We start from the raw sequence: 85,982 nt of genomic DNA on the forward strand, positions 1-85,982 counted from the left end.
TGCTGCCAGGCGAACAAGTGCAGGAGCTGGCACCGTTTCTGCCTTATGCAGGGGTGCCACGCTCCACCCCAGACATCCGCGCTGAGCTCGCGGAAGCCATTCGCGGCGCGGATTGGATCGGTGTCCCCATCTCGCGTGCGCCTACTTTTCAGGGACTTTTATTTCCAGTATTGCGCCATTTCGGCATTGACTGGTCCCGTCTGAATCTGACCAGTTCCACGATTAACTACAGCCTGCATCATTCGGGTCTGTTGTTGCCTGTGGTACAGGGGCGCCGGGTGCTGCTGATTGGAAGCCAAGCTGCAGAGCTCGGGGCGTTGTTGAACGGCCACGGGGTGCAAGTGACAGGCATTATAGGAACAGTGGATGGTGTTGTGGATATCCCGAGAGTGATGCAGCAGACTGCGGAGCATTCGTTCGATATCGCTCTGGTAGCAGCGGGAATTCCGGCCGTCATTCTGTGCCGCCGAATCGCTGGTGAACTGGGGCGGGTTGCCATAGATTTTGGACATTTGGCTGACAAATTGGTTACAGGAGAGCTTCATCTCTAATGGACGATCTGGTGCGACGTTCATCGTAACGCGCATTTGGATGAGGGGAAATGGAGGAAGCAACATGAGCACATCAGGCAGACGTTCAAAACAGCGGAAAGCATCATCATCCGAAACCGTTGTTTTGCATGCAGCTCGAAGCCGGAGTGGAGGGAAGATTAGACGCCAAGGCTCAGGCAAACGGGCAGCCAAGAACGCAAAACTGTATAAGCAGGGCTACCATAGAGGCTATGATGAGGGCGTACGACAGGGGGAAAGCTCATTCGGGCTGGTATTCGAAGGCGTAAGCATTATTATTCCGACGTATAACCAGCGCGAATATGTCTTGCAATGTGTGTCCAGTATTGAAAAGCATACACCGGCCCCCTTTGAAATTATTGTTGTGGATAACGCATCCAAGGATGGCACGGCTGAAGCCATGCTTCGCAAAGGTGGCATGGTAAGGGTCGCTGCGCTGGATAAGAATCGTGGTTTTGCCGGCGGTGTCAATCATGGACTGATGATGGCGAGGGGGCGACATATCGTCGTGCTAAACAACGATACACTGGTCACCCCGGGCTGGTTGGAAAACATGATGACCTGTCTTGACAGTCATCCCGAGATGGGAGTTGTGGGTCCGGTTACAAATTACATCGGCGGAGATCAGCAGATTGAAGTCCCGTACAGTGATGTGGAGGACATGTGGTCTTTTGCTGCCCGACATAATCGCCCGGATGCCACGAAACATCGGGAGACCGACAGGCTGGTCGGATTTTGCTGGCTTTTCTCACGGGAATTGCTGGAGCGGGTAGGTTATCTTGATGAAGGTTACGCCGTGGGCAATTTTGAAGATGACGACTGGATCATTCGGGCGAAGCTGGCGGGATACAGGCTGGGGGTAGCCGGAGATGCCTTCATACATCACTACGGAAGTGTAAGCATGAAGGCGCTGGGAGAACAGGATTATGAAGTCGTAAATAAGGATAATGAACAGTTTTATACTCAAAAATGGGGAGATCCCCATGCGTTGGTTGCCGATACTTCCCGGCTCTCGTTGCGTGCCAAGGTGTCGACCAGTCAGCAGGAGAACAAGACACCCCTGGGCAAGACAGACACCCCTGACCTGCGACAGCGCATTTCCACTAAGGGCAGCAGCGATGTAACTCATAAGCTGAGACGGAGTACGGACTTTTACCCGGAGGGTTGTTTCATCTCTGATATCAAGGGCGATGTTTATCGACTGATGCGTGGACAGCGACGTAAGCTGAATATCCCGGTTCCACGCGGCATTTCTCCTGTTTTGGTTGCAAAACCGGATCTGCTCGGCGTACCCGCAGGTGAGCCGCTGGTATCTGCGGGTGAGGTACAGGGCTGGCCCCTGGAAAGAAGTCATGTTCATGCTCAATCCGTTCAGAGCAACCGGGATGCGCTGGAGGAAGGCATGATTGTTGCCGCGACGAATGAAAGGGATACATGGTACCAGATTAGTGGCAATAAACGCAGGAGGTTTGCAACCCCTTATGCTGCGGAACGGTGGGGAGTGCAATTCGGGCATATCGTTCATGTATCTGCGAACCAATTGCGTACGATCGAAGAAGGCTGGCCCATTATAGCTCCTCCCCAGCTCTTGAACGAAGATTTGTAATGACCGGGTTCGGCTGCCTTGTATATCGGCACGACAGCATGATGCGGAATGTGATGTAAAGCGTATCGCTATACATCTGTCCGCATCCGAACTATACATATATCACGAATCACGAAATGAAACGATAGAGAGATTAGCAAATTACTTTTCCACGAGCATTTTGTATAAACTCCAAGAGCGTCATCCGAACATTTTCAACATGGTTAGGGATGCGTTCAAGGGATAATGGGAGCTCTTGCAGAGCTCTTTTCAAATTTAAAATTTAATCTTTCTATCCTCTTATAGGTTTATTCTATTGGAAGATCCATTGACGCTTGAAGAGGTGAGGAGTACATTTATAGCCATAATTCTTATTTAACAGATAGGAATTAATGGTCTGGGTGGTAATCCATCCTGATCTGACAATGAATCAATCAGGAGGTATGCCGATGTCTTCTACATCGAAAAAAGTAGTGCTCTGGAGCAAAACAGGCTGTCATTTCTGCGGAGAGGTTAAGGCATTCCTAACGGCCCGCAACCAGCCTTTTGAGAACATCGAAGTGCAAGGGAACGATGTGCTGAGGGACGTGCTTGAAGCCAAATATGGCATTCGACATGTACCTGTCATTGAGGTGGGTGGAGACGGCAAGTATGAAGCATTGCTGGAGCCCGATCTGGAGAAACTGGCGGAACTTCTCGCCCAGCCTGATGAAGCAGCAGTCTGACCGGACGTGGCAGATCTCTTGATAAAGCAGTTTCCGGCTGCTAAAGGCTGACATATCAGTGTGCAGCAGTCGGGGACTTTTATAAGCTCTAATCCATCCTCTTATTCAGATATCCAATCCTTATATAGAAAAGTTCTATAAGCAACGCTGTTGACCGATGTGCGGGGCAGTGATAAGATTTGTGAAATTAAAGCTGACCAAACTCATAGGAATAGTTAACTTTTGAATTTTCTTCATTCGTAATCCATATCAGATCGGACTTTAGAAATTTCTTGATATATCCTAATCCAAGGAAGGCGGAATGTAATATGACGGCTCAGCGCAGTTTGAAATTTGGAGCGATTGTCCACGGTGTCGGAGGTAGCATGACGACTTGGAGACACCCGGAGATTCAATCGGATGCCAGTGTGAATTTTGAATTTTACAAACGCCAAACGTTGAAGGCAGAAGAAGGCAAATTCGATCTCGTTTTTATCGCTGACGGTCTTTATATTACCGAGAAATCCATACCTCACTTCTTGAATCGATTTGAGCCAATCAGTTTGTTGTCCGCCCTGGCCGCCATTACGTCACGAATCGGTCTGGTTGGAACACTTTCCACCTCCTATAGTGATCCATTCACAGTTGCCAGACAGTTCGGTTCCCTTGATCTGATCAGTAATGGCCGCGCTGGTTGGAACGTGGTTACATCCCCGCTTGAAGGCTCAGCCAAAAACTACAGTAAAAGCAACCATCCTACCCACCCGGAACGTTACCGGATTGCAACGGAATATTTGCAGGTGACCAAGGGCTTATGGGATTCGTGGGAAGACGATGCTTTTGTAAGAGACAAAGAAAGCGGCGTTTTCTTCGATCCATCCAAGCTGCACACACTCAATCATGAAGGAGAGTTCTTCTCCGTACAGGGTCCACTTAACATTGCACGTTCAAAGCAGGGGCAGCCGGTTATTTTCCAGGCAGGTTCTTCAGAAGATGGCAAGACCCTTGCTGCTAAAGAAGCGGATGCTGTTTTCACAGGACATGATTCAATTGAGGATGCACAGGCCTTCTACAAAGATGTCAAATCCCGCGCAACAACCTATGGACGTTCCACACAGGATATCGTCATTTTGCCAGGGATCAATCCAATTATCGGACGGACAGAAGAAGAAGCAGAACAGAAATATCAGGAGATTGCCAGCCTGGTCACTATCGATAAAGCGCTGGATTACCTGGGACGTTTCTTCGAGCATCATGACTTCTCCCAGTATCCGCTGGATGAACCATTCCCTGAATTGAATGGCATCGGTAGCAACAGCTTCCGTAGTGGTACGGACAAAATCAAGCGGGATGCCAAAGAGCAAGGATTGACGCTGCGTGAAGTAGCCCTGCGGGCAGCAACACCGAAGAGCAAATTCCTTGGTACACCGGAGCAGGTGGCTGACAAGATCCAGGAATGGTTCGAAGCCGAAGCGGCGGATGGATTCATTATTCATTCCGAACTGCCAAGTGGATTGGCCGATTTTGTGGAACTGGTTGTTCCGATTCTGCAAGAGCGTGGCATCTATCGCACCGAATATGAGCATGACACATTGCGTGGCAATCTCGGTGTGCAAATTCCGGTGAATCGTTACACGGCTGCCCGGGAGCAAGTTGGAACCGAGGCTTAAGAAACTGGGAAGCTGAAATTCGGCACAGCCAAGGAATGAGGGATCCGGGTGAACTATTCGGATTGCATATGCGGAAAGTGCCGAATGATGCTGCAAAACCAAGTTAACGGATAGGTTATGTTGATAAAAACCTATAATTCATTAAATCATTAATTCAATGAATCAATGACACCTGTATACACAGAGGGGGAAGCTATATGAACAGGTCTATCTCATGGATGAAATATATGGCATTGGCGGCAGTATTGGTACTGGTATTATCCGGTTGCGGAGCGGCAGGTAACTCGAACAGTGCAGTTCAGGCTTCCGGTGGGGAGCAGGCGGCTGGGCAAGCAGAAGGTGGGAATCTAACCTACGCACTCGCCACATCGCCGGATACGCTGGACCCACATCGAAGTGGCCTTGCAGTAACCGTACGTGCGATCCGAACGATCTATGACAATCTGGTGGTACAGCTGCCGGATGGTTCCATTAAACCTTGGCTCGCCAAGGAGTGGAGTGTATCGGAGGATGGCAAAAGTTATACGTTTAAGCTGCGTGAAGATGTGAAGTTCCATGATGGCACACCATTTAACGCGGAAGCCGTGAAGTTCAATCTGGATCGGGTAATCGATCCGGCTACCAAAGCCGCCAATTCCCTTGCCCTGATTAGACCTTATAGCTCCTCGGAGGTCATTGATGAATACACCATTAAGGTGAATCTGGAACAACCTTCGCAAGCTTTTCTCGGTAACTTGAGTCAGGCCTTGCTAGGAATCGTATCACCTACAGCCGCCAAGAAATATGGGGATCAACTGGGTAAAAATCCTGTGGGGACCGGTCCGTATACCTTTGTGAAATGGGATGAAAATGCGGATATCGTTGTCGCCAAAAACAAGGATTACAACTGGGCTCCCGCAACTGTTGAAAACGAAGGTGCCCCGCATATTGATACGATTACGTTCAAAATTGTACCGGAAGAAGCAACGCGTATCGGCAGTGTTCAGAGTAAGCAAGTACTCGCAGCGGAGACTGTTCCGCCGCAAAATATTGCTGCCCTGAAGAACGATCCGAACCAGCAATTGCTTCAAGCCAATACCGTTGGTTTGCCGTATACTCTCTTCTTCAATCTGCGCAAAGCGCCTTGGGATGATGTGAAAGTCAGACAGGCGGTGCAATCTGCAGTTGATGTGGAGTCCATCGTGAAGACACTGTATCTGGGCAACTACGAACGCGCGTGGTCTGCACTGTCTCCGGGAATCCTCGGTTATGATACTTCTCTGGAAGGAAGTATCAATCCGGATATCAACAAGGCCAATCAGCTGCTTGATGAGCAAGGTTGGGTCAAGGGAGCAGATGGCATTCGTGAAAAAGATGGTAAGAAGCTGACCCTGCATTATGTGGACGGTTCGCCGAACCGGGAGAAGCGTAACGACATTGCAGCGATTATTCAGCAGCAACTCAAGCAGGTGGGTATAGCTGTTGAGGTTGAAATTACGAAGGACGTTGCTACGGTCATTTATCAGAACTGGGATTATGATCTCTATGGCAACAGCCAGGTCAATTCTGATCCGAATGCGCTCTATGCCTTCTATCATACGAGTGCAGAAGGTGAACGTCCGACTTTATCCGGTTTATCTGATCCGAAGATCGATAAACTGCTGGAACAGGGAGCGGTGGAGACTGATCCGGATAAACGCGTGGATATCTATAATCAGATTCAACAATATCTGATCGAGCAGGCTGTAATTTTGCCAATCTATGTGTTCCCTTATACGGTGGCTGCATCCAAGTCGGTGCAGGGCATCAAGTTTGATTCACTCGGTTATCCGTTGTTCAACGATGTTCGGATTCAGCCATAATACGAAACGTCAATTATGCAGACAGGAAGGAGACGACCCGGTATGGTTCAAACGATACTGACAAGACTTGCTACATCGCTTCTGGTTATTTTGGGAGCTTCGGTGTTGGTGTACTGCATCATGTATCTGCTGCCGGGTGATCCGGTCCTGCTTATGCTGGACCCGTCATCGGCAACACCCGAGATGATTCAGAATCTGCGGGTTCAGCTGGGTCTGGATCAGCCGTTTTACATCCAGTTTGCCAACTATTTCGGAGACATGCTGCGCGGCGATTTCGGCAAATCAATGATCAATTCCGACCCGGTGCTGCCCAAAATATTGGAACATTTCCCTGCCACACTGGCGCTGACCGCGCTCAGCTCAATCATAGCGATAACCATTGGTATTACGCTCGGCGTATTGTCTGCCATTCATCGTAATGGCGTGATTGATTTCATCGCCCGGCTCGTTGGATTGTTTGGCATCTCCATGCCCACCTTCTGGACCGGCATTCTGTTGATCCTGTTGTTCTCGGTTCAGCTCGGCTGGTTCCCGGCGATGGGCTCCGACGGATTCAGTTCATTGGTGCTTCCTGCTGCAACACTAGGCCTCGTCGGTGCGGGTTTCATCGTACGTATGGTGCGTAACAGCATGCTGGAAGTGGTGAACGAGCCGTTTATCGTAGCATTGCGAGCAAAAGGTCTTTCACAGCGAACCATCATGTACGGTCATGCACTGCGTAATGCACTGATTCCTGCGGTGACGGTCATCGGCATGTTGATTGGTGATTTGCTTGCAGGAACCGTCGTGGTGGAGACGGTCTTCTCCAGACAGGGCATAGGCAGAATCATCGCGGATGCGTTGATGGCCAAAGACCTGCCTGTTGTGCAGGGCGTAGTCTTTTTCACAGCAATTATCTATGTCGTGTTGAATTTACTGGTGGATATCTCTTATGCGTACATTGATCCCAGAGTTAGGCGTGCAGTCCGAACGTGAGGACGGATGGAACAGTCTGAAACATCTGAACGCGTAGTGAGGAAGGAGGAGTCTTATGAGCATGAAACCATTGGTGGGTGACGAAAAAGGTTGGACGGCCAGAACAGGGCGTTTACGCCTCTGGAGTCGCCGTCCCCTGCGTCAACGCGTCTCATTCACGGTATCCCGTTTATTCTTTTATGCAGCTTTGCTGGTCGTGGTGTTTACCGTCACTTGTGCAATCGTGCCGGGATGGATTGCACCTTATGATCCAACTCAGATGATGACGGATGCCATCCTGCAGGCTCCCTCTGCTGCGCACCTGTTTGGGACCGATTATTTTGGCAGGGATATCTTCAGTGTGGTTGTGCATGGCAGCAGGGATTCACTGCTGATTGGATTTGCCTCGGTGCTGGTGGGTGGTCTTGTGGGCAGTGCTCTTGGCATTATTGCCGGCTATGCAGGAGGTGTTTTGGACACAATCACCATGCGTGCCGTCGATATTCTGATGGCTGTTCCAGGCGTGTTACTGGCATTATCCGTTGCGGCAGCGTTGGGACCTGGACTGCTTAACATTGCACTGGCTGTTGCGGTATCCTCCATTCCAGGATATGCACGGGTGATGCGTGGGCAGGTCATGTCCGTTAAAGGTTTGCCTTTTATTACAGCTACACGTTCACTTGGGGGCTCCAATGCCCGTATTTTCTGGAAGCATGTACTGCCTCATTCGTTGTCACCTTTGCTGGTTATGGCGACGCTGGGCGTGGGTACCTCCATTCTGACAGGCTCCGGGCTCAGCTTTCTTGGACTTGGTGTGTTGAAGGAAATTCCGGATTGGGGAGCGTTGCTCTCGCAAGGGAGAGGTTATCTGACGGTTGCCTGGTGGATCTGTACCTTCCCGGGACTTGCAATTACCATGTTTGTGCTGGCGGTTAATCTGATTGGAGACGATATTCGCGATCGGTTGGACCCCAAAGTAAATGGAGCGGCTTGACCGCTATTCCAAGGAGGAATCATGATGTCACATGTCGTTATTATTGCCGGATCGCCTTCCAAACGTTCGCGTCTGACAGGCCTTACGGATTACAGCAGCAATAAATTAAAAGAGGCAGGCATTACCGTTGAGGTGATTCATGTAGCAGACCTGCCAGCGGAAGATCTAGTGCAGGCCAAGTTTGATAGCTCTTTCATTCGTGATGCGCTCGCTGTTGTTGAAGCAGCGGATGCAGTCATCGTGGCAACACCGGTATACAAAGCATCATACTCAGGTGTGCTGAAGCTGTTCCTGGATCTGATCCCTCAGGACGGACTGCGGGGCAAGCTTGCTCTTCCATTAGTCATCGGCGGCTCGATTGCCCATCTTCTCGCCATCGATTATGCATTGAAGCCTGTTCTGGCAGCACTTGGTGGAAGACATATTCTCGGCGGAGTATACGCAGTTGATCAGGGAATTGATCGGCTTGATGACGGGAAATATGTGCTTTCGGCGGACATTACTACAAGATTAAATCGTTCCCTGGAAGAATTGATATTGACTCTGGAAAAGAATGGTATTACGATATCATAAAACCAAGTAAATTCATTGGATAAATAGATATAGATAACGTCTGCGGACGTGGATTCGGGGGGCGCTTATGAATATTGAGAACATTGAAGCATTTGTATACATCAATCATTACGGAAGCTTCAATAAGGCTGCCGAGGTACTCTTTTTGTCCCAACCTTCTGTCACCGCTCGTATTCAGTCCCTTGAACGTGAACTCGGCTGCAAATTGTTTGACCGTCTTGGCAAACAGATTGTGCTCACGGAAGAGGGGAGAAAGTTCCTTCCCTACGCCCAGCAGGTGCTGCAAGTGATTCAGAAGGGCAGACAGAAAATACAGCAACGCCGTACGACGCCCGATGCACTTCGACTCGGCAGTACGGTATCCGTATCTAACTATGTCATTCCCGACTTTCTGCCCAAAATCAAGGAAGCTTACCCTGAGGTGAACATCAAACTGACTACAGCGACGACGGACCAACTCGTCGCCAAGCTGCTGGGTCAGGAAATCGATCTTGCTTTTGTGCGGAAGGTCATGCATCCTGCGATCCGTACGGTTGCTTTTTATGAAGATCCAATCCAGTTATACGTGTACAAAGGCCATCCATTTATTGAACGCGGGCATGTCAGCATGGAGGCGATCAGGAATGAGCAGCTGGTCTTTTTTGAATGTGGTTCATTGGACTGGCTGCGCATTCACCGGGCCTTTGACTCGCTGGAGCACCCGCCGGATATTACATATCACGTTGATAATTCGGAAACGGCGAAGAAGCTGGTGAAGCAAGGAGCAGGTATTGCGTTTCTCCCAGGTCTGACAGTGCAAAAGGAAGTGCAGGATCAGGAGCTGTTTCCTATTCAGGTACATGAGGTTGCAGGTGTATCATTGCAGATCAGCGTCGTTACGTTAAAAGAAGAACATTCGCCTTTTGCAGAGCCTTTCGGGGAACTGCTGCGGCAGCTATAGAGACTTATTAACGGAAGTAAGAACGGATTTTAAAAAGTCAGGTTCGGCATGATCGAAGGAGGAGAATATGATGGGTATTCGTGTTGGCATATTAGATCAAACCCCGATCTATGAAGGGGAGACGCCGATTGATGCTTTTCGGCATACGATTGAATTGGTACAGCGGGCTGAACAGCTTGGATTTCATCGTTTCTGGGTATCGGAACATCATGATTCAGGTCATGTTGCCGGCTCCTCACCGGAAGTGCTCATTTCTCACTTGCTGGCGCATACAGAGCGGATTCGTCTCGGTTCTGGCGGGGTGATGCTGCAACATTATAGTCCTTACAAAGTGGCCGAGAACTTCAATGTGCTTTCTGCGCTTGGTCCGGGGAGAATTGATCTGGGTATTGGACGTGCACCGGGAGGATTGCCCCGCTCCACGCAGGCACTACAGCAAGGGATTCAGGAGGCCGCTTCACTGAAAGAGAAAATCAATCAGGTGAAGCAGTTCATTCATAATGAACCGTATGAAGACGAAACACATCCTTTGGCCGGCTTGAGCGCTGCGCCGGTATCCGAAATCCCGGCCGAGCTATACGTGCTTGGAGCAAGTATCGATAGCGCAGGCATGGCGGCAGAATTGGGACTGCCTTATGTATTTTCATTGTTTATTAATAGCAATACGGAGGTTGCTCTGGAGGCTCTGCGAACTTATAGGGAACAATTCGACCGCTCACATGGACGGGAGCCATATGCCATCCTCGCTATATCATTGATTGTGGCGGAAAGTGCGGAAGAAGCGGAAGGACTGGCAAGTGAACACATGCTGGTCAAGATCCATCTGGAGAATGGCAAGGTATTGACGGTTGGTTCCGTGGAGCAGGCGGAAGAATTCGGACGGCAATCGAACGAGAAGTATCGGATCGAGATTCTGGAGCCAAGTGTGACGAGAGGTACGAAGGAAACGGTTGGTCCGACTCTGGCGAAGTTCCAGCAGGATTTTGCCGTGGATGAACTGATTGTTACCACAGCCACACGTGATTTTGCCAAGCGTATTCGTTCATTTGAATTATTGCGTGAGGCGCTGGATGAGCAGGGACTGGGCGAATTTGCGCATGAGTCGACACCTGCGCAAGCGGTGATCGGTTAGGCATATACATGGTATAGAGCATACCTGTTGAAGTGACCCGTGTATTATATTAACCCATCTTACATGGCACATACGATGATAAAAGGAGGCAATGTCGTGAGCAGTGATCTGAAACAGCCTGAGCAACAGGCAGAGCAAGAAGAACAGAGCCGCAAGCATGAATTTTACGTTGGGCAGGATGAAGGATTTGCAGAGCACTTAACCGCGATTCGGCGACATTTGCATCGTAACCCCGAGCTATCCGGAGAGGAACGGGAAACGACAGAAGCTATTCGAGGCTGGTTGGTGGAGGAAGGGGTACGGATCGCAGATGAATATTCACTGCGAACGGGCCTTATCGCTGAAATTGGGCAGGGTAATGGCCCGGTAGTGGCCTTACGCGCAGATATTGATGCCCTGCCGATCCAGGAAGAAACGAAGCTGGAGTATGCCTCGCAAATCGCTGGCCGGATGCACGCCTGCGGTCATGATGCACACACCGCCATTCTGATCGGTGCTGCACGATTGTTGAAACAGCGAGAGTCCCGGCTGCCGGGCAAGATTCGTTTGATTTTCCAGCCTTCGGAGGAGAAGGCGACGGGGGCACGGCAGGTTATTCAGAGCGGAGCGCTATCCGAAGTTCAATCTATTTTTGGGTTGCATAACAAACCGGATCTGCAGGTCGGTACGGTAGGTATCCGTGAAGGAGCGCTGCTTGCAGCGGCAGATGGTTTTGTGGTTAAAGTGGAGGGTGTCGGAACCCATGCGGCAGTTCCGGAAGCGGGCATTGACCCGATTGTGGTGGCCTCTCATATTGTGACTGCATTACAGGCCATCGTGAGTCGTAATGTTGGAGCACAGGAGAGCGCCGTGATCAGTGTGACCAAAATTAACAGCGGCACCGCTTGGAACGTCATTCCCGAAGAAGCCATATTGGACGGCACCGTGCGTACCTTTGACGAGAAGGTGCGTGCCCGGATTCGCGAGCGTTTCAATCAGGTGGTTGCCGGTGTCGCAGCAGCCTATGGGACACGGGCTACCGTGCGCTGGATTCAGGGACCACCTGCCGTGGTCAATGATGCGTCATTGGCTGCAGCGGCTGAGCAAGTCGCGAGCGAGGTGGGGTTGAACAGTATCCGACCGATACCTTCCCCGGCTGGCGAAGATTTTTCCTTTTACCAAAAGGAGGTTCCGGGACTGTTCCTCTTCCTCGGAACGTCAGGCCCACACGAATGGCATCATCCTGCATTCGATGTGGACGAACGGGCACTGCCGCTTGGCGCACATCTTCTGGCAGCGCTGGCTGAAGAGTCACTGCAAAAGTTGCAGTCAAATGGCGAGTAACTGATAACTGCTAGTTAAATACGTGAATACGTAAGTACGTGAATAATGAATAAGATAATATGCTAATACAATAGCGAATGGACGTAAAAAACGGTGACCTCAATCAGGTGGCCGTTTTTTGCAGTTTCCGTATTTTTAATTTAGTAGTTGTGGTTCTCCATATTGTATGAACGAAGAGTGCGGGATCAATCTGACATCGGGCGTAGCAGACCACGGCTGATCAGCAGTGTAGTCATGCTGTTTGCTTCATACGTATTTGGAGCCACCACGACCTTTCTTCCGCTGTATATGGTATCGACCGTGAAGGAGAGCGGGGGTGTTTTTAACGATGACCTATTTGTCATATATGCTGCCTGCCGATTCCAGATATGAGACAACAACGATCGGAGGACGATCCGTGACCCAAGCGGCCACCTCGCGCGAGAAAAACAAAAATGATTTGACAACATGGTTCAACAGGATTATAGTCATTGTTGTTAATCGTAATGATTACTATTAAGGTCAGAGGTATATGGACCACAACCATAAGGAGTAGATACACATGACACAAAAGCAGGTTCCGGTAACTGTTCTTAGCGGTTACCTCGGTTCAGGTAAAACAACCGTTCTTAATCACGTACTGCACAATCGGCAGGGGCTCAAGGTCGCCGTCATCGTTAATGACATGAGTGAGGTCAACATCGATGCCGCTCTGGTGAAGGGTGAGGCGACGTTGTCGCGCACCGAAGAAAAGCTGGTGGAGCTGTCCAATGGCTGCATCTGCTGCACCTTGCGGGATGATCTGATGCAGGAGATTGAGAAGCTGGTGAACGAAGGCAGGTTTGATTATATCCTGATTGAATCCACAGGCATCAGTGAACCTGTGCCGGTAGCACAGACCTTTACATATGCAGACGAGGAGTCAGGTATTGATCTGACAAGTCTGGCGAAGCTGGATTGTCTGGTAACCGTCGTGGATGCCCATCGATTCTGGCATGATTTTGCCTCAGGGCAGAGTCTGCTGGATCGGAACCAGGCCACAGGTGAGGAAGATACCCGCGATGTTGTGGACCTGCTGATTGATCAGATAGAGACTTGTGATGTCCTGTTGCTGAACAAATGTGATCTGGTCGATGACGTGGAGCTGAACAAGCTTGAAGGTGTCATCCGCAAGCTTCAGCCTAAGGCCAAAATCATTCGGACTGTGAACGGACAGGTCAACCCGTCTGAAATTTTGAATACAGGTCTCTTCAACTTCGAGAAAGCAAGCATGTCCGCCGGGTGGATTCAGGAACTGGAGAAGGAATCACATACACCGGAGACCGAGGAATACGGTATTGGTTCCTTCGTGTATCGTCGTCGGAAACCATTTCATCCTTCTCGTCTGGCTGAATTCATGAGCTACTGGCCGGAAGAAGTGGTGCGTGCCAAAGGGCTGGTCTGGCTTGCGGCAGAAGGGGATGTGGCTGCAAGTCTGAGTCAGGCGGGATCGTCGATCCAGTTTGGCCCTGCCGGACATTGGGTTGCGGCGTTGCCGGAAGCGGACAAGGAAGAAATTTTGCGTACTGAGCCAGATGTACTGGAGAAATGGGATGCGCAGTGGGGAGACCGTCAGACTGAGCTGGTCATGATCGGGATTGAAATGGAGCGCGCCATTATTGAAGATGAACTCGACCAATGCCTGCTCAGTGATGAAGAAATGCAGGCCGATTGGGGGCATTTCGACAATCCTCTGCCTTGGCCAGTTGAAGTCGTATAAAAAATAAATTTATAAAAGGAGCTGTAAACCATGGCCAAAAAATCAAAAGTGGTACGTGAAAAACAACGTCAGGCAACCGTAGCCAAATATGCGGAGCTGCGCCGGGAACTGAAAGAAAAAGGGGATTATGAAGCGCTGCAGAAACTGCCGCGCAATGCTTCACCGACCCGATTGAAAAATCGCTGTGAACTGACAGGCCGCCCCAGAGGATATTTGCGCAAGTTCAAGGTATCGCGGATTGTGTTCCGTGAGCTGGCACATCAAGGGCAAATTCCGGGTGTCACGAAGTCAAGCTGGTAAGACCCATGCATGATCCATTTGATTATGATTGTGTAATTGTTGGAGGGGGGCCAGCCGGGATCGGCATGGCCTCTGTCCTGCAGGATATGGGGATGTCTCGTTTTACCGTGCTGGAACGCAGTGAGGTGGGGGCAACTTTTCTGGCGTGGCCGGAGGAAATGCGTCTGATCACCCCTTCGTTCACCAGCAATGCCTATGGCATGATGGATCTGAACGCTGTAGCTTTGAACACGTCTCCGGCGTATACACTGGGAACAGAACATCCGACAGGGGTGGAGTATGCGAAGTATTTGCAGGTGGTAAGCCAGTTCAAGAAATTGCCTGTGCAAACGGGGGTAGACGTTACGGAGGTTATTCCGGAGGAGAATGGCTTCCGGGTCGTGGCATCCATTGGACAAATGCGCACACGTTATGTCATCTGGGCAGCAGGTGAATTTCAATATCCGAGACTGGACCTATTTCCTGGGGCTGAGTATGGTGTGCACAGCAGTTTATTTTCCAGCTGGACGGCGATTCAGGGAGAAGAATGTGTCATCGTTGGTGGCTATGAGAGCGGTGTGGATGCAGCCATTCACCTGAGTAAACTGGGGAAAAACGTAACGGTAATTGACCGTAATGGACGAGGACTCGCCAAGGGCAGCAGTGATCCCAGTGTGGAACTAAGCCCCTATACGAAGGATCGCCTGCGCGCGGCGATGATGGATAAGCGAATACACATGATGCAAGGTTATGAGGTCAAGTGGATTGAACCGGATGAACCGGGCGGTTATGTTCTCTATTGCGAGAACGATTCAGGCGAGTCCCGTTTACTTAAGACGGGTCAGGCTCCTATTTTGGCGACCGGGTTCCGCAGCAGTCTGCACCTGATTGAGAATCTCGTCGAGCGCAGCAAGGAAGGTCAGCTGCAATTGGGAGCGGCAGATGAATCGACGATTGCCCCCGGACTGTTTATTACCGGACCACAGGTCATGCATGGCCAACTCCAATTTTGCTTCATTTATAAATTCAGACAGCGCTTTGCAGTTGTGGCCCAGGCCATGGGTGAGAGACTCGGGTTGGATCTGACTCCACTGGAAACCTATCGCAAAGAAGGCATGTTTCTGGATGATCTGTCCTGCTGCGGTGAAGATTGCACATGCTGAATTCGGTTGTGGAGCAACCCGAAGAACTTCGTAAAGTGGTGCTGGTTGGCTTCGAATCCGCGGGCAAATCGGCTCTGTTTCGAGGACTTACGGGCAGAGATACGGGAGAGGAGTCCAATGTTCGGGGCTCCACGGTGACCGTCCGCAGGGCGGAGCTGCTTGCGCACCAGCTTGAACTGCTCGATACACCTGGAATCCGGATGAAGGATGATAGTGTAACGACCATGCTGACGTTAAAACAGCTCGCAGCCGGTGATACAGTGATCTTGGTCGTCCGCGGTACAGATTTGGTGCAGGAACTGCCTTTACTGCTGGGCATGCTGGATGTCACAGGCAAAAATGCTGTACTGGTGCTTACGTTTGCCGACAAATGTGGTCCCGAATTATCTGCTCAGGTTAACTATTACCGTAAAGGTCTGGGAATTTCCGTTCTGCCGCTCAATACAAGGGAAATGGATGGAAACGCTCAAGACCTGATATGCCGTGCGATTGTTGCCGCCAGATCCATGAAGAGGCATTCTGAGCTCGCATCACCTCCTGAATCCTCTGTGATCGAACCGCAGACTACGATGTTTGAGCATACGGTTTGGGGACGTTTTGTGGCTTTGGCTGCATTGGTATTATTATTTGCAGCACCAGTGTATGTGGCCTATCTGTTCTCCGGCTGGATACAACCGCTCGCAGATGCCTGGATTCTTGAACCGCTCCATCGCATGACTGCGGGATTATGGAGCCCGCTGCAGGCGATAATGCTCGGAGATTACGGCATGATTAGTCTGGGCTTGTATTCGTTTATATGGGCATTTCCGGTCGTATTCCTGATTGGGATCAGTGTGGCGGTGACGGAGGAGAGCGGACTGAAAGACCGGATTACCGACTCGCTGGATGGGTGGATGCGCAAAATCGGGTTGAACGGCAAGGATCTGATTCCGGTTCTCAGCGGTTTTGGCTGTAATGTCGTGGCTGTGTTCCAGAGCCGTACTTGCAGCTCCTGTACACGAAAGTCCTGTGTCTCCATGATCTCCTTCGGTTCAGCGTGCAGCTACCAGATTGGAGCTTCTCTATCCATATTCAGTTCCGGCGGCAAACCGTGGCTGTTCTTTCCTTATATGCTTGTACTGGTACTTGCGGGCGCAATTCATACCCGTCTATGGAATCGAAATCGGCTGGATGACAAGCTCCCGTTACATGCCAAACGTACCTTTCTGCAAAAGCCATCATGGCGCTCTGTAAACTGGCGCGTTCGGTCTGTCATGAAACAGTTTCTCGTGCAGGCGATGCCTATTTTCATCGGTATTTGTGTGGTGGCCACGCTGCTGGAGCAGACGGGGGTGCTGTCTGTCCTGACTGGGGCGTTTACGCCGACACTTGCAATCTTTCATCTGCCGGGCGATGCCGCAGGCGGCATTCTGTTTTCCATTTTGCGAAAAGACGGATTGTTGGTGCTGAATCAGGATCAGGGTTCCTTCGTTGAAGACTTGAGCGGCGGGCAGCTGTTTATTCTTGTGTACCTGGCTTCCACGTTAACGGCATGTCTGGTGACGATGTGGACCATTCGCAAGGAGTTGGGAGCAGTCTTTGCCATGCAACTGGCAGGCAAACAGCTCGTAACGTCACTAGGCAGTGCATTTGTACTGGCATGGCTATGGAACTGGATTGCATAACGATGTTGATGAAAGGGTGTGATCTCCATGCTGGACTCGTTTACCATTCGGAGAATTCAATCGGTGATGAACGGTTATATCCATGAGAAGGTCCCGGCACCACTGCGCACCATGGTGAAATTAACGTATGAGATGAATGACAATGAACTGATTTTGACCGAAGAAAGGCCCGCTGAAGAACGATATCAATGGGAAAAACTGCATATTTCCCGATTTTACTGGGAAGAGAATCAGTGGAAGGTATATGCCAAAGACGGACACAGTAGCTGGAATGTGGTAGACGTTATTGAGCCTTGTCCTGATTTTGAAGATCTGCTAGAGCAGGTTGAGCGGGACGAAGCGGGTCTGTTCTGGCGCTGAATGCGCGGTTTTTAACGCAAATATGTGCTGGAGGGAGGATTTGTAATGCAAAAGGTACAACAGAATAACAGGATTAGCCGAGTAGTGAACGATTCTTTTATCATACCGGATAAAGCTGAGCGCTTGCGGTTATTCGGCTCCGTTGATCCCATACAGGGAGATAAGCCTGTACGGAAAGAAGAGATGCAAGATTTGCAGAATAGCAAAAATGATTTTCTATTTGAGCTGCAGCAAGTCGGTATTGATCAGGTGAAGTATCCTTTGGATGTCATTTCGGCCAAAGATCCCGTTCGATTGTCCAGCATCGGAACGTTCCGGCTGACGACTTCGCTGGATCGCGAATCGAAAGGCATTAACATGAGCCGCTTGATGGAGCAGCTTCAGCACAGTCGCGGTGAAGGGTTAAGTGACCGGATTCCGGTTCTCGTTGCGCTGACGCAGCAGATGGCCGAACAGATGAATCAGGCGAAGGCAGAGCTGAAAGTGACCTATCCCTGGTTCTACGAACGAACCGCCCCCGTAACCGGTTTGTCTGGACTAAATCATTCTTTGGCTACGGTTCATGTCATCTGGGAAGCTGGAAAATCTCCTGTTCTGAGAACAGGTTTACATATACAGGTCACGACGTTATGCCCATGTTCAAAGGAGATCAGCGAATTTAGCGCGCACAACCAGCGGGGGTTATTGCGTATCCAGGTCCAAGCCAACCCGGGAGAAGCGCTGCCGGGCTATTGGAAGGAAGAGCTGTTGAATGTGGCCGAATCCAATGCAAGTAGCTGTCTTTACCCCATACTCAAAAGGCCTGATGAGAAACGGGTCACGGAACGTGCATATGAGAACCCGCGATTTGTGGAAGATATCGTCAGGCTGGTGGCGGCAGATCTGTATGAGAAGCACTGGGTAAATAAATTTAAGGTAGACTGCAAAAATGAAGAGTCCATTCATCAACATGATGCCGTAGCTCGTATCGTATATGACAAGTCGAGATAACGATAGTGTGAGGGATAAGGAATTCATTTATATCACTTTACAATATGAAGAGAAAACAGAAGAACCACCGTCAGAGCTTCAGCGGCGGTTCTTCTGTTTTTTTTAGTGATCCTATGAGCAATCCAAGTGCCATTGCACTAGACTTCATACAAAATTTCACCCGTTCGGGATACATCATATCCCTCAAATGATTGCAGTTCCTGCCTGAATGCCGGTGATTGCAGAATGCGCAGTACCGATTCGATCCACGCTTCGTTCCCTTGTTTCTTCAGCATGACCAGATCGTAACGTTCCTGAACAAGTGGAATAAAATCAACCTGACCGACAAGTCGTGCAGCCTTCTCGCTGCCGATCCCTACATCGGCTTCACCGGAACTGACCTTGGCAGCTACACCCATGTGACTGGTTTCTTCCACGTCATACCCAATCAGCTGGGAAGCAGGGATACCATGCAGACGCAATTGTTCATCCAGTAATACACGTGCACCCGACCCTTTCTCCCGGTTAGCCAATCGCAGCTCAGGCTGCTTCAGATCTGTCCAGTTTTGCAAGCCCCGCGGGTTACCTCGTTGCACATACAGCCCGGCAGGCCGTGTTAGCAGATTCACGACGACATATGACCAGCCAATCAGGATTTTGCGAATGTAGGGCAGATTATATTCTCCTGTATCTCCATCCAGCAGATGGGTACTGACCAGATCGGATTCCCCACGGTACATGGAGATCAAGCCGTCGAGACTGCCCATGAACGAACGCAGTGGACGAATATCCCGTGTGTGCTTTTCCATATATCGCATGAGAATATCGAGGCTGACATCCTGTCCTGTAATGACCAGATGACGGGCCGAATGCGCTGTCGAAGGGTTGCTCGTCATGGAGCTTGAAGCTGCGAATGTCCCTCTGGATAGAGGTGAAGCACTTGTAGCGGAATGAACAGCATGATTGGTCGGATCACTTCCCGTCCCGGAATAAGACTCAGAAGGGGGAACTGAATCCACAGCGGCCCGGTGCGTTGGCGATTGAAGCTGCTTGGAGCGCTGTTTATAAGCCTCCAGATCGGTGGCGTCAACACGCATTTGTTTGCCGACGCGATAAGCGACGAGGTCTCCCTTTTTAATCAGATCGTAGACCGTTAGTTTGGATATTTTGAGTAGCTTGGATATTTCTTCGGTGGTATAGGATTGCTCCTCCGTCATCAGTGAAGATCCTCCTTCAAGGTGCAGATCATATAACGTTTCGTTTCATCAACGCTCATCGTCCCGGATAAACGCTGGGGTCTCTTGTACTATACCATTAACAGCCAAAGGGGATAAACTCGCCCATCACAATTCAGCTATCGATGGCTTGCCCATCAACAGACACGTCAAAGACTACCTTCCTATTTCAATGATCTTATGTATAATGAAATATAATTAATTATATCTAGTTATAACTAAACATAACATCGGGGGAGAAGTAGATGAAAAAGAGTATTGGATATGTGTTGGGGAGTATGTCACTTGGAATGGCTCTCGTATTGGCCGGTTGTGGTGCAAGCACAGACAGTAAAGATACATCCACAGCAATGGAACAAACGGGTACAACACCAGCGACATCAGGTGAGAGTTCAACGGCTGGGGCAACAGATCCTCAGGAAAAGGTGGAGCTAACGATCTCAGCGGCAGCCAGTCTCACGGATGCCATGAAGGAAATTGAAACGAACTTTGAAGCCGCGAATCCCAATGTGGAGCTTAACTTCAACTTTGGTGCATCCGGTGCATTACAACAGCAAATTGAACAAGGCGCGCCAGCAGATGTTTTTGTATCGGCTGCGACCAAAAATATGAACGCGCTCGTGGATGAGAAGCTGATTGCATCCGGTGATCAGAAGAATTTGCTCCAAAATTCATTGGTAGCCATCATTCCAGCGGATCGTTCAGATACCGTAACAAGCGAAAAGGATCTGACGGCTGATTCTATCAAGACCGTAGCGATTGGTATACCGGAAAGTGTGCCTGCAGGAACCTATGCGAAGGAAGCACTGACCAATGCCAAACTGTGGGATCAGTTGGAAGGTAAGCTTGTACAGGGCAAGGATGTCAGACAGGTTCTGCAATATGTAGAAACAGGCAATGCGGATGCGGGGTTTGTGTACAAAACGGATGCACTCACTTCTGATCAGGTGAAAATTGCTTTTGAAGTGGACAAGAACAGCTATACACCAGCCAATTATCCAGTAGGGATTATTGAAGGTACGAAGCACCGGACAGAAGCAGAACAATTCTACACGTATTTGCAAACGCCTGAAGTGCTTGATGTATTTGCTAAATACGGGTTCTCCATTCCGAAATGAATGTGAGCGCAATAGACTGGGCGGTATTCTGGCCACCGGTTCGTCTTTCTCTTCAAGTTGCGTTGCTGTCCAGTGTGATCGCAGCAGTGTTTGGCATCGCTGTGGCCTGGAAGATGTCGCGTACCTCGTTCCGTGGCAAAATTTTTCTGGAAACGGCATTTATGCTTCCGCTTGTGCTTCCGCCGACCGTGGTCGGATTCATCTTACTCGTGTTACTGGGGCGTAAGAGCCTGCTCGGACAGTGGATTGAAGCCATCTTTTCCGCACCTGTCATTTTCTCCTGGTGGGCTGCCGTGATTGCCTCGGTGGTGGTGGCTTTCCCATTGGTATATCAGACGATGAAATCCGGCTTTAGCGGGATTGATAAGGATCTGGAAGATGCAGGCCGCTCCATCGGAGCGAATGAATGGCAGGTATTTCGTTATATCTCACTTCCGCTTGCAGGGAGAGCGTTGATGACAGCGTTCATCCTGGGTTTCGCTCGTGCACTGGGGGAATTCGGCGCCACACTCATGATCGCAGGTAATATTCCGGGCAAAACGCAAACCGTACCCACTGCGATCTATGTTGCTGTGGATTCGGGCAATCAGACAATGGCCTGGATGTGGACCGGCTCTATTATTATCATTTCGTTTATCATGCTGCTCTTAACCAGACAGCCGCGCGACGGGAAGGCATAATGTGGGCTATATAAAATGAAAGCGATAAGGATTAGCATTCAAAAACCCGCTCAAGGAATCTTTCCTCGGAGCGGGTTTTCATTTACACAGGCCGCGTATATCGTATATCATGTATGTTTACGTTCATCCAAGCCGCTATTTGTTCAGCCTGTCTGAACAGAAGGCGTCTTATAACGGGAAGGATCGAGTGTTTTGACCATAAATACAATCTCTTCCTGCCGTTCAGGTGTCTGTACTGTTTTGTGATGAAAGGGTTCATATCCCCGCCGTTCATACATGGGAGCAAGCCAGGGATGGCGGGTCGCCGTTGCCAGAAATACGGCAGGAGCATCAAGCTTCTGTAGAATGATATGTTGCTCAACCCAATCCAATAGTTTAGAGCCATAGCCCTGGCTTTTATGGGCCGGACTTACCGCGAACCAGCGGATGAAAGGATAGGGGCTGATGGCTTGCCGCTGTACATCTTCGGCTCGATCAAGGGTAACCGTGGCAATGATTTCTCCGGCTTTTTCAAGAATATAGCATTCATGCTGTACAATATTATTCTGTATAACTTCCAGTGTAGCGTGTCCGGCTGGAAAAGGAATGTTCAGGGCCCGAATCGTTTCATAGGCATCAACGGTAACAGCCTGCAATTGTTCGGCATCTTCAAGTGTTGCCAATCGGTATTGTTCGGTCATGGTCGATCAATCCCTTCTATGAAAATTAACTATTCCAACCTGTTAAGTTGGTTTAATATTTTGGTGTTATTTTATCATGAAATTCATGGTTGGAATATAATTCTCGAATCAGATCTGTCTATAAGCCCATCGAAAGCTTCTATATGTAAAAATGACAAAACTTTTTCCAATTTTACTCGTTTCAGGACTCGCCTAAACCATGCTCTATCCTGTAAAATAGAACTAACTGATTCCAGCCAAGAACTGAAATAAGGAGAGACGACTAATGAATACGAAACCTGATTGCGGTATATCGTTGCAAATCGACGACTATCTGGATCTTTTGCATTTTGCCATCCAAATCGAGGATCAGGAATGGCAGCAGTCCCTTATCCACCAGCTCAAAATATTTCAGCCGGAAGCGGAGCAGCGCACACCTGAAGAAGAATTATGGATGAGATTTGATTATATCAACAGTAAACTAACAGGTCTCTGCCACCAGATTCACGCGGCCCATTCAACGGATGAACGCAAGAAGTTTGAAGAACGAATCGGACTCTTGCAACTGCAGCGTATAGAAGTAGCTCGTAAAATTAAATGGGCTAGTCGCAGATAGATGCGTATTTGAATTTAATATGATCTGCAATTGAAGAAGCGATCCCCAGCCTGGTTGGGGGATCGCTTCTTTTGGTTTACTTTTGGATCAGGGAACGGGTGAAGCATAGAGAAGTTCTATAACGTTATCAGGATGTCCTATTAACATATATATTGCCTAGGTATGACATACGATGCTATTCTTTGTTCAACCTAATTCCGACTATACAAGTGTGAATGGTTAGTTAAATCAAAGATGAGGAATGGGAGTACACATCATATTGGCTGAAATAACAGCCTGTGGAGGAGATCGGGAATGGTTAATCAATGGGGGATTCAGAAATTCCGGACAGCATTGCTGTTCATTACTATGTTGGTGGTACTGGCGGGTTGCAGTTCAGGCAATGCATCGAATGAATCGGATTCCGCATCTGCGTCCGGTCAAGATAAAGTGAAGAAGATCATTGTGGGTACAGGTACTCAATTCCCGAATGTTTGCTTTATTGATGAGAATGGCAAGCTGACGGGGTACGATGTAGAACTGATCCGCGAGATTGATAAACGATTGCCTGAATATGAATTCGAGTTCAGTACAATGGAATTTAAAAACCTGCTGCTTAGTCTTGAAACGAAGAAAATAGACCTGATCGCTCACCAAATGGAAGTGAATGAAGAGAGACAGGCCAAGTTCCTTTTTAATGACGAGGCATATAACATTTTCCCTAATAAAATCGTTGTAAGCGAGAAAAACCAGGATGTAAAATCCATCGAGGATCTGAAAGGTAAAAAACTGATTGTTGGCGCTACGAGTAATGCGGCTGTACTGGCTGAGAAATGGAATGCAGCGAATGGAAATGCCATCGACATTGTGTATTCCGGAGCAGGAGAAGATACGAATACCCAGATCAAAACAGGCCGGGTGGATGCAACCATCAGCACGCAGTTTGCCATCGATTATCAAAATAAAGTGGTGGATGCACAGTTAAAGACTGTGGGAGAGGCTCTGTCCAACTCCAAAGTGTATTTCATTCTGAACAAGGATGAGGAAGAACTCAAAACAAAAATTGATGAAGCGCTCAAATCAATCAAGGAAGATGGAACATTGAGCAAATTGAGCACAGAGTGGCTGGGAGCCGACTACACGGTTGAGGAATAGTTCGTTGAGAAAGGTGAGCGACGGTTATGGGTAAATCATTCGATCTGTCATTGGTTCTGGATTTCGTCCCTGAACTGCTGCGATATTTGCATATTACACTGATTGTACTGGGCGGTTCCATTGTGTTCGGTTTGGTGGGCGGTGTACTTCTGGCGGTTCCGAGGTTATACCGGATTCCGGTGCTGAGCCAGCTCGCCACCCTGTACGTCTCTTTCATGCGGGGCACACCGATTCTCATCAAGTTGTTTCTGGTCTACTACGGATTACCTGAATTGCTCAAGCCTATAGGAGTCGATCTGTCCAGGACCGATCCGCTGGTATTTGTCATCGTGACTTATGCGTTAAGTGATGCAGCGTCCTTTGCGGAAATCTTTCGCGGAGCTGTACGCAGTGTGGACAAGGGTCAGACGGAAGCGGCTTATGCTGCGGGCTTGACCACGTTTCAGTCGTTTCGGCGCATTGTGGTTCCGCAGGCGCTCATCGTTGCTTTTCCAAATATGGCGAATACGTTGATTGGTTCGTTAAAGGATACGTCACTTGCTTTCTCGATTGGGGTCATGGACATGGTGGGCAGGGGGCAAACGCTGATCTCGGCTACATCGCATGCACTTGAAGTGTATATCAGTCTGTCGATTGTTTACTATGTTATCGTGCTTGTACTTGAAAAAGGGTTTGCTATCGCAGAGCGCAGACTCCAGCGTCACGAACGTAAGAAAGAAGTCCCTGGGCCAGTGGTTAGAGCTGAACGCCTGAAACGAATAGCGGGGTGAGCGAATGTCTATTGATTTCAACTTTATCTACACATCTTTTTTCCAGATTCTAAAGGCATTGCCACTAACACTCGTCATTACGATTGTACCGTTGATCGCAGGCTTTGGCATTGGTCTGGTTACTGCTTTAATTCGAATCTATAAGGTTCCCTGGGTCTACCGGATCGCTGATTTCTATGTTTCGTTTTTTCGGGGGACACCGATGCTGATGCACTTGTTTCTAATCTATTACGGGATTCCGTTGATCATCGACAAGCTTGCAGCCCGGTACGGCTGGGCCTTTCAGTCTTCCTCCATCCCGATTCTGGTGTTCGTGCTCATCGCCTTCTCGTTGACTGCCGGATCTTATATGTCCGAGATTATCCGTTCCGGTATTCTTGCAGTGGACACTGGGCAGATGGAAGCTGCACATGCCGTGGGCATGAGTACCTCCCAGGCAATGAGACGCATTATTTTACCGCAGGCGGTGGGTGCGGTTCTGCCGAATCTGTGCAGTATGTTTGTTGGTTTCCTGCATGGATCAACACTCGCGTTTACCGTATCACAGATGGATATTCTCGGGAAAGCGGATGTGGTGGCTTCGGTCAGTCTGAAATTTCTGGAGGCTTTCATTGCTGCCGCATTGATCTATTGGGGTCTGACGGTGATTGTCGAACGGATTACAGCTTTGCTGGAACGCAGAGTTGCCGTGTACAGCAAAGGAGGGGTGTCATGATATCACTGACGAATATACACAAATCTTTTGGTCAGCAGGAAGTGTTGAAAGGTATTGATCTGACTGTGGAGCAGGGGGATGTTGTTGCCATTCTTGGACCGAGCGGGTCCGGCAAAACGACATTGCTGCGCTGTGTGAATTTTCTTGAACGTGCCGATGAGGGCAAGGTACAGATCAGCGGATTAACCGTAGACTGCAAGCATGCCCGCAAACATGACATTGTGCAGTTGCGGCGAAAAACGGCGATGGTGTTCCAGCACTATAACCTGTTCAAACATAAAACGGTACTGGATAACGTAACGGAAGGATTAATCGTCGCTCAGAAAATGTCCAAAGCCGATGCTCGTGAACGAGCCTTGCGTGTACTTGAACAAGTGGGCCTGTCCACCAAAATTAATGAGTATCCCAGCATGCTGTCAGGTGGACAACAGCAGCGGGTAGGCATTGCTCGGGCGCTGGCACTGAATCCAGAGGTAATTCTTTTCGATGAACCAACCTCGGCGCTTGATCCTGAACTTGTAGGTGAGGTGCTGTCGGTCATTCGATCGATTGCCCAGGAGGGTATCACCATGATTGTTGTCACCCATGAAATGGGTTTTGCCCGCGAGGTGGCAAATCGAGTTGTATTCATGGATGGGGGTTCCGTAGTGGAAGAAGGAACACCGGAGGAAGTATTTGCGCGGCCCAAACAGGAACGTACCCGCCAATTCCTCAGCCGGTACTCATCCGATTGGAGTTACGTCATCTGACGATATAGGCGCAAGCTGGAGTAACTGACGATCCCGGCCCGGCATATGCTGTAGCAGGCAAATGCTGATAGGCCGGGTTTTTCTATGGGTGAAGCAGGCCGTGACGGTAAGGAGGAGGACCATGCAGAGCAAAATCGATGAAATACTCACACATATTGCACATTCTCACCAGCAGGTTGCACGTGTACTGGATGCCAAACGTCAAGTCGCTGTGCGCATGTCTGAAATCATCAATCATTTGCCGGATATCGAACCGGAGCTGGATGGCGTTGACGGTCTGCTGGATAGCTCGGGACAAATCAACAAAAGCATCATCTCCTATTTGGGAGGCCTGGCAGACTTGGAAGAAGCCGTAGCCGAAACGCTGACTCAGGTGATGCGGGAGATGGCGGGTCAAGAGGAAGAATAAGCCCGGAAGGCGGGTGAATGGACATGAGCAGAGAACAAAGTCTCATACTGATGCTGGATGCAGCAGCCAAGATGCAGTGGAATATTGCCCTGATTTTGGAGGCCAAGGCGATTGAAGCCGAGAAGGTAAGGAACTGGGCGTTAAATCATTTGAATGGTGAGTCTTTTCTGACGCATAGCGATCAGGTGGCAGAGCCACTCAAAATGCATGATCAACTGGTGGAAATACTAGAAGGATTGACCCGAATGGAAACCGGATTATGCAACAACCTGAAGGCCATCATGGTGCAGAACGATGGTGAAGAAGGCGGCATGGATGGTGGCATGTTTGGCGGCATGGATATGGGGGATCTCGGAAAATGAGTCTGTTGCGGCGTGAGCAGGAAGCGAAACTGTCCCTCATTGAGTCCATTGCACACAGTCAGCAGGCGCTCGCCCGCATTCTGGACAGTGTGGCCAGCGTGTCTGCCCACTCGGAAGTATCCGCCCGCAGTCTGGCCGAGAACATTCGTTTGCTAAGCCGTTATCAAGAGGAGATGTCCCGGATGGTTACGGGGATAAGGCTGGCCCGAATCCAGCATGGGGAGCCTGGTGTGCCATGGCTCAAAGACCCTGGATATGCGATACGCATGGTCCGGAACATACAGGAGGAATGTTGACATGTTAAAGAAGAAAAAAATACGTCTGAGAACCAAAAGAGCTTTGCTTGCTCGCGGGGCCCGTCTGCGTAAAATCCGTAAACTGCGTGCGGTCAAAGGCAAACGTGTGCTTCACAAACGTACCCTCAAAGGACGCAGTGCGTGGCTCAAAAAAAAGAAACGTGCGGTACGACGGCACCGGAGTGTGAAGCCCGCACAACCTGTCGTCCCGGCTACCCCTACCGATCCGAACCCGGACAGCGCGTACAGCCAGGGGTACAACGAGGCGTACAACGAAGGATTCAACGCGGGTTTCGCCAAGGGATTCGAGGACGGACATCAGTTGGCTTACAAAGCGCAATAACAGAGTAGGTGTACATTTTCGGATGACTATAGATGCATGTCCAGTGTATGACGATTGCCCGGGGGGACGGATCCCTCCGGGTTATTTGTATCGCTGCAAAAGCGGACATGCCCGTGCAGGCGGTTGTGGAGGGCAGACGCCAATTTTGCGCCTTGCAGGACACCCGTCCATGATGCATCTGACCCCGGGGCATATCCTTTAGAGGGAACACCAATCTCGGGGAGAATCTGAAAGTGGGATCTCCTGAAGGAAGACAGGGTGAAGGATGTGGCAAAACGACGACACCGGCCGCCTACAGAAGCGGAGATAGCTTACCGTGGCGGATATGCAGAAGGCCGCAGATTTGGCGGCTGTCAGGCCATGATGGAGCGAGTGCAGATGTTTGAGCCGACCGTGCGGAATATGAAAGTGCTGTACATTCCGCAAGGATTCGATGCCATCGATGAAGGCGTCATTGGAGCCTTGCAGCAATCTGTTCGTGAATGTGTTGTCGGATCGCCGGCAAACATGCTGCAGGAAGCCAGCCAGCACATGCCCGATCTGGTGCTGGTCATGAATGGACTACACGTATTTCCTCCCGATCATCTGGAACAGGTGAATGGCATAAGGGGACTTGGAATACGAACAGCAGTATGGTTTGTGGATGACCCGTATTTTACCGAAGATACGACAACCATCTGTCAGCATTACGATGTCGTGTTCACGCATGAGGAAGCGGCCGTGCCGTTCTATACTGCACATGGAGCAGGTCGGGTGATCTATATGCCGCTGGCAGTGAACCCGGGAATGTTTCAACCAAGGCGTACGGCGCCGCAGCATCAGTATGACATTTGTTTTATCGGCACCGGATTCTGGAACCGAATTGCACTGTTCGATGAGCTGGCTCCTTTTCTGGCGGACAAAAAGGTATTCATTGCCGGCAGCCAGTGGAACCGGCTGAAACGCTCCGACATCCTGGGCCGATTCATCCATGAAGGCTGGATTGATCCTGGAGCGACAGTGGATTATTACAATGGCGCCAAAATCGTGATTAACGTACACCGGACTTGCGAGAATGGGGAAGACAATCGCAATACGCATCATCTCCAAGGCCATTCCATTAATCCGCGGACGTATGAGATCAGCGCCTGTGGCACGATGCAGATAACGGATGCACGCAATGATCTGCCACGTTACTACCGGCCTGGATATGACATCGAGACCTTTACAACCGCGGCTGAACTTCAGCGCAAAATCAAATATTATCTGCACCATGAAGAGGAACGGCGAGCCCTGGCTTGGCGAGGGCTGCTTACCACACTGAACCAGCATACGTTCACTCGTCGTATTGCTCAGCTGCTGGAGCACGTGTAAATTCTCTTTCTGCAGGGCAACAGCGTTAGAAAACCCTATCCCAAAAATAAAAGGAGTGGCGGTATGTCTCTCAAACACCGTAAAACGAGAAAGTCTCATGCACCAGTGCTCAGTCTGGCTGACCAAGCACGCAAAAACGGGCAACATGCCGGATATGATGCGGGCAAGGAAGAAGGATATTTACGTGGCCGTGCCAACTATATCGTCAATTGTGCACAGGAGCCATTGCCTTTCCGGCAGCTTCACGTGCTGTATGTATCTTCGGGTAAAGGATTCCCGTATTCCCCACTGGACGAAGCCATCATGGCAACATTGCAGGGCATGGTTGCCCAAGTAACTCTTTCCGATCCACGTCAGCCTGTATCCGAAATTGCGTTGCAAACCCGTCCTGACCTGGTGCTTGTGCTGGATGGCATGGATATTCCGCTGGAACATCTCGATGCGATTCGCCAAGCAGGCATTCAGACGGCAATTTGGCTCACGGATGATCCGTACTATACGGATATGACGCTTGAGACAGTACAGCATTTCGATCATGTGTTCACATTGGAACTGAACTGTGTCGAGTTGTACCGACAAAACGGCTGCCCTTCTGTTCACTACCTGCCCTTTGCTGCATTCACTAATCATTACTTCCCAATCACCACACCATCTGCATTACACCGGGATGTCAGTTTTATCGGATCGGCCTACTGGAACCGGGTGTATTTCTTCAATCCGATCATGGCACAGCTGATGTCACACAATACCGTATTTAATGGCATCTGGTGGGATCGCCTGCCTGACTATGCTGCTTACGGTGAGAAGATCGAACTGGGTCGCTGGATGAGTCCGCAGGAAACGAATGATGTCTATAACGGCACCAAAATTGTCATCAACCTTCACCGCTCCCATGAAGACGATTCCGTTAACAACAACCATGTTAAAATTTCACCAGCTTCCCCGAATCCGAGAACATTTGAAATTGCGGCGTCTACGACCCTTCAATTGACCGATGCGCGGGATGACCTGGCACGTTTCTATAAACCGGGTGTGGAGATCGAGACCTACTCTTCCCCTCAGGAGTTGCTCGATAAGGTTGAATACTACCTCACTCATGAGAAAGAGCGCCGTGAAATTGCACTTCGAGGGCTGGAACGGACATTGAAGGATCACACGTATGGCAAAAGAATCAACGAAATATTGAGCATTATATTCCCTTAATCTTGTCCGGAAGGAGGTGTGCACAGAACCCTGCATATTCGTATTCAGGGTCCGTGCGGCCATGGCGACTAAACCCAAACTCATGTTGTTTTCCCATGTGTGCAACACCCGCAGCATTACGGGTGCGGAGAAGCTGTTGCTTCATTTTATGAGGGAGATGGGTTCCATCTTTGATTGTGTACTCGTGGTTCCTCAGGAAGGAAAGCTTGCCGGACTTGCACGGAGATTCGATATCCAGGTCAAAGTATGCTTCCTGCCGATGCTTCACGGTGTGTACACACCTTACCGGGGGATTGCAACGGATGCAGAACAGCTTCGCCATAAACCAGCTTATCAGGACGTGGTCTCCCTCATCAGGGAGACTGCACCTGATCTGGTGTTAACGAATACCTGTGTCAATGTGATGCCTGCCGTAGCAGCGAAGTCTCTGCAAATTCCGGTGATCTGGAAGATTACCGAGATTATTGCGTTGAATGAACATACAAACGAAGCTGTACAGATGATTGAGCGTTACTCCGATTGGATCATAGGCATATCCGAAAGTGCAGTAGCACCATTCAAACAAGCCGGCATGAGTGCCAAATTAACCGTGATCTCCCCAACCTGGGACCCGGCCTTACCGGACCCGGAGCGATGGGTTCACTTGAGGGAACGCAAACGCAAAGAGCTTGGTTTTAAGCCATCACAGATCTGTATCGGTTACATCTCTTCCTTCATATATGATGCCAAAGGTCTGAAACCTTTTGTGGATATGGCTTTGCAATTGTGTGAAACCCATCCGCGCTGCCGTTTCTGGATTATTGGTACATCAGCGGACAAAAAGTACTATGACGAATGTGTATCACGGGTGAAAAAATCCGGTTATTATCGCAGATTTACCTTTACGCCGTTTGAAGAGAATGTATCTCTAGCCTATACGGCTATGGACATGGTGGTCATTCCGAGCATGGTCAAAGAAGGATTTGGCATGACCGCGCTGGAGGGGCTTTATTTCGCCAAACCGGTTATCGCTTTTGCCCAGGGCGGACTAAAGGAATTGTTGGAATCGGTAGGCAGCGGTGCATTTTTGGCCCCGGCCGGGGATTCTCAGGCGCTTACTACTCTGGCAACAACTCTGCTGAATGATCCTGAACTGGCCTCCGACACCGGTTGGCGTAATCGGACAGAAGCGGAAAAGCTGTACGGTATTGAAACCTACAGGGCAAAGCTGCATACGATGGTGACACAGTGGTTGATTCGTTTTCCCGGATGGTTTCCGTACATTCAGCCTCCGAATGGTCCAGTGTACGCATGGGGTGAGGGTCGTTTGCGAACCGTGCTGATTCTGGAACCGGCTTCGGTTCGGGCACGATTGTTCCCATTGACTGTGATTCAGGCGTTGCCACTCTCGCCCTTGCCTCCGCTTGCCATAGGTCAGCCTGTTCATGAAGATACAGAACCTCGCTCAAGCCATAGATCAGGACGAAGTCGTTACCCGCATTCAACCCACCGCAGCAGGATCCGTGACCGAATGAAACGAGGAACGGGAACAGGCAGGAGGAAGCTGAAGGCAAGCAAAAAGAGGAAACAACGTGTGCGCGTGGTGCAACCGACTGTTCGCAAACGTGCGCCTGGCAAAGCCAAACGAAGCCGGGTTCGCCGGAGATTATCCAATAGACGATGAAGGCAGGGATTACGATGAAGATCATGACGGTGCTGGGTACGCGACCTGAAATTATACGGCTCAGCCTGATCATTTCCAAGCTGGACCAGTACGCGTCCAAACATATTCTGGTACACACGGGACAGAACTTCACGGAAAGTCTCAGCGGTCTTTTCTTCAAGGAAATGGGCTTGCGTGCGCCGGACTACGTCCTTCAGGATGAAGCGGCCTCGTTGGGTCGACAGTTATCCTCGATGTTTACGCAAATGGAAGATTTATTAAATCAGGAGAAACCGGATAAAGTGCTGCTGCTCGGCGATACGAACAGTGCATTATGTGCTGTTCTGGCTGAACGGATGGGCATACCCGTCATTCATATGGAAGCAGGCAATCGATGCTTTGACCTGGATGTGCCCGAAGAGAAAAATCGCAGGGTTATCGACGCCATTTCCACCATTAATATGCCGTATACCGAACAGAGTAAGAAACATCTGATTAGTGAAGGGGTACCTAGTCGCCGAATTGTGCTGACAGGGAACCCGATCTATGAAGTGATGCGTCACTACGACGCACAGGTAAGTTCCAGCAAAATACTGAAGAAATTGAAGCTGAAGTCCGGGCAATATTTTTTGGTTACGGCCCACCGGGCGGAGAATGTGGATCACCCTCCTCATTTGCTGGAGATTATGAAAGGTTTGAATCAGGTTGCTGAAGAACATGCCATGCGAGTCATATGCAGCATTCACCCTCGAACGGCTATTCGAATCGCCGAGCATCTGCAACTGGAGATGCACCCGCTGGTGGAATTTCACGAACCATTCGGTTTTTTCGACTTCGTGATGCTGGAGCGACATGCACGCTGTGCACTTACGGATAGTGGTACCGTACAAGAGGAGTGCTGCATCATGGGTGTGCCAACGGTAACCATGCGTCGCACGACAGAACGACCGGAGACGGTGGATTGCGGCAGCAATGTGGTCTCAGGTCTGGATGCGGAGCGTATTGCGGGTTGTGTGAAAGTAATGACCGAAATGTCAAACGACTGGGATTGTCCACAAGGCTACAAAGCAACCGATGTATCCAGTAAAGTGGTCAAATTTCTGCTTGGAGGGAAATTGCATGTTTGAAAATAAGCGTATACTCGTGACTGGCGGTACGGGATCATGGGGTTATGAACTTGTGGCTCAACTGCTGCCCCAGCAGCCCAAGGAGATTATCGTTTACTCCCGGAATGAGTCCAGCCAAGTGGCGATGAGTCGTGAATTCGAAGACTCGCGTCTTCATTTTCGCATTGGTGATATTCGAGACAAGGATGCTTTAACCGTTGCATGTCAACATGTGGATTATGTATTTCATCTCGCAGCACTCAAGCATGTACCGGTGTGTGAAGACCAACCTTATGAAGCACTCAAAACCAATGTGATCGGAACACAAAATGTCATCGAAGCTGCGATTGAAAATAATGTAGAAAAAGTCATTTACATCTCGACCGACAAGGCCGCCAATCCATCCAATTTCTACGGCATGACAAAGGCGATCGGTGAGAAGTTGATCGTATATGCCAATCTGCTTCACAGCAATACGCGGTTTGTCACCGTACGTGGTGGCAATGTACTTGGAACGAACGGCAGTGTCGTGCACTTATTCAAAAATCAGATTCGATCCAAAGGCCAAGTATCCATCACGGATATGAAAATGACTCGATTTTTTCTCACGCTGAAAGATGCGATCACTTTGCTGTTCAAAGCTTCGGTGGAAAGTGTCGGTGGTGAGATTTTTGTCATGACGATGCCAACGTGCAAAATCGTAGATCTGGCAGAAGTACTGATTGAGGACTCAGGTGTGGAGAATGTCTCCATTGTGGAGCGTGGTACTCGGCCAGGTGAGAAGATTCACGAGATTCTGATGAGTGAATTCGAGAGCATGACCACAGTGGTATACGATGAGCAATACTTGGTGATCTTGCCTACACTCGGCATACCGGGGTTGAAGGAGCATTATACGAACTGTCCTCCAGTATCCTTCAGCAGCTTCAGTTCCGAGCATCAGCTAATGACCAAACAGGAGATTCGTGACATTCTGCAACGCGGAGGGTTCCTGTCATGAAGTTGTTGATACTTGGGGGAAACGGAATGGCCGGCCATATTATGGTCGACTATTTCCGCCGTCAAGGCGTCCACAGCGTCTTCTATACGACCCGAGATGTATCGGACCCTAATGGTCTTCTGTTGGATGTAAATGACTGCTTTATGGTTGACCGTCTGGTGGAGGTGGTGCACCCGGATGTCATCGTTAACGCGGTGGGTGTTTTGAACAGTTTTGCAGATGAAGACAAAATTACCGCTTATCATATTAATGGATTTCTGCCGCATCGTTTGCGGCGGATCGCTGACACGATCGGTGCACGTCTGATCCACATCAGTACAGATTGTGTGTTTAGTGGGGACCGGGGGGCGTACCGGGAGGATGATGTTACCGATGGAACATCTGCCTATGCAATCACGAAAGCACTGGGTGAAGTTCAGGATGCGGGTCATCTGACGATCCGTACGTCCATTATAGGACCCGAAATTCGGAAAGGCGGCATTGGTCTGATGCATTGGTTCATGTCCTGCACAGGTGAGGTTGGCGGATATGCACGCGTCTTCTGGAATGGGGTGACCACCCTTGAACTGGCCAAATGGGTAGATCATTATCTGGCATCTCCGGTCAGTGGTCTAATCCATCTGGCTCATCCGGTGCCTGTCAGCAAGCATGACCTGCTTGTGCTGTTCAAGCAGATATGGGATAAACAGGATGTTGTTATCTTACCCGATGATAGCGTTGTGCAGGACCGCACGTTAGTTTCCACACGTGAGGATGTGAAGACAGACCTTCCGGATTATTCTACGATGCTGAAGGAGCTGGCATTATGGATGGAGCAGAGCTAACAGGCAAAAAGGTACTGATCACGGGTGCTTCTGGCTTCACTGGTCGGCATGCGGTTGCTTATTTCAAGGCAGCCGGTACGGTAGTCGCAGCAGTGGTCAGGCGGTCAGGTATACATTCGTTTGGCGATGGTGTGGCTGTACATGTCTGTGATCTTAACGATAAGCAGCAAGTCCGCCTTCTGATTGAAGAAGTGAAGCCGGATTATGTGCTGCATCTTGCAGGTAAAAATTCCGTGCCCGATTCGTGGTCCAATCCGCTGCTGGTGCTAGAGACTAATGTGATGGCTGTTCTCTATTTGCTGGATGCACTAAGAAGCTGTCCGGCGGCACGGACCGTTATTGTGGGCTCCCGATTAAAGTATACTCCTGAACCCGGTCGGCCACCGCAGCCTCCGCACCCGTATAGTCTCAGCAAAGCATTAGAGGAAATGGTATCTCTATCATGGATGTCTCTTTTTGGACAGCAGATTATGCTGGCCGAGCCGGGGAATCTGATCGGGGCAGGCCCTTCAACGGGCATATGTTCGCTGCTGGCACGTCATATTGTTGCCTGTGAACAGGAAGGTAAGACGGAGGCCTTTCGTCTATCCGGCCGGGATAATACCCGTGATTTTCTAGATGTGCGGGACGCAGTCCGGGCCTATGCAACCTTGCTTGTTCAAGGCACAACGGGCAACGTATATCCGGTTGTATCGGGCACCGAGCGCAGCCTCGGAGAGATTGCGGATACGCTGCTAACCATGACCGAAGCGGAGGTGCCGGTACGCTGGGACGGAGCTTCTTCCGGGCCGGACGGGGCGGGAGATCAGGAGGAGTTCTCGGCACTGCGCAAGTTGGGCTGGCAGCCGCTGATTCCATTTACCCAATCTCTTCAGGACATTCTGAGCGATGTTCGTACTCAGCAGGGGAGGGCGACTTAATGAATCCGAGCGTGTCCATTGTCATTCCGTTTTACAATGATCCTTATGTACCTCAAGCGATCCAGAGTGCACTGAACCAGACATATACCGATGTGGAGATCATTATCGTCAACGATGGCTCTACCCGGAATGAAGAACTGCTTCAGCCGTATCTTCCCTACATTTATGTTCTTGGCAAAAGCAACGGCGGTACAGCTTCGGCTCTGAATCACGGCATTCGTCATGCTTCCGGGGACTATATCGCCTGGCTGAGTTCAGATGACCTCTTATATCCAGATAAGATTCGTCATCAGGTTGAATTTATGCAACGGGAGAATGCGCTCATCTCACATACCAACTTTAATTACATTAATGAGCACTCTACAGTGACCAAGCTGAACGGTGGAGCTCAAGCGATGGCCGAACCGGATTGGCTGCGCCTCTTCGTAAACGGCAATCCGGTGAATGGCTGTACCGTGATGATCCGCAGGGATCTGTTTAGTGGGGTGGGTCTGTTCGATGAACTATTGCCTTATACGCATGATTTGGATCTATGGATGCGTATTCTGCTGAACGGCCATCGTTTTCCATATCTGAATGAATCGCTTACGGCATATCGTCGGCACGGGGGAATGGGGACGGTACGTCACGCGGATGCCATCGGCCGAGAGGCCTCTATGGTATGGTCCAGATATCGGGAGCCTTTGTTGCAGCGCATTGCTGCCATGGGAGGATAAAGAACTTTGGTGGGGGTTATGGAGGCCGTGAGCTGGCCGAATAACGCCCTCTTTATTTATATGCATTTCGATCTATATCTTAATGATGGAAAGCCGCTCTTTGGATTGATGCAAAATGCTCCATGTGCGTAATTTATACGTCGCTATGCAACAGATGCCTGATACCTAACGGACCTATCTACATATAATAGGGAGAATGGTATTATTCACGCGGGGAAAGGGGAGGACCAAATGGAGCCGAAAGTATCAATTGTCATTCCTTTTTATAATTGCGCGTACATCGAGCAGGCTGTTCACAGCGCCATTCACCAGACGTATCCGCATATTGAGGTCATTGTGGTGGATGACGGCTCTACGAAGCATGTGGAGCGGCTGCAACCATTCATGGATCGCATTCGCTATATTCGAAAAAAGAATGGTGGAACAGCAACCGCGTTAAACGAGGGAATTAAGCAGGCGACAGGTGATTACTTTGTCTGGCTCAGCTCCGATGATGTAATGTTGCTGGACCGGGTAGAGAAACAACTGAAGTTCATGCTTGACGTTAAGGCTTCGTTCTGTCACGGGGCTTATCATTATGTTGATGCGAACAGCGTATGGATGGACACGGTGAGACCAGAAGTAGGGAGTCGTCTGGAGATGCTTCAGGTACTGACCGAAGGTTGCCCAATCAACGGTTGCACCGTGATGCTTGAGATGGATGCATTTCGAAAGTTCGGCTTATTTGACACCGATTTTCGCTACACGCATGACTATGAGATGTGGTTGAGACTGTTTCCGCTCTATGAGCTGTTCTATTACAATGAGCCACTGATGTGTTATCGGGTTCATGAATCGATGGGAACCAAGAAGCACTTCGAGGCATTAAAAGCCGAGATGGAACTTGTTCAAGCGAAGCATCGGCCCGTTTTACTTAATCTGCTGCAGGTTGGCGGTTACTGGAAGTAGAGGCTAGAAGTCTTGGAATCACGAATGCTAGACATATGAACCTAACTGCAATAAAAAGAGGGTATTCGGTTGCCGTTAAGTGATTGCGGCACGAACGAATATCCTCTTATTTGTTCCTGTTTGTAAAATACTTGATTCTAATTTTTCTCGGATGTGAGAATGTGCATGGTTGCCGGATCAGGGAAAACGTACCCTTTGGGCAGCTTCCTCATTAATTCGTTCATTACAGCGTAATCTACCTCAATATGTGTCGTCGACACAGGGATGGAGAACCAACGATTATACAAATCACTGGGGACGAGCAATGTCATATCCTCTGACCTCCCAACTGAATGGCTTCCTGGTAGACATGCAGGGTGCGCAATCCCATCTCGTCCAGTGATCGATGTTGTTCAGCCCATGCTTTGGCTGCTGCTCCTACCTTTGCACGGGTGGCACCATCCTGCAGAAGGGCATTTAACAGTGCGCTAAGAGCTTCGACATCCTGTGGTGGCACGACCCAACCAGTATGTTCAGGCTGCACCATCTCAGGCATACCTGCCGTACCGCTTACAATGACAGGCAATCCGGCGAGCTGAGCCTCTGTAACCGAGAAAGGCTGCGTATCCTGCAAGCTGGGCTGTACATAAATGTCAGCATGGCGTAAGAATGAAGGGATGTTGTCTAGTTTACCCCAGAAAACGATGTCAGCACCTACTCCAAGATCATTGGCTAGGGAGCGCAAATCCTCCATCAGATTGCCTTCCCCAGCAATCCAGCAGATCCAATCCGAGCGATTCTTCTTCAGGCTGGAGAGCGCTTTAACCAGAATATGAACCCCTTTGATGTGCTCCAGTCTGCCCGTAAAGGCGATCACTTTTTTGCCCGCTGGCTTCCTCTGACGGAACTTGACTGCTGCTTGGGCACGGTAGGCTGGAATATCCACAGCATAAGGAATAATTCGAAATTTGGACTCGGGAACATGGAGGTCCGTAAGGGTGCTCTTAATCCAATGGCTGGAGACCAGAATAAGCTGGGATTGCTCAGCACTTCGCTCTTCCAGTGACAGGAAGTAACGTCCACGTGTGGATTGCAAATATTCGGGAAGCGTGAGCTTCGCGTTAGAGTTTTGAGCATCGTAAAAGGCTTCGCGCGCAAGCGCTCCGTGATAACTCGTTACCATGGGTGTATTGCGGTTTAATATACGTCTCATCGCGACCGCTGCTACCGGGTCTTGCGCATGGATGACATCGTAATGATCAACGCCGAGATAGGCGGCTCCCATTTCAAAGGCATACCTGTTCAATTCATAATAAGCCACGAGAGAATCGGCAGTGAATTGAGGCAAATCTGTCGGATTAAGTTTGGCTTGAAGCATGGGCCATACTTTATCTTTGGAGAAGGAACGATTGAGATTGCGAATGTATACTTCATTTTTGGCTCCGTTGGTGCCCATAATATCCACCTCTACGCCAAGAGCCATCAGCCTGTCAGCTAGCTGTTTCACATATGTCCATATTCCACCCATCTGTGTAAGCTCCCAATAGGTCACGAGCAGAACTCTCATAGGTACCTCCTTGTCACGGCCTGCACAGGCCGATCTTCTATCCTGTTAGTCTATGAAAAAAAGCAGACGAAAGGGTGGGCATTTCCGTGGAATTGATTAAAATGGGTGATTGCAAATAGCAATGGACGAGAGCAGGCATACCATATCTAGAGAAAGGTTCAACTCTACTCTACAGGAGGGATATACCGTGGCCGCATATGTGCTGGAGATTCACGAAAACTTGCTGCAAACCGTTGTTCCGGTGAGATATATGGACATTGAATTGTCATTTGTGGGGAATGACGATGTGGATATCTTTGTCGGAGGAATCAGTCACACCCATGGGGAGTTGTATCGCTATCTTTGTCGGATTGGGGCGGATACGGGAAATCACATTATTCATAATCTCGCGGTCTCATCCGATCCATCCGAACTACGCATCATTAGCAACAGTTCTATACCAAGTCATCTGGTTATTCGCATGTACTGCAGAAGTCACCAAGGCCAGACCCTGGGTATACTTTCGGAGCATCAGATGATCAAATTGGCAGATTAGCAAAGATCACCATAATGAGCATCGATTAACCAAATGGGTGGAGCAGGATAAGACCTGGTCCATTTTTTGGCATACATACGTGATCCGTTATCCAATAAAAAATAGCTTGACAGCAAAGGTATTTTCATTAGAATTAACCTATGCTCAAACAAGAGTTTAAAACGACGGTTTAAAACAAGAGTTTGAAACGTCGTGAATATAAGGCCAATGGAGAGGCACATACAAAGATAATGCCTCCAGGCCGGAAAAGAGAGTGGAGAGATTGAAACAACAAACAGCAGTACCCCAGGACCCGGCGGAATTCTCGATTAAAACGATTATTCTGCCGCTACTGGCTATTATCGTCGGGATGATTATGGTCATCTTGGACAGCACGGTGGTTAACGTGGCGATTCCGAATCTGGTTCAATATTTTGAGACCGATCTGAAGACCATTCAATGGACGGTTACAGGTTACACGTTGGCCTTGTCAGCCGTCATTCCGCTGGCGGGATGGTTGACCGACCGATTCGGTGCCAAAAGAGTATTTCTGTTCACGATTGCGATGTTTACTCTGGGTTCGGTCTTATGTTCGATCGCGCAATCGCCTGAACAATTAATTATTTACCGTATCATTCAGGGACTTGGCGGAGGCATGGTTGCTCCGATTGGTATGGCGATGGTATTCCGCCTGGCTCCTCCTGAAAGAAGAGGTTCTATCATGGGTATGCTCGGGATTCCGATGCTGTTGGCTCCTGCACTGGGTCCGGTATTATCGGGCTGGTTCATTGAATCATTCAGCTGGCACTGGATCTTCCTGATCAATCTGCCGATTGGTATTGCCGCTTTTATTCTATGTATCAAATTCCTGCCGGATACGGATCGTGGACGCACGCCTGCGCTTGATCTGCTCGGTATGATTCTGGCACCAATCGCATTCTCGATGCTCGCATACGGTGTAAGTGAAGGCGGAACAAGCTGGACGTCTGCAACAACACTGACAGGTGTGATTGTCGGAGGCGTGGCGCTGATCCTGTTCGTTATCGTGGAACTTCGTCACAAAAATCCGCTGTTGGAACTTCGGGTGTTCAAATCATCTGATTTCACACGGGGTATTATTCTGGCATGGGTATCACAAGTCGCTTTGTTTGGGGCGATGATTTTGATCCCACTTTATCTGCAACAAATCAAAGGCTACACTGCATTGGAAACAGGACTCATTCTGCTCCCGCAGGCGCTGGCTTCGGGTGTGGGTATGCCACTTGGTGGACGTTTGTTTGATAAAATTGGTGCAAGACCACTTGCTTTCGTGGGTCTGGGTATCATCTCGGGTGCACTGTTCATTCTGTCTTCAATTACGGCGGAAACGGGCCTTGGTCTGATCATTCTTAGCCTTGTCATGATGGGATTGGGTATGGGCTTCTCCATGATGCCACTCAATACGCATGTACTGAATGCTGCTCCACGTAAGCTGGTAGGTCGGGTTACCCCGCTTACTGCTGCTGCACAACAAGTGGTTGTGTCCTTTGCAGTTGCTGGCCTGACTGGATTCCTGACCTCCCATATTGCAAGCAATACAGCTGGAGCTACTGACGCTACAGGTATGGTGAATGGATTAGTGGCTGGTTTTAACGACACCTTCTTCCTGGCCGCGTGTATTGCCTTGTTTGGATGCCTGCTCAGTCTGATTCTGCGCAAACCAAAACGGATGGAGGAAGATACCCTTCAAACAGGGGATCAACCTGATCCTGCAATGATGATGGGACACTAATTTTTATAAGCCGATCTTAAGAAAATAAATTAAGGCAGTTCAGAGCATCCTTCTGAACTGCCTTTTTTGTTTTGTTTAAAAGAAAATGCTCAAGGCTGTCATCATTTCTCGAAATGAAGTGGCGTAACGATCAGGGGAGAAGGAGATGGCCATATGCTGTCTGCCCTGAATACGTATATACTCCCGCAGCTTTTTGTTGCGCATAAGGTCTGCAGCTTCGGATACAGCCGTATTCACGTTGCCAATCGGATAGAATTTACCCGTTCGGTTATGTGTAATAAAGGACCTTACGCCATCCGAATCGGTACTGAGTACCGGACAGCCGCAGCTGATGGCTTCAGCAACGGCGTATCCAAAGCCTTCAAGCAGCGATGTAGATAGCATGATACCCCCGGAAGCTGCAACCATGGAGTAGAATGTAGGCATCTGGGAATGGGGCACGTTGATAAAGATGCCAATCCGATCTTCAAGCCCGTACTCCGCAAGCATGTGTCGGAACATGACCTCGTCCTCGGGATTAGCCAAGGTCGGATCGTGGAACAACCATAGTCTGGCTTTTGGAATTTTTTTAATGATTTCACTGGATATCATCAAATATTCCCGCCAGTTTTTGTTGTGTTCAAGCCTTCCTACCCATGCAATTACTGGATAGGGAGGGGTATCCACCGAAATTGGGGCAAAGGTATTGGTATCCAGCATATTGGGAATGACAAACCGGTGAAGCCATGGGCACATATGGATGAACAGCTCCAGTAAATGATCCGTTGGAGGAATGAGCGCAGCATTACAGTGGGCTTGCAGATAAGGTACTCCCATCTGAATGGTTTCCATAGCTTGCTCACGTGTCCCAAGTCCCTGTGCTTCATAGATAATGCGTCCTTTATACCCGAGGGCTCTTAATCTGCCCGGCATGGCAATATCGGAGGTAACAATAATGGCATCATAACGATGATGATGAATCAAACTGTGAATTTCCTCATCACTGGAAGCGGTGAAGACCGGCGTGCTGGTATTGTTCTGCATTCCCGAGCCAGGGTACAGATACAATACATGCGCTTCGATGCCATGGCGTTGCAGAACGGCTGTGCGCAATCGATTTAAAGTATCCACACCGCCGCTTGGAACAAAAAATGTGAATAGTACTTTCACACGGTTCACCCTCTGACTTTTGTGCAGGTGCTCATGCTCCTGTACTTTAAGGTACGTTGCCCCAGAGTGCAGGGTGTGGGTGAATGAAGTGTTGTTCACATTTTAGACACATATTTTTAAGCTCTCTTTTAAGTGACTTTAAGCTGCATTTAGGATACAACACGTAAGATACAAGGAACTTCCCGTGTTGACCATCAGAAGAAAGCGATGATGGCACACGGGTATTTTAACGGGAAAGGATGAATGATGTGCTCGAAGTGAAACAGGTAAGCAAAGTATTTGATGGACGGCGCGGCGTGCATCAACTGGATTTCACAATGGAGCGCGGTGAGATTGTTGGATTTTTGGGACCGAATGGTGCCGGGAAAACCACCACGATGCGAATGATTACAGGCTATTTACATCCAACGGCAGGCTCCATTGTAGTGGATGGCATCTCAGTGCACGATCAGGGCAGGAGCGTCCGTTCCAAGATTGGTTATCTGCCGGAGACACCGCCGCTTTATCCAGATATGACGGTACAGTCGTATCTGAAGTTCGTCGCTAATCTGAGGGATGTCCCGACACGTGAAGTGAAATTGCGAATCAGTGAAATGGTGAGCAGGCTGGGTCTTCAAGGTCGTGAGAAGCAATTGGTTCGCGGGCTGTCCAAAGGGTACAAGCAGCGTCTGGGTCTGGCTGGAGCCATTATTCACAAGCCGGATCTGCTCGTGCTGGATGAGCCGACTTCAGGACTTGATCCAAATCAGATTATGGAGATACGGGATCTGATCCGTGAACTGGGTGAGAATCATACAGTGCTGCTCAGTACACATATTTTGCCGGAAGTGAGCACGTTGTGTAATCGCATGTTGATTATTAATCAGGGACAGCTCGTATTGGACGGTTCACCGCAGCATTTTGGCTCAGCGATGGGGGATCAGTTCAAGGTGTCCATTGAAGTGAAGGCAACAGAGCAGCAATTACATAATGTGCTGACACCATGGGAGAAGGTACGGAGTGAAGTCATTCAAGCAGCAGATGGACAGACCTCCACTGGTTCTACTGATACGGTCAAAATGCTGCTTACCGGTGAATCTTCCGAGGATTATCGAGAAGAACTGTTCTATCTTTTGTCTGGTGCAGGCTTGCCGATCCTGGAGATGAAGAAAGAAAATCTCAGTCTGGAACAGATTTTCCTGAAGCTGACCACAACGGAAACGGAATCCGAAGTGAAACTGGCAACGCAGGAGACTGAAGCTGATAGAGTGCAGCTCGCCAATCAGGCAACAGAAGAAGAGGCCAATTTGGACACCACTTCAGATCTGAAGCAATCGACTAAGTCCGAGAGCGCTTCATCTGATTCTCACACAGGGGAGGGTTCCAAATGAGACGAATGATGGCGGTTTGCAATAAAGAACTGCAGGCATACTTCCTGTCACCGACGTCGTATTTCGCTTTTGCCGTATATGTACTGATGACAAGTTTGCTGTTCTATTCCAGCTTTGTGTATTACCAGCCAAGCATTGTGGATTATCGCCTGGTGCTCGGAGACACGTTATCCATGCTGCTGTTTGTGGTGCCGTTGCTGACGATGCGACTGGTGGCAGAGGAATTCCGGCAGGGAACGGACGAACTGTTGTTGACTTCACCTGCACGGGTGACCGAGATTATTTTCGGTAAATATTTGGCGTCACTCGCCATTCTTGTTGTACTTATCCTGTGCAGTCTCGTTTATCCGTTTATTATGTCCTTCTTTGGTGAACTAGATCTGACATCCGTATGGTTGTCTGCACTGGGTCTCTTTTTCCTGGGCGGAAGCATGATGGCGATTGGACTGTTTGCTTCCACGTTATCTCAGCACCAGATGGTGTCTGCGGTAGCCGGTTTTATTATTTTGCTCGTATTGTGGATGCTTGATTCATTTGCAGGCAATTCCGGATCTACGTTACAGCAATGGCTGGATCCATTTGCGTTGACGAACCGGTTTGACAGCTTCACGAAGGGTGTACTTAGTGGCCCAGATATATTGTATTACGTGACGCTCTCAGGTGTGTTTCTGCTATTAAGCATTCAAATTGTGGAACGGAAGCGGTGGAGGTGAGAAGATGAAAAAATGGTTGAGTCATACCAACAGTACCGTGCTGTCTGTAGCGGTGATTGGCATCTTTATTTTGCTGACCCTGTTTCTGAATTCGCTTGGCGGCTTCCAACTGGATCTGACCTCGAATAAACAATATACCTTGTCAGACCAGTCTCTTACCGCGATCAAAAATGTAAAAGAAGACGTCAACATTCTGGTATTAACCGTCGAAAATGCGAATAATACGGTCTTGAACCGCGAAGTATCGGATATGGTTCAGGAATATACAAAACGCAACAGTAAACTGACGATGAAGCAATACAATCTGACGCAGGAGCCTACACTGGCCTCCAAATATGGCATCACAGGCAGCTCCATTGTATTAGAGCAGGGCGATCAGCATAAAGTCATTGATATCGCCAGTCTATTCACGGCTGTCGGGGATGGAAGCGATGGATCGTACCAGTTCACAGGTGAGGAAAAGCTGACACAAGCCCTTATGAATCTGTCTTCCACGGAGATGCACAAGATGGTTTTCCTGACAGGACATGAAGAGCTCGGCCTGGATCAACTGACTACACTGCGCTCATCTCTGGAACAGAATAATATCACGACTGAAGAACTTCAGCTGAATCAGGCAGGTCAGGTTCCGGAAGATGCGGATGTACTCGCGATTATTGGACCACAGCGGGATATTAGTGATACAGAATTGAAGGCTATTCGGACTTATCTAAGTAACGGAGGAAAATTGCTGTTATCCCTCGGTTTTCATGAAGACATGAAGTTGACTTGGAAAAATATCGATGCACTCATGACGGATTATGGCGTGGTTGATGAGCATGCAGTCATGGTGGATAATCAGCAAGCCAGCACAATGGGCCCACTGTGGGTTGTGCCGGAGTATGGCACACATGCCATCACGGATAAACTATCAGAAAGCAAACTTTACCCGATATTATCTTTGTCCATTGCTTTGACGAGCAAAGAACAGGATAAATACACCTTGTCGCCGCTCATTCATTCATCGGATGACAGTTATGGCGAGACGAACATTGCAGGTTTATTGCAAAACGAAACAACCAACGATCCGGATCAGGATGTACAAGGTCCTGTTGAGCTTGGATATGCGGTGGATACAACAGATGGCAAACCGAAGGCTGTAATTCTGGGTTCATCTATTTTCATGCAGGACTCGGAAATAGTGAACGGTGGGAACCGAGATTTTATTCTGAATACCGTCAATTATTTAAGTGAAAAAGAAGATGGATTAACGATCCGGCCACGGGTGCAATCCGGTTATCAAACGGCGTACCTGGATGGTAAACAAGCCAGAACCATTTTCTTCGTGGCGATTGTCGCATTCCCGCTCATCTTTGTTATGATAGGTGTACTCTTATGGTGGAGGCGCAGACGCGTATGAAAAAATGGGTTCCAACGATTCTAGTCTTATTGGTCTTGATTATCGGGTGGGTCTATGCGGCCAGTCAGAATTATTTTCGTGAAGAGGAAGCGGAGAAGGTCAAGTTACTTGGTATTAAGTCTGCCGATATACAGTCCATCACGATTCATGATAACAATACAGACACATCAGGTGCTTCAAACCCCTCATCTTCACAATTGGAACTAAAAAATGGCGTGTGGAGTATGGTGGAACCCAAGGCATATCCTCTGAATGGGTATACGGTTAGCAGCTGGCTTGATGCCTTAAGTGGTGCAAATCAGGAACTGGTTGTGGAGGAAGAGCCGAAGGATCTCGCCAAATATGGATTGGGTTCAGATGCAACGTTGCTGGATATCCAACTGAAGGATAACCGTGAGATCAAACTGAGCATCGGTGGTCAGCTGCCAGCAGATGACGCTCGTTATGTGCGAGTAGACTCTGGACCTGTCGTAGCAGTACAAACGGAATCCATAAGTAATATAGAAAAATCACGGCAGGATCTGCTGGATACAACTCCGTTTAATCTGGATGAAACCAATGTCACTACGCTGGAATGGGAAGGCGAAGCAGCCACCTGGATGCTCAAATCTTCCTCCGAGGAAGGTGCGGCAGAGCAGACGTGGAAGCTTAATGGTGAAGCGGTTGAAGCTACCGATGCTGTATCGCTGATTGGCAAAATTAAAAACCTGTCCACAGCTGACGATGTGCGCAAAGCCTCTGAACTGAAAGGCACCGTGCCACGCTTTACTTTATCTGTTGAGCAGACGGTTAATGGAGAAGCTGTTACGGATGTGTACCGGGGACTTACTATTCCATCAGAACCGGATCAGATCTGGGTAGTCACACCGGACGGTAAGTGGGCCTATCCGATGGATGCAGCTAGTCTGAAGGAAGCAGAGCAATTTCCGAATTCGATCAAAAAATCAGAATCAGATGCAACCTCTTCTTCGAGTGGAGAAGGTGCTGATGCGAATTCCTCATCCACATCCAAGTAAGGGAATGGCTCCTTCAACATAATAATGAAGGTTCTCACTTGAACAGGAAATACGCGGTTATAAAGAGCGGTGCTGCACTTTGTGCAAGCATCGCTTTTTTATGTGGAAGAGAACCCATTGAGCCCAGATAAAGGAGGCTAATGTTCCATATCCTTTCAGCATATCGCTCCGTACAGAAGAGCATCCTATCCTTGTGACCAAAACCAACATAATTGGAGGATGAGACATGCCAGCAGCCAAAAAGGCGACAGCAATCAGCTTATCTTTGTCTACTGCAATCTTCGTAATGGCCGGATTGACGGGTTGTGGAACAAGTACAAAAGATAACAATCTGCACACCCAAAGTGTTCGTCATGAAGTGAAAGGCATTAACCGTTATGGTGTTGAATCCAATGGGATGGATGGCATTCGTGCGAAAAGTTATCGGACGCATAACGTCACCGACCTGAAATCAAGTGACGAGCTGGCTAAACGTATTACGGAAATGAAGGAAGTGAAGTCAGCACATGTTATGCTGACCGATCGTAACGCGTATGTTGCAGTCCGTTTGACAGATGGTCACACTGGCAAATTGGAGAGCAAATCTTTGCGTAACCGGGCAAATGGCACTATGCGTACAGAAAGCATGGGTCAGGATATGGGCGGTTTGCGTGTAAATGGTGGTAATGGAACCATGTCTCCATACAGCACCAGTGGCATTGCTCCGGGACTGAACACCAATGCAGCTACGGATCGCAGCCACATGGGCAATGACCGCAGTATCTATGGCACCATGGGTACCGGATCTTATGGCATGATGCGTGGTCTGACTAACAGTGGCAATGGCAATGCACGTACAATGACCGAAGGTCACTACGGGATGAAGAGTGAAACATCGCGTATTGACAGCACGGATGACAACACATCCGAAGAGATTAAATCCAAAATCTCGGCGAAAATCAAACAATTTGCACCTAACGTCGAGAACGTATATGTATCGGCTAACCCGGAATTTGTTCAACATGTGGAGAGCTATGCCACAGATATCCGTAACGGCAAACCGGTTAGCGGCATGATTAACACGTTCCAATCGATGGTTGAACGTATTTTCCCAACGAATGCGATGAACACAAATCACCGTGACGGCGTGCTTGATGATGGCATCATGAATCGTAACAACAACGATGGCATGATGAACCGCATGAATCGGTAATTTAAGTTGAACAAGTATGCCTTTGCGCTGATGGTCAACATTAGTTGCAGGGGCATGTTTGTTTTTTAAGGGTTATTGAAAATAACGATTAAGAAGGATGATACATAGTATGCTCATATAATACTTAGTCCAAATTGACGATTTTGGATTACTACGTTTGTACCTACATAGCGATTATTCGTTCAAATTACAATTCACTGCCCATTTTTTTGATAAAACTGAACCAACGCCCTTGACCTTACATAAGATGAGTTGACTGTATCCCCTTAACCTTGTTACACCAACACAACCCAGGCAAGGAGGGGTGAACATTGAAGGGTATCGATCATAAAAGCAAATTTCTGTTGACCCACCGTGAACGCGAAGTATTCGAATTACTGGTTCAGGACAAAACGACGCGTGACATCGCAGGGCAGTTATTCATCAGCGAGAAAACGGTGCGCAACCATATTTCGAATGTGATGCAAAAACTCAATGTTAAGGGTCGTTCGCAAGCAGTTGTAGAGCTGATTAAGCTCGGAGAACTGAAGATCTGACGCGATACTGCACAGCTGATTGAAGCAGCATGAAAGTCTTTTTCTATTCTTCATCATGAAGAATGGGGAAAGACTTTTTTGTTTTAGGTTGGAAAGCAAAAACAAGCGAATTCCTAAAATGAAGGAATCGCTTGTTTTAAATAGTCATTCTCAGAAGTCTGAATTCAGAAGCTGCTGAGTGCAGTCCGCTATTCTGCTTAGCTCGGATTTAGGATAGCCTAGCCGCTTTGTCTTTTCGCAGCACCACCAGCAGGAACAATGAATTTTTCCTTTGGCAAAGATCCCTTCGAACTTGTAGGACCAACCGTACCGAATAGCGAGCTGTTTTTTTCGTTGAATAACACGCTTTCTGTGGTGCCTGTAGTAGGCTTGATTTCTTTGCTGAGATTTCATGGATCATCACGCTCCCTTGGGAAAAGGCTCAGCCCGCAGAAATTCCAAGGGTATAGATTGCTACGGGCAGAGCGTGATGGAAATCGTAATCGTATATGGCATAAGGGTTCACCTACATATGGTTATTGGAATATTCCTCAATAAAGGATCTCCATTGTTTCTTTGAAAAAGGCTGATAGAAGAGCTGCTCCAGTTCCCTGTATTGTGTTTCATCTAGGTGCAGATAGAGTGCTTTTTTCGCAATTTTGGCAGCAGGTTGGGAGGAAGATTTTGTACCGCCAGTTTTACGTTTGATTGGAATATGAAACTGCAGCAAGTCTGCGAGGCTATTCCAACCTTCCCAGCTCAGTCGCGCTCCGCGCTTCCAGTCGATGGCATAGAGGACATAGTATTTACGAGCTTCGGTCTGTTTTATGGCAATAATCCAGGTGGAAGGAATCATTTTTTGACGTTGTCGTTGATTCATCGAGTGTACTCCTTCCTTAGAAATGAAAATGTCCACATTCACTTCAAGGTTTATCTCCAATATAAGCGGAATCCCATTTCTTAATCAAGAAGATACCTTTTTAAAAATTTCATTATACATACCGCGAATACATGGTTAAAATCCTCTTGATTTGCAACAACGTATTGATTAAAATGAAAATATAAAAATAATTTTCTTTATTTATAATGAATTAATAAAAATAATTTTCATAAAAGGAGAACTCATGGCAGCCATACTACATGCGTTGCAGCAAGAGCTGAATGAACTTCCGTCTCAGGAACGACGAATCGCAGAGGTGATTTTACAGTCCCCATCTGATATTCCTGGCTGGACCATTAACCATCTTGCACAGCAAAGCGGAACAAGTGCGGCTACGGTAACCCGCTTCTGCAAATCATTCCATTTCAAAGGTTTTCCTGATTTCAAAATGAAGCTGGCCGCAGAATTGTCGCATTCCACCAATGAAACAGCATATCAGGATATCGTGGCAGGTAATCCTTTATCCAAAATTGTGGAAGCCATCGAAGCCAATCATCTTGCATCCATTGCGGACACCACCCGTTTGCTGGATCTAGGAAGGCTGGAGCATGCAGTTCAGTTACTATGTCATGCCCGTCGTATCGATCTCTACGGTGTCGCAACCTCTTCCATTGTTACGCAGGATTTCTATCAGAAACTTGTGCGGATCGGCAAAAGCTGTACTGCCTTCTCGGATTCACATATGCAAATTACGTCGGCTTCTTCACTGGGTGAGGGAGATGTGGCGATGGCGGTATCTTATTCGGGTGAAACACCGGAGACGATCGATGCCTTGCATTGTGCCAAACAGGCGGGAGCCTCTACCATTTCACTGACATCCTATGGAAATAACAAACTTGCGGGGGTGTCTGATATTCCGCTCTTTACGTCTTCGTTGGAAGAAGGCATGAGACGGGGGGATATGGCTTCACGTATTGCACTGCTGCATGTCGTCGATATTCTATTCACGGGCATGGTTAGTGCCGACTTTGACCGTTTTATCCCCAAATTGGAACAATCGTATCACAATGTACAGTCTTATCGAGTTCAACATAACGGAGGTGCCTAAGAAGATGAATATTCGTATTTTTGAAAATGAAGAAGATTTGAATGCAACGGGTGCAGGGGTGATTGCCAGTTTGCTACAGACAAAACCCCGGGCTGTACTGGGACTCGCGACTGGAAGTTCTCCTGTGGGTATCTATAAACAGCTTATTGCTTTGTATCAGAAAGGTCTGGTCAGCTTTGCGCAGGCCTCTTCCTTCAATCTGGATGAATATGTCGGTCTTCCTGTAGAACATCGCGAAAGCTACCGAAGCTTTATGAATGAGCAACTGTTTTCGCATATTGATATCGATCTCGCCAGAACCCAGGTGCCGAATGGACAGGCTTCGGATTTAAATGAGGAGTGTGTTTCCTATGAACAACGGATTGATGATCGTGGACCAGTAGATCTGCAATTGTTGGGTATCGGACATAATGGCCACATTGGCTTCAATGAACCCGGAACCGAGCTTACAGGACGGACACATGTGGTGGATCTCAAAGAAGAGACAAGAAAAGCAAACGCCCGCTTTTTTAATCATATTGATGAAGTTCCAACTCAGGCCATTACGATGGGGGTAGGTACAATTCTGAAAGCCAAACAAATTCTGCTGATCGCCCGTGGTGAGGAGAAAGCCGAAATTATTCGTGAAGCCTTTATGGGGCCGATTACGACACAATGTCCCGCTTCGCTGCTGCAATGTCATCCTAATGTGGTCGTGTTACTGGACCGTGCGGCTGGGAGGCTGGTGAAATGAACGTAGCTATGGAAAACCAGGAGCAAGAGAGTGAAAAAACCATTTCACTTCTTCGAGGTAAAATCGTACTGCCCGATGGTGTAATGGAGGATGGTGTACTGGTCTGGACGGATGGGAAGATCCTTTATGCTGGCGCACCCGAGGGATTATCTGAACATATTCGCCGTGAAGCCGTATCTGTGCCTGTTTCCAAGCATGGCGTCATTGTGCCTGGATTTATAGATATCCACGTACATGGTGGCAATGGCGAAGACTTTATGGACGCGAGTAAGGATGTGATGGATAAAATCACTTCATTCCACAGCACACAGGGGACCACTGCCATGCTGGCAACGTCTATGACAGCGCCCAAAGATAGTCTGGACCGGGTATTGGCTGAAGTGGACAGCTACCGTTCCGGTGACATGCCTTATGCACAGCTGGAAGGTGTACATCTGGAGGGTCCTTTTTTCAGTCCGAAGTGGCCCGGCGCACAAAACCCGGATCATATTGTATTGCCTAATGTGTCCTGGCTGGACGCGTGGGAAAAACAATATCCCGGCCTGATTCGTCAAGTTACCCTGGCGCCGGAACGTGAGGGAGCACTCGAAGTCATTTCATGGCTGCGCGAGCAGCGAATTACGGCAGCATTAGGACATACGGATGCGACCTATGAAGAAGTACAGCTTGCGGTCGAGGCCGGGCTGCACCATGCCGTGCATACATTCAATGCGATGACACCGCTCCATCACCGGAATCCCGGAGCTGCCGGCGCAGTGCTTAGTGATTCCCGCATCAGTGCAGAGATCATTGCAGACGGTATCCATGTGCATCCGGCGGCGATGTCTATTTTGGCTCAACTGAAAGAACAAGCAGATCAGCTTGTGTTAATCACAGACGCGATGTCTGCTGCCGGGCTGGATGATGGTGAATACAAAATTGGCGATCTGCCTGTGATTGTTACGGAAGGTGTGGCACGTTTGAAAGACGGAGGCGCACTGGCAGGAAGCACGCTCACGATGATTCGTGGTTTCCGCTATCTGGTACAGGAAGTAGGCTTGAGTCTGAATGCAGCTTCACGCGCAGCCAGCCTGACGCCGGCACGTCTGCTCGGCATTGATCACCGCACGGGTTCCTTTGCTAAAGGCAAACAGGCGGACGTCGTTTTGCTGAATGGTGATTTGAAAATTGAGGAAGTGTGGGTGAAGGGAAGACGAATCGGCGGTTAATTCTACATTTGTAGTGTTGTCGTGTGCCTCAACAGGCAATAGCTTGCGTAATGTGTTAAAATAGATCTCAAAAAAGCCGGGATCTGCGGATCACGCATTACGGAGGCGTGAAACATGGAACGTAACGCTATGCTCGAATTCGACCCGTTCATCACAGAGCTGGCGGAAAAGCTGCACGTACACGGATATTATGCCTTTTATGGCGAGCACTACAATGAGACCGATATGGAGCAGTACCGTAGACACCTGTTCACCTCATTCAGCAATATCGTATGGGTGGAGCTGGATGCACGCAAAAAGTATATGATTGTGGATCATCGTGGACGCAACACGGTCATGAAGTTAATCGACGGTATGCTGAACACCCGTAGAACGCTGCGGGCCAATCTGGCGATGGCTGGTACAGACACCTCCGAAGTCCAGCAGGAAATCACGCACATGATGCAGCTTGTGCATATGTTAAATTTCACAACCTTCCGCTCATAAGTGGAGGATACAGGATTAAAATCTAGAGGATGTCTCCGGAAGTTTGTATACTTCTTCTAGTCACAACGCTAACGAATCTGTCGCACCAATTATAAAAGGGGCGTGCCGTCATGAATATAGACGGCACACCCCTTTTATCTATCTATATATCTACCTACTATCCTTCATTTGTAAAGTAGGTTCAATCTTAAAATAAGTCATGGAAAAGCTGCAAAGTAGTGAAGGAGACGAAATCGATTCTGAAGAAGCGAAGCGTTCGCCTTTATCCCCGGATTTTACCTTTGTCAAAAGGAATCAAAGAAATCCGGGGATAACAGCGATCGAAAGAACGATTCGGCACCGGAACGTCAACCCAGCACGCTTTCCAATACTTATTTTTCACATGAACTATACTTTACAAACTTTTTAAAAACTGAACAATCGTCAACAACCCTTTATCAAAGTTCTCCAGGTTGAAATGCTCATTCGGTGCATGCAGGTTCTCATCTGGCAAACCGAAGCCCATCATAACAGCCGGAATACCAAGCACGCGTGAAAGTTTCTCCACGATCGGAATGGAGCCGCCATCTTTCGTAAACAGGGCACGAACGCCGTACACTTGCTCATAGGCATCAGCTGCTTTTTGCAGTACCGGATCGGAAGGATCAGTATTGAACGCAAAGGCTTTCTCGATCTGTTTCACATGCAGCGTTGCGCCAGGTTGAACGTGCGCGCGCAGATGTGCTTCGATACGGTCCAGCACCTGCTGTGGATCTTGATCCGCAACAAGGCGGCATGTAATTTTGGCATGAGCTTCCTTCGGAATAACGGTTTTGGTACCTTCACCTTGGAATCCGCCCCATACGCCATTCAGTTCCAGCGTTGGACGTGCGCCAATACGCTCTACGAACGAGTAGCCTTCTTCCCCGTACAATTGCTCCAATCCGAGGTCTTGACGAAGCTGTTCTTCATTGAAGCCTTGCTTCACGAACTCTTCTCTCATCTCAGGAGAGAGCGGCAGAACGCCATCATAGAAACCATCTACGCTCACGCGACCTTGCTCATCATGCAGCGAAGCGAGCAGGGATACGAGTGCGTGCAGTGCGTTCGGTACACCGCCTCCAAATGAACCGGAGTGCAGGTCCGTGTTGGCTGTATTCAGATCCACTTCGAGCGAGCAAAGACCACGCAGACCCGTAGAGATCGCCGGTTTTCCTTTTTCGAGCAGGGACGTATCCGAGATTAGTACCATATCTGCACGCAGCTTGTCTGTATTGTCGTTCAGGTAGATCGGCAGGTTCGGGCTGGAGATTTCCTCTTCACCTTCGATGCAGAATTTCACATTAACAGGAAGTTCCTTGTTTTCGGCAAGCAGAGCTTCAACCGCCTTGATATGTATGAAGATTTGTCCTTTATCATCCGTAGCACCACGTGCAAACAGTTTGCCATCACGAACGGTAGGTTCGAATGGAGGTGTTTCCCACAGGTTAAGCGGATCGACAGGCTGAACATCATAGTGTCCATAGATCAGTGCGGTTGGTTTGCCGGGTGCATGCAGGTGATCTGCATATACAATCGGATGTCCCGCTGTTGGAATTACCTCTACATTTTCCATACCTGCACGAGTGAGTGCATCTGCAGCCCATTGTGCCGCACGGTTAATATCCTCTTTATGTGCCGAAATGGCTGAAATACTCGGAATGGACAACCATTCGTTCAATTCCGCCAGGTGTTTCTCTCTATTTTCTTGAAAATAAGTTTGTTCCTTCATTAAAAGGCCTCCTTCATGTTTTGCTTTATCCTATTGTAATCCATTTTGATGCGTTAATAAAACATTGGTTAAAAAATGATCTGCTACATACCGTTTCATTCCCCCGGAAATTATGCGTATAATACAAGAAACGGATTTCATCCATATATTCTCATGTAAACCATTCAGCAGGGGAGTTGAGGGAGTTCCCATGACAGTCAGAGCATACGCAAGCAAGCAGGTGAGCACTGATGGAACCAGTTAGGAAGGTAAGATCCTCCGGCAGACTCACGCGTTGGCCAGGGTTAACCACAGGACGACATAAAGGGCGTTTTTATCGAAACAGCCTGATGCTTATTTTGCTCATTGCCAGCATTCCCGGACTGATTACAGGAATCGTGATGTATCAGTTGGTCGTTGGCCGGATGGAAAATGAATTTAATCAGATGCACCAAAGCCAGATTGAGAACCGGGCGCGCAACGTGGACGACCAACTCGCTTATTTGGAGATGACCTTGTCCCATTGGGCTTTTGAACCCAGGTTTGGCAATGCGCTGCGAACACTGGATTTTGTGTATTATTTCAACGAAACACAGGAGATCGTCACCACACTATACGTGTTGCAAGGCTCTCATCCGCTCATCAAATCCGCGCAGCTATATTTGCAGGAACCGAAACCGATTTTGTTTAACCGGGATTATAACGAATTGAAGGATGATGCAAAAATACAGGCCTACAACCGCTATCTGACGATGGGCAACCATGTGTATTGGACAGACTGGATTGCGAGCCAGAGTAGTGATAAAGCATCTCAAACGAATGATAGTATACTGCATACCGATCCGGGTAATGCACTGGTTCTTGTACATAAGATTCCGGGTGAAAGCATTAATCCATTTGGTGCGCTGATCATTACGCTGGATAATGAGAAAGTCGCCAGCTTGTTGAAAACGCTTACTCCTTATGATGAAGGGTTAACGTTCCTCATGGATAAACAGGGTAATACACTGGTTACCGGTAATCTGGTAGCAGGGAAGACCGATCTTGCTTTTGAGCAGCAGCTAAAAGAAGAAGTAGCCCTGCATGCAGACAACCATTCATTCCTGTTCAAATATGAGGACGAAACCTATTCCGTGTCCTATGGATCACTGAGTCGGATTGATTCGGACTGGACGTATGTCTCCGCAGCTCCGCTGACATCGGTGACCTCACCGGTGAAGCTCGTATCCAAAATCATCGTCATTGCGAGTGCTGGCAGTCTTATCCTGGGGTTGGTATTATCCTGGTTTGCTTCACGCAGAATATACTCTCCCGTAGCAAGGATGCTCCATTTATTGACGCCGGGCAGGAGTGAAACGACAACAGATACCAGGCTAGATGAATTCCAGCTGCTGGAACAACAGTGGAACGAATTGACTTCGCAGAGTCTGACCGCCCATCGACAATTACAGGAGCAGCTTCCCCATTTGCGGGACAGTTTTGTATTACAACTGGTGCAGGGGCATCTGTATGCCTATAACGAGCAGGATCTTCAGCAGCGGATGAGGAATCTTGGATTTGAGGTGGAAGACCAGCAGTTTTTGCTGCTTCAGATGTATTTTACGGGCTATGCCCAGTTACAGGGTCGATTTGGGAGCCAGGATACAGGGCTGGTTACCTTTGCAGCAGTTAATATCATTGAAGAAGTTGCCAAAAATGTTTTCAGTCAAATTAGTGTAATGAACTTTCACGACCTGTCTTCAGCCATGCTTGTGATTGCTCCCAACGACGAGCCTGTGAAATCACAAGCGTTATTATGGGGACAAGAGTTGGTGGAGGTCATAGGTCAGACTTTGAAAATGAACGTGACGGTGATCGTAAGTCGTCCTGCTGCTTCCCCGCAGGAATTGCCGGGATTATTCATGGAGATGGAGCAGGCGGTTGCTTATCGCAGCGTGGAGGACGGGAGCCAGATTCTCGATTTGGAGGATGAGCAATGTTTCCGCAGAACGGAAGAAGCCTCGTATCCACTGGGGCTGGAACGTGAGATCCTTCAGGCGATCAGGCTTGGGAAGAAGGATGAGTCTGAGCGTGTACTGGAGCAATTTGTGACCGAGATCACCCAAGCGGGCAGTTCCGAATTCCAGGTGCAGCAGATGATGCTTCAATTGCTGGGAAGTATTCAGCATATGATGCTGCAGACCGGGGTAACGCCTTACAAGCTGTTTGGTGGCTGCAACATGTATGAGCGCTTGTCCACGATTCGCGAACCTGCACAAATGATGAAATGGATGATCGGAGAAGTATTGCTGCCATATGTTCAGGAGATCGAGATGCGTTCCCAGGAGCCGCTGAAGCAGGTAGTGGAACGTACGATGTTGTTTATTGATGAGAATTATAGAAACGAACTTTCCCTGGAAGGCTGTGCAGATGCGGAGCAGATGACCCCTTATGCATTAAGCAAGGCATTCAAGCAAGTATCGGGCATGAATTTCATTGATTATTTAACACGGGTACGAATGGATGCGGCGAAGCAATTGCTGCGTGAGACCACGATGAAAATCAATGATATCGCAGGAGCTGTTGGATACCAGCACAGTTACTTTAATCGGATTTTCAAGAAACAGGAAGGTTTAACCCCGAGCCAGTATCGGGATCAATGGCTAGGTAAATAAACCTGTTCATAAGACTTCATCATTGACCGGAATCCCGCTTCATGGGACTCCGGTTTTTCATGTTTCACCTCGGAAACAAAGAAGGATAATGCTGCAAAAATGTGCAATAACCTTTGCCAAAGTATATCCAAATTGAAGAAGGAATGGCGTTATAGCGGGCTTTCGGACCACTTTGCGCAACCATGCAAAAAATGAAGGTTGCCGGAAACAAGGCAGCTGTATAGTCTGAATAACAGGTCGATTGATAACGCTTACATAAATGGGGAGGGGAGACATTATGAACGGGAAGACGGACTGGAATGGAAATGGCGCTACAGCAGCTCAAGTGGATATGGCCGCATTGCCGATGAAGCGGGAGTCCAACTGGAAGAGGCAGATCAAACGAAATAAATGGCTGTACGTGCTTGTGCTTCCCGGATTTTTGTACTTTGTCATTTTTAAATACTTGCCTATGTGGGGGATCGTTATTGCCTTCCAGGACTATCAACCTTTTCTGGGCATTCGCGACAGTCAATGGGTGGGTATGGAGAACTTTACGAATTTCTTCTCCAATCCGGACTTCTTCCGATTGCTGAGGAATACGCTCGTCCTTGCCCTATATGATCTTATATTCTTTTTCCCGGCACCGATTATCATCGCTTTGTTACTTAATGAAATCCGGGTCGCTTTCTTCAAAAGAACGATTCAGACGCTGGTCTATGTACCTCACTTTGTTTCCATGGTCATTATCGCGAGTATCACTTATGTATTCCTGACTCCGCAAGGCGGGGTACTCTATGACCTGATTTCCTGGATCACAGGCAAACCGATCGATGTATTGGCAAGTCCGGGGTCATTCCGTCCGCTCATTATTGTTCAGATGATGTGGAAAGAGATGGGCTGGGGAACAATTATCTTCCTTGCAGCACTGGCAGGTGTGGATACAGAGCAGTATGAGGCTTCGATTGTGGATGGTGCAGGTCGATTACGGCGCATGTGGCACATCACGCTTCCAGCGATTCGCACGACCATTGTTATCTTGCTCATTCTCAGGCTGGGGAACTTTCTGGATACCGGTTTTGAACAGATCTATCTGATGACCAACTCGCTGAATCGTGATGTGGCAGATGTATTTGATACGTATGTATACACCGTCGGGATTACGCAAGGTGCATTCAGTTACAGTACCGCGGTTGGGTTATTCAAGTCAGTGGTCGGCATTATTCTGGTGCTGGGCAGCAACAAACTGGCCAAGAAATTCGGGCATCCTGGGATCTATTAAGCGTGTGTTGACATCCATTCATAAGGAGGAAATCGCCCATGAACAGCCGTCTATACAACAGCCCTTCCGGCAGAGTATTTGATATTTTCAATTACGTCATTCTGGGGATTCTGGGCATATTAACCGTCCTTCCTTTCCTGTATATTATAGGAAATTCATTCGCGACCGAAGCCGAGATTACCGAACGCAGTTTTTTCCTTATTCCGAAGGTGTTTTCGTTCAGTGCGTATGAGTATATTTTTTCCTCGTCCACCATCTTCCGCAGTATAGGGGTTTCGATATTTGTTACGGTTGCAGGTACATTGGTCAATCTCTTCTTCACACTGACGATGGCTTACCCACTGTCCCGAAGTGACTTCTGGGGCCGAAATGTCATGATGAACATGGTGATTTTCTCCATGTTGTTCGGCGGCGGGATGATCCCGACCTATCTCGTCATTCGTGGACTTGGACTTCTGGATTCCTACTGGGCCCTCATGCTTCCTGGCGCGATCAGCGCTTTTAACTTAATTGTTGTCAAAAACTTTTTTCAACAAATGCCGCCAGGGCTGGAGGAAGCGGCCCGCATCGACGGCTGTTCGGATCTTGGGGTACTGTGGCGAATTGTTCTGCCATTGTCCAAACCGGTGATTGCCACCTTTGCGTTATTCTACGCCGTAGGCCACTGGAACAACTTTTTCTCGGCACTCCTGTACATTTCCGACAGTGACAAATGGCCATTGCAAGTCATGCTGAGACAGATCGTTCTGCTCTCACAGGCCAGTGTCGGAGATATGGCAAACATGGACCCCAATTTTGTACAGCCACCGGAGCAGTCCATTAAAATGGCGGTAATTGTGGTTGGTACCATCCCGATTTTGCTGGTGTATCCGTTTTTGCAGAAGCATTTTGCCAAGGGTGTCATGTTAGGTTCAATTAAAGGTTAAAGCCAAGGGGGAGAACGTATGGGACAAAAGACGGGATTCAAAAAAGGCGCATTGCTACTCTCTGCATCATTGGTATTGAGTACGATTCTGGGAGCTTGCTCAACGGACAAAGCAGGTTCAGGAACAGCTGCGGGTGGCACGGATCAGATCACGATTATGCTTCCGAACTTTGAAGCGGAGAATCCGCCGGATAACAGTCCTGTGATTCAGAAGCTTGAGGAATTGACCAAGATGGATGTGAATCTGCAATGGGTACCGAGTAGCTCCTATGAGGATAAATTCAATATCACACTGGCTTCGGGCAAGCTGCCCGATGTTATGGTTGTGCTGGGTAAGTCCCCAAGTTTCATTAATGCGGCTCGTACTGGAGCTTTCTGGGAGCTTGGACCTTATTTGAAAGACTATCCGAACCTCAGCAAGATGAATGAAATTATCACTAACAATGCTTCTATTGATGGCAAAACCTATGGCATCTACCGCGCACGTGCTCTCGGACGTAACGGTGTCACGATCCGCAAGGATTGGCTGGAGAAGCTTGGTCTGGAAGAGCCAAAGACCATTGACGAGTTCTACAATGTATTGAGAGCGTTCACGAAGGATGATCCAGACGGCAACGGTAAAGACGATACCTACGGTCTGGTGGCGAGCAAATTCACAGGTCCTTGGGATAATATGCAGATTTGGTTTGGTGCACCCAACAAGTGGGGCGAGGATGGTAACGGAGGTTTGATGCCGGCACACGAGACTCCAGAATATATGGAAGCTTTGAAATTTTTCCGTCAAATCTATAGCGAAGGTCTGGTCAACAAGGACTTTGCCGTGATGGATGCAACCAAGTTGTCCGATCCGTTTGTGAACGGGCAAGCAGGCGTAATGGTGGATGTAGCAGATAACGCACAGCGCATGGATCAGAAGATTCTGGAGAAAGATCCGTCAGCAACTGGGCATGTGGATGTGCTTCAGGCAATGGAGGGTCCGAACGGTTTGCGTGACATGCCAACATCCGGCTATTCCGGCATGATTGCTATTTCCAAAAGTAGTGTTAAAACGGAAGAAGACTTGAAAAAGGTGCTGAGTTTCCTGGATCAGCTGAATGAACCTGAATTGCAGGCACTGCTAGGGAACGGTCTGGAAGGCAAGCAGTATGAGAAAAAAGAGGGTTACATCATTCCGACAACTGACAAACTAGCGCTGCGAGATGTACAGGGTCTGAATCAGATCCTTATGTTTATTCCAGAGGACAAAACGCTTCGTGTGCAACAGACACCTGTTCGCGAAAAGGTTGCACAAGTGCAGAAAGCCAATGAGGAAATCGTCATTGCTAATCCTGGCGAACCGCTGATTTCCGATGTGTATGCCCAGAAAGGACCACAGCTGGATAACATCATTAATGATGCCCGTATCAAATTCATCGTGGGGCAAATTGATGAAAAAGGTTTCCATGATGCTGTAGCACTGTGGAAAAGCAGTGGTGGCGACGATTATGTCAAAGAAGTGAATGAGCTGTACGCTGCACTGAAGTAGATTGATGTTCCAGAGCCCGGCAGCCTTTCTTGTAGTGCAAAGGTGGCAGCCGGGCATTTCCGTGTATCCCTAGTTAGTTCAGGCTATTTAAAAAACGATCTTCATCTCTTTTTTTGTGAATTATAGCTTCCAGTATTTAGATTTTGATGTATAATCAATGCAAAACAAACCTATTTGAACTTAAATGAACGTTATCGGTAGATGGACGACCACTCTTCATACAGGGAGGAAGCGACATGTGGAACGGGGATGCATTTGAAAATCCCGAGGCGCAGTACCGGGTTCATCCCTTTTGGTTTTGGAATGGGGATATGGAAGAAGAGCAAATCAAACGACAAATAGCCGAAATGTCTGCACAGGGCGTAGGTGGTTTTTTCATCTGTCCACGTCAGGGGCTAGAGATTCCCTATCTGTCCGAAGCATGGTTTGACAAGGTACGGATTGCAGTGGAAGCGGCGGCTGCCTGCGGTATGCAGGTATGGTTATATGACGAGTATCCCTATCCAAGTGGGATGGCTGGCGGTGAGGTGACACTTGATTTTCCCGAGGCGAAGCAGCGCCAGCTTGTGCATCAGCAGATTCGTGTTCATGGCGGAGATACAGTGGATCATGAGTTGCCGTGGGGTCGAATTCTAGTGGCGAAGGCAATACCCAAGGATGCGCAGGGCAAACGATTGTGGCATGAATCCATTGATTTGCGCAATAACATCGGCAATATCCAGATTGATCAGGTCTATCAGGAGACAGGGCTCACGTCGTATAATCGCAAGCGGTTTTTTACATACCGAACGGCTTTCCGCCTGTCATGGAAAGCTCCCGCTGGGGAATGGGACGTGATTATATTTCAGGAAGAAGAGATGGATGATTTCAAATATTACGGCAACTTTGTAGACCCGTGTCACAAGGAAGCGATGAGCCGTTTTATTGAACTGACCCACGAACGGTATAAGGAAGCAATTGGAGAACAGTTTGAAAGCGTAATCAAAGGCATGTTCTCCGATGAAATTGCGCCGCTTGGGCGTATCCCCTGGTCTCCACAGCTTCCCGGCTATTTCAGTGAACGCTGCGGTTACAGTCTGATTGAGTCCCTACCTGCTCTGCTGCATGGCGATGTCCCAGACGCAGAACGTATCAGGTATGACTATTATCAGTCGCTACATCTGCTGCTCAGGGAGTCGTATCACAAACAGGTACATGACTGGTGTGAAGAGGCAGGGATTCAGTATTCGGCAGAAGTGCCCGGGGTACGGATGACCACGCAGTTGTTCAGTCATATGCCAGGTGGAGATTCAGCACATGAGAAAATCGGACGCCCCTTATCCTGGATTCTGGAACGGTATGGCAAGAAGATGCGCGACAATCCGAAGATGGTCAGCTCGCTTGCCAGACAGCTTGGCCGAAGCCGCAATCTGATTGAGTGTTTTCACAGTGTGGGCTGGTCGATGACTTTACAGGATGCCAAATGGATGATTGACCGCATGGCAGCCATGGGCACCAACTTTTTTAATTTCCACGCCTTTTTCTATACCATCGGCGGACTCGCCAAGCATGATGCACCGCCGTCCCAGTTTTTACAGAACCCGTATTGGCGTCACTTCCGGCAGTTGGGAGATTACACAGGACGTTTAAGCTATCTGATGAGCACCGGGACTGCGGATATTCGTATTGCCGTGCTTGATCCAACGACCACGTTCTGGAGCCTGATGGGCAATCCGTTACACGGGTTCGAATATGGCGGAGAAGACGAAGCAGAACGGGCGAAGCTGGATCGTCTCACGAACGATTGGATGCGGATCACCTCGCATCTGCTCGAAAACAGACGTGACTATGATCATCTGGACCCCGAGCTGTTAGCGGAAGCTGTGCTGGCCGAGGGCACAATTCAGATTGGTGTTGCACGTTATGAAGTGCTGATTCTTCCACCGATGCTGAACCTGGAGGCAGCAGCCTGGCAGCAGGTTATGCAGTTCGTAGAACAGGGGGGAACGGTCATATCGGTAGGCATGCCTCCGCATGTAGCCATCCAGCCAGGAAGCCCTGCAGGAAATGAGGCCGCTCAGTTCTTTGGAGCAGGCAACCAGCCGCACGAGGCATATTGGGGCAATACAGACGAAACAGGTCATGACAGCAGCGAATTGATGTGGCTGCAGGGACAGGGAAATGCCTATTTTCTACCTGCTGGAACAGGTCGCGGGGATGACTTCTCCTTGGAACTGATCTCCCTGCTGCTGGATCAGGTACTGCCCGAACCGATCTGTTGGATCATGGAAGAAGAAAGTGCGTCGCTGCTTATGCAGACCCGTCAATTATCGGACGGAGAGTTTATGATCTTTTTGTCCAACCAGGAAGGACAACAACTTGAAGGGCAATTGAAAATGGTAGCCAAGCGTTTATGGACGGATGTGGATCTTTCGACGGGTACACGTCTGCTGGCGGAACGGCTCGATTTGGAGACAGGACAGCGTGAATCATTGCCGTTTACCAGCAGTGGTGGTGAATGGTGCATTTCGTTAAAGCTTGCTCCCTATGAAGCACATGTGGTGAGGCTTACTTTACAACATGCTCAAGAGGCATCAGAGGAGAATTCTTTTGCTCTGAACCAAACAGGGACGAAGTCTGGCGCGGATCGTTTAGTTACTGAGATTGAGAACGCACCCTATACGATTCAGCTTCCTGCGGAGGGGCCATGGCGACTGGAAACGGTGCAGTCCAACACACTACGGATGGGGCAGTTCAACGTAACAGCTTCCAATGACAACGGTGTAATTTTTGAACGTAATCATGTTACCGTCAAGCCCTTTATTGATCAGGCGGCTGAATTGTCGGAGAACCATCATCTGCCGCTCCAGTTTAATCAGGTATTTGGTACACCGAAGAAAGCATCCGTTGCCTTTCCAATCCAGTGCAAGTATACAACTACATTTGAGCTGAGAACGGCATTGGAAGAATGTCTGTTATTCATGGACAGGGCAGCGATATCAGGTGACTGGACCATGGAAATCAACGGTCAACCGATCGGACCTGATCTATTTGAGCCAATTGAAATTACCGATCACCATAATATTGGCTGCAATATAACTGAGTTGTTGCGCAGTGGCCTGAATGAAATGATCGTTACCTTAGAGGTCACGAGGGATGAAGAAGGTATCGTTGATCCGCTGTATCTGCAAGGGCGGTTTGGCGTGGAATTCCATCATGAAGGCATGGTCTCTCTCGTTCGTGAGCCGGATACGTCGATCCGAATTGGGCCAGAGCCACAGCCGTTGTATCCCCATTTTGCAGGAGAGATGAGTTACAAACGAAGCTTCTGGGTGGATCAGCCTGCTGAAGAGGTCGCGTCTTTTGAACTGGAATTCAGTAACTGGCAGGTGCAGGATGTGGTAGAAGTACGGGTGAATGGTTACAGTCTGGGCGTTCGATGCTGGTCTCCATATCGCTGGACGGGAGAAGCCTTGTGGCTGCGAGCAGGGGAGAACGATATTGAAGTACGCGTTACCAATACATTAATCGGACTGCTGGAAGGTACGTATTTTGACTCGGGCAGCCACAGTTTGCAGGAAGCCGGTCATGTATCAGCTGAAGAATAAACCTCCCAAGATAAACGGATTTATTCCTTAAGGAGGTAGAAGGATCGTTGATCTGCTGTTTTACAGCAAGGAAAATGAAAAGCCGGAAAAAGCAATTGAAGTGGGAGGAGGAACAAGATGGGACATCGTATCCAGTTTGACCGCTACCCAGGTGGCGTGATGAAGGCCTTGACGTTCAGTTATGACGATGGTGTGGTGCATGATCGCAGACTGGTGGGAATTTTCAATCAACATGGGCTGCGGGGCACATTCAATCTGAATTCCGGTACCCTGAGCAAGCCTGGCCGAATTGAGACGACAGAAGTTGCGAAGTTATATGCCGGGCATGAAGTGGCTGTACATACGGTCACCCATCCCACATTGCCCTATGTCCCGGATGAGCTGCTGACCGAAGAGATCATGGAAGATCGGAGATCGCTGGAACAGCTTGTCGGTTATCCGGTAAGAGGTATGGCCTATCCGAATGGAGGTTATGACCGTTCACTCAGCACCAAGCTCGAATGGCTTGGCATCGATTATGCACGCACGGTTGAATCCCACGGCAGGTACACACTGCCTGAGCGGCCGCTCGAATGGCATCCAACATGCCACCACAACCATAATTTGGCGGCCCATGCCGAGCGATTTATCCAGCATACGAAGACAGGTACGCCACTCTTGTTATATGTATGGGGTCACAGCTATGAATTCAATGATAACGACAATTGGCAGATTATAGAGCAGTTTGCTGAGCAGATTGGTGGCCGGGATGATATCTGGTACGCAACGAACATCGAAGTGATTGCTTACTGGAAAGCGGTCAAACGCCTGGAGTGTTCAGCAGATAGGTCCATCATCCACAATCCGTCCGCGATCACCGTCTGGTTTACGGCGGATCAGCAGGTGGTTGAAGTGAAGGCTGGCGAGACATTGCGACTAACCGAACGAATCAAGGTATAGGAAGGGAGCTGACGATCATTCGTTATTTTCATGAGAACGAGGCGATTGCAGGCAAGGTGTATGATTCAATTCCGGATATTTTGACTACCATGGCACAGCGTTATATTGGGGATCATCCGAAACACTCCTTTTTGTTCCGAGCGTACCACCGTGGAGGCTTCCGCAGACTGGGGGATTATCGTTATGATCTGAATCTGGATGCCAAGTGGAAAGAGGCTCGTGCAGGACAGTACGTATACGTATGGGGCAAGTTGTGGAGCCAGCAGGAGGCTACGTTAAATACGGGACTGAACTGTTATAGTCCGGTGACGGTCTATGTGAACGGAGAAGAGATTTTCAAATCTGAGCTATTGCAGGAATTATTTCTCGAGCGCAGAACCCAGATTCCGATTTACGTGAAATATGGCTGGAACGATGTAATGCTTTGTTTTGTAAAAACAGAGGTGGGATTCGGCGGGATCTACGGAACGGCCTCATTTAAAAACTTTCCGCTTCACTTCCTCACACCTGGTGTGGACCGCCATGGACAGGAGGGCTGGCTGTACTCGGAACCCGTCGATGAACCTTTATCATCACTCCCTCGTGATGGCATGACTGAAGAAGAAACGGGCCTCTCCTGGTATCCGCGCAGGGACTGGACAGAAGGGGAACAGAACGCTGGAGCTTTCGCCAGAATCTTTGGGACAGAGCAGCCGGCTGTTGCGTACGCATGGTCCAAACTGGATGTCATCCAACCGGGATCGACACCTGTTCTGCTGCAAGGGAAACATGAGGGTGCTCTCAACCTGTACGTTGATGGAAAGGAAATATATTCCGCTGGGCAAAGCGGCAATTTTCGTATTGAACTGCCTCGCCGCTATGGTCCATCTGATCTGGTAGCGAAAGGTGAAACCAAGGCTGGGAGCGAGTTGTGGGGATTCAAACTGGAGGATGCGAAGGCTCCCACTGCAAAAGGCTGGAGATTAAGACCACCTCATCCGGTTGCAGGATGTCCCGATGCGTGGCTGTATACGGGTGCATTTTCCCCAGGCTCTGAACCATCTCCCCAAGACATCGTGGTCACAGATACCGTATTTGATGATGGAGCCCATGGCGTGTACTGGCATGTAGATCTTCCTGAAACGAGTGTCCGTCCCTATTTGGAAAATACCCATTATGGCAAATGGAATTATCCACTCGGTGTCACCCTCCTTGGACTTCTTCAGCTTGGACAGGAGTTGGGACGTGACGACTATGTTCAGTATGTGCGGGACCATATCGGCCTGAGTACGTCGTTTGACCGTTATGGTCTGTGGGATCGGGAAGGGTACGGCGCCGCGGGAATTAATAATCAGTTGTCTGCAATCGACAGTCTGGATGATTGCGGTTCGTTTGGATCTACTTTGCTGGCAGCGATGGAACTCGGCGACATTCGTGGAGGCAGGGATACCGCAGATCGTATTGCGGGCTATATTACGGATGAACAGGAACGTCTGGAAGACGGGGCCTTTTACCGTGTTCGTGGCAGCGGGGAGATGCGCCAGGAAACGATGTGGTGTGATGATCTGTATATGAGCACACCTTTCCTGATGCGGTACGGTCAGTTGACGGGAGATACTTCTTATTGGGAGGATGCAATCAACCAGTTCCTGATGTTTCGCAAATATCTGTATATTCCCGAACAACAGATCATGTCCCATGTGTATGATTTTGTGCGTGGACAGGCGACAGGTATACCATGGGGGCGCGGGAACGGATGGGTTCTGTTTTCACTAACCGAACTACTGTCGATTCTGCCAAGCGATCACGTCAAACGGCCAGAACTGCTGAGTTTTTATCGGGATTTATGTCAGGGGTATCTGGCGCTGCAAGGTGAAAATGGACTCTGGCATCAAGTACTGAACCGTCCGGATTCGTATGAGGAAACCTCCTGCACATCGATGTTCATCTACGCTTATGCCCGCGGTATTCGTGAAGGCTGGCTGGAGCAGCCAAAGGCCTACCTGGATGCGGTGCGCAAAGGATGGGAGGGCATGACGCGTCTGTCCATTGATTATAAAGGCAACGTGTACGGTGTATGTCGAGGTTCCGGTTACTCCTTTACCGCACTCTATTACCGGGACGATCTGGGATGGATTCTGAACGATACGCACGGTATCGGCATTGTACTCCTGGCCGGGATTGAGGCGTATAAAATGAATCAGCAGCTGAACCAGATTTCGCTCGACTCTTCGGTTACAGCTGCACAACGTTAGTACAGCAATCATGAGTTCATCTGTTTATAGCCTAACGACAAAAAAAAGCGGCACAGCCTTAAGGGCTTGCCGCTTTTTTCGTTATGAATGGAAATATTCCATTCAGCTTCCGAATTAAACGTGTTGTTAAAACAGCTCCAATTGCTCTGGTCCCTCTTCCTGCTCCGGCTCCGTACGGTCAGGAAAGGGCTTCACGGGCTGCTCCAGCAGCTCCATCATCATCTGTGCATTGGCAGCAGCATCGCCGCCCGAGTTGTTGTTGAAAATCACATAGACATCTTTGCTCTGCTCTTGCAATTGCTCCAAATAACCTTTCCACTCCAGCAGCTCTTCCTGGTTGTAACGATACAGATAGCGGGTCTCGCGCCAATTGGGCGCACCATTCTGATGCCAGCCTGATACATTGCGCCCATGCATACGTACCAGCGTCATCTCGGCATCGGTAGCTTCGGGTACAATAGGGATAGATCCTGGCCCCGCCTGAGGTTCATCACAGACGCTGTGAATCCAGCCTTGTTCCTTCAGAAATGCAAGCGTTCGTTCGCGCATGCCCTCTTCATACCAGCTGCGATGACGAAATTCGAGGGCACACGGGATGCCTTCCATTCTCAGTTTTACTTCACGCAGTTCATTGACATTGTCCCGATTGCATTCAAACCACGGCGGGTACTGGAACAAGGCCGCTTGCATCTTGCCTGCTTCCATGACAGGCTCCAAGGATTCGCGAAAGGCCTTATACATCTCCGAGGTGCTTGTGAAATAGGGTTTTCCCCGCAGATGTCCGGTCATCCCTTGATAGGCTTTGACGATAAAAGCAAAGGATTCCGGCGTCTCCGCTGCCCAGCGTGCCATCCGATCCCGAGGCTGAACGGCGTAGAAGGAACTGTCTACCTCCACGGTCGTAAAATATTGTCCATACAGACGGAGCTTGTCTTTCGCTTTGGTACGGTTCGGGTACAAATCTTCCTGATCTCCCCAGCCCGTAAGTCCAATCCGAATCATAAATAACACCTCCTGCTGCTTCTTCTGATGTCGAGTTATATTTTAGTCGTCTAATGGCGTTCATGAAGTGAAGATGCCATAGTAGTTATATATCAATCTTCTATGTATAGTTAACCGATTCGCGTGGGCCTGACTATGTTTAACATTATATCGTGTGGTTTCCGGCCGTTCAATGTGGACGATCCTTGGAAATTTTTGAGTTTGAAGGATAAAGACGATACAATGGCTAAAAGCTATAGAGATATGATCCGGCTGATAGAACAGCGTATTACGGATAGTTGGGCCAGTGACCATGTGGAGGGCGATACGTAATGACGGAATGGTATGAAAAGAGTTTTGGAGAAGACTACCTTCTTGTGTACAAACATCGGGATGTGCAGGGTGCATATCAGGAAGTACATAAAATGATTAATTGGTTAAAGCTTCAGCCAAAGTCCAAGGTACTTGACCTGTGCTGTGGTATGGGCCGACATTCTCTGGCCCTTGCAGATGCTGGTTTCCAGGTGACCGGAATCGACCTGTCTGATGTGCTTCTGCGTGAAGCACGCAGCATGGATACCGAACATCGTGTAGAGTGGTATCACGCCGATATGCGCGAGCTTCCACTGAAGGGCGGATTTGACGCCGTGGTCAATCTATTTACCTCATTTGGCTATTTCCGAGAGGATGGAGAGCAACTAAGAGTGTTACGCGCCATTCATCGGATGCTGAAGCCGGGGGGCAGCTATATTATTGATTTCATGAACACGGCTTATGTGACTCGTCATCTGGTGCAGCATTCAACACGTGAAAGCGAAGGACAGAATATTGAGGAATTTCGCAAGATCCAGGATGGATTTGTGCAAAAAGAAATTCACATTACCGATACCGAATCGGGCCAAAAACCACGAATCTATCAGGAACGCGTCAAGCTGTACACTCGCGAACAACTACGTGATCTGCTTCACGAGGCAGGACTCGTGGTGGATCAGGTACATGGCGGTTATGATGAAGAGAAGTACGATGAGCAGACATCGCCGCGGATGATTTTTGTCGGTCATCGGCCGGAGCAGTAGAGTTGGAGGAGAATATTAATGAAGCGAACGGAATCCATTCCCATGCCAGCAGGCATGCATCGGGTTAAGATTACAATGGCTTTTCCACTGCGTTGGGTGAACAGCTATGTGCTTCATGAACCGGATGGAACAATAACGATTGTTGACCCGGGACCACGCAGTACTGAGACGGAACAGGAGTGGCACGAAGCACTCGCAGATTTCAATTTAACTTTTCAGGATATTAGTCAGATTGTACTGACCCACCATCACCCCGATCATCTGGGGTTGTCCGGCTGGATACAGCAGCAAACGGGTGTGCCTGTTCGAATGTCCACACGATCCCGCCAGGAAGCGGATTACATGTGGGGAACGGAGGCAACTATAAATACAGTTTTGCCTGAATATTATAGTCACCATGGAATGCCGGAAGAAAAGACGCAGCAGATCCGTGAACATATGGAGGGATTCATCTCACAGATTACGCCACTTCCCGTAGTGACACCGATTGAAGATGGCGAATGGTTGGTTATGGGCGGGAAAAAGTGGCGTGCTGTAGAAACAGGTGGTCACGCGCCAGGACATCTATCCTTCTATGCGCCAGAATCCAGGGAGATCTTGTGTGGAGATGCCGTATTGCCGCAGATCTCACCGAATATTAGCCTGCAGCCGGGAAGTGACGATCAGCCTTTATTGTCTTATATGGAAGGGCTGCATCGACTGGGGGCTTTGGATGTAGAAGTGGCATATCCAGGGCATCGGAATCCGTTTGGCCATTTTGGCGATCGAACGGTTCATCTGCTTACTCATCATGAAGAGCGCCTTCAGAAGATGATGGAGCGAATCCGGGAAGCACCGACGAATGCGTATGATATCTGTGTGTTTATGTTTGGTGACCGATTGGGAACACATCAGCTTCGTTTTGCGATGAGCGAGACTTTGGCGCACCTGCAGGAATTGATCCGGCGGGAGCGTATAGTACAGGAGCAGCAGCCCGACGGAGTGTTCTTTTTTATCGAAAATACTTAGGATGACAAGACTTTGACCAGGAGAACTGCCTGTTCAGAGTCTTTTTTTTTGCGTGTAACGACTCCAATAAATGAAAGCTTTAGTCTCTCTTAACCGTTCATTCATCTTCTTTTAAGGCAGCACTTCTATGATAAATGCATGAACTTCGCCAGAGAAAGCAGGGAAGAGCGATGACTAGGAAAAAACGAAATCAATGGAGAAAATGGCAAGCCTCAGCGGCAGCAACGTTGACCGTGGCTGCACTCTTTCAATATGTAAGAACTTCTGATGCCTTTGATGTCGCTTATGCGGCGGCTAATGGTACCGATATAAGCAGTACAGCTTCTACTCAGATAGATGCTCAGGATGATGTCATGGACGAATGGACGAACAACGCAGATGGCAATTCCGATGCATCGTCCAATGAGGGCTATAGCCTGGATGAGGGAACGGCCGATGGAAGCAATGCCATCGGTTCGAATCAAGGCAGGTCTTCGGGCGGTTGGATAACAGATCAGAACAGCAATCAGGATACAGACTCCGGATACAGCCGTGGCAATTATCAGTCACGCACGGGTGCATCATGAGCCGCACGGAGCAAGTCTCCCGTCTTCTTAAGTTCCGCTTCCGGGCGATGAACACGGACGTGGAAGTTCAGTTAGCCGCAGGACGGGAAGAAGCTGAGCATGCAGCAGCCTTGGTGAAGAATTGGTTCGAAGCGCAGGAACAGCGTTTCAGCCGATTTGTGGCAGACAGTGAATTGAATCGTCTGAATCGTTGCACAGGATGGATGCCCATCTCCGCAGCAATGGATGAAGTGTTAAGTTTGGCATACGGTTATATTGGACAGACGGAAGGGATTTTTCAGCCAGGTATTTCTCAGGCTCTACGGGCTTCTGGTTACGATGCCAGCTTCGAGCAGCTGCAACAAAGAGAGCTTCAGCAATCTGGAACCGAACGCAGATTGGACATCCGACAATTGGATATAACAGATATGCTGAGAGACGAATATGACTATAGCCGCCCACGTTGGATTCAAAGGGAAGGCAGCCGAATGGTTCATAAAGACCCTGGGACTGAGCTGGACCTTGGGGGCATTGTTAAGGGTTGGGCCGTTGAGCGTATCGCCGATTGGCTGCAACGTACACTTCATATTTCAGCCGGATTAATCAATGCAGGTGGAGATATTCAGGCATGGGGGACAACACTTCATCCGATGTGGTCCGTGCAAGTCACCGATCCTTATCAGGAGGAGCGTAATCTGATAGGGAATATTCAATTGAGGAAAGGTGCAATTGCTACTTCAGGAGTGGTACGAAGACAGTGGCAGAATACGGACGGAAGCCTTTCACATCACTTAATTGATCCCCGGACGATGGAGCCAGCAGATACGGATGTGCTACAGTGTACCGTTCTGGGCCAGCATACTTCGCAATGTGAGATTATTGCCAAGACCGTCTGTATTTTGGGAAGTGCCGATGCAGTAGGTTGGTTAAACCGTCATTACGACCGGCATGATGTCCTGTGGATGACCCGGGATGGGAGCACTTATTTTAGAGGAAATACCGACACGCTCGCTGAACGCTGGCCTGGTTTCGATCCGGATCACCGCTTCAGTCTTATATAAACGACAAGTCTATCAGATATGGGGGAGCCGGTTATGGCGCAATGGATTGTAGATTACCTGCCGACGTGGAATATCATTCGAATTAGTGGGATCGCCGCTTATTTGCTGCTCTTTGCGGGGGTATTTCTGGGAATTGCTCAAGGCATGCCCATGGCTAAAGGCAAACCTAAAGCGGCCATGTTTAAATGGCATACCCGAACGACCTGGCTCGCCTTTGGACTTGGGCTCGTGCATGCGTTAACCCTATATATTGATCACTATAGTCCATTCACCTGGAGTGAACTGCTCATTCCGTTTACGGCTTCAGTACATCCGATCGGCAGCGGACTGGGCACGTTATCCTTCTATGGTTTGGTGATCGTTCTGCTATCCAGTGATCTGCGTAACAAGCTCGGCCGCAAATGGTGGTTTATGTTCCATATGTTGTCTTATCCCGTATTCATCGGTTTATTGTTCCATGGCATGGTTACCGGCTCTGATTCAGGCAATGTGATTTTGCGTCTGATGTATGTGTTTACTGGCTTGAGCATTCTTGGTATTACGGTACTTCGTGGCATGCTGAGAGAACGCAAAGGCCCGGAAATTACAATTGGACCCAGTCGTGTACAGCCTAAGCCAGCAGCGGAACAGAAATGGGCTGAGGTGTATCGTTTGGCGGGAGCGGGAAGACAGGAGCATCTGAAATAGCGTATTACAAAAATAAGTGAATCAACACAAAAGAAGCGGCCTTCGTGGCCGCCTTTTTGTCATGATCAGAAGAAGTCTGATTGTTGAATTTACTTGGTTCGTTCATTTCCAACTCCTATTACACATGCAAATTATACGATATCATCGCTGACAGGTTTTTCTCCCAAAGCTTCTTCAAGCTCCGATTGTTTGCGATGCGCAATCCGGCTGCTGGCCGCTGAGGCAATGGCCCCCACGATATCATCCAGAAACGTATGCACAGGCCCGAGACTCTTGTCGTTTAAACGTTCAAGCACACCGGGTTTTAGCTTGTCTACATAACCGTAGTTCGTAAATCCGATACTTCCGTATACGTTGACGATGGAGAATGCGAGAATCTCATCCACGCCATATAACCCTTCATCATTCTCAATCATCTCCTGCAAAGGAGAAATGAGTAAGCCTTGCTCTGCCAGCAAGTCCAGTTGAATACCTGTCAGGACTGCGTTCTGCACCTCACGTTTGCGTAATACTTTCTCCACATTGTCGATACATTCTTCCATCGTTAGACCTGGGTAATACTTATTTTGCAGCATCATGACCAGTTCTGCGATCTCAGGGATCGTAACGCCCCGCTTGTGCAGCCATTCCCTCGTTGCCTCTGCCACTTTACGGCTATTCAGGCTGTAAGGGATTTTTTCTTGCTCCGGATGTTCCATGGGCGATTCCTCCTCTGAAGTTAGCATTGTCCCTACACTTGTATCCTAATACGTTATTAACCGTTTTGGGTTTCTTTGCTATCCCTCGATGGGGATGGAAAGCCTGTTTTCAGTTTTATGCATGATGAGCTTGTTTAAAAAGTAGTTATTTTTTGGGCAAAGGCTCGTATACATGGTAGTACAAACTGTAAAAATGATGAGGGGGAACGTGATCATGAGTAAGATCCGTTATTTGCGTACAGCTTCTGCAGCTGCACTGTTGAGTATTCCTGTGGTGTTATCCGGATGTGGTATGTTTGGGGCACAGTCCTCCGAGGCTATTGATCCACCGCCGCCGATTCAGGAAGCGGCCATGATTCAGGCGGCCGAAGGCAACGGATCACTTGCCAAGCTGCCACTTACAACCGTGTATCTGCAGGACCAGCAAGGTTTATTGGCTCCAGTATCCATGACACTTCCGTCGGGCACGGACGTCAGCAGTCCCAAGACCGCTCTGGATACACTTGTGACGGGTGGTCCATATGCTGGGATGTTGCCTGAAGGATTTCAGGGCGTTCTCCCGCAGGGTACCGTTGTTCAGAACGTAACGATTCATTCGGATGATAAACTGGCAGTCGTGGAGTTCTCCGGCAATTTTGCCAAGTATGATGCCAAGAACGAGCGCAAAATGCTGGAGGCTGTCACCTGGACTCTCACCGGCACACCAGATGTGCAGAATGTACAGATTTGGGTAGACGGCAAAAAGTTAACGCAAATGCCAGTAAACAGCACACCGCTGCCGGAACCGCTGAATCGGGCGGTAGGCATTAATCTTGATTTGGGTGATACATTCACGACCAACAGCAGTCCGGTAACGGTTTATTTCTCAGCCGCTTCGCCAGCAGGCATTCAATATTACGTCCCGGTTACACGTCTAGTGACACCAGGTGGAGACCGGGTGCAGGCGGCGTTGAATGAACTGATCAAGGGGCCAGCCAAAGGCGGCGAGCTGGAAGAGGTTATGACGGGCGGAACGCAGCTGCAATCGGTCAAAACGTCTGAGGATGGAACCGTAACGGTTGCACTCAAAGATGATATGTTCACTGAGGGAGATGTCGTGCCAAGTGAACTGCTGCAATCCGTTGTATTGACTACGGCCGAGAATACAGCTGGCAAGGAAGCTAAAGTCCAGATCGAATGGAATGGGCAAAAGACAGTCATGAGTGATGATAATCGGGATTACAGTGCCCCAGTATCGAAGCCTGAATATATCAATGAAATTCCAATTTAAGTCACAAAGGCGTTTTAGCCTACTGTTGGTAGAACTCTTTGGGGGACAGGATGCTTTTAAGTGAACTCTTTGGTAATATAGAAGGGATTAGTAAAAGTGTGAACAAGCTCGACATTACAGGATGCTTAAGTCGTAGGAGGCAGAAATGATGAGATCTAACGGACGAACCAGCGACCAGCTGCGCCCGATGAATTTAACAATTAACACGAATAAATACGCCGAAGGTTCTGTACTGATTGAAGTGGGAGATACCAAGGTTATTTGTACAGCTACGGTGGAGGAACGTGTTCCTCCCTTTATGAAAGGGCAGGGTAAAGGCTGGGTAACAGCTGAATACTCCATGCTGCCACGTGCAACACATACCCGTAATCAACGTGAAGCGAACCGCGGCAAATTGACTGGACGCACCATGGAAATTCAGCGTCTAATTGGCCGGGCACTGCGCTCGGTCGTTAACTTGCAGGCGATTGGTGAACGTACGATTACACTGGACTGTGATGTAATTCAAGCAGACGGAGGTACACGCACAACGTCCATTACTGGTTCGTTTGTAGCTCTGGCACTCGCGGTGAACAAAATTGCCCAACAGCATAAATTGCAAGTATTCCCGATTACGGATTTCATTGCAGCGGTAAGTGTGGGTGTAGTTGGAGAACAGCCTGTGCTGGATCTGAACTATGATGAAGATTCCAAAGCCAAGGTAGATATGAACCTCGTGATGACAGGCGGCGGGAAATATGTGGAGCTTCAGGGAACAGGTGAAGAAGCACCATTTGACCGTCGTGAGCTGAACGCGATGCTGGAGCTGGGTGAGCAGGGCATTCTGGAGATGATTGAGCGTCAAAAAGAAGTTCTCGGACCCATTGCACTCAAGATCGGTGCTCGTGGATTAGGAGAAGCCTAACATGAGTCTGGATAGCCCAATTATCATTGTCGCAACCCGTAATGCAGGGAAAGTACGTGAATTCGCTCATGCATTCGCTCCACTGGGCAAAGAGGTCAAAAGCATGTTCGACTATCCGGAGCTGCCGGATGTTGTTGAGGATGGCGTAACCTTTGCAGATAATGCCTGGAAGAAAGCCAAAACGGTGGGCGATGCTCTTGGTTTGCCTGTCCTAGCTGACGATTCGGGATTGTGCGTGGATCTGCTGGACGGTGACCCGGGAGTGTATTCTGCGAGGTATGCAGGCGAGGGTGCAACCGATGAGAAGAACAATGCCAAACTGCTTGAAGCGCTGGAATCGCTCAAATCCGGTGAGGATACGGAGCAACCGCTTTTGAGTCCAGCAAGATTCGTCTGTGCATTGGTGCTGTATGATCCGGCAACCGGAGACAAGTATGAATCAGAAGGCATGGTGGAAGGCTGGATCACAGCTGAGGCAGCCGGTGGTGGCGGTTTTGGATATGACCCACTCTTCTATGTGCCTGAATATGAGATGACGATGGCCGAGCTTACGCTGGAGCAAAAGCAGGCGATCAGTCACCGGGGCCATGCCCTGAGAGCGCTCGTATCCAGCCTGAAAGGCTGAGATTCAAACGAATCAGCTCATATGAATATGAATGTATAAGGTGAATTATGGCCTTGCTTAAATATCAAAGCGTTAGTGGAAGGTAAGAGTCATTCCTGTGGAATGCTTCACCGACCATTAACGTTTTTTTATTTTTATGAGTGGAGCAGATTCGTTTAAAGCCAATACGTGGGACCCAAAATAAATCCCGCTTTTTTTAGTGAAAATATCGGAACGTACGTTCTTGTACCTATATAAAAAATACGGATATTTCACGTTTGAGCAGCGCATTAGGACCGGGGTTGGAAGAAGTTGCAAGTCTTGTACAGTATGGGTTAACATTCAAGTTAACGAATCATCAATGAACTCAAACGGAGGGGATTTGCTTATGCAAGAAGTGAAGCTTACGGTGTCTTATGATGATTATGAGAACGGTATTCGTATGGAAACGTTGATTAGGGAACTGGCTGCCAAACCGGAGGCTGGTTCGCTGGAGAGTCTGATTATTGGAGACTGGGGGCAGGCTTATGAAAATTCGCCGGATGAATTTATGGGCACGCTCATCGAGCTGGCTCCCAGCTTTCCTTCTTTGAAGAAACTGTTCATCGGAGATATGGGCTTTGAAGAATGCGAAGTATCATGGATTATTCAGACGGATCTCACACCACTATTGGCTGCTTTTCCTGAATTGAAGTCATTCTCAGTGAAGGGCAGCAGCGGACTAAGTCTGGAACCCATCGAACATGCCAAACTTGAAGAATTAATCATTATTTGCGGTGGTCTTCCCAAAAGCGTGTTAGCTTCAATTGCCCGGGCTAAGTTGCCTGAATTGCGTAAGCTTGAGCTGTATCTGGGCGTGGATGATTATGGATTCGACGGTTCACTTCAAGATGTACTTCCACTTTTGGAACAGGGCTTATTTCCAAAGCTCGTATACCTGGGTCTGAAAGACAGTGAAATTCAGGATGAGATTGCGAAAGCTGCGGCTGAGGCACCCATTCTGGATCAACTTGAAATCCTGGATCTGTCAGAGGGCACGTTGTCTGATGAAGGGGCAGAGGCGCTGCTCGCTAGTGATAAGATCAAAAAACTGAAACATCTCAATCTTAGTTACCACTACATGACAGACGACATGCTCATTCGCTGGAAACGTTCAGGTATACACGTAGATGTTAGCGAGCAACAACAGAGTGATGAAGATGACTGGCGTTACCCGTCGTTAACGGAATAAATGATGTCAGGCATGACAGAAATGGAAGAAAATTTGCAAAGCCCAGTTAAGGATTCGGATATGACGCTGGAGCAGCCGTTATTGTTAATTGGAAACCCGAATAATCGCCGAACCCTTGGATTACAGGAGGCAAGACAGCGTATTGGCTTACAACCTGCACTTGTGCTGCCTTATGCCCGGTTGCTAAAGACTTGGAGACGGGGCGGAACCATGGCGGATGCCGTACAGCAATGTCTGGAAGGGCGAGGGACTACACACGTTAAGGGAGAGCCGTGGATATCTTCACCAGCATCGATATTATATGCGAATCATGATTTAGTTCATGGAGTGAATAGTGTACCTCTTATTCGACTGGATGCCTCTGGTGAGGAATGGGAAGTAGAGCGTGAGCTGCTCTTTCTTGGAGCTGTGAATGATGTATCTCCGTTAATCGATGGCCTTTCTGCGGGAATGATTCCGGCAGAACAGACACTCACTCTTGAACAGGAGTGGGGACGGATCTACGCGCCCAACCAATGGTTTCGTGGCTGGAAGGCCTGTTTGGAACGAATTCGCCATGAAGCTCTGGAATATTGGCCTAATGCCCGGTTCATGAATGATCCTCATGACATTGCGATTATGTTTGATAAAAGGAAATGCCAGCAGCATCTATCTGTCCATGGCGTTCACGTTCCCCCAACGCTCCAATCTTCGGAACCGATCCGCAATTATGCGGACCTGCGTACAGCGATTACAACAGCCGGTATGAATCGCGTTTTCGTGAAACTTGCATGTGGCTCCGGGGCTTCAGGCGTTGTTGCCTATCAAATTAATCCGCGAACGGGTGCCGAAATCGCTATAACCACTGTGGGAATGGAACGGGTTCAGGGAAAGGTCATTTTTTATAATGAAGGCCGGTTGCGCAGGTACACACATACTTCAGAGATTTCTGCGCTGATGGATTGGCTGTGTTCTGAGGGTGCCCAGATTGAACGTTGGATGGCAAAAGCATCCCTGGGTTCAAGCGTATTTGATATTCGCCAGCTTGTGGCAGGTGGACAAGCAGGTCATGCCATCGTACGGCTAAGTCAGACACCAATCACCAATTTGCATTTGCGTAATGAGCGGTTGCTGCCTGCAGAAGCAGGGCTGGATGAACAGCGGATGGATAGAGTTCAGACAGCAGCGAAAGCAGCAATGGCTGCCTTCCCCAACTCATGGTCTGCCGGGATTGATGTGATGCTCAGTGGAGGTACTGAGCCGCGTGCCTATATTCTGGATGTGAATCCGTTCGGAGATTTGTTGTACAGAGTGCAGCATAACGGACTTGGAACCTATGAATGGCAAATGGAACTTTTGCGAAAGGAGCCTTACAACCATGACTGATATGAACACCATCGTAGGCTCCCATGATCTATTAATGGTTACGCTGGACACGTTAAGGTATGACGTGGCTAAGCTGGAGGAACAGAATTGCCCCAACCTGTGCGGTACGGGTCCTTGGGAGAAGCGCCATACTCCGGGAAGTTTTACCTATGCGGCACATCATGCTTTTTTTGGTGGCTTCATGCCTACACCTGCCAATACGGACAAAGCCTCCCACGTACGACTTTTTCATTCCCGAAATACCGGATTAAAGACGCATCCGCATACGTGGCTGTTTGACACACCGGATATCGTATCCGGGTTAGCGGCTGAAGGATACCGTACGATTTGTATTGGCGGGGTCATTTTCTTCACCAAGAAAAATCCACTTGCCAAAGTGCTGCCGGGTTATTTTCAGCAAAGCTATTGGCGGATGAATTTTGGGGTAACCAATCCTAAATCAACTGAGCATCAGGTTCAGCATGCCTTGAAGCTGCTGGAGCAAAGCGCACCGGATGAGAGGTTGTTTTTGTTCCTGAATGTGTCTGCTATCCATGGTCCCAATCGCTATTTTGTGGAGGGTGCAAGAGAGGACTCGGTAGAAACACAGCGTGCAGCGCTTCGGTATGTGGACGAGGCCCTTGGGCCATTGTTTGATGCAATGAGGCAGCGTTCACGGCCTACGTTATGTTTAGCTTTTTCCGATCATGGAACGGCGTATGGGGAGGACGGTTATCAGGGGCACAGGCTTGCGCATGATGTTGTCTGGAATGTGCCTTACCGTGAATTTATTTTATAGAACTAATGATTCATATCATCAACAACTACAAACCGGATACAGGGAGGAAACCGATGGACGATCAATCTCAACATACGACAGCAGGTCATTCCGCACAGTCCGGATCCAATACAGCTACAGGTCTCAGAGAAGTGCTTGCTTCCCCCTATCGCTCTTATTTATATTCGTATCCCCACAAGACCGCATATCGGGAGTTGAACCCACCTTTACCGCTCGGTCCATTGTGGGAACGTGAGAATACCGATACGTATTTTTTATATATGCACATTCCGTTTTGTGCCGCTCGTTGCGGATTCTGCAACCTGTTCACGTTGCCGGATCGTCGTGATGACACCCATGTGCGTTATGTGGATGCGCTGGAACGGCAAGCCAAACAGTGGGCACCACTCACATCACGGAGACCCTATTCGAGGTTTGCCATCGGTGGTGGGACGCCCACATTATTAAATGAAATTCAATTGAACCGCTTGTTCGATATTGCGGAACAGGTGATGGGGCTCGATCCAACGCAAGCTTCGATCTCGGTAGAAACATCACCGGATACCGTGACGGAAGCCAAATTGGCGATCATGAAGGAGCGAAGTGTGGACCGGGTAAGTATGGGCATCCAAAGTTTTATCGAAGCCGAAGCCTCGGCCATTTACCGTCCGCAAAAACCACAGGAAGTGGAACGCGCGCTTGAGAAGCTTACACGGTATGAATTCCCTCTGTTGAATCTGGACCTAATCTATGGTCTGCCAGGACAAACGGTGGAATCATGGCTGTATTCGCTGGAACGTGTCCTTTCATATGAACCGGGTGAGATTTTCATTTACCCACTGTACACCCGCGAGAATACCATTGTGAAACCGGATGATATACAACGTCAGGGACCGGATATTCGGATGGAGCTGTATAAGGCTGCGCGTGAGACTTTAAAAAGCAGAGGCTATGTCCAGTATTCCATGCGCAGATTTGCCAAAGAACAATCATCTTCTGGAAGCAAAGAGCTTCTACCCTACAGCTGTCAGGAGGAAGGCATGGTTGGTCTGGGTTGCGGTGCACGCTCTTATACCAGTGAAGTACACTATGCTTCCAAGTATGGTGTTAGTTATAAGACCACACAGAGCATCATCGCCGATTATGTGGCAACCGAGCGTTATGATGTGGCCGATTACGGCATTGTACTCAGCCGGGAGGAGCAGAAGCGCCGCTTTATTCTGAAAGCCCTGCTGCATCGGGAAGGTTTGGCGCTGTCGGATTATGATCAGCGATTCGGGACGGAAGTCCTGTCAGACTACGGATGGTTGAGTGAACTGTTGTCTGAGGGCATGGCTGAGCTTGAGCAGGACGATAAGGGTAACCGGGTACTGCGTCTGACAGAAGAGGGACTAGGCTACTCGGATGCCATTGGAGATTGGCTCATATCCGCTGAGGTTCGTGAACAAATGGAAGGGTTTGTGTTCTCATGAGAGCAACCTTGTATTATCGGGGGAAGCTGTCGTCCTGTAATTACGACTGTCCATACTGCCCGTTTAGCAAAACGGTAGATTCCAAGGAGACGTTGGAAGTGGATGAACAACAACTGCGTCAATTTGTGAATTGGGTTAAGGATCAGGAGAGTGCTGGACATCAATTTTCGATTTTCTTTAACCCTTATGGAGAAGCTCTGGTAAGACGTTGGTATCGGGAAGCGATGATTGAACTATCGCATATGCCACATGTGGATAAAATTGCAGTCCAAACCAATCTGTCTGTCAAACTGGACTGGGCGCGCGAAATGAACCGGGATAAAGCGGCATTCTGGGCAACCTATCACCCGCGTGAAACGAAGGAGTCTTCCTTCGTCAAACAATGTTTGACTTTACGTGAGATGGGACTTGCTTTCAGTGTGGGGACGGTTGGATTGCGCAGCGCATTTCCTGCTATTGAATCGATGAGGCAGGCGTTACCCGATGACGTGTATATGTGGATCAATGCATTTAAAGATCGACCCAATTATTACAGCGTGGAAGAGGTCGACTTTTTACGATCCGTTGATCCGCTGTTTGATGGGAACCTGCGGGATTATGATAGTCTGGGCAAGCGCTGTTCCGCTGGTTCGGAGGTATTTTATGTGCAAGGGTCAGGGCATGTAAAAAGGTGTTACAAGGATCGTCGAATTATTGGGCATCTCTACCGCGATGGTTTGCAGGCTTTGGCCGCAGATCGGCCGTGTGGCATGAAGAAGTGTGGCTGTTACATCGGTTATATTCATATGGAGGATTCTCCGTTCAGAGATATCTTTGGAAGTGGATTGCTTGAACGTAATCCGGTACTGATCAATCCATAGATATCGGTAAAGGGGTGCTTGATGAACAGCTATTATGCTGCTCATCAGCACCCCTTTTAAGAATGAAAAGATAGCTTTTTTTATCGAATGGCCACTTTGTACGTACGCAACCACGAGTTGATCTGTGTCAGATATGCAAATAGCTGTGGACCCGACATTAACTGTCCAAACCAGGGCAGGTTCGATGAAGCATCCGGTGAAGAGGCCAATTTACGAATTTGAGCTTTGTCGATTAAAGGCAAGATCGGTGAGCTTGCGTCATCCAGAATATCAAGCACCTGCTGTTTAACGGCAGCAAGATACTGCGGATTATGTGTTTTCGGATAAGGACTCTTTTTCCGGTACAACACATCGTCAGGCAGTACACCTTCCAGCGCTTTACGCAGAATGCCTTTTTCCCGTCCGCCTGTCATTTTCATGTCCCAAGGCACGTTAAATACATATTGAATCAAACGGTGATCACAGTAAGGTACCCGAACCTCAAGGCCCGCTCCCATACTCATCCGATCTTTCCGATCCAGTAGTGTAGGCATGAAGCGGGTGATGTTCAGATAGGACATTACTCGCATTTGGGCTGCTTTACCGGTCTCCCCATCGAGTAAAGGTACTTCAGCCACAGCATCCGAGTAGCGGTCCGCGAGATAGTCGAGTGGCCTGATCCATTCCCGAATGTCCGGGGATAATAATCCTGCTCGCATATCAGGCGCAACAGACCATGGGAATGTACCGGAGTTGAGCATCTCTTCCCGGTGGAACCAAGGATAACCGCCAAATACTTCATCCGCTGCTTCGCCCGAAATGGCAACGGTGGCTCCTTTTTTGATTTCTTTACAGAACAGATAGAGAGAGGAATCTACATCCGCCATACCCGGCAAATCACGCACAAGCATCGCCTGGGTCAGTGCGTGAACCAACTCGCCATTTTCAATCTCAATCCAGTGATGATCTGTCTTCAGTTCATCCACCATACGCTTAATCCAGGGTCCATCTGCACCAGGCTGGAAGGAATGGGCCTGAAAATGCTTTGCATTATCCACATAGTCAACAGAATACGTGCTGACCTGGCCTTGACCTGTACGGTTATAATAATCTACCGCTAACGCAGATAGAGCGCTTGAATCCAGTCCCCCCGACAAAAGAGAGCAGACCGGAACGTCAGAAGCTAATTGGCGTTCTAATGTATCCTGCAACAGTCTGCGTACTTCGGCAGCTGTCTCTTCCAAATTATGTTCGTGATTCTGACTTTCCAGCTTCCAGTAAGCATAGGTTTTAATACCGTTTCGGTTGTAGATAAGCGCATGCGCAGGTTTGAGCTCGTTAAGGGAGGAGTATACGCCGTGTCCAGGTGTCCGGGCAGGACCGACAATAAATACTTCTGCCAAACCTTCAGGGCCTACTGCAGCTTCTACATCCGGGTGGATGAGCAGTGATTTCGGTTCTGAGCCAAATACGAGTGCATCCTTTGCATGACTGTAGAACAGGGGTTTGACACCCAACCGATCACGGGCGATAAAAACCTGTTCACGTCCGCCATCCCATATGGCAAAAGCAAAAATTCCGTTAAACCGGTCAACGCAGGCCGGACCCCACTCAATATAAGAGGCGAGCAGCACTTCCGTATCACATTGTGTGCGGAAATGGTGTCCGCGCTGGAGCAATTCCTTTTTCAACTCGGGTGCATTGTATAGTTCTCCGTTATACACGACGGTATAGGAGGTGTCTCCCTGTAACGCATGCATGGGCTGTGCCCCGTTCTCCGGGTCCATAACGCTGAGACGCCGATGTCCGAACGCACAAGGATTGGAGATCCATGTACCTGAAGCGTCGGGCCCCCGGTTCGACAAGCTGTCCGTCATCCGGACCAGCAGCTCTGATTCCTGGGTCAAATCCCGATTCCACTGTATGAAGCCGGTTATACCGCACATGGTTTGTTCATCCTTTCTTAGTCGAGTCATTCATCCGTATGGCTGCTTAGTTGCTAACAGCCAGCAAATGTTGTCTTTTTCGTCAGAAGTCGTAACAAATATATGCCGAAAGCAGGCATAAAATGTCTGTCCTCTTCGGAAACTATATCTAGGGACAACGGCCTCAACATGCCTGTGAAGGAGAGAACTTGCAAATGGACAGTATGACCTATTATGTATCTGTCATGGGGCGCTCCGTTATTCCGGACCCGCACGTAACGTCGTATGAATGGGTGATCCAGGCGACGCCTCAGGAGGCGGAACAATTACTGGGACTGCTTAATCTGATGCAGGAAAAAGAGGAAGAGGCCTTTCCAGGAATGGTATTCCCTTGGCCGGATACGCCGGAGGAGTCTGTAAACCGCGCATATGAAGCTGTGTTACAGCAGGTGTATCGGGAGATTTACCGTTTGGGAACACCAGAGACCCGATACCAGATCGAACAAAGTACATGAAATGGACAAAGGAGCGCGATAACAAATGTATGCCATTCAGGATGCCAAAATACGCAGATTAACCGAAGTGGATGGATTGTCTTGTGCAGAAGTTGAGGTACAGCCTGGAAATACGGGTGATCCGTCTTTGCTTGTATACGTTGCGGCTACCCAGCCAGGGAATTCGCTTGAAGTCGTTCGAATTGTACGCAATCATTCGGATGCAGTCCTGGATTGGTACAATAACAATATGCACAACGCGTTTGAAGATGCCACGGAAACGGCGTTTGAGAACAGTGAAGGCATTACAGCAGGAGAAGATAAAGCCCGGTTTCAGAGTGAGTTACTTGCTTTTGGATTACTGGGACCGACGCTTCAGCGTTATTTGGTGGGGCAAGGTTAAGGTGGGCGTTCCAACAAATGCCGATAGCTGCAAAGGATAAGCGGAATTACCCGGAGCCATACTATATGCAAGTTCCGGGGAGGTGATAGCAGTGGCTTCCAAGTTCAAGAAAAACAAAGGGAACCTTTATGCGCATCATACCGAGTTTGCCGAGGAAGTGCTCGCCATTAACAGCAAGCGTCCTGCCCAGAGAAATCCGTGGCGTCAGGGAAACAAGTAACCGGAATGCAGAAACCCGCCCTTCTTTCGAAAGGCGGGTTTTTGAATGTTTATTTTAACTTCGTTGTGGAGCTTGTGGTTAGGTTAGGCATATTCACGCAGTACTTGAATACCTTTGACGATATTGTACACAAAACTTAATGCATAAATGACAAAGAACAGAATTACGAATCCGACAGCGGAACCTAGACTGTGGGCGGTAACGAAGAAATAAAGTAGCGGGATTGCCGCAAGAAACGGGAATATATGTGAGAGTAAGGCTCGTTTAGCATGTCCCTCAATATAGTTGTCTTTAGCTACAATCCAAATAATGATGGGAAACAGGAACGGGGCGAAGAAGATACTAAAATAGGATAATGCTGATAAAAGTTGTCTCATAGCGGTTTCTCTCCTTTATTTGGTTCAGTTGAATGTATGTATGCAAATGATTACCCAGCAAGTCTCATCCTGAATATGTCTGCCCATTTTAAATGCAACTGAGCTTAATATCCTCAATATTGCCTGCTTAAAGCATTCATATTCTGTACCTGTGTTGAGTATGAAAATAATACGTTCAAGTCATGTGGAAGGATGCAATTATTAATTTTTTTATAAAACTATTGAAAAATATAGAAATGAGAGTATAATAGGAATCGCGCGGTATTTTTATTATACATATTTGTCTCAGTAGCTCAGCAGGATAGAGCAACGGCCTTCTAAGCCGTCGGTCGGGGGTTCGAATCCCTCCTGGGAC

At 48.8% G+C, this 85,982-nt stretch carries 86 protein-coding genes and 1 tRNA gene; 75 read left to right on the plus strand and 12 right to left on the minus strand.

Annotated elements, in window-relative coordinates; translation table 11 throughout:
* The 11 genes from A6049_RS33360 to A6049_RS21675 form a co-directional block, all read left to right on the plus strand.
* A partial coding sequence (locus A6049_RS33360; protein WP_240321511.1) for a GT-D fold domain-containing protein occupies window positions 1–551 on the plus strand: 551 nt, incomplete at its 5' end.
* 64 nt (window positions 552–615) lie between these two features.
* Window positions 616–2,175 (plus strand): glycosyltransferase family 2 protein, encoded by a 1,560-nt coding sequence (locus A6049_RS21630; protein ID WP_161490624.1) that lies wholly within the window; start codon window positions 616–618, stop codon window positions 2,173–2,175.
* Between the two features lie 428 nt (window positions 2,176–2,603).
* A complete protein-coding gene (locus A6049_RS21635; RefSeq protein ID WP_063566643.1) occupies window positions 2,604–2,879 on the plus strand; it encodes a glutaredoxin family protein in 276 nt (91 codons plus the stop codon).
* A 308-nt stretch (window positions 2,880–3,187) separates the two neighbouring features.
* Complete coding sequence (locus A6049_RS21640; RefSeq protein WP_063566644.1) at window positions 3,188–4,528, plus strand: LLM class flavin-dependent oxidoreductase; 1,341 nt, start codon at window positions 3,188–3,190, stop codon at window positions 4,526–4,528.
* 197 nt (window positions 4,529–4,725) lie between these two features.
* On the plus strand, window positions 4,726–6,369 hold the full coding sequence (locus A6049_RS21645) for an ABC transporter substrate-binding protein (RefSeq protein WP_063566645.1): 1,644 nt from the start codon (window positions 4,726–4,728) through the stop codon (window positions 6,367–6,369).
* Between the two features lie 42 nt (window positions 6,370–6,411).
* Window positions 6,412–7,344 carry an ABC transporter permease gene (locus A6049_RS21650; RefSeq protein WP_062324145.1) on the plus strand — a complete coding sequence of 311 codons (933 nt, stop codon included), beginning with the start codon at window positions 6,412–6,414 and terminating at the stop codon, window positions 7,342–7,344.
* 55 nt (window positions 7,345–7,399) lie between these two features.
* Complete coding sequence (locus A6049_RS21655; protein ID WP_170867948.1) at window positions 7,400–8,317, plus strand: ABC transporter permease; 918 nt, start codon at window positions 7,400–7,402, stop codon at window positions 8,315–8,317.
* 24 nt (window positions 8,318–8,341) lie between these two features.
* Window positions 8,342–8,890 carry an NADPH-dependent FMN reductase gene (ssuE, locus tag A6049_RS21660; RefSeq protein WP_063566646.1) on the plus strand — a complete coding sequence of 183 codons (549 nt, stop codon included), beginning with the start codon at window positions 8,342–8,344 and terminating at the stop codon, window positions 8,888–8,890.
* Between the two features lie 67 nt (window positions 8,891–8,957).
* Window positions 8,958–9,830, plus strand: a complete 873-nt coding sequence (locus A6049_RS21665; RefSeq protein WP_063566647.1) for a LysR family transcriptional regulator — start codon at window positions 8,958–8,960, stop codon at window positions 9,828–9,830.
* Between the two features lie 70 nt (window positions 9,831–9,900).
* A complete protein-coding gene (locus A6049_RS21670; RefSeq protein ID WP_063566648.1) occupies window positions 9,901–10,962 on the plus strand; it encodes an LLM class flavin-dependent oxidoreductase in 1,062 nt (353 codons plus the stop codon).
* Between the two features lie 207 nt (window positions 10,963–11,169).
* Complete coding sequence (locus A6049_RS21675; protein ID WP_063566729.1) at window positions 11,170–12,285, plus strand: amidohydrolase; 1,116 nt, start codon at window positions 11,170–11,172, stop codon at window positions 12,283–12,285.
* A gap of 185 nt (window positions 12,286–12,470) precedes the next feature.
* On the opposite strand, the gene A6049_RS33365 is transcribed toward A6049_RS21675, so the two are convergent.
* Window positions 12,471–12,629 carry a hypothetical protein gene (locus A6049_RS33365; protein WP_161490625.1) on the minus strand — a complete coding sequence of 53 codons (159 nt, stop codon included), beginning with the start codon at window positions 12,627–12,629 and terminating at the stop codon, window positions 12,471–12,473.
* Here A6049_RS33365 and A6049_RS33370 point away from each other — a divergent pair.
* The 7 genes from A6049_RS33370 to folE2 are packed head-to-tail and all read left to right on the plus strand — an operon-like array spanning window position 12,614 to window position 18,479.
* Window positions 12,614–12,784 (plus strand): hypothetical protein, encoded by a 171-nt coding sequence (locus A6049_RS33370; protein WP_161490626.1) that lies wholly within the window; start codon window positions 12,614–12,616, stop codon window positions 12,782–12,784. The two genes, A6049_RS33365 and A6049_RS33370, sit on opposite strands and share 16 nt — an antisense overlap.
* A gap of 42 nt (window positions 12,785–12,826) precedes the next feature.
* Window positions 12,827–14,023: a GTP-binding protein gene (locus A6049_RS21685; protein WP_063566650.1), complete on the plus strand. Its 1,197-nt coding sequence runs from the start codon at window positions 12,827–12,829 to the stop codon at window positions 14,021–14,023.
* 30 nt (window positions 14,024–14,053) lie between these two features.
* Window positions 14,054–14,323: a 30S ribosomal protein S14 gene (gene rpsN / locus A6049_RS21690; RefSeq protein ID WP_063566651.1), complete on the plus strand. Its 270-nt coding sequence runs from the start codon at window positions 14,054–14,056 to the stop codon at window positions 14,321–14,323.
* A 5-nt stretch (window positions 14,324–14,328) separates the two neighbouring features.
* Window positions 14,329–15,465 (plus strand): NAD(P)/FAD-dependent oxidoreductase, encoded by a 1,137-nt coding sequence (locus A6049_RS21695; protein WP_063566652.1) that lies wholly within the window; start codon window positions 14,329–14,331, stop codon window positions 15,463–15,465.
* Window positions 15,459–17,129: a nucleoside recognition domain-containing protein gene (locus tag A6049_RS21700; RefSeq protein ID WP_063566653.1), complete on the plus strand. Its 1,671-nt coding sequence runs from the start codon at window positions 15,459–15,461 to the stop codon at window positions 17,127–17,129. Before A6049_RS21695 ends, A6049_RS21700 begins: the two co-directional genes overlap by 7 nt.
* A 27-nt stretch (window positions 17,130–17,156) precedes the next feature.
* Window positions 17,157–17,489, plus strand: coding sequence for a DUF3024 domain-containing protein (locus tag A6049_RS21705; RefSeq protein ID WP_063566654.1), 333 nt, complete (start codon window positions 17,157–17,159; stop codon window positions 17,487–17,489).
* Between the two features lie 45 nt (window positions 17,490–17,534).
* Window positions 17,535–18,479 carry a GTP cyclohydrolase FolE2 gene (folE2, locus tag A6049_RS21710; RefSeq protein ID WP_063566655.1) on the plus strand — a complete coding sequence of 315 codons (945 nt, stop codon included), beginning with the start codon at window positions 17,535–17,537 and terminating at the stop codon, window positions 18,477–18,479.
* Window positions 18,480–18,616: 137 nt separating this feature from the next.
* Here folE2 and A6049_RS21715 read toward each other — a convergent pair whose 3' ends face one another.
* Entirely contained in the window at window positions 18,617–19,675 is a 1,059-nt protein-coding gene (locus A6049_RS21715; protein ID WP_063566656.1) for a substrate-binding domain-containing protein, read from the minus strand.
* Window positions 19,676–19,938: 263 nt separating this feature from the next.
* On the opposite strand from A6049_RS21715, the gene modA reads away from it, so the two are divergent.
* Both modA and modB read left to right on the plus strand, forming a co-directional pair.
* Window positions 19,939–20,811, plus strand: a complete 873-nt coding sequence (modA, locus tag A6049_RS21720) for a molybdate ABC transporter substrate-binding protein (protein WP_063566657.1) — start codon at window positions 19,939–19,941, stop codon at window positions 20,809–20,811.
* On the plus strand, window positions 20,808–21,491 hold the full coding sequence (gene modB, locus A6049_RS21725; RefSeq protein WP_170867947.1) for a molybdate ABC transporter permease subunit: 684 nt from the start codon (window positions 20,808–20,810) through the stop codon (window positions 21,489–21,491). Before modA ends, modB begins: the two co-directional genes overlap by 4 nt.
* A gap of 143 nt (window positions 21,492–21,634) precedes the next feature.
* Here modB and A6049_RS21730 read toward each other — a convergent pair whose 3' ends face one another.
* Window positions 21,635–22,171: a GNAT family N-acetyltransferase gene (locus tag A6049_RS21730; RefSeq protein ID WP_063566658.1), complete on the minus strand. Its 537-nt coding sequence runs from the start codon at window positions 22,169–22,171 to the stop codon at window positions 21,635–21,637.
* A 265-nt stretch (window positions 22,172–22,436) separates the two neighbouring features.
* Between A6049_RS21730 and A6049_RS21735 the strand changes: the two genes are divergently transcribed.
* From A6049_RS21735 to A6049_RS21820, 19 genes are all read left to right on the plus strand, one after another.
* Window positions 22,437–22,766, plus strand: coding sequence for a hypothetical protein (locus A6049_RS21735; RefSeq protein ID WP_063566659.1), 330 nt, complete (start codon window positions 22,437–22,439; stop codon window positions 22,764–22,766).
* Window positions 22,767–23,060: 294 nt separating this feature from the next.
* Window positions 23,061–23,900 carry a transporter substrate-binding domain-containing protein gene (locus A6049_RS21740; protein ID WP_063566660.1) on the plus strand — a complete coding sequence of 280 codons (840 nt, stop codon included), beginning with the start codon at window positions 23,061–23,063 and terminating at the stop codon, window positions 23,898–23,900.
* A gap of 26 nt (window positions 23,901–23,926) precedes the next feature.
* The gene (locus A6049_RS21745; RefSeq protein ID WP_063566661.1) at window positions 23,927–24,670 is read left to right on the plus strand and encodes an amino acid ABC transporter permease; all 744 of its coding nucleotides are present in this window, start codon (window positions 23,927–23,929) and stop codon (window positions 24,668–24,670) included.
* 4 nt (window positions 24,671–24,674) lie between these two features.
* Window positions 24,675–25,385, plus strand: coding sequence for an amino acid ABC transporter permease (locus A6049_RS21750; protein WP_063566662.1), 711 nt, complete (start codon window positions 24,675–24,677; stop codon window positions 25,383–25,385).
* Entirely contained in the window at window positions 25,382–26,134 is a 753-nt protein-coding gene (locus A6049_RS21755) for an amino acid ABC transporter ATP-binding protein (protein ID WP_063566663.1), read from the plus strand. The genes A6049_RS21750 and A6049_RS21755 overlap by 4 nt, the downstream gene beginning before the upstream one ends.
* Window positions 26,135–26,255: 121 nt before the next feature.
* Window positions 26,256–26,543 carry a hypothetical protein gene (locus A6049_RS21760; RefSeq protein WP_063566664.1) on the plus strand — a complete coding sequence of 96 codons (288 nt, stop codon included), beginning with the start codon at window positions 26,256–26,258 and terminating at the stop codon, window positions 26,541–26,543.
* Window positions 26,544–26,566: 23 nt separating this feature from the next.
* Window positions 26,567–26,905, plus strand: coding sequence for an alpha-helical endospore appendage domain-containing protein (locus tag A6049_RS21765; RefSeq protein WP_063566731.1), 339 nt, complete (start codon window positions 26,567–26,569; stop codon window positions 26,903–26,905).
* On the plus strand, window positions 26,902–27,201 hold the full coding sequence (locus A6049_RS21770; RefSeq protein ID WP_063566665.1) for a hypothetical protein: 300 nt from the start codon (window positions 26,902–26,904) through the stop codon (window positions 27,199–27,201). The genes A6049_RS21765 and A6049_RS21770 overlap by 4 nt, the downstream gene beginning before the upstream one ends.
* A 1-nt stretch (window position 27,202) precedes the next feature.
* Complete coding sequence (locus A6049_RS21775) at window positions 27,203–27,544, plus strand: hypothetical protein (RefSeq protein ID WP_063566666.1); 342 nt, start codon at window positions 27,203–27,205, stop codon at window positions 27,542–27,544.
* 22 nt (window positions 27,545–27,566) lie between these two features.
* A complete protein-coding gene (locus A6049_RS32990) occupies window positions 27,567–27,746 on the plus strand; it encodes a hypothetical protein (protein ID WP_139295735.1) in 180 nt (59 codons plus the stop codon).
* Window positions 27,747–27,802: 56 nt separating this feature from the next.
* Window positions 27,803–28,897 carry a CgeB family protein gene (locus A6049_RS21780; protein WP_063566667.1) on the plus strand — a complete coding sequence of 365 codons (1,095 nt, stop codon included), beginning with the start codon at window positions 27,803–27,805 and terminating at the stop codon, window positions 28,895–28,897.
* A 63-nt stretch (window positions 28,898–28,960) separates the two neighbouring features.
* Window positions 28,961–30,100 (plus strand): CgeB family protein, encoded by a 1,140-nt coding sequence (locus tag A6049_RS21785; protein WP_240321512.1) that lies wholly within the window; start codon window positions 28,961–28,963, stop codon window positions 30,098–30,100.
* A 61-nt stretch (window positions 30,101–30,161) separates the two neighbouring features.
* On the plus strand, window positions 30,162–31,763 hold the full coding sequence (locus A6049_RS21790) for a glycosyltransferase family 4 protein (protein ID WP_063566668.1): 1,602 nt from the start codon (window positions 30,162–30,164) through the stop codon (window positions 31,761–31,763).
* 14 nt (window positions 31,764–31,777) lie between these two features.
* The gene (gene wecB, locus A6049_RS21795; RefSeq protein WP_063566733.1) at window positions 31,778–32,869 is read left to right on the plus strand and encodes a non-hydrolyzing UDP-N-acetylglucosamine 2-epimerase; all 1,092 of its coding nucleotides are present in this window, start codon (window positions 31,778–31,780) and stop codon (window positions 32,867–32,869) included.
* Window positions 32,862–33,848, plus strand: a complete 987-nt coding sequence (locus A6049_RS21800) for a polysaccharide biosynthesis protein (RefSeq protein WP_063566669.1) — start codon at window positions 32,862–32,864, stop codon at window positions 33,846–33,848. Before wecB ends, A6049_RS21800 begins: the two co-directional genes overlap by 8 nt.
* Entirely contained in the window at window positions 33,845–34,672 is an 828-nt protein-coding gene (locus tag A6049_RS21805; RefSeq protein ID WP_063566670.1) for a dTDP-4-dehydrorhamnose reductase family protein, read from the plus strand. The genes A6049_RS21800 and A6049_RS21805 overlap by 4 nt, the downstream gene beginning before the upstream one ends.
* Complete coding sequence (locus A6049_RS21810) at window positions 34,654–35,592, plus strand: NAD-dependent epimerase/dehydratase family protein (RefSeq protein WP_063566671.1); 939 nt, start codon at window positions 34,654–34,656, stop codon at window positions 35,590–35,592. The genes A6049_RS21805 and A6049_RS21810 overlap by 19 nt, the downstream gene beginning before the upstream one ends.
* Window positions 35,592–36,308 (plus strand): glycosyltransferase, encoded by a 717-nt coding sequence (locus tag A6049_RS21815; RefSeq protein ID WP_063566672.1) that lies wholly within the window; start codon window positions 35,592–35,594, stop codon window positions 36,306–36,308. The genes A6049_RS21810 and A6049_RS21815 overlap by 1 nt, the downstream gene beginning before the upstream one ends.
* 231 nt (window positions 36,309–36,539) lie before the next feature.
* Entirely contained in the window at window positions 36,540–37,256 is a 717-nt protein-coding gene (locus A6049_RS21820; RefSeq protein WP_063566673.1) for a glycosyltransferase, read from the plus strand.
* Between the two features lie 137 nt (window positions 37,257–37,393).
* On the opposite strand, the gene A6049_RS33650 is transcribed toward A6049_RS21820, so the two are convergent.
* Both A6049_RS33650 and A6049_RS21825 read right to left on the minus strand, forming a co-directional pair.
* Window positions 37,394–37,567 carry a hypothetical protein gene (locus tag A6049_RS33650; protein ID WP_162842453.1) on the minus strand — a complete coding sequence of 58 codons (174 nt, stop codon included), beginning with the start codon at window positions 37,565–37,567 and terminating at the stop codon, window positions 37,394–37,396.
* The gene (locus A6049_RS21825; RefSeq protein ID WP_063566674.1) at window positions 37,564–38,802 is read right to left on the minus strand and encodes a glycosyltransferase family 4 protein; all 1,239 of its coding nucleotides are present in this window, start codon (window positions 38,800–38,802) and stop codon (window positions 37,564–37,566) included. Before A6049_RS21825 ends, A6049_RS33650 begins: the two co-directional genes overlap by 4 nt.
* Before the next feature lie 187 nt (window positions 38,803–38,989).
* Here A6049_RS21825 and A6049_RS21830 point away from each other — a divergent pair, with 187 nt between their 5' ends.
* Window positions 38,990–39,337 (plus strand): hypothetical protein, encoded by a 348-nt coding sequence (locus A6049_RS21830; RefSeq protein WP_063566675.1) that lies wholly within the window; start codon window positions 38,990–38,992, stop codon window positions 39,335–39,337.
* Between the two features lie 262 nt (window positions 39,338–39,599).
* Entirely contained in the window at window positions 39,600–41,087 is a 1,488-nt protein-coding gene (locus A6049_RS21840) for a DHA2 family efflux MFS transporter permease subunit (protein ID WP_063566677.1), read from the plus strand.
* Window positions 41,088–41,162: 75 nt separating this feature from the next.
* On the opposite strand, the gene A6049_RS21845 is transcribed toward A6049_RS21840, so the two are convergent.
* Entirely contained in the window at window positions 41,163–42,236 is a 1,074-nt protein-coding gene (locus A6049_RS21845) for a glycosyltransferase family 4 protein (protein ID WP_162842454.1), read from the minus strand.
* A gap of 248 nt (window positions 42,237–42,484) precedes the next feature.
* Here A6049_RS21845 and A6049_RS21850 point away from each other — a divergent pair, with 248 nt between their 5' ends.
* From A6049_RS21850 to A6049_RS21875, 6 genes are all read left to right on the plus strand, one after another.
* Window positions 42,485–43,606 carry an ABC transporter ATP-binding protein gene (locus A6049_RS21850; protein WP_063566678.1) on the plus strand — a complete coding sequence of 374 codons (1,122 nt, stop codon included), beginning with the start codon at window positions 42,485–42,487 and terminating at the stop codon, window positions 43,604–43,606.
* Window positions 43,603–44,319, plus strand: a complete 717-nt coding sequence (locus A6049_RS21855) for an ABC transporter permease subunit (protein ID WP_063566679.1) — start codon at window positions 43,603–43,605, stop codon at window positions 44,317–44,319. The genes A6049_RS21850 and A6049_RS21855 overlap by 4 nt, the downstream gene beginning before the upstream one ends.
* A 4-nt stretch (window positions 44,320–44,323) precedes the next feature.
* Window positions 44,324–45,718 carry a GldG family protein gene (locus A6049_RS21860; RefSeq protein WP_063566680.1) on the plus strand — a complete coding sequence of 465 codons (1,395 nt, stop codon included), beginning with the start codon at window positions 44,324–44,326 and terminating at the stop codon, window positions 45,716–45,718.
* Window positions 45,715–46,734 (plus strand): DUF4340 domain-containing protein, encoded by a 1,020-nt coding sequence (locus A6049_RS21865; protein WP_063566681.1) that lies wholly within the window; start codon window positions 45,715–45,717, stop codon window positions 46,732–46,734. Before A6049_RS21860 ends, A6049_RS21865 begins: the two co-directional genes overlap by 4 nt.
* A 226-nt stretch (window positions 46,735–46,960) precedes the next feature.
* Window positions 46,961–47,926, plus strand: a complete 966-nt coding sequence (locus tag A6049_RS21870; protein ID WP_063566682.1) for a YhcN/YlaJ family sporulation lipoprotein — start codon at window positions 46,961–46,963, stop codon at window positions 47,924–47,926.
* Window positions 47,927–48,237: 311 nt separating this feature from the next.
* On the plus strand, window positions 48,238–48,462 hold the full coding sequence (locus A6049_RS21875) for a helix-turn-helix domain-containing protein (protein ID WP_017692532.1): 225 nt from the start codon (window positions 48,238–48,240) through the stop codon (window positions 48,460–48,462).
* A 505-nt stretch (window positions 48,463–48,967) separates the two neighbouring features.
* Here A6049_RS21875 and A6049_RS21880 read toward each other — a convergent pair.
* On the minus strand, window positions 48,968–49,321 hold the full coding sequence (locus tag A6049_RS21880) for a hypothetical protein (RefSeq protein WP_063566683.1): 354 nt from the start codon (window positions 49,319–49,321) through the stop codon (window positions 48,968–48,970).
* A 244-nt stretch (window positions 49,322–49,565) separates the two neighbouring features.
* Here A6049_RS21880 and A6049_RS21885 point away from each other — a divergent pair, with 244 nt between their 5' ends.
* From A6049_RS21885 to A6049_RS21900, 4 genes are all read left to right on the plus strand, one after another.
* Window positions 49,566–50,429 carry a MurR/RpiR family transcriptional regulator gene (locus A6049_RS21885; RefSeq protein ID WP_063566684.1) on the plus strand — a complete coding sequence of 288 codons (864 nt, stop codon included), beginning with the start codon at window positions 49,566–49,568 and terminating at the stop codon, window positions 50,427–50,429.
* 4 nt (window positions 50,430–50,433) lie between these two features.
* Window positions 50,434–51,162 carry a glucosamine-6-phosphate deaminase gene (gene nagB / locus A6049_RS21890; RefSeq protein WP_063566685.1) on the plus strand — a complete coding sequence of 243 codons (729 nt, stop codon included), beginning with the start codon at window positions 50,434–50,436 and terminating at the stop codon, window positions 51,160–51,162.
* Complete coding sequence (nagA, locus tag A6049_RS21895; RefSeq protein WP_240321513.1) at window positions 51,159–52,370, plus strand: N-acetylglucosamine-6-phosphate deacetylase; 1,212 nt, start codon at window positions 51,159–51,161, stop codon at window positions 52,368–52,370. The genes nagB and nagA overlap by 4 nt, the downstream gene beginning before the upstream one ends.
* A 114-nt stretch (window positions 52,371–52,484) precedes the next feature.
* Entirely contained in the window at window positions 52,485–52,856 is a 372-nt protein-coding gene (locus tag A6049_RS21900) for a hypothetical protein (RefSeq protein WP_053783145.1), read from the plus strand.
* A 394-nt stretch (window positions 52,857–53,250) separates the two neighbouring features.
* On the opposite strand, the gene A6049_RS21905 is transcribed toward A6049_RS21900, so the two are convergent.
* The gene (locus A6049_RS21905) at window positions 53,251–54,606 is read right to left on the minus strand and encodes a dipeptidase (RefSeq protein ID WP_063566686.1); all 1,356 of its coding nucleotides are present in this window, start codon (window positions 54,604–54,606) and stop codon (window positions 53,251–53,253) included.
* Between the two features lie 230 nt (window positions 54,607–54,836).
* On the opposite strand from A6049_RS21905, the gene A6049_RS21910 reads away from it, so the two are divergent.
* The 7 genes from A6049_RS21910 (at window position 54,837) to A6049_RS21940 (ending at window position 67,710) form a co-directional block, all read left to right on the plus strand.
* Entirely contained in the window at window positions 54,837–57,239 is a 2,403-nt protein-coding gene (locus tag A6049_RS21910; RefSeq protein ID WP_095206185.1) for an AraC family transcriptional regulator, read from the plus strand.
* A gap of 331 nt (window positions 57,240–57,570) precedes the next feature.
* On the plus strand, window positions 57,571–58,500 hold the full coding sequence (locus tag A6049_RS21915; protein WP_052016746.1) for an ABC transporter permease: 930 nt from the start codon (window positions 57,571–57,573) through the stop codon (window positions 58,498–58,500).
* Window positions 58,501–58,538: 38 nt separating this feature from the next.
* Window positions 58,539–59,426, plus strand: coding sequence for a carbohydrate ABC transporter permease (locus A6049_RS21920; RefSeq protein ID WP_063566687.1), 888 nt, complete (start codon window positions 58,539–58,541; stop codon window positions 59,424–59,426).
* A gap of 18 nt (window positions 59,427–59,444) precedes the next feature.
* Entirely contained in the window at window positions 59,445–60,950 is a 1,506-nt protein-coding gene (locus A6049_RS21925) for an extracellular solute-binding protein (RefSeq protein WP_063566688.1), read from the plus strand.
* Window positions 60,951–61,186: 236 nt separating this feature from the next.
* Complete coding sequence (locus A6049_RS21930) at window positions 61,187–64,537, plus strand: glycosyl hydrolase (RefSeq protein ID WP_063566689.1); 3,351 nt, start codon at window positions 61,187–61,189, stop codon at window positions 64,535–64,537.
* A gap of 117 nt (window positions 64,538–64,654) precedes the next feature.
* A complete protein-coding gene (locus A6049_RS21935) occupies window positions 64,655–65,476 on the plus strand; it encodes a polysaccharide deacetylase family protein (RefSeq protein ID WP_063566690.1) in 822 nt (273 codons plus the stop codon).
* A 56-nt stretch (window positions 65,477–65,532) separates the two neighbouring features.
* A complete protein-coding gene (locus A6049_RS21940) occupies window positions 65,533–67,710 on the plus strand; it encodes a glycoside hydrolase family 88/105 protein (RefSeq protein WP_095206186.1) in 2,178 nt (725 codons plus the stop codon).
* A gap of 126 nt (window positions 67,711–67,836) precedes the next feature.
* Here A6049_RS21940 and A6049_RS21945 read toward each other — a convergent pair whose 3' ends face one another.
* The gene (locus A6049_RS21945; RefSeq protein ID WP_063566692.1) at window positions 67,837–68,712 is read right to left on the minus strand and encodes a DUF72 domain-containing protein; all 876 of its coding nucleotides are present in this window, start codon (window positions 68,710–68,712) and stop codon (window positions 67,837–67,839) included.
* Window positions 68,713–69,023: 311 nt separating this feature from the next.
* Here A6049_RS21945 and A6049_RS21950 point away from each other — a divergent pair, with 311 nt between their 5' ends.
* From A6049_RS21950 to A6049_RS21970, 5 genes are all read left to right on the plus strand, one after another.
* The gene (locus tag A6049_RS21950; protein WP_063566693.1) at window positions 69,024–69,767 is read left to right on the plus strand and encodes a class I SAM-dependent methyltransferase; all 744 of its coding nucleotides are present in this window, start codon (window positions 69,024–69,026) and stop codon (window positions 69,765–69,767) included.
* A gap of 18 nt (window positions 69,768–69,785) precedes the next feature.
* Window positions 69,786–70,775 carry an MBL fold metallo-hydrolase gene (locus A6049_RS21955; RefSeq protein WP_063566694.1) on the plus strand — a complete coding sequence of 330 codons (990 nt, stop codon included), beginning with the start codon at window positions 69,786–69,788 and terminating at the stop codon, window positions 70,773–70,775.
* 170 nt (window positions 70,776–70,945) lie between these two features.
* The gene (locus A6049_RS21960) at window positions 70,946–71,341 is read left to right on the plus strand and encodes a hypothetical protein (RefSeq protein ID WP_063566695.1); all 396 of its coding nucleotides are present in this window, start codon (window positions 70,946–70,948) and stop codon (window positions 71,339–71,341) included.
* A complete protein-coding gene (locus tag A6049_RS21965) occupies window positions 71,338–72,381 on the plus strand; it encodes an FAD:protein FMN transferase (RefSeq protein WP_063566696.1) in 1,044 nt (347 codons plus the stop codon). The genes A6049_RS21960 and A6049_RS21965 overlap by 4 nt, the downstream gene beginning before the upstream one ends.
* Before the next feature lie 33 nt (window positions 72,382–72,414).
* Window positions 72,415–73,068 (plus strand): ferric reductase-like transmembrane domain-containing protein, encoded by a 654-nt coding sequence (locus A6049_RS21970; RefSeq protein WP_063566697.1) that lies wholly within the window; start codon window positions 72,415–72,417, stop codon window positions 73,066–73,068.
* A gap of 131 nt (window positions 73,069–73,199) precedes the next feature.
* On the opposite strand, the gene A6049_RS21975 is transcribed toward A6049_RS21970, so the two are convergent.
* A complete protein-coding gene (locus A6049_RS21975; protein WP_063566698.1) occupies window positions 73,200–73,766 on the minus strand; it encodes a phosphatidylglycerophosphatase A family protein in 567 nt (188 codons plus the stop codon).
* 214 nt (window positions 73,767–73,980) lie between these two features.
* Here A6049_RS21975 and A6049_RS21980 point away from each other — a divergent pair, with 214 nt between their 5' ends.
* From A6049_RS21980 to A6049_RS22015, 8 genes are all read left to right on the plus strand, one after another.
* Window positions 73,981–75,036 carry a GerMN domain-containing protein gene (locus tag A6049_RS21980; protein ID WP_063566699.1) on the plus strand — a complete coding sequence of 352 codons (1,056 nt, stop codon included), beginning with the start codon at window positions 73,981–73,983 and terminating at the stop codon, window positions 75,034–75,036.
* Between the two features lie 145 nt (window positions 75,037–75,181).
* Complete coding sequence (rph, locus tag A6049_RS21985; protein ID WP_063566700.1) at window positions 75,182–75,940, plus strand: ribonuclease PH; 759 nt, start codon at window positions 75,182–75,184, stop codon at window positions 75,938–75,940.
* Window position 75,941: 1 nt separating this feature from the next.
* The gene (locus A6049_RS21990) at window positions 75,942–76,565 is read left to right on the plus strand and encodes an XTP/dITP diphosphatase (protein WP_063566701.1); all 624 of its coding nucleotides are present in this window, start codon (window positions 75,942–75,944) and stop codon (window positions 76,563–76,565) included.
* A 367-nt stretch (window positions 76,566–76,932) separates the two neighbouring features.
* Complete coding sequence (locus tag A6049_RS21995) at window positions 76,933–77,775, plus strand: STM4015 family protein (RefSeq protein ID WP_063566702.1); 843 nt, start codon at window positions 76,933–76,935, stop codon at window positions 77,773–77,775.
* Between the two features lie 12 nt (window positions 77,776–77,787).
* Window positions 77,788–79,140, plus strand: a complete 1,353-nt coding sequence (locus A6049_RS22000; RefSeq protein WP_240321514.1) for an STM4014 family protein — start codon at window positions 77,788–77,790, stop codon at window positions 79,138–79,140.
* Window positions 79,133–79,918 carry an STM4013/SEN3800 family hydrolase gene (locus A6049_RS22005; protein ID WP_063566703.1) on the plus strand — a complete coding sequence of 262 codons (786 nt, stop codon included), beginning with the start codon at window positions 79,133–79,135 and terminating at the stop codon, window positions 79,916–79,918. Before A6049_RS22000 ends, A6049_RS22005 begins: the two co-directional genes overlap by 8 nt.
* 53 nt (window positions 79,919–79,971) lie before the next feature.
* Window positions 79,972–81,369 (plus strand): STM4012 family radical SAM protein, encoded by a 1,398-nt coding sequence (locus tag A6049_RS22010; protein ID WP_063566704.1) that lies wholly within the window; start codon window positions 79,972–79,974, stop codon window positions 81,367–81,369.
* The gene (locus A6049_RS22015) at window positions 81,366–82,229 is read left to right on the plus strand and encodes an STM4011 family radical SAM protein (RefSeq protein WP_063566705.1); all 864 of its coding nucleotides are present in this window, start codon (window positions 81,366–81,368) and stop codon (window positions 82,227–82,229) included. The genes A6049_RS22010 and A6049_RS22015 overlap by 4 nt, the downstream gene beginning before the upstream one ends.
* Window positions 82,230–82,309: 80 nt before the next feature.
* Here A6049_RS22015 and asnB read toward each other — a convergent pair whose 3' ends face one another.
* A complete protein-coding gene (asnB, locus tag A6049_RS22020) occupies window positions 82,310–84,154 on the minus strand; it encodes an asparagine synthase (glutamine-hydrolyzing) (protein ID WP_063566706.1) in 1,845 nt (614 codons plus the stop codon).
* Between the two features lie 194 nt (window positions 84,155–84,348).
* On the opposite strand from asnB, the gene A6049_RS22025 reads away from it, so the two are divergent.
* The 3 genes from A6049_RS22025 to A6049_RS34430 all read left to right on the plus strand — a co-directional run bounded on the left by A6049_RS22025 (window position 84,349) and on the right by A6049_RS34430 (window position 85,250).
* Window positions 84,349–84,648: a hypothetical protein gene (locus A6049_RS22025; protein ID WP_063566707.1), complete on the plus strand. Its 300-nt coding sequence runs from the start codon at window positions 84,349–84,351 to the stop codon at window positions 84,646–84,648.
* A gap of 25 nt (window positions 84,649–84,673) precedes the next feature.
* A complete protein-coding gene (locus A6049_RS22030) occupies window positions 84,674–85,030 on the plus strand; it encodes a hypothetical protein (RefSeq protein ID WP_063566708.1) in 357 nt (118 codons plus the stop codon).
* Between the two features lie 91 nt (window positions 85,031–85,121).
* Window positions 85,122–85,250: a hypothetical protein gene (locus A6049_RS34430; protein ID WP_256336669.1), complete on the plus strand. Its 129-nt coding sequence runs from the start codon at window positions 85,122–85,124 to the stop codon at window positions 85,248–85,250.
* Window positions 85,251–85,333: 83 nt separating this feature from the next.
* On the opposite strand, the gene A6049_RS22035 is transcribed toward A6049_RS34430, so the two are convergent.
* A complete protein-coding gene (locus A6049_RS22035; protein ID WP_063566709.1) occupies window positions 85,334–85,627 on the minus strand; it encodes a magnetosome magnetite crystal formation protein family in 294 nt (97 codons plus the stop codon).
* Window positions 85,628–85,909: 282 nt separating this feature from the next.
* On the opposite strand from A6049_RS22035, the gene A6049_RS22040 reads away from it, so the two are divergent.
* Window positions 85,910–85,982: transfer RNA gene (locus A6049_RS22040), tRNA-Arg, on the plus strand.

It is taken from the genome of Paenibacillus sp. O199 (genome assembly GCF_001636635.1).
GTDB classification, from domain to species: domain Bacteria; phylum Bacillota; class Bacilli; order Paenibacillales; family Paenibacillaceae; genus Paenibacillus; species Paenibacillus marchantiae.

Bases quoted from the DNA above. Each gene is read 5' to 3' on its own strand.
- A6049_RS21630 (WP_161490624.1), top strand. From the start codon at position 616: ATGAGCACATCAGGCAGACGTTCAAAACAGCGGAAAGCATCATCATCC.
- A6049_RS21635 (WP_063566643.1), top strand. From the start codon at position 2,604: ATGTCTTCTACATCGAAAAAAGTAGTGCTCTGGAGCAAAACAGGCTGT.
- A6049_RS21640 (WP_063566644.1), top strand. From the start codon at position 3,188: ATGACGGCTCAGCGCAGTTTGAAATTTGGAGCGATTGTCCACGGTGTC.
- A6049_RS21645 (WP_063566645.1), top strand. From the start codon at position 4,726: ATGAACAGGTCTATCTCATGGATGAAATATATGGCATTGGCGGCAGTA.
- A6049_RS21650 (WP_062324145.1), top strand. From the start codon at position 6,412: ATGGTTCAAACGATACTGACAAGACTTGCTACATCGCTTCTGGTTATT.
- A6049_RS21655 (WP_170867948.1), top strand. From the start codon at position 7,400: ATGAGCATGAAACCATTGGTGGGTGACGAAAAAGGTTGGACGGCCAGA.
- ssuE (WP_063566646.1), top strand. From the start codon at position 8,342: ATGTCACATGTCGTTATTATTGCCGGATCGCCTTCCAAACGTTCGCGT.
- A6049_RS21665 (WP_063566647.1), top strand. From the start codon at position 8,958: ATGAATATTGAGAACATTGAAGCATTTGTATACATCAATCATTACGGA.
- A6049_RS21670 (WP_063566648.1), top strand. From the start codon at position 9,901: ATGGGTATTCGTGTTGGCATATTAGATCAAACCCCGATCTATGAAGGG.
- A6049_RS33370 (WP_161490626.1), top strand. From the start codon at position 12,614: ATGACCTATTTGTCATATATGCTGCCTGCCGATTCCAGATATGAGACA.
- A6049_RS33365 (WP_161490625.1), bottom strand. From the start codon at position 12,629: ATGACAAATAGGTCATCGTTAAAAACACCCCCGCTCTCCTTCACGGTC.
- A6049_RS21685 (WP_063566650.1), top strand. From the start codon at position 12,827: ATGACACAAAAGCAGGTTCCGGTAACTGTTCTTAGCGGTTACCTCGGT.
- rpsN (WP_063566651.1), top strand. From the start codon at position 14,054: ATGGCCAAAAAATCAAAAGTGGTACGTGAAAAACAACGTCAGGCAACC.
- A6049_RS21695 (WP_063566652.1), top strand. From the start codon at position 14,329: ATGCATGATCCATTTGATTATGATTGTGTAATTGTTGGAGGGGGGCCA.
- A6049_RS21700 (WP_063566653.1), top strand. From the start codon at position 15,459: ATGCTGAATTCGGTTGTGGAGCAACCCGAAGAACTTCGTAAAGTGGTG.
- A6049_RS21705 (WP_063566654.1), top strand. From the start codon at position 17,157: ATGCTGGACTCGTTTACCATTCGGAGAATTCAATCGGTGATGAACGGT.
- folE2 (WP_063566655.1), top strand. From the start codon at position 17,535: ATGCAAAAGGTACAACAGAATAACAGGATTAGCCGAGTAGTGAACGAT.
- A6049_RS21715 (WP_063566656.1), bottom strand. From the start codon at position 19,675: ATGACGGAGGAGCAATCCTATACCACCGAAGAAATATCCAAGCTACTC.
- modA (WP_063566657.1), top strand. From the start codon at position 19,939: ATGAAAAAGAGTATTGGATATGTGTTGGGGAGTATGTCACTTGGAATG.
- modB (WP_170867947.1), top strand. From the start codon at position 20,808: ATGAATGTGAGCGCAATAGACTGGGCGGTATTCTGGCCACCGGTTCGT.
- A6049_RS21730 (WP_063566658.1), bottom strand. From the start codon at position 22,171: ATGACCGAACAATACCGATTGGCAACACTTGAAGATGCCGAACAATTG.
- A6049_RS21735 (WP_063566659.1), top strand. From the start codon at position 22,437: ATGAATACGAAACCTGATTGCGGTATATCGTTGCAAATCGACGACTAT.
- A6049_RS21740 (WP_063566660.1), top strand. From the start codon at position 23,061: ATGGTTAATCAATGGGGGATTCAGAAATTCCGGACAGCATTGCTGTTC.
- A6049_RS21745 (WP_063566661.1), top strand. From the start codon at position 23,927: ATGGGTAAATCATTCGATCTGTCATTGGTTCTGGATTTCGTCCCTGAA.
- A6049_RS21750 (WP_063566662.1), top strand. From the start codon at position 24,675: ATGTCTATTGATTTCAACTTTATCTACACATCTTTTTTCCAGATTCTA.
- A6049_RS21755 (WP_063566663.1), top strand. From the start codon at position 25,382: ATGATATCACTGACGAATATACACAAATCTTTTGGTCAGCAGGAAGTG.
- A6049_RS21760 (WP_063566664.1), top strand. From the start codon at position 26,256: ATGCAGAGCAAAATCGATGAAATACTCACACATATTGCACATTCTCAC.
- A6049_RS21765 (WP_063566731.1), top strand. From the start codon at position 26,567: ATGAGCAGAGAACAAAGTCTCATACTGATGCTGGATGCAGCAGCCAAG.
- A6049_RS21770 (WP_063566665.1), top strand. From the start codon at position 26,902: ATGAGTCTGTTGCGGCGTGAGCAGGAAGCGAAACTGTCCCTCATTGAG.
- A6049_RS21775 (WP_063566666.1), top strand. From the start codon at position 27,203: ATGTTAAAGAAGAAAAAAATACGTCTGAGAACCAAAAGAGCTTTGCTT.
- A6049_RS32990 (WP_139295735.1), top strand. From the start codon at position 27,567: ATGACTATAGATGCATGTCCAGTGTATGACGATTGCCCGGGGGGACGG.
- A6049_RS21785 (WP_240321512.1), top strand. From the start codon at position 28,961: ATGTCTCTCAAACACCGTAAAACGAGAAAGTCTCATGCACCAGTGCTC.
- A6049_RS21790 (WP_063566668.1), top strand. From the start codon at position 30,162: ATGGCGACTAAACCCAAACTCATGTTGTTTTCCCATGTGTGCAACACC.
- wecB (WP_063566733.1), top strand. From the start codon at position 31,778: ATGAAGATCATGACGGTGCTGGGTACGCGACCTGAAATTATACGGCTC.
- A6049_RS21800 (WP_063566669.1), top strand. From the start codon at position 32,862: ATGTTTGAAAATAAGCGTATACTCGTGACTGGCGGTACGGGATCATGG.
- A6049_RS21805 (WP_063566670.1), top strand. From the start codon at position 33,845: ATGAAGTTGTTGATACTTGGGGGAAACGGAATGGCCGGCCATATTATG.
- A6049_RS21810 (WP_063566671.1), top strand. From the start codon at position 34,654: ATGGATGGAGCAGAGCTAACAGGCAAAAAGGTACTGATCACGGGTGCT.
- A6049_RS21815 (WP_063566672.1), top strand. From the start codon at position 35,592: ATGAATCCGAGCGTGTCCATTGTCATTCCGTTTTACAATGATCCTTAT.
- A6049_RS21820 (WP_063566673.1), top strand. From the start codon at position 36,540: ATGGAGCCGAAAGTATCAATTGTCATTCCTTTTTATAATTGCGCGTAC.
- A6049_RS33650 (WP_162842453.1), bottom strand. From the start codon at position 37,567: ATGACATTGCTCGTCCCCAGTGATTTGTATAATCGTTGGTTCTCCATC.
- A6049_RS21825 (WP_063566674.1), bottom strand. From the start codon at position 38,802: ATGAGAGTTCTGCTCGTGACCTATTGGGAGCTTACACAGATGGGTGGA.
- A6049_RS21855 (WP_063566679.1), top strand. From the start codon at position 43,603: ATGAGACGAATGATGGCGGTTTGCAATAAAGAACTGCAGGCATACTTC.
- A6049_RS21860 (WP_063566680.1), top strand. From the start codon at position 44,324: ATGAAAAAATGGTTGAGTCATACCAACAGTACCGTGCTGTCTGTAGCG.
- A6049_RS21865 (WP_063566681.1), top strand. From the start codon at position 45,715: ATGAAAAAATGGGTTCCAACGATTCTAGTCTTATTGGTCTTGATTATC.
- A6049_RS21870 (WP_063566682.1), top strand. From the start codon at position 46,961: ATGCCAGCAGCCAAAAAGGCGACAGCAATCAGCTTATCTTTGTCTACT.
- A6049_RS21880 (WP_063566683.1), bottom strand. From the start codon at position 49,321: ATGAATCAACGACAACGTCAAAAAATGATTCCTTCCACCTGGATTATT.
- A6049_RS21885 (WP_063566684.1), top strand. From the start codon at position 49,566: ATGGCAGCCATACTACATGCGTTGCAGCAAGAGCTGAATGAACTTCCG.
- nagB (WP_063566685.1), top strand. From the start codon at position 50,434: ATGAATATTCGTATTTTTGAAAATGAAGAAGATTTGAATGCAACGGGT.
- nagA (WP_240321513.1), top strand. From the start codon at position 51,159: ATGAACGTAGCTATGGAAAACCAGGAGCAAGAGAGTGAAAAAACCATT.
- A6049_RS21900 (WP_053783145.1), top strand. From the start codon at position 52,485: ATGGAACGTAACGCTATGCTCGAATTCGACCCGTTCATCACAGAGCTG.
- A6049_RS21905 (WP_063566686.1), bottom strand. From the start codon at position 54,606: ATGAAGGAACAAACTTATTTTCAAGAAAATAGAGAGAAACACCTGGCG.
- A6049_RS21910 (WP_095206185.1), top strand. From the start codon at position 54,837: ATGGAACCAGTTAGGAAGGTAAGATCCTCCGGCAGACTCACGCGTTGG.
- A6049_RS21915 (WP_052016746.1), top strand. From the start codon at position 57,571: ATGGCCGCATTGCCGATGAAGCGGGAGTCCAACTGGAAGAGGCAGATC.
- A6049_RS21920 (WP_063566687.1), top strand. From the start codon at position 58,539: ATGAACAGCCGTCTATACAACAGCCCTTCCGGCAGAGTATTTGATATT.
- A6049_RS21925 (WP_063566688.1), top strand. From the start codon at position 59,445: ATGGGACAAAAGACGGGATTCAAAAAAGGCGCATTGCTACTCTCTGCA.
- A6049_RS21930 (WP_063566689.1), top strand. From the start codon at position 61,187: ATGTGGAACGGGGATGCATTTGAAAATCCCGAGGCGCAGTACCGGGTT.
- A6049_RS21935 (WP_063566690.1), top strand. From the start codon at position 64,655: ATGGGACATCGTATCCAGTTTGACCGCTACCCAGGTGGCGTGATGAAG.
- A6049_RS21945 (WP_063566692.1), bottom strand. From the start codon at position 68,712: ATGATTCGGATTGGACTTACGGGCTGGGGAGATCAGGAAGATTTGTAC.
- A6049_RS21950 (WP_063566693.1), top strand. From the start codon at position 69,024: ATGACGGAATGGTATGAAAAGAGTTTTGGAGAAGACTACCTTCTTGTG.
- A6049_RS21955 (WP_063566694.1), top strand. From the start codon at position 69,786: ATGAAGCGAACGGAATCCATTCCCATGCCAGCAGGCATGCATCGGGTT.
- A6049_RS21960 (WP_063566695.1), top strand. From the start codon at position 70,946: ATGACTAGGAAAAAACGAAATCAATGGAGAAAATGGCAAGCCTCAGCG.
- A6049_RS21965 (WP_063566696.1), top strand. From the start codon at position 71,338: ATGAGCCGCACGGAGCAAGTCTCCCGTCTTCTTAAGTTCCGCTTCCGG.
- A6049_RS21970 (WP_063566697.1), top strand. From the start codon at position 72,415: ATGGCGCAATGGATTGTAGATTACCTGCCGACGTGGAATATCATTCGA.
- A6049_RS21975 (WP_063566698.1), bottom strand. From the start codon at position 73,766: ATGGAACATCCGGAGCAAGAAAAAATCCCTTACAGCCTGAATAGCCGT.
- A6049_RS21980 (WP_063566699.1), top strand. From the start codon at position 73,981: ATGAGTAAGATCCGTTATTTGCGTACAGCTTCTGCAGCTGCACTGTTG.
- rph (WP_063566700.1), top strand. From the start codon at position 75,182: ATGATGAGATCTAACGGACGAACCAGCGACCAGCTGCGCCCGATGAAT.
- A6049_RS21990 (WP_063566701.1), top strand. From the start codon at position 75,942: ATGAGTCTGGATAGCCCAATTATCATTGTCGCAACCCGTAATGCAGGG.
- A6049_RS21995 (WP_063566702.1), top strand. From the start codon at position 76,933: ATGCAAGAAGTGAAGCTTACGGTGTCTTATGATGATTATGAGAACGGT.
- A6049_RS22000 (WP_240321514.1), top strand. From the start codon at position 77,788: ATGACAGAAATGGAAGAAAATTTGCAAAGCCCAGTTAAGGATTCGGAT.
- A6049_RS22005 (WP_063566703.1), top strand. From the start codon at position 79,133: ATGACTGATATGAACACCATCGTAGGCTCCCATGATCTATTAATGGTT.
- A6049_RS22010 (WP_063566704.1), top strand. From the start codon at position 79,972: ATGGACGATCAATCTCAACATACGACAGCAGGTCATTCCGCACAGTCC.
- A6049_RS22015 (WP_063566705.1), top strand. From the start codon at position 81,366: ATGAGAGCAACCTTGTATTATCGGGGGAAGCTGTCGTCCTGTAATTAC.
- asnB (WP_063566706.1), bottom strand. From the start codon at position 84,154: ATGTGCGGTATAACCGGCTTCATACAGTGGAATCGGGATTTGACCCAG.
- A6049_RS22025 (WP_063566707.1), top strand. From the start codon at position 84,349: ATGGACAGTATGACCTATTATGTATCTGTCATGGGGCGCTCCGTTATT.
- A6049_RS22030 (WP_063566708.1), top strand. From the start codon at position 84,674: ATGTATGCCATTCAGGATGCCAAAATACGCAGATTAACCGAAGTGGAT.
- A6049_RS22035 (WP_063566709.1), bottom strand. From the start codon at position 85,627: ATGAGACAACTTTTATCAGCATTATCCTATTTTAGTATCTTCTTCGCC.